The organism is Cohnella sp. AR92 (assembly GCF_003990975.1).
Classification (GTDB): Bacteria; Bacillota; Bacilli; order Paenibacillales; family Paenibacillaceae; genus Cohnella.
The window spans coordinates 1-115,343 of record NZ_RZJR01000010.1; the positions used below are offsets into that span (position 1 = coordinate 1).

108 protein-coding genes, 7 tRNA genes, 1 rRNA gene and 1 other RNA gene (1 of these 117 running past the window's edge) are annotated in these 115,343 nt (G+C 55.7%); 95 read left to right on the forward strand and 22 right to left on the reverse strand.

Annotated features, from left to right (window positions below):
• The 31 genes from ELR57_RS17220 to ELR57_RS17370 all read left to right on the forward strand — a co-directional run.
• Positions 1-258 (forward strand): 23S ribosomal RNA (locus tag ELR57_RS17220); the annotation flags it as partial.
• A gap of 114 nt (positions 259-372) precedes the next feature.
• Positions 373-449: transfer RNA gene (locus tag ELR57_RS17225), tRNA-Met, on the forward strand.
• An 18-nt stretch (positions 450-467) separates the two neighbouring features.
• Positions 468-543: transfer RNA gene (locus ELR57_RS17230), tRNA-Val, on the forward strand.
• Between the two features lie 24 nt (positions 544-567).
• Positions 568-644, forward strand: a tRNA-Asp gene (locus ELR57_RS17235).
• 20 nt (positions 645-664) lie between these two features.
• Positions 665-740: transfer RNA gene (locus tag ELR57_RS17240), tRNA-Phe, on the forward strand.
• 57 nt (positions 741-797) lie between these two features.
• Positions 798-881, forward strand: a tRNA-Tyr gene (locus ELR57_RS17245).
• Positions 882-954: 73 nt separating this feature from the next.
• Positions 955-1,030, forward strand: a tRNA-Lys gene (locus tag ELR57_RS17250).
• 109 nt (positions 1,031-1,139) lie between these two features.
• Entirely contained in the window at positions 1,140-2,087 is a 948-nt protein-coding gene (locus tag ELR57_RS17255) for an MraY family glycosyltransferase (protein WP_126960335.1), read from the forward strand.
• 90 nt (positions 2,088-2,177) lie between these two features.
• The gene (locus ELR57_RS17260; RefSeq protein ID WP_126960336.1) at positions 2,178-3,269 is read left to right on the forward strand and encodes a PucR family transcriptional regulator; all 1,092 of its coding nucleotides are present in this window, start codon (positions 2,178-2,180) and stop codon (positions 3,267-3,269) included.
• A gap of 91 nt (positions 3,270-3,360) precedes the next feature.
• Positions 3,361-4,485: an ABC transporter ATP-binding protein gene (locus tag ELR57_RS17265; RefSeq protein WP_126960337.1), complete on the forward strand. Its 1,125-nt coding sequence runs from the start codon at positions 3,361-3,363 to the stop codon at positions 4,483-4,485.
• 123 nt (positions 4,486-4,608) lie between these two features.
• The gene (gene hprK, locus ELR57_RS17270) at positions 4,609-5,541 is read left to right on the forward strand and encodes an HPr(Ser) kinase/phosphatase (RefSeq protein ID WP_126960338.1); all 933 of its coding nucleotides are present in this window, start codon (positions 4,609-4,611) and stop codon (positions 5,539-5,541) included.
• Between the two features lie 48 nt (positions 5,542-5,589).
• Positions 5,590-6,804: a prolipoprotein diacylglyceryl transferase gene (gene lgt / locus ELR57_RS17275; protein WP_126960339.1), complete on the forward strand. Its 1,215-nt coding sequence runs from the start codon at positions 5,590-5,592 to the stop codon at positions 6,802-6,804.
• Positions 6,805-6,836: 32 nt separating this feature from the next.
• Positions 6,837-7,490, forward strand: a complete 654-nt coding sequence (gene ppaX, locus ELR57_RS17280) for a pyrophosphatase PpaX (RefSeq protein WP_126960340.1) — start codon at positions 6,837-6,839, stop codon at positions 7,488-7,490.
• A 4-nt stretch (positions 7,491-7,494) separates the two neighbouring features.
• The gene (locus ELR57_RS17285; protein ID WP_126960341.1) at positions 7,495-8,022 is read left to right on the forward strand and encodes an acyltransferase; all 528 of its coding nucleotides are present in this window, start codon (positions 7,495-7,497) and stop codon (positions 8,020-8,022) included.
• A gap of 357 nt (positions 8,023-8,379) precedes the next feature.
• Positions 8,380-9,594 carry an ATP phosphoribosyltransferase regulatory subunit gene (locus ELR57_RS17290; RefSeq protein WP_126960342.1) on the forward strand — a complete coding sequence of 405 codons (1,215 nt, stop codon included), beginning with the start codon at positions 8,380-8,382 and terminating at the stop codon, positions 9,592-9,594.
• Positions 9,591-10,229 carry an ATP phosphoribosyltransferase gene (gene hisG, locus ELR57_RS17295; protein ID WP_126960343.1) on the forward strand — a complete coding sequence of 213 codons (639 nt, stop codon included), beginning with the start codon at positions 9,591-9,593 and terminating at the stop codon, positions 10,227-10,229. The genes ELR57_RS17290 and hisG overlap by 4 nt, the downstream gene beginning before the upstream one ends.
• Positions 10,230-10,268: 39 nt before the next feature.
• The gene (gene hisD / locus ELR57_RS17300; RefSeq protein WP_126960344.1) at positions 10,269-11,558 is read left to right on the forward strand and encodes a histidinol dehydrogenase; all 1,290 of its coding nucleotides are present in this window, start codon (positions 10,269-10,271) and stop codon (positions 11,556-11,558) included.
• Positions 11,555-12,157, forward strand: coding sequence for an imidazoleglycerol-phosphate dehydratase HisB (gene hisB / locus ELR57_RS17305; protein WP_126960345.1), 603 nt, complete (start codon positions 11,555-11,557; stop codon positions 12,155-12,157). Before hisD ends, hisB begins: the two co-directional genes overlap by 4 nt.
• Position 12,158: 1 nt before the next feature.
• A complete protein-coding gene (gene hisH, locus ELR57_RS17310; RefSeq protein ID WP_126960346.1) occupies positions 12,159-12,779 on the forward strand; it encodes an imidazole glycerol phosphate synthase subunit HisH in 621 nt (206 codons plus the stop codon).
• A gap of 18 nt (positions 12,780-12,797) precedes the next feature.
• Entirely contained in the window at positions 12,798-13,553 is a 756-nt protein-coding gene (gene hisA, locus ELR57_RS17315) for a phosphoribosylformimino-5-aminoimidazole carboxamide ribotide isomerase (RefSeq protein ID WP_126960347.1), read from the forward strand.
• Between the two features lie 15 nt (positions 13,554-13,568).
• A complete protein-coding gene (gene hisF, locus ELR57_RS17320) occupies positions 13,569-14,327 on the forward strand; it encodes an imidazole glycerol phosphate synthase subunit HisF (RefSeq protein ID WP_126960348.1) in 759 nt (252 codons plus the stop codon).
• Complete coding sequence (gene hisIE / locus ELR57_RS17325) at positions 14,324-14,983, forward strand: bifunctional phosphoribosyl-AMP cyclohydrolase/phosphoribosyl-ATP diphosphatase HisIE (RefSeq protein ID WP_126960349.1); 660 nt, start codon at positions 14,324-14,326, stop codon at positions 14,981-14,983. The genes hisF and hisIE overlap by 4 nt, the downstream gene beginning before the upstream one ends.
• Before the next feature lie 179 nt (positions 14,984-15,162).
• On the forward strand, positions 15,163-16,116 hold the full coding sequence (locus ELR57_RS17330) for a ribose-phosphate diphosphokinase (protein ID WP_126960350.1): 954 nt from the start codon (positions 15,163-15,165) through the stop codon (positions 16,114-16,116).
• Between the two features lie 228 nt (positions 16,117-16,344).
• A complete protein-coding gene (locus ELR57_RS17335) occupies positions 16,345-18,078 on the forward strand; it encodes a tetratricopeptide repeat protein (protein ID WP_126960351.1) in 1,734 nt (577 codons plus the stop codon).
• Positions 18,079-18,294: 216 nt separating this feature from the next.
• Positions 18,295-19,245: a thioredoxin-disulfide reductase gene (gene trxB, locus ELR57_RS17340; RefSeq protein WP_126960352.1), complete on the forward strand. Its 951-nt coding sequence runs from the start codon at positions 18,295-18,297 to the stop codon at positions 19,243-19,245.
• Between the two features lie 67 nt (positions 19,246-19,312).
• Complete coding sequence (locus ELR57_RS17345) at positions 19,313-20,263, forward strand: ROK family glucokinase (protein ID WP_126960353.1); 951 nt, start codon at positions 19,313-19,315, stop codon at positions 20,261-20,263.
• Between the two features lie 114 nt (positions 20,264-20,377).
• Positions 20,378-21,268 carry an RNase adapter RapZ gene (gene rapZ / locus ELR57_RS17350; RefSeq protein ID WP_126960354.1) on the forward strand — a complete coding sequence of 297 codons (891 nt, stop codon included), beginning with the start codon at positions 20,378-20,380 and terminating at the stop codon, positions 21,266-21,268.
• A gap of 9 nt (positions 21,269-21,277) precedes the next feature.
• Positions 21,278-22,273: a gluconeogenesis factor YvcK family protein gene (locus ELR57_RS17355; protein WP_126960355.1), complete on the forward strand. Its 996-nt coding sequence runs from the start codon at positions 21,278-21,280 to the stop codon at positions 22,271-22,273.
• Positions 22,274-22,279: 6 nt separating this feature from the next.
• Positions 22,280-23,215 carry a DNA-binding protein WhiA gene (gene whiA, locus ELR57_RS17360; protein ID WP_126960356.1) on the forward strand — a complete coding sequence of 312 codons (936 nt, stop codon included), beginning with the start codon at positions 22,280-22,282 and terminating at the stop codon, positions 23,213-23,215.
• An 83-nt stretch (positions 23,216-23,298) separates the two neighbouring features.
• Positions 23,299-23,568, forward strand: coding sequence for an HPr family phosphocarrier protein (locus ELR57_RS17365; RefSeq protein ID WP_126960357.1), 270 nt, complete (start codon positions 23,299-23,301; stop codon positions 23,566-23,568).
• 194 nt (positions 23,569-23,762) lie between these two features.
• On the forward strand, positions 23,763-24,515 hold the full coding sequence (locus ELR57_RS17370; RefSeq protein ID WP_126960358.1) for an SIMPL domain-containing protein: 753 nt from the start codon (positions 23,763-23,765) through the stop codon (positions 24,513-24,515).
• A 55-nt stretch (positions 24,516-24,570) separates the two neighbouring features.
• On the opposite strand, the gene ELR57_RS17375 is transcribed toward ELR57_RS17370, so the two are convergent.
• Complete coding sequence (locus tag ELR57_RS17375; RefSeq protein ID WP_126960359.1) at positions 24,571-25,824, reverse strand: MDR family MFS transporter; 1,254 nt, start codon at positions 25,822-25,824, stop codon at positions 24,571-24,573.
• 182 nt (positions 25,825-26,006) lie between these two features.
• Between ELR57_RS17375 and ELR57_RS17380 the strand changes: the two genes are divergently transcribed.
• The 5 genes from ELR57_RS17380 (at position 26,007) to ELR57_RS17400 (ending at position 33,154) form a co-directional block, all read left to right on the forward strand.
• Positions 26,007-27,605, forward strand: a complete 1,599-nt coding sequence (locus tag ELR57_RS17380; protein WP_126960360.1) for a helix-turn-helix domain-containing protein — start codon at positions 26,007-26,009, stop codon at positions 27,603-27,605.
• On the forward strand, positions 27,602-29,413 hold the full coding sequence (locus ELR57_RS17385; protein WP_126960361.1) for a sensor histidine kinase: 1,812 nt from the start codon (positions 27,602-27,604) through the stop codon (positions 29,411-29,413). The genes ELR57_RS17380 and ELR57_RS17385 overlap by 4 nt, the downstream gene beginning before the upstream one ends.
• A 220-nt stretch (positions 29,414-29,633) precedes the next feature.
• On the forward strand, positions 29,634-30,500 hold the full coding sequence (locus ELR57_RS17390; protein WP_126960577.1) for an ABC transporter permease: 867 nt from the start codon (positions 29,634-29,636) through the stop codon (positions 30,498-30,500).
• Between the two features lie 32 nt (positions 30,501-30,532).
• On the forward strand, positions 30,533-31,429 hold the full coding sequence (locus ELR57_RS17395; RefSeq protein WP_126960362.1) for a carbohydrate ABC transporter permease: 897 nt from the start codon (positions 30,533-30,535) through the stop codon (positions 31,427-31,429).
• A gap of 87 nt (positions 31,430-31,516) precedes the next feature.
• On the forward strand, positions 31,517-33,154 hold the full coding sequence (locus tag ELR57_RS17400) for a DUF3502 domain-containing protein (RefSeq protein WP_126960578.1): 1,638 nt from the start codon (positions 31,517-31,519) through the stop codon (positions 33,152-33,154).
• Positions 33,155-34,336: 1,182 nt separating this feature from the next.
• On the opposite strand, the gene sda is transcribed toward ELR57_RS17400, so the two are convergent.
• From sda to ELR57_RS17415, 3 genes are all read right to left on the reverse strand, one after another.
• Complete coding sequence (gene sda / locus ELR57_RS28335) at positions 34,337-34,609, reverse strand: sporulation histidine kinase inhibitor Sda (RefSeq protein ID WP_238162578.1); 273 nt, start codon at positions 34,607-34,609, stop codon at positions 34,337-34,339.
• Positions 34,610-34,809: 200 nt separating this feature from the next.
• Positions 34,810-35,391 carry an ATP-dependent Clp endopeptidase proteolytic subunit ClpP gene (clpP, locus tag ELR57_RS17410; protein ID WP_126960363.1) on the reverse strand — a complete coding sequence of 194 codons (582 nt, stop codon included), beginning with the start codon at positions 35,389-35,391 and terminating at the stop codon, positions 34,810-34,812.
• Positions 35,392-35,678: 287 nt separating this feature from the next.
• Positions 35,679-35,753: transfer RNA gene (locus ELR57_RS17415), tRNA-Arg, on the reverse strand.
• 230 nt (positions 35,754-35,983) lie between these two features.
• Here ELR57_RS17415 and ELR57_RS17420 point away from each other — a divergent pair.
• The 6 genes from ELR57_RS17420 to eno all read left to right on the forward strand — a co-directional run bounded on the left by ELR57_RS17420 (position 35,984) and on the right by eno (position 43,259).
• Positions 35,984-37,006, forward strand: coding sequence for a sugar-binding transcriptional regulator (locus ELR57_RS17420; RefSeq protein ID WP_126960364.1), 1,023 nt, complete (start codon positions 35,984-35,986; stop codon positions 37,004-37,006).
• 102 nt (positions 37,007-37,108) lie between these two features.
• Positions 37,109-38,116: a type I glyceraldehyde-3-phosphate dehydrogenase gene (gene gap, locus ELR57_RS17425; RefSeq protein WP_126960365.1), complete on the forward strand. Its 1,008-nt coding sequence runs from the start codon at positions 37,109-37,111 to the stop codon at positions 38,114-38,116.
• Positions 38,117-38,320: 204 nt separating this feature from the next.
• On the forward strand, positions 38,321-39,502 hold the full coding sequence (locus ELR57_RS17430; RefSeq protein WP_126960366.1) for a phosphoglycerate kinase: 1,182 nt from the start codon (positions 38,321-38,323) through the stop codon (positions 39,500-39,502).
• Between the two features lie 10 nt (positions 39,503-39,512).
• Positions 39,513-40,268 (forward strand): triose-phosphate isomerase, encoded by a 756-nt coding sequence (gene tpiA, locus ELR57_RS17435; protein WP_126960367.1) that lies wholly within the window; start codon positions 39,513-39,515, stop codon positions 40,266-40,268.
• A gap of 1 nt (position 40,269) precedes the next feature.
• Positions 40,270-41,808: a 2,3-bisphosphoglycerate-independent phosphoglycerate mutase gene (gene gpmI, locus ELR57_RS17440; protein ID WP_126960368.1), complete on the forward strand. Its 1,539-nt coding sequence runs from the start codon at positions 40,270-40,272 to the stop codon at positions 41,806-41,808.
• 158 nt (positions 41,809-41,966) lie between these two features.
• Positions 41,967-43,259 (forward strand): phosphopyruvate hydratase, encoded by a 1,293-nt coding sequence (eno, locus tag ELR57_RS17445; RefSeq protein WP_126960369.1) that lies wholly within the window; start codon positions 41,967-41,969, stop codon positions 43,257-43,259.
• A 71-nt stretch (positions 43,260-43,330) separates the two neighbouring features.
• Here eno and ELR57_RS17450 read toward each other — a convergent pair whose 3' ends face one another.
• Positions 43,331-43,813 carry a DinB family protein gene (locus ELR57_RS17450; RefSeq protein ID WP_126960370.1) on the reverse strand — a complete coding sequence of 161 codons (483 nt, stop codon included), beginning with the start codon at positions 43,811-43,813 and terminating at the stop codon, positions 43,331-43,333.
• 118 nt (positions 43,814-43,931) lie between these two features.
• Complete coding sequence (locus ELR57_RS17455; RefSeq protein ID WP_126960371.1) at positions 43,932-45,320, reverse strand: hypothetical protein; 1,389 nt, start codon at positions 45,318-45,320, stop codon at positions 43,932-43,934.
• 260 nt (positions 45,321-45,580) lie between these two features.
• On the opposite strand from ELR57_RS17455, the gene ELR57_RS17460 reads away from it, so the two are divergent.
• Complete coding sequence (locus ELR57_RS17460) at positions 45,581-46,339, forward strand: sugar phosphate isomerase/epimerase family protein (protein WP_126960372.1); 759 nt, start codon at positions 45,581-45,583, stop codon at positions 46,337-46,339.
• Between the two features lie 70 nt (positions 46,340-46,409).
• Here ELR57_RS17460 and ELR57_RS17465 read toward each other — a convergent pair whose 3' ends face one another.
• Complete coding sequence (locus ELR57_RS17465) at positions 46,410-47,609, reverse strand: MFS transporter (protein ID WP_126960373.1); 1,200 nt, start codon at positions 47,607-47,609, stop codon at positions 46,410-46,412.
• Positions 47,610-47,728: 119 nt separating this feature from the next.
• Between ELR57_RS17465 and ELR57_RS17470 the strand changes: the two genes are divergently transcribed.
• The 9 genes from ELR57_RS17470 (at position 47,729) to ELR57_RS17515 (ending at position 58,458) form a co-directional block, all read left to right on the forward strand.
• On the forward strand, positions 47,729-48,709 hold the full coding sequence (locus ELR57_RS17470; protein WP_126960374.1) for a helix-turn-helix transcriptional regulator: 981 nt from the start codon (positions 47,729-47,731) through the stop codon (positions 48,707-48,709).
• A 145-nt stretch (positions 48,710-48,854) separates the two neighbouring features.
• On the forward strand, positions 48,855-49,091 hold the full coding sequence (gene secG / locus ELR57_RS17475) for a preprotein translocase subunit SecG (RefSeq protein ID WP_126960375.1): 237 nt from the start codon (positions 48,855-48,857) through the stop codon (positions 49,089-49,091).
• Positions 49,092-49,263: 172 nt separating this feature from the next.
• Positions 49,264-52,407 (forward strand): ribonuclease R, encoded by a 3,144-nt coding sequence (gene rnr, locus ELR57_RS17480; protein ID WP_126960580.1) that lies wholly within the window; start codon positions 49,264-49,266, stop codon positions 52,405-52,407.
• A 148-nt stretch (positions 52,408-52,555) separates the two neighbouring features.
• Positions 52,556-53,491, forward strand: a complete 936-nt coding sequence (gene pyrB, locus ELR57_RS17485) for an aspartate carbamoyltransferase (protein WP_126960376.1) — start codon at positions 52,556-52,558, stop codon at positions 53,489-53,491.
• 230 nt (positions 53,492-53,721) lie between these two features.
• Positions 53,722-54,207, forward strand: coding sequence for an SsrA-binding protein SmpB (smpB, locus tag ELR57_RS17490; RefSeq protein ID WP_126960581.1), 486 nt, complete (start codon positions 53,722-53,724; stop codon positions 54,205-54,207).
• A 187-nt stretch (positions 54,208-54,394) separates the two neighbouring features.
• Positions 54,395-54,759, forward strand: a transfer-messenger RNA (tmRNA) gene (ssrA, locus tag ELR57_RS17495).
• A 417-nt stretch (positions 54,760-55,176) separates the two neighbouring features.
• On the forward strand, positions 55,177-56,295 hold the full coding sequence (locus tag ELR57_RS17500) for an acyltransferase family protein (RefSeq protein ID WP_126960377.1): 1,119 nt from the start codon (positions 55,177-55,179) through the stop codon (positions 56,293-56,295).
• Positions 56,296-56,623: 328 nt separating this feature from the next.
• Complete coding sequence (locus ELR57_RS17510) at positions 56,624-57,340, forward strand: VCBS repeat-containing protein (RefSeq protein WP_126960378.1); 717 nt, start codon at positions 56,624-56,626, stop codon at positions 57,338-57,340.
• A 257-nt stretch (positions 57,341-57,597) separates the two neighbouring features.
• Positions 57,598-58,458 carry an alpha/beta hydrolase family protein gene (locus ELR57_RS17515; RefSeq protein WP_126960379.1) on the forward strand — a complete coding sequence of 287 codons (861 nt, stop codon included), beginning with the start codon at positions 57,598-57,600 and terminating at the stop codon, positions 58,456-58,458.
• A gap of 141 nt (positions 58,459-58,599) precedes the next feature.
• On the opposite strand, the gene ELR57_RS17520 is transcribed toward ELR57_RS17515, so the two are convergent.
• The 3 genes from ELR57_RS17520 to ELR57_RS17530 all read right to left on the reverse strand — a co-directional run bounded on the left by ELR57_RS17520 (position 58,600) and on the right by ELR57_RS17530 (position 60,835).
• Positions 58,600-58,794, reverse strand: coding sequence for a YgaP family membrane protein (locus ELR57_RS17520; RefSeq protein ID WP_126960380.1), 195 nt, complete (start codon positions 58,792-58,794; stop codon positions 58,600-58,602).
• A 414-nt stretch (positions 58,795-59,208) separates the two neighbouring features.
• Positions 59,209-60,315 (reverse strand): DUF4179 domain-containing protein, encoded by a 1,107-nt coding sequence (locus tag ELR57_RS17525; RefSeq protein WP_126960381.1) that lies wholly within the window; start codon positions 60,313-60,315, stop codon positions 59,209-59,211.
• Positions 60,302-60,835, reverse strand: coding sequence for an RNA polymerase sigma factor (locus ELR57_RS17530; protein ID WP_126960382.1), 534 nt, complete (start codon positions 60,833-60,835; stop codon positions 60,302-60,304). The genes ELR57_RS17525 and ELR57_RS17530 overlap by 14 nt, the downstream gene beginning before the upstream one ends.
• A gap of 334 nt (positions 60,836-61,169) precedes the next feature.
• Here ELR57_RS17530 and ELR57_RS17535 point away from each other — a divergent pair, with 334 nt between their 5' ends.
• Both ELR57_RS17535 and ELR57_RS17540 read left to right on the forward strand, forming a co-directional pair.
• Positions 61,170-61,370 carry a cold-shock protein gene (locus tag ELR57_RS17535; RefSeq protein ID WP_126960383.1) on the forward strand — a complete coding sequence of 67 codons (201 nt, stop codon included), beginning with the start codon at positions 61,170-61,172 and terminating at the stop codon, positions 61,368-61,370.
• Positions 61,371-61,448: 78 nt separating this feature from the next.
• Positions 61,449-61,658 carry a cold-shock protein gene (locus ELR57_RS17540; protein ID WP_126960384.1) on the forward strand — a complete coding sequence of 70 codons (210 nt, stop codon included), beginning with the start codon at positions 61,449-61,451 and terminating at the stop codon, positions 61,656-61,658.
• Between the two features lie 108 nt (positions 61,659-61,766).
• On the opposite strand, the gene ELR57_RS17545 is transcribed toward ELR57_RS17540, so the two are convergent.
• The 3 genes from ELR57_RS17545 to ELR57_RS17555 form a co-directional block, all read right to left on the reverse strand.
• A complete protein-coding gene (locus ELR57_RS17545; protein ID WP_158630052.1) occupies positions 61,767-62,381 on the reverse strand; it encodes a DUF1796 family putative cysteine peptidase in 615 nt (204 codons plus the stop codon).
• 217 nt (positions 62,382-62,598) lie between these two features.
• Entirely contained in the window at positions 62,599-66,828 is a 4,230-nt protein-coding gene (locus ELR57_RS17550) for a S8 family serine peptidase (RefSeq protein ID WP_158630053.1), read from the reverse strand.
• Positions 66,829-66,847: 19 nt separating this feature from the next.
• A complete protein-coding gene (locus tag ELR57_RS17555) occupies positions 66,848-70,162 on the reverse strand; it encodes a S8 family serine peptidase (protein WP_126960387.1) in 3,315 nt (1,104 codons plus the stop codon).
• Between the two features lie 268 nt (positions 70,163-70,430).
• On the opposite strand from ELR57_RS17555, the gene ELR57_RS17560 reads away from it, so the two are divergent.
• On the forward strand, positions 70,431-71,303 hold the full coding sequence (locus tag ELR57_RS17560; RefSeq protein WP_126960388.1) for a LysR family transcriptional regulator: 873 nt from the start codon (positions 70,431-70,433) through the stop codon (positions 71,301-71,303).
• A gap of 151 nt (positions 71,304-71,454) precedes the next feature.
• Positions 71,455-72,114 (forward strand): type 1 glutamine amidotransferase domain-containing protein, encoded by a 660-nt coding sequence (locus tag ELR57_RS17565; protein WP_126960389.1) that lies wholly within the window; start codon positions 71,455-71,457, stop codon positions 72,112-72,114.
• A gap of 84 nt (positions 72,115-72,198) precedes the next feature.
• Here the strand turns inward: ELR57_RS17565 and ELR57_RS17570 are convergent, their stop codons facing one another.
• Both ELR57_RS17570 and ELR57_RS17575 read right to left on the reverse strand, forming a co-directional pair.
• A complete protein-coding gene (locus ELR57_RS17570; protein WP_126960390.1) occupies positions 72,199-72,588 on the reverse strand; it encodes a carboxymuconolactone decarboxylase family protein in 390 nt (129 codons plus the stop codon).
• A gap of 80 nt (positions 72,589-72,668) precedes the next feature.
• A complete protein-coding gene (locus tag ELR57_RS17575; protein WP_158630054.1) occupies positions 72,669-73,340 on the reverse strand; it encodes a Crp/Fnr family transcriptional regulator in 672 nt (223 codons plus the stop codon).
• Between the two features lie 246 nt (positions 73,341-73,586).
• Between ELR57_RS17575 and ELR57_RS17580 the strand changes: the two genes are divergently transcribed.
• Complete coding sequence (locus ELR57_RS17580) at positions 73,587-74,372, forward strand: sulfite exporter TauE/SafE family protein (protein ID WP_126960392.1); 786 nt, start codon at positions 73,587-73,589, stop codon at positions 74,370-74,372.
• Positions 74,373-74,584: 212 nt separating this feature from the next.
• The gene (locus ELR57_RS17585) at positions 74,585-74,812 is read left to right on the forward strand and encodes a sulfurtransferase TusA family protein (RefSeq protein ID WP_126960393.1); all 228 of its coding nucleotides are present in this window, start codon (positions 74,585-74,587) and stop codon (positions 74,810-74,812) included.
• 66 nt (positions 74,813-74,878) lie between these two features.
• On the opposite strand, the gene ELR57_RS17590 is transcribed toward ELR57_RS17585, so the two are convergent.
• Positions 74,879-75,736, reverse strand: coding sequence for a helix-turn-helix domain-containing protein (locus ELR57_RS17590; protein ID WP_126960394.1), 858 nt, complete (start codon positions 75,734-75,736; stop codon positions 74,879-74,881).
• A 130-nt stretch (positions 75,737-75,866) separates the two neighbouring features.
• Here ELR57_RS17590 and ELR57_RS17595 point away from each other — a divergent pair, with 130 nt between their 5' ends.
• The 4 genes from ELR57_RS17595 to ELR57_RS17610 are packed head-to-tail and all read left to right on the forward strand — an operon-like array spanning position 75,867 to position 79,154.
• Positions 75,867-76,706, forward strand: a complete 840-nt coding sequence (locus ELR57_RS17595; protein ID WP_126960395.1) for an amidohydrolase family protein — start codon at positions 75,867-75,869, stop codon at positions 76,704-76,706.
• 4 nt (positions 76,707-76,710) lie between these two features.
• Complete coding sequence (locus ELR57_RS17600; RefSeq protein ID WP_126960396.1) at positions 76,711-77,655, forward strand: aldo/keto reductase; 945 nt, start codon at positions 76,711-76,713, stop codon at positions 77,653-77,655.
• An 18-nt stretch (positions 77,656-77,673) separates the two neighbouring features.
• On the forward strand, positions 77,674-78,693 hold the full coding sequence (locus tag ELR57_RS17605; RefSeq protein ID WP_126960397.1) for a zinc-binding alcohol dehydrogenase family protein: 1,020 nt from the start codon (positions 77,674-77,676) through the stop codon (positions 78,691-78,693).
• A 29-nt stretch (positions 78,694-78,722) separates the two neighbouring features.
• Complete coding sequence (locus ELR57_RS17610; protein ID WP_126960398.1) at positions 78,723-79,154, forward strand: RbsD/FucU family protein; 432 nt, start codon at positions 78,723-78,725, stop codon at positions 79,152-79,154.
• 54 nt (positions 79,155-79,208) lie between these two features.
• Here ELR57_RS17610 and ELR57_RS17615 read toward each other — a convergent pair whose 3' ends face one another.
• The gene (locus ELR57_RS17615; protein ID WP_158630055.1) at positions 79,209-79,973 is read right to left on the reverse strand and encodes a response regulator transcription factor; all 765 of its coding nucleotides are present in this window, start codon (positions 79,971-79,973) and stop codon (positions 79,209-79,211) included.
• A 5-nt stretch (positions 79,974-79,978) separates the two neighbouring features.
• Complete coding sequence (locus ELR57_RS17620; protein ID WP_126960400.1) at positions 79,979-81,829, reverse strand: sensor histidine kinase; 1,851 nt, start codon at positions 81,827-81,829, stop codon at positions 79,979-79,981.
• 191 nt (positions 81,830-82,020) lie between these two features.
• On the opposite strand from ELR57_RS17620, the gene ELR57_RS17625 reads away from it, so the two are divergent.
• The 24 genes from ELR57_RS17625 (at position 82,021) to ELR57_RS17740 (ending at position 102,624) form a co-directional block, all read left to right on the forward strand.
• Positions 82,021-83,397 (forward strand): ABC transporter substrate-binding protein, encoded by a 1,377-nt coding sequence (locus ELR57_RS17625; protein ID WP_126960401.1) that lies wholly within the window; start codon positions 82,021-82,023, stop codon positions 83,395-83,397.
• Positions 83,398-83,493: 96 nt separating this feature from the next.
• Entirely contained in the window at positions 83,494-84,366 is an 873-nt protein-coding gene (locus ELR57_RS17630) for a carbohydrate ABC transporter permease (protein WP_238162579.1), read from the forward strand.
• Positions 84,363-85,187: a carbohydrate ABC transporter permease gene (locus ELR57_RS17635; protein WP_126960403.1), complete on the forward strand. Its 825-nt coding sequence runs from the start codon at positions 84,363-84,365 to the stop codon at positions 85,185-85,187. Before ELR57_RS17630 ends, ELR57_RS17635 begins: the two co-directional genes overlap by 4 nt.
• Positions 85,188-85,205: 18 nt before the next feature.
• Complete coding sequence (locus ELR57_RS17640; protein WP_126960404.1) at positions 85,206-87,623, forward strand: glycoside hydrolase family 31 protein; 2,418 nt, start codon at positions 85,206-85,208, stop codon at positions 87,621-87,623.
• 118 nt (positions 87,624-87,741) lie between these two features.
• The gene (locus tag ELR57_RS17645; protein WP_126960405.1) at positions 87,742-88,578 is read left to right on the forward strand and encodes an SDR family oxidoreductase; all 837 of its coding nucleotides are present in this window, start codon (positions 87,742-87,744) and stop codon (positions 88,576-88,578) included.
• A 55-nt stretch (positions 88,579-88,633) separates the two neighbouring features.
• Entirely contained in the window at positions 88,634-89,032 is a 399-nt protein-coding gene (locus ELR57_RS17650) for a MarR family winged helix-turn-helix transcriptional regulator (RefSeq protein ID WP_238162580.1), read from the forward strand.
• Between the two features lie 52 nt (positions 89,033-89,084).
• Positions 89,085-89,918 (forward strand): alpha/beta hydrolase, encoded by an 834-nt coding sequence (locus tag ELR57_RS17655; protein ID WP_126960407.1) that lies wholly within the window; start codon positions 89,085-89,087, stop codon positions 89,916-89,918.
• Between the two features lie 213 nt (positions 89,919-90,131).
• Entirely contained in the window at positions 90,132-90,446 is a 315-nt protein-coding gene (locus tag ELR57_RS17660; RefSeq protein WP_126960408.1) for a rhodanese-like domain-containing protein, read from the forward strand.
• Between the two features lie 49 nt (positions 90,447-90,495).
• Complete coding sequence (locus tag ELR57_RS17665; protein ID WP_126960409.1) at positions 90,496-91,182, forward strand: hypothetical protein; 687 nt, start codon at positions 90,496-90,498, stop codon at positions 91,180-91,182.
• Positions 91,183-91,902: a cytochrome c biogenesis CcdA family protein gene (locus tag ELR57_RS17670; RefSeq protein WP_126960410.1), complete on the forward strand. Its 720-nt coding sequence runs from the start codon at positions 91,183-91,185 to the stop codon at positions 91,900-91,902. It begins immediately after the preceding gene.
• Positions 91,903-91,922: 20 nt separating this feature from the next.
• A complete protein-coding gene (locus ELR57_RS17675; protein ID WP_126960411.1) occupies positions 91,923-92,477 on the forward strand; it encodes a redoxin domain-containing protein in 555 nt (184 codons plus the stop codon).
• Between the two features lie 171 nt (positions 92,478-92,648).
• On the forward strand, positions 92,649-92,963 hold the full coding sequence (locus ELR57_RS17680; RefSeq protein WP_126960412.1) for a rhodanese-like domain-containing protein: 315 nt from the start codon (positions 92,649-92,651) through the stop codon (positions 92,961-92,963).
• Between the two features lie 119 nt (positions 92,964-93,082).
• On the forward strand, positions 93,083-94,228 hold the full coding sequence (locus ELR57_RS17685; protein WP_126960413.1) for an MBL fold metallo-hydrolase: 1,146 nt from the start codon (positions 93,083-93,085) through the stop codon (positions 94,226-94,228).
• Positions 94,229-94,268: 40 nt separating this feature from the next.
• Complete coding sequence (locus tag ELR57_RS17690; protein WP_126960414.1) at positions 94,269-94,853, forward strand: sulfurtransferase TusA family protein; 585 nt, start codon at positions 94,269-94,271, stop codon at positions 94,851-94,853.
• A gap of 34 nt (positions 94,854-94,887) precedes the next feature.
• The gene (locus ELR57_RS17695) at positions 94,888-95,115 is read left to right on the forward strand and encodes a sulfurtransferase TusA family protein (RefSeq protein ID WP_126960415.1); all 228 of its coding nucleotides are present in this window, start codon (positions 94,888-94,890) and stop codon (positions 95,113-95,115) included.
• 25 nt (positions 95,116-95,140) lie between these two features.
• Entirely contained in the window at positions 95,141-95,620 is a 480-nt protein-coding gene (locus ELR57_RS17700; RefSeq protein WP_126960416.1) for a DsrE/DsrF/DrsH-like family protein, read from the forward strand.
• Positions 95,621-95,671: 51 nt separating this feature from the next.
• Complete coding sequence (locus ELR57_RS17705) at positions 95,672-95,938, forward strand: metal-sensitive transcriptional regulator (protein ID WP_126960417.1); 267 nt, start codon at positions 95,672-95,674, stop codon at positions 95,936-95,938.
• A gap of 96 nt (positions 95,939-96,034) precedes the next feature.
• Positions 96,035-96,427: a hypothetical protein gene (locus ELR57_RS17710; RefSeq protein ID WP_126960418.1), complete on the forward strand. Its 393-nt coding sequence runs from the start codon at positions 96,035-96,037 to the stop codon at positions 96,425-96,427.
• A 69-nt stretch (positions 96,428-96,496) separates the two neighbouring features.
• Positions 96,497-97,063, forward strand: a complete 567-nt coding sequence (locus ELR57_RS17715; RefSeq protein ID WP_126960419.1) for a hypothetical protein — start codon at positions 96,497-96,499, stop codon at positions 97,061-97,063.
• A gap of 79 nt (positions 97,064-97,142) precedes the next feature.
• On the forward strand, positions 97,143-97,406 hold the full coding sequence (locus tag ELR57_RS17720; RefSeq protein ID WP_126960420.1) for a hypothetical protein: 264 nt from the start codon (positions 97,143-97,145) through the stop codon (positions 97,404-97,406).
• Between the two features lie 228 nt (positions 97,407-97,634).
• Complete coding sequence (locus ELR57_RS17725; protein WP_126960421.1) at positions 97,635-99,560, forward strand: asparagine synthase-related protein; 1,926 nt, start codon at positions 97,635-97,637, stop codon at positions 99,558-99,560.
• 27 nt (positions 99,561-99,587) lie between these two features.
• The gene (locus tag ELR57_RS17730) at positions 99,588-99,731 is read left to right on the forward strand and encodes a paeninodin family lasso peptide (protein WP_126960422.1); all 144 of its coding nucleotides are present in this window, start codon (positions 99,588-99,590) and stop codon (positions 99,729-99,731) included.
• Positions 99,732-99,856: 125 nt separating this feature from the next.
• Complete coding sequence (locus tag ELR57_RS17735) at positions 99,857-100,795, forward strand: aldolase (protein ID WP_126960423.1); 939 nt, start codon at positions 99,857-99,859, stop codon at positions 100,793-100,795.
• 20 nt (positions 100,796-100,815) lie between these two features.
• Complete coding sequence (locus ELR57_RS17740; protein ID WP_126960582.1) at positions 100,816-102,624, forward strand: ABC transporter ATP-binding protein; 1,809 nt, start codon at positions 100,816-100,818, stop codon at positions 102,622-102,624.
• Between the two features lie 91 nt (positions 102,625-102,715).
• On the opposite strand, the gene ELR57_RS17745 is transcribed toward ELR57_RS17740, so the two are convergent.
• Positions 102,716-103,213 carry a shikimate kinase gene (locus tag ELR57_RS17745; protein WP_126960424.1) on the reverse strand — a complete coding sequence of 166 codons (498 nt, stop codon included), beginning with the start codon at positions 103,211-103,213 and terminating at the stop codon, positions 102,716-102,718.
• 204 nt (positions 103,214-103,417) lie between these two features.
• Between ELR57_RS17745 and ELR57_RS17750 the strand changes: the two genes are divergently transcribed.
• From ELR57_RS17750 to serC, 5 genes are all read left to right on the forward strand, one after another.
• On the forward strand, positions 103,418-104,104 hold the full coding sequence (locus tag ELR57_RS17750; protein WP_126960425.1) for a hypothetical protein: 687 nt from the start codon (positions 103,418-103,420) through the stop codon (positions 104,102-104,104).
• A 99-nt stretch (positions 104,105-104,203) separates the two neighbouring features.
• Positions 104,204-104,725 (forward strand): SRPBCC family protein, encoded by a 522-nt coding sequence (locus ELR57_RS17755; RefSeq protein WP_126960426.1) that lies wholly within the window; start codon positions 104,204-104,206, stop codon positions 104,723-104,725.
• Between the two features lie 27 nt (positions 104,726-104,752).
• Positions 104,753-105,397 (forward strand): ATP-dependent metallopeptidase FtsH/Yme1/Tma family protein, encoded by a 645-nt coding sequence (locus ELR57_RS28735; protein WP_238162581.1) that lies wholly within the window; start codon positions 104,753-104,755, stop codon positions 105,395-105,397.
• Positions 105,358-106,605 carry an ATP-dependent zinc metalloprotease FtsH gene (gene ftsH / locus ELR57_RS17760; protein ID WP_238162582.1) on the forward strand — a complete coding sequence of 416 codons (1,248 nt, stop codon included), beginning with the start codon at positions 105,358-105,360 and terminating at the stop codon, positions 106,603-106,605. Before ELR57_RS28735 ends, ftsH begins: the two co-directional genes overlap by 40 nt.
• 258 nt (positions 106,606-106,863) lie before the next feature.
• Positions 106,864-107,949 carry a 3-phosphoserine/phosphohydroxythreonine transaminase gene (gene serC, locus ELR57_RS17765; RefSeq protein WP_126960583.1) on the forward strand — a complete coding sequence of 362 codons (1,086 nt, stop codon included), beginning with the start codon at positions 106,864-106,866 and terminating at the stop codon, positions 107,947-107,949.
• 24 nt (positions 107,950-107,973) lie between these two features.
• On the opposite strand, the gene ELR57_RS17770 is transcribed toward serC, so the two are convergent.
• The 3 genes from ELR57_RS17770 to ELR57_RS17780 form a co-directional block, all read right to left on the reverse strand.
• Complete coding sequence (locus ELR57_RS17770) at positions 107,974-108,585, reverse strand: YitT family protein (RefSeq protein ID WP_126960427.1); 612 nt, start codon at positions 108,583-108,585, stop codon at positions 107,974-107,976.
• Between the two features lie 273 nt (positions 108,586-108,858).
• Complete coding sequence (locus ELR57_RS17775) at positions 108,859-109,500, reverse strand: DsbA family oxidoreductase (protein ID WP_126960428.1); 642 nt, start codon at positions 109,498-109,500, stop codon at positions 108,859-108,861.
• A 19-nt stretch (positions 109,501-109,519) separates the two neighbouring features.
• A complete protein-coding gene (locus tag ELR57_RS17780) occupies positions 109,520-110,347 on the reverse strand; it encodes an AraC family transcriptional regulator (RefSeq protein WP_126960584.1) in 828 nt (275 codons plus the stop codon).
• Between the two features lie 244 nt (positions 110,348-110,591).
• Here ELR57_RS17780 and ELR57_RS17785 point away from each other — a divergent pair, with 244 nt between their 5' ends.
• From ELR57_RS17785 to ELR57_RS17800, 4 genes are all read left to right on the forward strand, one after another.
• On the forward strand, positions 110,592-112,691 hold the full coding sequence (locus tag ELR57_RS17785) for an alpha-glucuronidase family glycosyl hydrolase (protein WP_126960585.1): 2,100 nt from the start codon (positions 110,592-110,594) through the stop codon (positions 112,689-112,691).
• 99 nt (positions 112,692-112,790) lie between these two features.
• Complete coding sequence (locus ELR57_RS17790; RefSeq protein ID WP_126960429.1) at positions 112,791-113,753, forward strand: ABC transporter permease; 963 nt, start codon at positions 112,791-112,793, stop codon at positions 113,751-113,753.
• Between the two features lie 15 nt (positions 113,754-113,768).
• Positions 113,769-114,641 (forward strand): carbohydrate ABC transporter permease, encoded by an 873-nt coding sequence (locus tag ELR57_RS17795; RefSeq protein ID WP_126960430.1) that lies wholly within the window; start codon positions 113,769-113,771, stop codon positions 114,639-114,641.
• A 101-nt stretch (positions 114,642-114,742) separates the two neighbouring features.
• A protein-coding gene (locus tag ELR57_RS17800) for an ABC transporter substrate-binding protein (protein WP_126960431.1) crosses the window boundary here: on the forward strand, positions 114,743-115,343 show its 5' end (the start). The gene runs 1,079 nt beyond the window's last position; the window shows 601 of its 1,680 coding nt (coding positions 1-601); its start codon is at positions 114,743-114,745; its stop codon lies off the right edge, out of view.

The window sequence follows — 115,343 nt, forward strand, 5'->3', positions numbered from 1 at the left end:
ATTTGAGAGGGGCTGTCCTTAGTACGAGAGGACCGGGATGGACGCACCGCTGGTGTACCAGTTGTTCCGCCAGGAGCATCGCTGGGTAGCCAAGTGCGGGAGGGATAAGCGCTGAAAGCATCTAAGCGCGAAGCCCGCCTCAAGATGAGATTTCCCAATTCGTAAGACCCCTTGGAGAACACGAGGTTGATAGGCTCGGGGTGTAAGCACAGCAATGTGTGTAGCTGACGAGTACTAATCGGTCGAGGGCTTATCCTAATAAGCCACACACAGGCAAGAAGATTCTAATGAACGCTAATTCGTTTCGTATCCGGTTATCAAGGCGCAAGGTCTTGATGTCCGTTCAAGTTTTCTTGGACAAGCAAGCATTATGGCGGCGTAGCTCAGCTGGCTAGAGCGTTCGGTTCATACCCGAAAGGTCGGGGGTTCGATCCCCTCCGCCGCTACCAATTCTTATCAAGTCCCATGGAGGCTTAGCTCAGCTGGGAGAGCATCTGCCTTACAAGCAGAGGGTCGGGGGTTCGATCCCCTCAGCCTCCACCATATAAGCAATTTTTCTCTCTTCGCGGAGCCGTGGTGTAGAGGCCTAACATGCCTGCCTGTCACGCAGGAGACCGCGGGTTCGAATCCCGTCGGCTCCGCCATTTCTCACAAATGAATATGAGGCTCGGTAGCTCAGTTGGTAGAGCAGAGGACTGAAAATCCTCGTGTCGGCGGTTCGATTCCGTCCCGAGCCACCATTGTAATTCTCCGGTATAAGCTGCTCTATAGCTGCACAACCTACCGGCGGGGCGCATGGAGGGTTAGCGAAGTGGCCAAACGCGGGAGACTGTAAATCTCTTCCTCACGGTTCGGTGGTTCGAATCCATCACCCTCCACCACTAACTCACCCCAAAAGTGAGCGAAAGCTTTGAAGTGAATTCCGATTACTTTTTCGGTGACACCCGTGCTTTCGAGCCATTAGCTCAGTTGGTAGAGCACCTGACTTTTAATCAGGGTGTCGAAGGTTCGAGTCCTTCATGGCTCACCAGTTTAACCATCAGCAGACGCGAAAGCGTCTGTTTTTTATTTTGCGCGCATGAGGCTTCCGTTGTCTGGAAAGGTTAACAGCAAAAAGGCTGTATCCAGGGGGCCGGATCATGATCTATATCTATACGTTAGGAAGCGCGTTTTTGCTTGTCTTTTTCCTGGTGCCGATCGTCCGTGAAGCGGCGCGACGTCTTGGCTTCGTGGATCGTCCGACGATGCGCAAAGTACATAAGATTCCGGTTCCTCTGAGCGGAGGGCTGGCCATCTATATCGGAGTTATCTCCATGGCATGGATATTCGTCGGCGACACCGCGATCGTAAGGGCGCTCACCTTGGGAGGCGGCCTGCTCGTTGCGATCGGCCTCGTGGACGACGGGTTTAAGGCCTACGGCAAGGAGTTCCCCGTCTGGCCCCGATTGATTGTGTACATTGGCGTCGCGATGCTGCCCGTTCCCTTCGGTATCGCCATTCATGGAATCTCCGCCCCTTCTCATTCCGCGATGCTGATCTTCTCCGACGGCTGGTCCATTTTCTTCACGGCTCTGTGGATTTTTTCCCTCATTAATATGATGAACTTTATCGACGGCGTGGACGGACTCGCCTCCGGAGTCTGCGTGATCTCTTCCTTTACCCTGTTCATCGCCTCCCTGCTGGGAAGTCAGGGCGTGATAGCGATTCTGGCGATCGCTCTAGCCGGCTCCTGCCTCGCTTTTCTAACCTACAACTTCCATCCGGCCAAAATATTCATGGGAGACGCGGGAGCTACCTTTCTCGGATATACGCTGGCGGTTCTCGCGATCGAAGGCACTTTGAAGGGAGCCACCTTCCTGTCCGTCTTGGTTCCGCTGCTCGCCTTGGGCGTTCCGATTCTGGATACGGTAATCGTGTTTACCAGAAGGCTCATCGAAGGCAAAGGCCTTCATCGGGCCGACAAGCTGCACACTCACCATACCTTGATGAGATGGGGACTTACTCAGGTTCAAACCGTATCCTTCCTGTACCTGATAGCGGCCGTTTTCTCCCTGATGTCGATAGTGATCCTGCTTATCTTAAGATAAAGCCGGGAGAGACCGGCGCGCGGGTTGCCCTTTAAGCCCATTAATTATGCTACAATGTGGGTATCGACTACGGACGAGGGGCATGCAGCGATGAACAAAACCAGATTGCAGCAGCTTCAACAGGTGGCGGGGACGGAAGTAGAGGTCGTCGTTCTCCAGGCGAAGGATTGGGAGCAAGCAGGAGGCAGCAAGCAGCCGGATGTCGGCGATAGCATTCAGAACGAGGGCAGCTTGATCGTCGTCAAGGTAGACGGAGAGGAACTGGAGGCTCTTAAGTTCTCGTCCGTCTTAACACCGCTGGAGGTCGAATTGTTCAAGTGGGTGCTGCAGCCTGCATCCTTGCGTGCGGCAGCGAATGGCTTCAACGATTCCGAACGAAGCGCGAGAAGGCTTGGCGAATGGATTGAACAGAGCATCGGAAGCGGAGACTTGAGGGCCGAGATCCCCGACCGATTCGAGCTTCGCAATCGGCTGTTCGACGGAATGATCCCGTTCCTGTTGATCAGCGAGCAGGCGGACGACCGGGAACCCTCCTATAGCGAGCTTGAGAAAGTATTCAAGTCCTTCATCTCGGAAGAGATCCTACTGCTTCCTATCCGCGAGAGGGAGTGGCTGGTGCTGGGGCCGGACCGTCTGCTGGCTGAGGTCGAATCCGCCGACGAGGAGATTCTCGAGATGGACGAGACGAAGGAAGCTCTATTCTCTTTGGCCACCGGGCTCCACCAGATGTTCACGGAGGAATGGGGAGGGGAATGCCACGTGGCGGTCGGCTTGCCGATCATTCCGACGGAGAGCCTCGTTCAGACGGTCGCTTCCTTGCGGGAGACGATCTATCTCGGGCGCAAGTTCCATGTCGGCATGCAGGTTCATCTTCCCTGGATGGTTCATCTGGAGCGGCTGCTCAACGGCATCCCGGAGGCAACCCGGATACGGTTCATGGAGGAGATGGTCGGTCGGCCGGACCTGTTCACCGAGCCGGAGACGATCTCGACGCTGGACGCGTTCTTCGCCATGGATTGCAATGTAAGCGAGACGGCGAAGCGCTTATTTATTCATCGGAATACGCTATTATACCGTCTGGATAAGCTCAAACAGGAGACAGGACTTGACGTTCGTTCCTTTAATGACGCGGTTCTTGTCCGAATCATGCTGCTATTGTACAAAGTTACGAAAAGGAAATGAATTTTTTGTACGCTTTGTGCATAGTCATTCGACACTGCTCTGGGTTAAGATAGCTATGTACCTTAAACGAGTAGTTAGGGGGAACTTATAAATGGCAGGCGTACGTTTAGAGCATGTTTATAAAAAATATCCAGGTTCCGACAAGGCTTCGGTAACTGACTTTAACCTCGACATTCAAGACAAAGAATTCCTCGTGCTGGTAGGCCCATCGGGTTGCGGCAAGTCCACAACGCTGCGTATGATCGCAGGTCTCGAAGAAATCTCCGAAGGCAAGCTGTATATCGGCGACCGCGTCGTAAACGACGTTGCTCCGAAGGACCGCGACATCGCGATGGTATTCCAATCCTACGCGCTGTACCCGCACATGAACGTATATCAGAACATGGCATTCGGTCTGAAGCTCCGCAAGTTCCGCAAGGACGAAATCGACCGTCGCGTTCGCGAAGCCGCTCGCACACTCGAAATCGAACACCTACTGGATCGCAAGCCTAAGGCTCTGTCCGGCGGTCAGCGCCAACGCGTTGCCCTGGGCCGCGCTATCGTCCGCGAACCTCAAGTGTTCCTGATGGACGAACCGCTCTCCAACTTGGACGCTAAGCTCCGTACTCAAATGCGCGCTAACATCTCCAAGCTGATGAAGCGTCTTGAGACGACTTGCATCTACGTAACGCATGACCAAACGGAAGCTATGACGATGGGCGACCGCATCGTCGTCATGAAGGACGGCTTCATTCAACAAGCCGCTACTCCTGAAGAGCTCTACAACCACCCGATCAACCTGTTCGTTGCCGGCTTCATCGGCGCTCCTGCGATGAACTTCATCGAAGGCCAACTGGTTGAAGAAGGCGGAAGCGTTCACTTCAAGGCTACCGGCGTGAATGTTGAAGTTCCGGAAGGCAAGGCGAAGGCGCTTCGCGCGAAGGGCTACATCGGCAAGGAAGTTATCGTAGGCATTCGTCCGGAAGACCTCCACGAAGAGCCAGTCTTCATCGAAGCTTCTCCGAAGTCCATCATCAACGCAAGCATCGAAGTGTCCGAGAACCTCGGTCACGAGATGTACCTGTACCTGAACGGTCTTGGCAAGGATAACGTTATCGCTCGTATCGACGGACGTTCCGGCTTCCAAGAAGGCCAGAACGTGAAGCTTGCGATCGACATGAACAAGATCCATGTCTTCGACAAGGAAACCGAGCTGAATATCCTCGAGAACAACTAATCCTGTTATCCCCAAGCGCTCGGCCAGACGGCCGGGCGCTTTTTTACTAACGGGGGCTTTTACATTGATTTCCGCCCTTTTTTTAGATACGATGAAAAGGACAAGTGGAAGGGAGACCGCGCGATGGCTAAGAAAGTTAAGGTATCCGAACTGGTACAACAGTTTCAGCTTGAAGTCGTTGCCGGGTCGGAAGGCCTGAGACGTACGATAAAGACGGACGACTTGAATCGTCCGGGTCTCGAGGTCGCCGGTTACTTCGAATATTATCCGGTAGACCGCATTCAGATATTGGGCAAGACGGAGCTGGCGTTCCTGGAGACGTTAACCTCCGAGGAACGGTCGGAGAGACTAAAGAAAGTGTGCACGGAAGACACGCCTTGCATTATCGTTACCCGCGGGTTGGCCGTTCCGGCCGAGTTGGCGGAAGTCGCGAACGAGAGCAAGTTCCCGATTCTGCGGAGCGGCCTTGCGACAACGATTCTTTTCAGCCGGATCACGAACTTCCTGGAGAAGAAGCTGGCCCCGACCGCGACGATTCACGGGGTTCTTGTCGACGTTTACGGCGTCGGGATGCTGATTACCGGGGGAAGCGGAATCGGCAAGAGCGAGACGGCGTTGGAGCTGGTCAAGCGCGGACACCGCCTCGTCGCGGACGATGCGGTCGAGATTCGCCAGACGGCGGACAACCTCCTGTACGGCAGCGCGCCTGAGCTCATCCAGCATCTGCTCGAGATTCGCGGCCTTGGCATCCTGAACGTGATGACCTTGTTCGGTGCCGGCGCCGTGCGGACGTCGAAGCAGATCAGCTTGGTCATCAAGCTGGAGAACTGGCAGCCGGAGAAGCAGTACGACCGGCTGGGATTGGACGAAGAGACGACGAAGCTGATCGAAGCCGAGGTGCCGCTCGTTACGGTGCCGGTAAGGCCGGGACGAAACCTTGCGGTTATTCTCGAGGTCGCGGCGATGAACTTCCGTCTGAAGAGAATGGGCTACAATGCGGCCCTTCAATTCACGAACAAGCTGACGGAAGCGATTGCGGACGAAGATTACGAATAACAGAACTTACTTCGGCATGCCGCCGAAAGATAAGGATGGAGGATACGGATGTTGCCGCTCAAATTAGACCCCATTGCCTTCTCGTTGGGATCGCTTGAAGTGCATTGGTACGGTATTATTCTAGGATCGGCCGCTTTGGTCGGGCTGCTTCTGGCGATATGGGAGGGCAAGCGCTTCGGGCTCTCTCCAGACTTCTTCCTGGATCTGATGCTTTACGGAGTTCCATCTGCCATTATCGCCGCGCGATTGTACTATGTTATTTTCACTTGGGATTACTACGGCCAGCATCCCGGAGAGATCATTCAGATCTGGAACGGGGGCATTGCCATCTATGGTGCCTTGATCGGCGCCTTGATCTGCGGTTATCTGTACTTCCGCTCCAAAGGCTATTCCTTCTGGCGGGTAGTCGACATCTGCGCCCCTTCCTTGCTGGCTGGACAGATGATCGGCCGCTGGGGCAACTTCGTCAACCAGGAAGCGTACGGTTCTCCCGTTGAAGAGTCGTTCCTTCGGGACACGCTTCACCTTCCGAACTTCATCGTGAATCAGATGAACGTGGAAGGAACCTTCCATCATCCTACGTTCCTATATGAATCGTTATGGAGCTTGCTCGGCATCATTGTCCTATTCGTGTTGCGCAGACAGAACTTCATGAGAGCCGGCGAGCTGTTCATGTCCTACTTCATCTGGTATTCGATCGGGCGCTTCTATATCGAAGCGATCCGCACGGACAGCCTGGCCTTCGCAGGTCCGAGCTGGCTGGCTTCCTTCCTGAAGGGGCTCTGGACGCCGATGGAATGGTTCGGCTTCGAACAAGGCTACCTGGATCCGCAATACGGGAATGTTCGCAGCTCCCAGCTGCTCGCTCTTCTTATTATCATCGGGTGTATCATCCTTATTATCGTACGCAGGAGAATGGGCTACGCCAAGGAGAGATACGTCGATCCGCTGACCAGCACGAAACAGCCTGCTGAGACGACGGCAACGGCAGGCGCAAGCGCTGCGGCCTCCGATTCCGCGGCACTGGCCGGCGTTACGGCTCCTGCGGCAACGGCGGACAAGCATCGGACTTCCGAGCACGAGCCGTCGAAGGCTTCCGGGGAGAAGAAAGACGCGGATTCCGGAGATGCCAAGTCCAACGGTTCTCCGACAGGAGAGAACGAATCCGGCGATACCGGTTCTAACGGGACCGATAGCGGAAGCTCCGATTCCGGCGCTGGGGATTCCGGAAGCGCGGGCTCCGACAGCTCTAGCAGCGATTAGGCAGGAATTACGGAAAAGAGGCTAAGCAACGAATGACAGCTAAGATTACAACGGTTCTATTTGACTTGGACGGCACGATCATCGACACGAACGAGCTGATTATCGAATCGTTCCTGCACGCGCTTAAGGGAATCGTTCCGGAAGGCTTCGGACGCGAGCACATCATTCCCAGCATGGGAATGCCGCTCGTGACGCAGCTTCAGCAGTTCTCGGGGCGAGAAGAAGTCGACGATCTGGCCCGTTCCTATCGCGAATACAATCTTCTTCGCCACGATGAGATGGTGACCTTGTTCCCCGGCGTGAAGGAGGTCATCCCTCGCCTTCATGCGGCGGGATTGAAGCTCGGGATCGTGACGACGAAGATGAAGCCTTCGACGGAGAGAGCCTTGAAGCTTCTGGGCATCTACGATTATATGGGAGCGATCGTGACGCTGGACGACGTCGAGCACGCGAAGCCTCATCCGCAGCCGGTGCAGATGGCAATCGAGGCGCTTGGCGCCCTTCCGAACGAGACGATCATGGTCGGAGACAGCGCCGTCGACATCGAGTCGGCGAGAAGAGCGGGAGCGATTCCCGTCGGGGTCGCCTGGTCGCTCAAGGGAGAAGGAATCCTGAAGGATGCGGGAGCCGCGCACATCATCCAGAACATGGAGCAGCTTCTGACGATTAGCGGATTGGAGCGATGAACGGTTGAGACGAGTCGAACGGTATCCGGTGGAGGGCCCGAATTCGCTATGGCAAGTTTATCGAACGGTTCCCCGCTGGAAGGCGGTTCGGAACTTCGCCTTCATCCAGCTGGCCCGTTACTGTCCGTCTCTTCCGGTCAAGAATTGGATCTACCGCCGCGTATTGGGGATGAAGGTCGGCGAGAAGACATCCTTTGCGCTCATGGTGATGGTCGATGTGTTCTTCCCCGAACGCATACAGGTCGGCAATAACAGCATCATCGGATACAATTCCACGCTGCTGACCCATGAGTACCTCATCGATGAATACCGGATCGGCCCGATCCTGATCGGCTCCAACGTGATGATCGGAGCGAACGTCACCATTCTTCCCGGAGTGACCATCGGCGACGGAGCCGTCGTTGCGGCAGGGGCCGTCGTTCACCGGGATGTGCCCGCTTATACCCGGGTCGGAGGCAATCCGCTTCGGGAGCTGGTTTCCCGCAGGGATGAGGATAACCTGTTCGAAGAACGGTCGACGAGGGTTCACTAAGTATCTGCCGAGAAGTAGGATCAGACCCATACGCGAAGAGCCGATACGAGCTCCTTGCGTGTGGGCTTTTTCGTTGGGGCAGGCAGCGTATTATCTACAGACGAAAAACCGGCTGGTTGTTGAATGGCTACTATGGCCACGATGGCTACGAGGGGCGTTCCGTTCTTGACGGAGAGGATCGCTCGTGATAAAGTACAAGAAGCCTTTATTTTGGCAGTATGGTAGAATGGTAGAACTTTAACGCGTTAAAGTATGGCGAGAGCCTACATATAGAAAACGTCATTCGAAGATGAGCTATTCAAAGAAGAGCAGTTCATTAGAAGCACAATACGAAGAAGCAGAGAAGAGGGAAAAGCGTTGTCTAAGCCAAAGGTGTTCGAGAAGCCGACGGGAGTGAAGGATTATCTGCCGAATGCGGTCGCGAAGCTTCGCCGCATCGAGCGGGACGTGCTGGAGTGCATGCGCCGCTGGGGGTACGAGCAGATCATGACGCCGACGATGGAATATTACGACACGGTCGGGGTCGCGAGCGCCACTTCGGATCAGAAGCTGTTCAAGCTGCTGAACCAGAAGGGGACGACGATCGTGCTGCGTCCGGAGATGACGTCTCCTATCGCGCGGGTCGTCTCTTCGCTGCTTAAGGAGGTTCCTTTCCCGCTGCGGCTTAGCTATCACTCGAACGTGTTCCGCGCCTTCGAGGAAGAAGCCGGACGGGACGCGGAGTTCTTCCAGACCGGCGTCGAGCTCGTCGGGGATTCTTCGTCTGAAGCGGATGCGGAGGTCATCGCGCTCGCCATTGCTTCGCTTAAGGCGGCCGGAGTTCCTTCGTTCAAGATCGCCGTCGGGCATGTCGGCTTCCTGAACGGGCTGTTCAAGGAAGCCCTTCCGGGGCGTCCGGAGGAGCAGGAGCTCCTGAAGACGCATCTGCTGCAGCGCGATCACGTCGGCTATCGCGATGCCTTGAAGAAGCTCACGCTCGAAGAGAGCGTTCGTTCCGAGTTGGAAGGAATCCTTCGCCTGCGCGGCGGCGTCGAGGTGTGCGACCAGGCGCTGCGCCTGAGCGGCAGCCCGGACGCCCAAGCGGCCATCCGCCAGCTGTGCGAGGTATGGGAAGTGCTCGTTGCGTATGGCGTGCAGGAGCATGTTCTGATCGACCTGACGATGATCGGCGACTTCTCTTACTACACGGGGATGACTTTCGAAGGGTATGCTTCTCATCTGGGCTTCCCGGTGTGCAGCGGAGGCCGTTACGACAACCTGCTGTCCCAATTCGGACGGCCTGCGGCGGCAACGGGCTTCGCGCTCAAGACGAACCGCATCCTGGAAGTCGTGGCGGATGACGAGGACGAAGAGACTCGCGTGCTGATCGTCTATGCGAAGGAATCGCGGCGGGAAGCGCTGCTCGAAGCGGAGAGGATTCGCGAAGAGGGCTTGGCCGCGGTGACGGAGAAAGCGGAAGCTCTCGCAGACGTGCTGCCAATGCTGCGCGCCGAAGCGAAGCATGGCGCTTTCGCCCATCTGGGGATGACCTTCGCCAGCTTGATCGTCTATGGGGAGGAGGAGCAAGAATGACCGACAACGGAGTCCTGAAGGTAGCGATGCCGAAGGGAAGAATCTATAAGCAAGCGAGCAAGCTGTTCCGGGAAGCGGGATTGACGATTCCCGAGGACTTCGACGATTCCCGCAAGCTGATCATTCCGGTTCCCGAAGCGAACATGGAGTTCATCATGGCGAAGCCGGTCGACGTGCCGACTTACGTGGAATACGGCGTGGCCGATATCGGCATCGTCGGCAAGGACGTGCTGATGGAAGAGAACAAGGACGTCTACGAGCTCCTCGATCTGGCTATCGCGAAGTGCCGCATGTCGGTGATCGGGCTTCCGGGCTGGAAGCCGGTCATGAATCCGCGGGTGGCGACGAAGTATCCGAATGTCGCTTCCCAGTACTTCCGCGAGCAAGGCCAACAGGTCGAGGTCATCAAGCTTAACGGCTCCATCGAGCTGGCTCCGCTCATCGGCCTGGCCGACCGGATCGTCGACATGGTGGAGACGGGACAGACGCTGAAGGAGAACGGGCTCGTGGAGATGGAGACGCTGTTCTCCGTGACGAGCCGTCTCATCGCGAACCGGGTAAGCTACCGATTGAAGAACAATGCCATTCAAGCCTTATGCGACCGCTTGAGCCAGAGGATCGCGATTCGCAGCTAAGGCTACGATACAGGATTGAGGAGAAGGAGGGTGTCGAAAATGTATATCGGATCCGCTGACGGCTTCCGTCTGGAACGCCAGACCGAATACGGAACGCCCGAGCAGAACGCCGCGGCGAAGGAGATCGTCGAGGCGGTGAAGCTCGAAGGAGACGCGGCTCTCCTGCGGTACACGGAGAAGCTGGATAAGGTGAAGCTTCGGCCGGAAGAGCTAAGAGTTACGCAAGAGGAGATAACGGCTGCCTACGACAAGGTCGAGCCGGAGTTCCTCGCCGCGCTGCGCCAGGCGGCGGCGAACATCACCGCCTTCCACGAGAAGCAGAAGCGCACGACCTGGATCGACGCGCAGCCGGATGGCACGCTGCTCGGGATGGTGCTGCGGCCGCTTCGCCGCGTCGGCCTGTACGTGCCCGGAGGCAAGGCGGCGTATCCGTCGTCGGTGCTGATGAACGTGCTTCCCGCCAAGGTAGCCGGCGTGCCGGAGATCGTCATGGTGACGCCGCCGGCGACCGGCGGGCGCGAAGGCATCGACCCGTACATCTTAGTGGCGGCCGCGGAAGCGGGCGTGACGGAGATGTACCGGATCGGAGGAGCGCAGGCGGTTGCCGCGCTCGCCTATGGGACGGCGAGCATTCCCGCCGTCGACAAGATCTGCGGGCCCGGCAACATCTACGTGGCGCTGGCGAAACGCGCCGTGTTCGGCGCGGTCGACATCGACAGCATCGCCGGGCCTAGCGAGATCGCGGTGCTGGCGGACGACACCGCCGACGCCGGATACATCGCCGCCGACATGCTGTCGCAGGCGGAGCATGACGAGATGGCGTCCGCGGTGCTCGTGACGCCGTCGGAGAAGCTCGCCGCTGCAGTTGCGGCAGAGCTCAAGCGCCAGGTGGCGACGCTGCCGCGGCGCGAGATCGCGGAGAAGTCGCTGGAGCAATACGGCGCCATCCTGACGGTGGCGACGATGGCTGAAGGCGTGCAGGTCATCAACAAGCTCGCTCCCGAGCATCTGGAAGTGATGACCGAGGATCCGCTGGAGCTTCTCGGAGGCATCGAGAACGCGGGCGCGATCTTCCTCGGCCCGTACAGCTCGGAGCCGGTCGGCGACTACTTCGCGGGACCGAACCACATTCTGCCGACGAACGGAACGGCGCGGTTCTCCTCGCCGCTGAACGTCGATCACTTCCTTAAGAAATCAAGCTTGATCCGATACAGCCGCCAAGCTCTCCTGAGAGACGCGGCAGGCATTGCGACGCTGGCCAGGCATGAAGGGCTCGAAGCCCATGCCCGCGCGGTCGAAATTCGATTAGAAGGTGGAGATTCTAAATGACGGTACCTGCTGGCACGCGCGCCGCCGAAGTGGCGCGCAAGACGAACGAGACCGATATCAAGCTGTCCCTTGGCGTGGACGGAACGGGCGCGGTTCAGCTCGAGACGGACGTTCCCTTCCTGAATCACATGCTGGACCTGTTCGCCAAGCACGGCCAATTCGACCTGAACGTTGAAGCGAAAGGCGACATCGACATCGACGATCACCATACGGTCGAAGACATCGGCATCTGCCTCGGTCTGGCGCTGCGCGAGGCGCTCGGGGATAAAACCGGCATCAAGCGCTACGCGAGCGTGTTCGTGCCGATGGACGAGGCGCTGGCTCAAGTTATCATCGACTTGAGCAATCGACCGCACTTCGAGTACCGCGCCGAATACCCGTCGACTCAAGTCGGCAGCTTCACGACGGAGCTCGTTGAAGAGTTCCTGTGGAAGTTCGCTCTCGAAGCCCGCGTCACGCTGCATGTCATCGTGCATTACGGCCGCAATACGCATCACATGATCGAGGCGGTGTTCAAGGCGCTCGGACGCGCGCTGGACGAAGCGACTACGATCGATCCTCGGGTGAAAGGCGTGCCTTCGACGAAGGGAGTGCTGTAAGTTGATCGCCATCATCGATTACGGCATGGGCAATCTGCACAGCGTCAGCAAGGCCATCGAGCGGCTTGGAGCCGAAGCCGTCGTCACCTCGAAGCCGGAGGAGATCCTGGCGGCGGACGGAGCGATTCTGCCCGGCGTCGGGGCGTTCGGAGACGCGATGAGCAATCTTCGCGAGACCGGCCTCGAGAGCGTCGTGAAGGAATATGCGGCCTCCGGCAAGCCGCTGCTCGGCATCTGCCTCGGCATGCAGCTTCTGTTCGACGAGAGCGAGGAGCACGGGACTCACGCCGGACTGGGCCTTCTTCCAGGCAAGGTCGTGCGCTTTCGGGGAGATTACAAGGTGCCGCACATGGGCTGGAACGAGCTGTCGTTCTCGCAAGCGAGCCCGCTCTTCAAGGGGCTCGCTCCAGGCCATGTCTACTTCGTGCATTCCTATCACGCGCTCCCCGAGCGCATAGAGGATCTCCTGGCGACGACCGACTACCACCAGGCGGTAACGGCGATCGTCGGCCGCGGGTCGGTATACGGCATGCAGTTCCATCCGGAGAAGAGCGGCGAGCTGGGCATGGCGCTGCTGAATAACTTCATCATGTTGACTTCTAACGGGACTAATAATTTATAAACCGAAGGATTGAGTGCTTTGCGCTTCAGGCCCTGTATCGATATCCACCAAGGCAAGGTCAAGCAGATCGTCGGCGAGACGCTGCAGGAAGACGCCGCGAAGGTCGTGGAGAACTTCGTGTCCGAGCGGGACTCCGCCTATTATGCCGCGATGTACAAGGAAGACGGGTTGGCCGGCGGCCACATCATCATGCTGGGCGGCGGGAACGAGGAGGCTGCTTCGAAGGCGCTTCGCGCCTACCCTCAAGGCCTGCAGATCGGCGGCGGCATCAACGCCGAGAACGCGGCGGGCTACCTGGAAGACGGGGCGTCGCACGTCATCGTGACCTCCTACGTCTTCCGGGACGGCCGGCTTCAGATGGACAATCTTCGCAAGATCGTCTCGGAGGTCGGCAGGGAGAAGCTCGTGCTGGACTTAAGCTGCAAGGAACGCGAAGGCCGGTGGTTCGTGGTGACGAACCAATGGACGAGGTTCAGCGACGTGGAGCTGAACGAAGCTTCGATCCGCGAGCTGGAGAGCTATTGCAGCGAATTTCTCGTGCATGCCGTGGATGTGGAAGGCAAGAGAGAAGGCGTTCAAGAGAAGCTGGCGAGGCAGCTGTCCGAGTGGGTCCGGATACCGACGACTTATGCCGGAGGAGCCCGTTCGCTTGCCGATCTCGAGCATTTCCGGTCGTTGACCGGCGGCAAGCTGGACATTACGATCGGCAGCGCGCTGGACATCTTCGGAGGATCGCTTCCCTATCGGGAAGTGGTGGACTATTGCCGGCGTTAAGAAGGAGGCCATAACATGCTAGCCAAGAGAATTATCCCTTGCCTCGACGTGAAGGACGGACGCGTCGTGAAGGGCGTTAACTTCGTCAATCTGAGGGACGCCGGCGATCCGGTGGAGCTCGCGGCGATCTACGACCGCGAAGGCGCCGACGAACTCGTGTTCCTGGATATCTCCGCCTCGGTCGAAGGCCGGGCGACGATGATCGAGGTCGTGCGTCGCACGGCGGGAGAGATCACGATCCCGTTCACGGTGGGCGGAGGCATCTCGTCGACGGACGACATGAAGCGGCTGCTTCGCGCGGGAGCCGATAAGATCGGCATCAACACGGCGGCGATTCGCCACCCGGATCTGATCAGCGAAGGCTCGAAGATCTTCGGAGCGCAATGCATCGTCGTCGCGATCGACGCGAAGTTCAACTCCGAATGGGGAGAATGGGAAGTGTTCACGCATGGCGGCCGCAACCCGACCGGCATCCGGGCGTTGGAATGGGCGAAGGAAGCGGAGCGCAGAGGAGCGGGAGAACTGCTGCTGACCAGCATGGACGCGGACGGAACGAAGGACGGCTTCGACCTGAAGCTCACTTCGGCGGTATCCGGCAGCGTAGGCATACCGGTCATCGCCTCCGGAGGGGCGGGCAATGCCGGACATTTCGTCGACGTCTTCGCGCAAGGGCAGGCGGATGCCGGGCTTGCCGCAAGCATTTTCCACTACAAGGAAGTAACCGTCCGGGAGGTCAAGGATACTCTTCGGGCACAAGGAGTGAATGTCAGATGACAACGAAGCTTATCGATGAGATCAAGTGGAGCGCGGAAGGGCTCGTTCCGGCTATCGTTCAGGACGCCGTAAGCAAGGAAGTCTTGATGCTGGCTTACATGAACCAGGAGTCGCTGAAGCTGTCCCTCGACAGCGGGGAGACCTGGTTCTGGAGCCGTTCTCGCAGCGAGCTGTGGCATAAGGGCGGAACCAGCGGCAACACGCAGAAGATCGTCTCCCTGCGCTACGATTGCGACGGAGACACGCTGCTCGTCCAAGTCGTTCCGAACGGTCCGGCCTGCCACACGGGAGCTTATACCTGCTTCTATCGCGACGCGAACGGGGAGCTTCCGGAGGAGAAGCTTCCAACTGCGGACCGTTTCGCGCCGCTCAGCGGGCTGGAAGAGACGATCGCGAAGCGGGAAGCCGAGCGTCCGGAAGGCTCCTACACGACATACCTGTTCGAGAAAGGCCTCGACAAGATCCTGAAGAAGATCGGGGAAGAGACGGCCGAGGTCATCATCGGCGGCAAGAACGAGGACAAGCAGGAGATCCGCAGCGAAGCGGCGGACCTGATCTTCCATCTGATGGTGCTTCTGCGCCAGCAGAGAATTCCGTTCGACGACGTGCTGGCGGAGCTCGAATTCCGTCACCGCAAGCCGACGAAGAAAAATTGAAGCATTCGAGTGAATTCGGCGCCGCTTGGCGTCGAATTTTCGCGTTTTTGCCAATAATTGACCAGCTTTCGGGCAAGATGCGCTTTTTAAGTTGCATGTCGACTGTTGTATAATATAATCTGATTGTGATAAATATCGCATTTATTTGTACTTAATTGATTGAACTTTTGGAGGGGCTCATGTACAGCAGCAGCAAGCTTCGTATTTTCTCGGGAAGTTCCAACCCGATTCTGGCGGAGAACATCGCGCATCAATTGGGTTTGCCGCTTGGGAAAATCAAGCTTTCCCGTTTCAAGAGCGGGGAAGTGTATGTTCACTACGAAGAGACGATCCGCAACTGCGACGTCTTCCTCGTACAATCCTTGTCTCATCCGATCAACGAATTTTTCGTGGAGCTGCTGGTCATGATCGATGCCGCCAAGCGGGCGTCGGCCAGAACGATCAACATCGTTCTGCCTTACTACGGCTACGCCAGGCAGGAACGCAAGGCCGCGCCGCGCGAGCCGATCTCGGCCAAGATGGTGGCGGACGTTCTGACGACGGTGGGCGCGAATCGGATCGTGACGATCGATCTGCATGCAGCCGCCATTCAAGGGTTCTTTAATATACCGGTGGACCACTTGACCGCGCTGGATCTTCTAAGCGATTACTTGAAGGCGAAGAATATCACCCATCCGGTTATCGTCTCGCCGGATGCCGGCCGCGCGTCTACCGCGGAGAAGCTGGCGAACCATCTGGATTCTCCGTTCGCCATTATGATCAAGAAGCGTCCGGCGCATAACGAGTCCGTCATCACCCACGTTATCGGGGATGTAGCGGGCCGTACGCCGATCATTATCGAAGACTTGATCGACACCGGCACGACGATCGTGAACGTAGTCGAAGGCTTGAAGGAGCGGGGAGCCGAGGACGTCTTCGTCTGCGCGACCCATCCCCTGTTCTCGGGCGACGCTATCAAGAAGCTGGATCACCCGAACATTCGGGAAGTCGTCGTGACGGATTCCATCGCGGTGCCATCCTCTTGCTCTTCCCGATTCAAGACGCTGTCCGTTGCGCCGATGCTGGCCGAAGCCATCCGCATCATCATGGAAGGCGGCTCCATCAGCACCCTTTTCAAGGACAACGGCGTTTAAGAAGCTCGAGACGGTTGCGGCGGCGACCCCGCCCTCGGGTCCTCTTCCCGAAGCGAAGAGGCACCGGGGGCTTTTTGCGTGCCGCCGCCGAGACGGGGCTGGGACGGATATGGGGATTTTGTTTTATGGATGGAGAACGCTGTGTTATAATCGGGTTGACGCATCCGGCGAAGCCGGAGCCTGAACAGATCGGATACCATTCACTACAACCGGGGAGGTGCCTTGCGGGTGAACCAACGTAAGCACGCGGTCAAGAATCGGCGCAAGAAAGTCATTCCCTTCTCTCTGGATGCCACGTTCTTCTTCGAACGGGCGGTTCAATCGCTGGATCGGTTTCATTACGACAAGGCACTGAAGTACTTCCGCCGCGCGGTCGAGTACGAGCCGAACAACCCCGTCAACCACTGCAACATGGCGGGCATTCTCTCGGAGATGGGGCGCTACGAGGAATCGAATGACGTTCTGAAGACCGTTCTCGAACGAGTCGATCCTTCGATGACCGAATGCTACTACTATCTCGCGAACAACTTCGCCAACATGGAGAAGTACGAGGATGCGGAGAAAGCCCTCGTTCACTACCTGGAGAAGGACGAAGAAGGCCAATTCCTCGACGAGGCCGACGAGCTTCTCGAGCTTTTTCGGTATGAGCTGCATCGGCCGACCAAGCTGACGACGATCAAGTCCAAAGAGAATATCTACGCTCACGATAAGGCTCGCGAGCTGCTCGAAGCGGGACACTTCGCGGAAGCGGTCCGCCTATTGGAAGAAATTATCGAGCGCCAGCCCGATTTTCTGGCCGCACGTAATAATCTGGGATTGGCATACTACTATATGGGGTTGTTCGACAAGTCGATCCATACGATCCGCGAGGTGCTGGAGGTCGAGCCGGGCAACCTGCACGCCTTGTGCAACCTGGCGATTTTCTATCAGCATTCGAACATGCAGGAGGAGCTTCGCTCGCTGCTGGGGCTTCTGCTCAAGACGGTTCCTTTCCATCCGGAGCACGTCTTCAAGCTGTCCACGACGCTCGGCATCGTTGGCGAACACGGGCATGCTTATCGGCACTTCCGCCGGCTTCTGCGCTCGGGAGAGCTGACCGGCGAGCCCAGCCTGCATCACTTCGCTGCCGTGGCCGCGGCGAACATCGGGCGGTTCGACGATGCGGAGCGGCACTGGCAGCAGGCGGAACGCCTGGATCGCGAATCGGAAGTGCCGGCCTTCTATCTGCAGAAGCTGCAGAAGATGAGAACCCTCGAAGAGTCGCCGCCAACGCATTACCACTATCATCTTCCCTTCGACGAGCAGTTCCGGAAGTGGGCGAACGCTCCGGAGCTGGTGCCTGGAGCGCTCAAGCAGGATCCGCTGATTCGTTCCTCTTTCTTCTGGGCGCTTCGTCATGGGGACAACCGGACGAAGGCTCAAGTCATCCAAGCGCTCGGTCTCGTGGCGGACCAAGAGGTCATCGAAGCGCTCAAGGCCTTCCTGATCGATCCGAAGGAGGAAGACGAGCTGAAGCGCGTCGCCGTTCTCGTTCTGAGGTCGATCGGCTTGAACGAGGCCCTCCACGTTCAGTTCGGCGGTCGCATGGTGACGCTGGAAGCGAAGCGCAAGGCTCCCAGGCTGCCCGTCTGGGACAGCACCTGGCAGGCGGTTCTGGAGAAAGCGATGGAGCAGATGGCGGGGCGTTACGACGTCGTCCAGCAGCACGACATGATGACGCTGTGGGTGGACTACCTCTCGCGGGTCTATCCGGACGTTCCGAAGCTGAACAAGTCGTCCGGCTGGGCGGCCGCGTTGGAATATTGGACGGCGAAGATGCATCGGCAGGCGATCACGTACACCGATCTGGTTGCCCGCTACGAAGCTTCGCAAGCGAGCATCAGCCGCTATGTGAATCGAATCGACGAGGCTTGCGGCATTCGGGAGAAGATGAAGCAGTCCCTGACGATTCCCCAGCTATAAGAAGCGGGATGGAACCTAGCTTGTCGATATTCGTATATACTGTTAGAATAATGATTACAGTTCAAGCGCCGTTGAGTTCGGCTCGACTGGCGTAATAGGCGTAATAGGCGTAATAGGCGGCATAGGCAAGAAGAAAGGCCATTCAAGAATCACGGCAACGCGAGATAAACGTCCAAAGCGGCGTTTAAGCGGCCTACCCAGAAGGAGAGAGACCCCATGTTCAAAAGCATTGTAATCGGAACGGGACCTGCCGGACTTACGGCAGCCATCTACTTGGCTCGAGCCAATCTGAATCCGCTCGTCATCGAAGGACCGGAACCGGGCGGCCAATTGACGACGACGACGGAAGTCGAGAATTTCCCGGGCTTCCCGGAAGGCATCATGGGTCCGGACCTGATGGCGAATATGCGCAAGCAAGCGGAACGATTCGGCGCCGAGTTCCGCACGGGCTGGATCAACTCGGTGGATCTGTCGAAGAGACCGTTCACCTTGGATCTGGAAGGCGGAGAGAAGCTGCAGGCGGAGACGCTTATCATCTCGACAGGCGCTTCGGCTAAATACCTTGGCATTCCCGGCGAGAAGGACAACGTGGGACGAGGCGTCAGCACCTGCGCGACCTGCGACGGCTTCTTCTTCCGCAACAAGAAGATCGTCGTCGTCGGCGGCGGCGATTCCGCGATGGAGGAAGCGAACTTCCTGACTCGCTTCGCCTCCGACCTGACTCTCGTTCATCGCCGCGACGAGCTTCGCGCGTCGAAGATCATGCAGGACCGCGTGAAGGAGAACCCGAAGGTAAGCTTGGGGCTCAATCGCACGCCGCTCGAAGTCGTCGCGAACGATCAAGGCGTTACCGGCCTCAAGGTGTTTAACAACGCAACCGGTCAAGAGGAAGTCATCGAAGCCCATGGCGTATTCGTCGCCATCGGCCATACGCCGAACACGAAGTTCCTGGGCGGCCAGGTCGAGACCGATGAGCATGGCTACATCGTCACGAAGCCGGGCTCTTCCGAGACGAGCATCGAAGGAGTATTCGCTTGCGGAGACGTGCAGGACACGAAGTACCGTCAGGCGATTACCGCTGCGGGCAGCGGCTGCATGGCGGCCCTCGATTGCGAGAGGTTCCTGGAGAGCTCTGCCGTTCACGACTGGAGCCAGACGCTCGGCTAAGCGCCGAAGCGAATGACGTTCGCAGCTGCTGTACCGATATCATTATCTATCCGAGGTGTCTACAATTATGTCTCAAGCTTTGTATGTTGGCGTCGATCTGGGCGGTACCGCCATCAAGATCGGTTTGTGCAATGCCGAAGGGGAGCTGCTTCGCACCTTCGAAGGTCCGACCCATGCGGACCAAGGAGCGGATGCCGTACTTAATAACATCGCGGCCTATGTGAAGGAGCTCGTTTCTCAGGGTTCCGACGAATGGGAAGCCATTCAGGGTGTCGGTATCGGCATTCCCGGCTTCTTGGACATCCCGAACGGGATCATCGACTTCTCCCCGAACCTTCCTTTCCGGAACGTGCCGGTCAAGATGATCATGGAGGAGAAGCTCGGCAAGCCGATCAAGATCAGCAACGACGCCAACGTGGCAGCGCTGGGAGAAGTATGGGGAGGAGCCGGCCGAGGCGTCGATCATTGCGTCTGCTACACGCTCGGAACGGGCGTCGGCGGCGGCATTATCGTGAACGGCCGACTGCTCGAGGGCTTCAGCGGCATGGCGGGCGAACTGGGCCACATGTCCGTCGTTCCCGATCTGGAAGCGATCCAGTGCGGCTGCGGCCGCATGGGATGCCTCGAGACCGTCTCTTCCGCTACGGGAATCATCCGGATGGCTAAGGATGCGGTAGAACGCGGCGATCGGACGTCGCTCTCGCTTGTCCCGGACATCGCGGCGAAGGAAGTATTCGACGCGGCGAAGGCAGGGGACGAGGCGGCGCAGCGCATCATCAGCCGCGCGGCCTTCTACCTCGGCAAGTCGATGGCGGCCGTCGCGGTCGTCACGAACCCGCAGCGCTTCATTATCGGAGGCGGAGTGAGCAAGGCCGGAGAGTACTTGTTCGAGCAGATCCGCGCCGTCTTCGTCAAGCTGGCGCCGGAATCGGCCTCGGCGGGCGTGGATATCGTCGCAGCGGAGCTTGGGAATAACGCCGGCATCGTAGGAGCGGCGGGATTGTTCCTTCGGGCATAATGGAGAGCGCCTGCTTCGTCGGCCTTCCGACGGACAGGCGCTTTTGACATGACGCAACCGAATGGATAAGGCTTAACATTATTTATCTCATTGCTTGTAATTGGAGGAGACAGAATGGACTCGATCGCATCCAAGCCGACGCTGGTCATCATCACGGGGATGTCCGGCGCAGGCAAGACCATAGCGGTGCAGAGCATGGAGGACCTGGGCTACTTCTGCGTCGACAATCTGCCCCCCGTTCTTATTCCTAAATTCGCCGAATTGATCGACCAGTCGCAGGGAAGGATCGGCAAGGTTGCTCTCGTGATCGACCTGCGCGGCCGGGAATTCTTCACCGCCTTGTCGGAGTCGCTTAATTATATTCGCGAGCACTTCACGATTCATAACGAGATTCTGTTCCTGGACGCGACCGACTCGGTGCTTGTTCAACGATATAAGGAGAGCAGGCGCCGCCATCCGCTGGCTCTGGAGGGCATGCCGCTGGAAGGGATCCAGAACGAGCGGAAGCTGCTTGAGGATCTGAAGGGATGGGCGACTCAGGTTATCGATACGAGCAACCTGAAGCCGGCGCAGCTGAAGGAGAGAATCGTCTCCCGGTTCTCCAACATGGATCGGAGCTCGATCTCGATCAACATCACTTCCTTCGGATTCAAGTACGGCATTCCGATCGATGCCGACCTGATCTTCGACGTGCGGTTCCTGCCGAATCCGCATTACGTGGAGACGCTGCGTCCGAAGACGGGGCAGAACGCGGAGGTTTACGATTATGTCATGAAGTGGCCGGAGACGCAGACGTTCCTCTCCAAGCTTCTCGACATGCTCCAATATCTCATTCCGCTGTACCACAAGGAAGGCAAAAGCCAGGTCGTCATCGGCATCGGCTGTACCGGAGGCAAGCATCGCTCGGTCGCCATCGCCGAGTATCTGGGAAGAATGCTGGGCTCCAGCGAGACGGAGAAGGTGCGCGTCAGCCACCGGGATTCCGACCGCGAACTTCATGGGTGAGGTGAGGCAATGACTCCGAAACCATCCGGGACTTCCCAGGCGGAGACGCCGCGCATTGTCGTCATCGGAGGAGGAACGGGGCTGTCGGTCATGCTCCGGGGCTTAAAGCAGAAGGCGCTGGACATCACAGCCGTCGTAACGGTGGCCGATGATGGCGGCAGCTCCGGCATTCTGAGAGAAGAGCTGCAGATGCCCCCTCCGGGAGATATTCGCAACGTGATCACGGCGCTGGCCGATGCGGAGCCGCTGCTGGCGGACATGTTGAGCTACCGGTTCAACAACGGCACGGGTCTGGCCGGCCATAGCCTGGGCAATCTGATTCTGGCCGCGATGACCGACATCTCCGGCGATTTCGTGACCGGGATTCGCGAGCTTAGCCGCGTTCTGGCCGTGCGAGGAAGGGTTCTTCCCGCGGCGAACCAGGCGATCTTGTTAAAAGCGGAGATGGCCGACGGCAGCATCGTAGTCGGAGAATCGTCCATTCCGAAGGCGGGGGTCGCCATTAAGCGGGTGTTCATCGAGCCCGAGCACGTCGAGCCTCTCCCGGAAGCGATCGAGGCCATCCAGCAGGCGGACGCCATTCTTATGGGGCCGGGTTCCCTTTATACAAGCATTATCCCGAACCTGCTCGTTCCCAAGCTTGCCGATGCGATCTTGAAGTCCAACGCGGTGAAAATATTCGTGTGCAACGTCATGACGCAGCCGGGAGAAACGGACAATTACTCGGTTACCGATCATGTCGACGCGGTTCATGCCCATATCGGCCATCAGTTGTTCGACTACGTGATCGTGAACGACGGCGAGATTCCGGCCCAGGTTCATCAGATGTATGCGGAGCAAGGCTCTACGGCGGTTCATCTGGATATGGACGAGGTCGCTCGCAGAAGCTATCAGGTAATCGCGGACAATCTGGTGCTGTTCCGAACCTACCTGCGCCACGACGCCGCGAAGCTAAGCAATCATATTTATCAATTGGTGGTCGATTGGAAGAAGAGAAAGGGGTGAGGGCGGATGTCCTTCGCAGCTCATACCAAGAAAGAGTTAACCATGATCGAGGCGGAGCCGTGCTGCGAGAAGGCAGAGCTATCCGCTCTCATCCGGATGAACGGCTCCGTGCAGTTGACGAATAAGCGGATCGTCCTGGACATCTCGACAGAGAACGCGGCGATCGCAAGGCGGATGTACACGCTTCTGAAGTGCCATTATCCCGTTCCTACCGAGCTTCTGGTGCGGAAGAAGATGCGTCTCAAGAAGAACAACGTCTACATCGTGCGGGTTCCCGTCGGCGTCGAGATGCTCCTTAAGGAATTGGCCATTACGAGCGAGGGCTTCCAGTTCCAATCGTCAATCGACAAGGAGCTGGTCCGCAAGCCGTGCTGCAAGCGGGCTTATCTGAGGGGAGCCTTCCTTGCCGGGGGTTCGGTCAACAATCCCGAGGGCTCGTCCTACCATCTGGAGATCGCTTCGATGTACGAGGAGCATTGCCAAGCGCTGGTGGAGCTGGCCAACAAGTTCAATTTGAACGCCCGATTCATCGAGCGGAAGAAGGGCTTTATCCTCTACATCAAGGAAGGCGAGAAGATCATCGAATTCCTCAGCATTATCGGAGCTCACCAGGCCTTGTTCAAGTTCGAGGACGTTCGAATCATGCGGGACATGCGCAACTCCGTGAACCGCATCGTCAACTGCGAGACCGCCAACCTGAACAAGACGATCGGAGCCGCCGTCCGGCAGATCGATAATATCAAGCTTCTGGAGAAGGAAGTCGGGCTGGAGAACCTTCCCGACAAGCTGCGGGAAGTCGCGGAGGTTCGCCTCAAGCATCCCGACCTGAATCTGAAGGAAGTCGGCGACATGCTCAAGGGGCAGGTCAGCAAGTCCGGGGTAAACCACCGTCTCCGCAAAATCGACGAATGGGCTGAAAAAATCCGGAACGGCGGAGCATAAGCGTATGGCGTTACACCATTTAACAATGTATAATAGACGATAGACCAAACACGTGATGAACAAAGATTGGGGGTATCCGTTCCATGACGAAACAGCCGGTGGTTGTTCGGCTTAAGACGGGGCTTCACGCCAGACCGGCGGCTTTATTCGTTCAAGAAGCCAATAAATTCTCCTCCGATGTCTTCGTGGAGAAGGACGACAAGAAGGTTAACGCCAAGAGCATCATGGGAATCATGAGCCTAGCGATCAGCTCGGGTACCGAGGTAAACATTAGCGCCGAAGGTTCGGATGCAGAGCAAGCTGTAACCGCTTTAGTCCAACTAGTCAGCAAAGAAGAGCTCGAGAACCAATAAAGCAGCCAACGGCTTAAAGCTCCCGGAAGGGGGCTTTTTGCATTTCTGCTTAAGCTTATGACTTACGAATAGGAGTAGGGAAAGTCCGTCCAGCCATCTTCTTGTGGAAGATTTTTGCTCCTCGCCCGAATAACTTGCAACTTTCCGGGAACCCTCTGCGTCGAGTAGACAAACAGGAGAAAGGTGTGTGGGCAATGGGCAAAAAGGGGTTGCAGGCAGCTGCCGTCGCGGTAGCGATTATGCTTGTCGGCTGGATCGGATTCGGAGGGCGCGGAGAGGTGAAGCCAGTGTCTGCAGAGACGACGTCGGTTCAGAACACGATTACGGTGGGAGCGGAAGGCTCGATCAAGGTAGAGCCGGATATCGCTTACGTGAACGTCGCGGTAGAGACGAGAGGGGCGGACGCGAAGACTGCCCAGCAAGCGAACGCGACGAAGTTCGCAGCGGTAGAGAAAGTGCTGTATACGACGTACGGACTGAGCAAGCAGGACGTACAGACGGTCAGCTTCGATGTGCAGCCGGAATACAACTATACGCAGAATGAAGGCCAGGTGCTTAAGGGTTATATCGCGAATCATTCCCTCAGAATCTCGTACCGCAAGCTGGCGGATATCGGCTCGCTGCTGGACGCTCTGACCGCAGCCGGTGCGAACCGCATGAACGGCGTTCAATTCGGGACGGAGAAGCAGGATCAATATGAGCTCGAAGCCCTGAAGAAGGCGATGGCGAACGCCGACGCGAAGGCGTCCGTCCTGGCGAGCTCCGCCAAGAAGCAGGTGGGCGAAGTACTGAACATCGTTCAAGGAAACGCCGCGCCGATTCCGGTTATCGAGACGAGCTTCGCGAACGCGAAGATGATGGCGAGCGACGCCGCGGCATCGACTTCGATCCAGAGCGGCCAGATCGAGGTCAACGCCAGCGTGACGGTCCAATATGCGATGAAATAAGCGAACAAACAAGAGGGGTACCGGATTCAATATCCGATACCCCTCTTGTTTGTGTTCAGAGGCTCTTCTCGTATTGTTCGAACATCCAGTAATAGATGGCGGCGGCGAATAGGGACAGCGCCGTCAGAATGCCGAACGTCCAGGGGTAGCCGATCGCCGCGCTAAGCGGGACGGACAGCGGAGCGATCGTCCTCCCGAGCGTAAACTTCAGGCTGGAGGCCGCGAAGTACTGGCCTCTCATGTCGTCCGGGGCAAGCCGGGCGACGAACGCCTGCTGAGGACCGGTAGCCATCAACTCGGCGAAGGTGAAGAGCGCCATGACGAGGACGAGGCCGACTACCGAGTTCACCTGGCCGAAGAGGAAGATGCTCGCGGCATAAACGATGGCGGTCCCCATGAAGACGTAACGGTCCTTGTACTTATCCATCCACTTCGTCACGAGCACGGTGAACAGCACCACGAGCAGGCCGTTCTCGGAGACGAGCACCCCGAACAGCTTCTCGCCGGTAAATGCTTCTTGCCAGCCGCCGATATGCATGCTGACGGTGTCGATGGTCTCGTTTAAGTATACCGGGAACAGCAGATCCAGCTGCATGAACGTCTGGGCGACCAACACCCCCGCGATGATGAAGAGCATGAAGACGCGGTCGGTAACGATGACGCGGTAGTCTTTGATCTGAGACTTGATCGCCTTCAGGACGGAATTGTCTTTGCGCTTCGTCTCTTGCTGTTCCGGAGAGAGAGTCTCCGTCAGCCGGATCGCCAGCACCGCCGATAAGGAGAAGCAGAGCAAGCTTGTCGTCAGCAGCACCGCAGACGGGTGCTCCATGAAGAGGATGGAGCCGATCAACGGGCCGACGACGACCGAGAAGTTCTGCACGGCGTAGAAGGTGGCGAACACCTGATTCTGATGCTTCTCTTCGACGACGTCCGCGACCATCGCTTGGCTGGCGGGCCAGTACATGGAACTGGATATGCTGGCGAAGGAGAAGCCGGCGAACCCCAGAAGCGGAAGGTCGATCCAAGGGGCGGCCGCCAAGGCGAACGCCCCGTATCCGATTCCTTGGCCGATCGCGGAAACGATCATCATTCTCTTGCGGCCAAAGCGATCGGCGCAATAGCCTCCGAGAAGATTGGCGAAGACGGAGATGATCTGGGAGCAGACGAGCAGCAGGCCGGCCGTTCCTTTGCCCAGGGCTTCGGAGAAATAAATGGTTAGATAAGGAAAGAAGATCCAGAAGCTTATATTCGTGGCGGATTCGCCGACAAGTCGAATTCTCAGGTTAAGATCCCAATCTCGTATTCTCATAGCTGTAATGTCTCCAGTGGGTAAATATCCATCCATCATAGCTTACGGGGAGGCGTTAACACAAGCTTGAAAATATGCGGGGCCATGAGATAATAGGACATACTCCCGAGATTGGAAATTCACGATGCTAGACTTGATTCGTTCGAATTGACTATTTGACTTGAGGTTCAAGGAGGCTTCCTATGAAGCTGCTAATCGTGGATGACGAAGTGAGAACGAGAGAGCTGCTATCCGGCTTCATTCCTTGGGAGGAGCTGGAGATTGACGAGGTGAAGACGGCCCGCAACGGCATCGCCGCATTGGAACTGGCGCGGGAATGGATCCCCGACGTCGTGCTCTGCGACGTCCGCATGCCGAAGATGAACGGGATCGAGTTCGCCACTCACTACCGGGAGCTGGCGCCAGCCAGCCAGATCATCTTCCTGAGCGGGTTCTCGGACAAAGAGTATCTAAAATCCGCGATAAATTTGAAGGCGCTTACATATATCGAAAAGCCGATCAATCTCGAAGAGGTTCGGGAAGCCGTCGCCAGCGCGGTAAAGCTCGTTCAGGAGGATCGGAAGAAGCGTGCCGAAGAGCAGCGTCTGCAGGCCGGCTTCGACAGCAGTCTTCCCTTCCTTCGGCAGGAGATGGTTCGCAAGCTCATCACCGTCCCGGACTCGCCGCATGTCCTTCCGGCCCTTCAGAGCCGGGAGACATTCCTGCTTCCGCAGGAGGGACCCTATACGACGCTATGCGCCGCGCTGTTTTGGAACGATTCGGAGCTCCCGGACGACCCGACATCCGTCCAAGAGCGGCTGCTGCTCCAGCTGAATGCCGACCCGCTCCTGCTGTCGCGGAAGGGACTGTGCGGCTTCGACTCGTTCAACTGGCTCGTGCTAATCGTTCCCGGCGCCTACGGCAGCAGCTATAGGGAAGGGCGGGAGGCGATCGATCAACTGATCGACCGGGTGCGCGAGCTGGCGGGAAGCAAGATCCAAATCCCGTTCGGCATCGGCGTCGCCGCCAAGAATCTGGAGGATCTTCCGCAAGCCTATAAATCGGCGTTCCAGGCCGGACAGATGCAGTATTACACGAACGGCCAAGTCCCGATCTTCGCCGAGACCCTCTCGCCGACGGCCGCCTTGGACATCGACTGGGAAGCGAACCGCCGGCTTCGCGAGCACCTGAAGCGAGGAGAGCTTCAAGAGGCTCGCTCCATTATTCAGAATTGGACCTTGCATGCTTACCGCCATCCGGATTCGGATCTCATGCGGCTCATCAATACGTACTTCCAATACCTTCTCACGATCATGGACGCGGCCGCGCAGGAGGGGATTACGGAGCAATCCGGAGATGCCGAGCGCCGCTATATCTGGCGGGAGATCCACCGCCGTCCCAACCTGAAGGCGCTGGAGGAGTACGTACTGTCCTTCCTGGAGCCCTTCTCCGATCTGCGGCAGGGCGGGGAGGAATCGACGGGCAAGCTTCGGGAGATCGTGCGCTACATTCATGCCCACTTCCCGGAGAAAGGCTTCACGATCCGGTCCATCGCCGACAACGTCGGGCTTAGCGAGACTTACCTGTGCTCGTACTTCAAGAAGCAACGGGGCACGACGATCAAGGAATACATCACGGAGGTCCGGCTGGAGCGGGCCAAGGAGCTGCTTCGCGAGAAGGAGCTGAAGCTGTTCGAGGTGGCGGTTCGATTGGGCTTCGCCGACGCGAATTACTTCACGACCTTCTTCAAGCGCGCGTCCGGCATGACTCCAACCGAGTACAGGGAGAAGATGGCCCGATGATCAAGAGATTCTTCCGACGGCTGGATAACCTCGGCATTCGCCATAAGCTGTTCGCTTCGTACCTTCTCGTCATCTGCATTCCTTTTCTGCTGCTGCTATTTATTCATATCAACCTGACGCAGAGAGAGAACAAGGATCAGATGCTCTACTCCTCTCACAAGATGCTGGACGAGACGAAGTCCTATCTGGAATTCAAAGCGCAGGCGATCATGGAAGTGGTCAACTTCATCGCGTTCAACGACCTGGTTCAAGCGAATGTCAGCGAGGACCCGCGGAAGTACGAGGACGTGAACCTCTGGGGTACCGACGCGAATTCTCTGGCGAAGCTGCTGAACCGGTACCGCAACAACGACGATATCGCCACGATCCAGCTGTACATGAAAGCCGGACTCGCCTCGGCGGCGGAGAATCCGGACTACCTGAACATGGGCAACGTCGAGGAGACGGATTGGTTCAAGAAGTTCGCGGCTTCCCATTCCGCATACGTCTGGATTCCTTCCTCATCTTTGGATAACGGGATTGCCTCCGAGAGCAGCCAGGTAAATATTCTTCGCAAGATACCGAACGCCCACAACATCCAGGAGTTCGACGGCATCGTCCGCGCCCAGGTGAAGCAGAGCGCCATGCAGTCCGTGCTGGATCATGCGATTCTTACGGTCAACGCGTCCGCCGTGCTCTTTAACGATCAAGGACAGATTCTGAGTCATTCGAGCGGCTTCCCCTATTCCAAGGAGGAGCTCTTCGACATGCTGAACCATCACCCGGCGACCTATGACGAGGATAACTACTGGAACGATAACTTAAGCCTCGGGGCGAAGCGCTTCTTGTTCGGCGTGCAGGCGATTCCCCATACCGACATGAAGGTCGCTCTCATCGTCCCCTATACCGACGTTCTGCATGCGACGGACAAAGCGCGCAACCGGCTCATCTCGATTTTCCTCATGGTCGTTCCGCTCGTATTCCCGGTATCCTATCTGGTCGCCGCGTCGGCAACCAAGCGTATTCGCAGGCTGATCGTACATGTCAGAAAGGTGAGAAAAGGCAACTTCAACCTGGAGCCGCTGCCCGCCAACGAGGATGAGATCGGGGAGCTGACGCACAGCATCAACGTGATGGTCAAGGATATCTCCGGCCTGATGGAGGAGACCTACACGCTCGGCCGCGAGGTCAAGAACAAGGAGCTGAAGGCGCTCCAGTCACAGATCAATCCGCATTTTCTATACAATACGCTGGATCTCATCAACATCATGGCGATCGAGAGCGGCGCGAAGGACATCTCCAAGGTGGTCGAGGAGCTTGCGATCTTCTACAAGCTCAGCCTGTCCAACGGCCGGGAGATCGTCCCGCTGGAGAACGAGCTGATGCATATTCAGGCTTATGTGCGAATCCAGAACATGAGGTTCGGCGGAGGGGTGCGGCTGGACGTCGAGGTGCCGAGCGAGCTTTACGACCTTGAGGTGCCCAAGATCATTCTGCAGCCGATCGTCGAGAATGCCATTCTGCATGGAATCATGGAGAAAGACGAGGAAGCGGGAACGATTCGCATCTCGGCGTTCTCCGATCATACCGGAACGTTCCTTGTCGTGGAGGACGACGGGGTCGGCATGAGCCCGGAACGAATGGATCGGATCTTGGCGGGAGGAAGCGACCATGCCTCGGGCGGCTACGGTCTTCGCAATATTCAGGAGCGGCTGCAGCTGGCGTACGGAATGCAGTACGGCGTCGGCTTCGAGAGCGAGCCGGGGGGAGGGACAAGCGTGCGCCTGCGGCTCCCGCCAACTGCTGCGCTGAAGAAAGCGGTACCATAAGAAAACGAAGAAGATCGTAACTTTTCCCCATATGTCGCTGAATCCGCTTTCTCTATGATGGAAATAGAGAGAGTTCAGATCGCTGGATAGCGGCATAAGGAAGGTGAGAAGGTTGCAAACGAACACGGAAGCAACGGCTGCGGCAACGGCGGCGAATATCGGGAGAAAGAAGCGGAACGGCTTCTTAAGAGACCTCGCTACGAACAAGGTTCTCTATCTCATGTTCGCGCCGATTGCCATCTATTATATTTTCTTCTCGTACATCCCGATGGCGGGCATCGTCATGGCCTTCAAGGAATTCAACTATCGCGAAGGCATCTTCGGAAGCCCCTGGAACGGCTTTGACAACTTCGATTATTTCTTCTCGTCGGGCAAAGCCTGGCTCGTTACCCGCAACACCATCATCTACAACGTTATTTTCCTGGGGTGCTACACGTTCTTCTCCATCGTCGCGGCGGTCTTCATCTCGGAGATTACGAAGAAGTGGTTCAAGAAGATGTCGCAGACGCTCATGTTCCTCCCTTACTTCATCTCCTGGGTCACCGTTTCGGCCTTCGTCTACAACTTCCTCAATTACGAGTACGGAATCGTCAATCGGATTCTGGACAGCATCGGCATCGCGGCGCTCGATATTTATTCGACGACGAGCTACTGGTACTTCCTCCTTCCTTTCCTGTATGTGTGGAAATGGGTCGGCTACGGCAGCGTGCTCTACCTGGCCGCTATCGTCGGGATCGATCAAGAGATTTACGAAGCCGCTACCATCGACGGGGCTTCTCGTTTCCAGAGGATTACCCGCATAACGCTGCCGCTCCTCAAGCCGACCATGGTTATCTTGATTCTGCTGGGCTTAGGCCGAATCATGCGCGGGGAATTCGATATGTTCTACCAGCTCATCGGCAACAACGGCCTCCTGATGGACGCGACGGACATCATCGATACGCTGGCGTTCCGCTCCCTGATGGGTTCCGCCGACTTCGGAATGTCTTCGTCCGTGGGGGTCTACCAATCGGTGCTCACTCTCGTGATCATTCTGACGGCGAACTGGCTGGTGCGCAGATACGACAAGGAACAGGCGCTGTTCTAATTCCCCAATCTTGAGAAAAAGCAGGTGAGCCCATGAGCGACATCGCGGTAAAAAGCAAATTGAAGTCTTCTCCGGCCTTCACGGCGGTCTCCTATACGATCGTCTCGATTATTGCCTTCGTCTGTCTGCTGCCTTTTATCGTCCTGTTGGCCGGCTCCTTCTCCTCCGAAGGCTCCGTCCTGAAGGAAGGCTTCTGGTTCTGGCCCAAGGAATTCTCGGTGGAGGCGTACCGGTACATCTTCCGTTACCCGGACGATGTGCTGAACGGCTACAAGGTCTCCATCCTGATCACGGTCATCGGGACGGTCATCTCCTTGTTCGTCTCGACGATGGCCGCTTACGTGATCGGACGCAAGGAGCTCAAGTACCGCAACGTGCTGTCCTTCTTCCTGTTCTTCACGACGCTCTTCAGCGGAGGACTCGCTCCTTACTACATCTGGCTCAGTCGCAATCTTCACCTGTCCAACACGTATTACGTGCTGATCCTGGTGCCGATGTTTAACGTCATGTATATTCTCATTCTTCGCAGCTTCATCAAGGGGGCCGTGCCGGAGCCGCTCATCGAATCCGCCAAGATCGACGGCGCGGGGGACATGAGGATTTTCCTCCAGATGATCCTGCCCTTGTCGAAGCCGGCGCTCGCATCCATCGGGTTGTTCACGGCGCTCGCTTACTGGAACGATTGGTGGACGGCGATGATGTTCACGAATAAAGACTACCTCATTCCGCTGCAGTACCTCTTGTACAAGATGCTGTCGTCCATCAACCTCTCCTCGCAGATGTCTCAGTACGTCACGAACCTGGATGCGCCGAAGGAGACGTTCAAGCTGGCGATGACGGTTATCGCGACCGGGCCGATGGTGCTGATCTTCCCGTTCGTCCAGAAGTACTTCGTCAGCGGCATTACGATAGGGGCCGTCAAGGGCTGATATGGATTCCGGCCCGTCCGGAATTTATATAGAAGTTTGCAATCATTAAGCTATTAAACAAATAGGGAGGTTAAGCAATTGAAAGCCATGAGAAAAAGCATGCTTTCCGTATTCGCTCTCGTTCTGTTGTTCGCGATGGTCCTGACCGCTTGCGGCAACAACGACAACAGCAGCTCCAGCCCGTCCGCCAGCAGCGCGGCCCCTTCCGAGAAGGCGTCGGAGTCTGCCTCGGCATCGCCGTCGGCATCGGCATCGGCTTCGGAAGCATCCAAGATCGACAACTCCAAGGAAGTTAAGCTCGTCATGTACCTGCTCGGCGAAGCTCCTAAGGGAATGCCGGAAGTTCTGACCAAGCTGAACGAGAAGCTGAAGAAGGACATCAACGCCACGATCGAGCTGAACTACATCGGCTGGGGCGACGTCGCTTCCAAGTATCCGCTGGTGCTCGCATCGGGCGAAGACGTCGACATCGTCTATGCGGCAGACTGGAACTACTACGTCTCCGAAGCGACGAAGGGCGCGTTCTATCCGATCACGGAAGACCTCTTGAAGACTTACATGCCGAAATACTTCGAGAAGCAGGACCCCGCCGCATATGAAGCGGCCAAGGTAAACGGCCAGCAATACATGCTGCCGACGGTTACGCCGGACCGCAAGGTCAACGTTGCCGTGCTGCGCAAGGACATCATGGATAAGGCCGGAATCACGAGCATCTCCAAGTTCTCCGACATCGAGCCGTACCTGGCGGAGATCAAGAAGGATTACAAGGACATGATCCCGCTGAACCTGGATTCCCAATACGACCTGCCGACTCCGTTCGACAACCTGGTCAACGAGAAGTTCTCCTACAAGGCGGCTCCGCTGGATTCGGGCGACCCGCTCTCCGTCGGCGTATTCACCGATTGGGAAGACCCTTCGGGCAAGACGTTCAACGTCTGGGATGAGCCGGCTCAAAGCGCATTCAAGTATGCCGCAGGCATCATGAAGAAGTGGTATGACGCCGGTTACGTCAACAAGAACCCGTACTCCAACAAGGTCCGCTCCAAGGACAACTTCTGCGAAGGCAAGTCCGGCGTGGCGTTCGGCAACTCGAACGACATCCAAGCGACGCTCGCAGCATGTAAGGAGAAGGGCATCGATACGTACATCTTCGCGGAGAACGGACCGCAAGGTCACTCGCCTGCGAACGGCTGGCTGAACAACGGCCTTGCGATCGCCGCCAACTCCAAGAATCCGGAGCGCGCTCTGCAAGCGATCGACCTGATCATGAGAGACGAATCCTACGTCAACCTCGTTTACTACGGAATCGAAGGCAAGAACTACGTCTTCACCGCGGACGGCAAGCTGTCGCTGCCGGAAGGAGTCACGTCGGATTCCAACACGTATCCTCCGGATGCAGCCGGCTTCTGGTTCGTCGACAAGGACTACTTCAAGCCGAACGCTGCGTGGACGGATAACTACGTCGATCTGTACAACAACATGAAGAGCTTCCTGGCTCCGGACACCTATGTCGCCTTCTCGTTCAACTCCGAGAAGGTCCGGTCCGAAGTCGCCAACCTGAAGAACGTGGCTTCGCAATACTTCCTGCCGCTGACGATCGGAGCCGTGAAGGACGTCGATAAGTCGTTCGACACCCTGGTCTCCAAGATGAAGGCTGCAGGCGTAGAGAAAGTGAAGACGGAAGTGGATGCGCAAGCTTCCGCATACTTGGCATCGAGGAAGTAAAAAGGGGAGCGCCCCCGTTGGCTGAAGAGCCGGCGGGGGCGCTTGTTGTATAAGAGTAGGCTGATCTGCCCGACCGACGCCCCCCCAGTTCGATTGGGGACTGGGGGGCAGACGGGAAAGCGGAGCTTATCGCTCGTTATGATGCTTTCGTTACATTGGAGGCGGTTTTCTAGGCGAAATCTGTCTTTCTAGTCGTGCTTGAATGCCAGGAGAGCCTGTCTTCTAGGCGGCAGTCGTGCTAGCTGTGTATTTTAGCCGTGCATGAATTCTATCGAGACCTGTTTTCTTGGCGAAATCTCTTCTTCAAGTCGAAACCTGTCTTCAACCGTGCTAACTGATCTTTCTAGCCGGACTTAACATGTTTAAACCGAGTTCTAACGGAAATATGAGACCCTTAAAGGCGTAGATTGAGTGCTTTTGGATTTTAACGGAAATATCGGACCCTTATATGATCAATAACCCTCTAATCGAGGCTGAAATACAAGCTAAGCGTCGCTAATATCCGTAAGAATTTAAAACCGCTCATTTCGGGTGGCTAAGGGGCTGAAATTTCCGTTAGACGTAAGCAGCAAACGGCGGAATAGCGTTGCTGCAAGCCGCAAACAGTATGTCATAGGCCGAATACAGGATAGGCGAGACGTAAGCGCTAAGTGGAAGCCGTAAATGCACGCCGCAAACCGTATGCCGCATGCCGGTACGGAATAGGCGAGTAACTGTCGATGTGTCGCATGCAGCGAGTAACGGGTGAGTCGATACGTTCGGGCCAGTTTAAAAGCCCTTCAAAGCCCTTCAGAGCCGGCCTGTGACAACGTGTCATTGGCGAATGTTCAGCGAGCTTCAAAGTGACGTTCAATGCGCTTAGAGGCGCTTGCCTGTCACATACCCTCCATATAGGGCTAATGTAAACCGGCATCTAAGGCGGTTGTTATAACTGTTGCATATGGCTAGTTCGGCGAATGCGAGAAAGAGTAACTAAGCAACTAAGCAACTAAGCAACTGAGTAACTGAGCAACCGACCCCGGACCGAATCTATCGGGTTACAGATCAACAGGCGTTAATCGATTGCGGTCTAATCCCATCACGCGCCCAAAAAAATAATAAGGTGAAGCAGGATCACCTGCTTCACCGAAATTGAACGAGCCTTGCCAGCCCGCGAGTATATATATTGTCGGTACTGCTTGATTATGCCTTCAGCCGGTGCTCCAGTTGGCGCATCTCGATGGCATCTTCCAGAAGCTCGATGAATTCGTGCGACAGGTTCATTCTCTTCGCTTCCCGGTAAACTTCCAGCAGATGCTCGTCCTTAAGCGGGCGAAGCAGCGATGCTTTATCGCTCAGCTGCCTAGCGGCAACCATCTCGGGATATTCGGTTTCGGAAGCTTGCTTGGGTGCGTAAGCAGGTTGCAGTGTCTTGTTGCTAGATACCAAGCGGATCGTTTGGGATGGACGACTCATTGGGGGTTCCCCCTTCGCGGTATTTCTAGACCACAGCTAGATATGGTTGTTTATGGTACTTTCTATTTTCTAGTGTACCATGGGTCATCCAATTCGAAGAGGGGGGATTCAAAGTTTTGAATTTGTGTTGACAAGAATCGAATGATGTGATAAAAGCTCCTCTTCCGACTCTTGCTGTCGGAGGAGGAGCTTTGCGTTGGTTACAGCTTTTCGATGACTTTATCCACGAGTCCGTACTCGCGAGCGACTTCCGCTTCCATGAAGTTGTCGCGGTCGGTATCCTTCTCGATCTTCTCCAGCGGCTGCCCGGTGCGCTCGGACAGAATCCGGTTCAGCTTGTCGCGCATCTTCAGGATGCGGCGGGCGCGAATCTCGATATCGCTCGCTTGTCCTTCCGCGCCGCCGAGCGGCTGATGGATCATGACTTCGCTGTTCGGGAGCGCGTAACGCTTGCCCTTGGCTCCTGCCGCGAGCAGGAAGGCTCCCATGGAAGCCGCCATGCCCACGCAGATCGTGGAGACGTCCGGCTTGATGAATTGCATGGTATCGTAGATGGCCATCCCGGCCGTGATGGAGCCGCCGGGCGAGTTGATGTAGAGGCTGATATCCTTCTCCGGATCGTCAGCGGCCAAGAATAGCATCTGGGCGATGATGGAGTTGGCGACGACATCGTTGACCCCGGTCCCGAGGAAAATGATTCGATCCTTGAGAAGACGGGAATAAATGTCGTAGGCGCGTTCTCCGCGGTTACTCTGTTCAATGACCATTGGGACAAAGCTCATGCGTCAATCCCTCCTTGAATAATGAAGCAGTTGGTTATGGTTTCTCCATTCTAATCCATCCCCAAACAAAAGTCAAAGAAAGTCAAACTGTAGGCGGCAAAACGAATTCCCTTCTATAGAAGGGGTAGAGGGAGAAGGAGGAGAGGGGAGAACGGGCAACGGGGGAAAAGGGGCAGCCAAGAGTGGACGGGCGTTCGGCGCGCGGAGAAGCTAGGTAGGGGAATAGCCGATGAAGGCAACAAAAAAAGCAGCCGCGAATACGGCTGCTTTGGCTGTCGATAGTTGAATGGCGCGCCCGCAGGGAATCGAACCCCGATCTCAGGCTCCGGAGGCCTGCGTCATATCCTTTGGACCACGGGCGCATAGTGAAGAATGAAGGAGACAGCAAAAGTTATTATAGTGGATAGAAGCGAAAGATGCAAGGGAAATCTGGGCTTAAGAATCGGCGATAATTTGAAAACTCTATTGCGTGAATGCGTAAGTTCCATTAAAATAATGGTGTGGGACTTAATTGGATGTGGTGGGACATATTACGTCCAGACCTACGGCCCGCAGTTTGCCGATCGGATCGGCAATAGGGGGAAGCTAGTCGATGAGCAAGATCCTGCAAGTACAGAAGAAGCTTGTCCCTGACGTGCTCCAAGTCATGAAGAAGAGATACGATATCCTTCACCGGATTCTGATCTCGGGCACGATGGGGCGCCGCACGCTTGCCGCGAATCTCGATCTTACCGAGCGAACGCTGCGAGCCGAGCTGGATCTGCTTCGGGAACAAGGCCTGCTGGAAGCGGGAACGGCCGGCATGACGCTCAGCGAAGCCGGCAAGCATCTGCTCGAAGAGATGGAGCCCCTCGTCAAAGAGCTGTTCGGTCTCTCGGAGCTTGAAGAAGCGGTTCGCGCGAAGTTCGGCTTGCGCAAGGTCGTCGTCGTTGCAGGAGACTCGGACGTCTCGGACGAGGTGAAGAGGGAGATCGGAAGAATCGGAGGGCGGGTTCTCAGCCAGTCGCTCACGCCGGGCGACATCGTCGCCGTCATGGGCGGGACGACCATGGCCCGCATGGCCGCGCATTTCAAAGTATCCTCTCCGCTCCAGGACAATTGGTTCGTGCCGGCAAGAGGCGGACTTGGGGAGAGCGTGGATTACCAAGCCAACACGATCGCCGCCGAGCTGGCCAAGAAGACGGGAACTCGCTCCCGGATGCTTCACGTGCCGGATCACCTCAGCGAGGAAGCGTACCAGACCATCATGATGGAACCGAACGTGAGGGAAGTCGTGGATATGATCCGCCGGGCGCAGATCGTCGTTCACGGCATCGGGGACGCTTCCGCGATGGCAAGAAGACGGAAGCTGGATGAGCAAACGATCGAAGCGCTGCTGCAGGACGGGGCTCTGGCCGAAGCTTTCGGCTACTACTTCAATCGCGAAGGCAAGGTCATGCATCGCATGACGAATGCCGGACTGCACCTCGAGGACATCGAAGCCGCAAGAACGGTCATCGGGCTCGCCGGCGGCCGAAGCAAGGGAAGCGCCATTGCCGCGGTATTGAAGTTCGGACACGACGATATTCTCGTGACGGACGAGGCGGCGGCCGAGGAAGCTCTAAAGCACGTCTGACGGGAGCGTCAAGAAAAGAAGGAACTTACGCAGTGATCTCGGCGCATTACCGCGCCTGATATAGATCAAAATAAAACAAAGATTTCCAAGGAGGAACCATTCATGAGTGTTAAAATCGGTATCAACGGCTTTGGTCGTATCGGACGTAACGTATTCCGCGCTTCCTTGAACAACCCGAATGTAGAAGTAGTTGCTATCAACGACCTGACGGACGTAAGCACGCTTGCTCATTTGCTTAAATATGACACTACTCATGGCCGCCTGAAGGCAACCGTAGAAGTTGGCGAAGGCGCGCTTATCGTAAACGGCAAGACGATCAAGGTATTCGCTGAGCGCGATCCGGGCAACCTGCCTTGGGCTTCCGTAGGCGCTGAGATCGTCGTTGAATCCACGGGTATCTTCACGGCTAAGGAGAAGGCTGAACTTCACCTGAAGGGCGGCGCTAAGAAGGTTATCATCTCCGCTCCGGCTACGAACGAAGACATCACGATCGTTCTGGGCGTTAACGAAGACAAGTACGACGCTGCTTCCCACACGATCATCTCCAACGCTTCTTGCACGACGAACTGCCTCGCGCCGTTCACGAAGGTTCTTAACGACCAATTCGGCATCGTCAAGGGCATGATGACGACGATCCACTCTTACACGAACGACCAACAAGTTCTCGACCTTCCGCACAAGGATCTGCGTCGCGCTCGCGCCGCTGCTGAGAACATCATTCCTTCCTCCACGGGCGCAGCGAAGGCTATCGGCCTCGTTCTGCCTGAGCTGAAGGGCAAGCTGAACGGCATGTCGTTCCGCGTACCTACGAAGAACGTATCCGTAACTGACCTCGTTGCTGAACTGAAGGTCAACGTAACGGTTGAAGAAGTTAACGCTGCTCTGAAGGCTGCAGCTGAAGGTCCTCTGAAGGGCATTCTGAACTACTCCGACGAGCCGCTCGTATCGAGCGACTACAACACGGATCCTGCTTCCTCCACGATCGACGCTCTGTCGACGATGGTTGTTGAAGGCAACATGGTTAAGGTTGTCTCCTGGTACGACAACGAGTGGGGCTACTCCAACCGCGTCGTAGACCTGGCTGCGTACGTCGCAAGCAAGGGCCTGTAAGACTCGCTTCAACCCTATCTATAACCAATAACGCTTAAAGAGGAGACGAACGTTCTCCTCTTTAACGCCGTTTATAAGTTGTTCAGAATACGCTACTTACGCCTTTGTCCCTTTCTGAATAACCGAGGCAAAGCTTCTCCGGCGCCATCTTGACGCCGTTGGCGTTTTTGCTTGAGATACGAACTTATAGGAGGAGAGCTTACCATGAACAAGAAGAGCATTCGCGATATCGACGTAAAAGGCAAGAAAGTGTTCGTCCGCGTAGACTTCAACGTCCCTCTCGAGAACGGCGCGATCACCGACGACACGCGCATCCGCGAGACCCTGCCGACGATCAAATTCCTTATCGAGAAGGGTGCCAAGATCATTCTGGCGAGCCACTTGGGCCGTCCGAACGGCCAATTCGTCGAAGAGCTGCGCCTGACTCCGGCTGCCGCTCGCCTGTCCGAGCTGCTCGGCAAGCCGGTAGCCAAGGCTGACGAAGCCATCGGAGCTGCGGTTGAAGCTAAGGTAGCCGCTCTGAACGAAGGCGACGTCCTGTTGCTCGAGAACGTTCGCTTCTACGCGGGCGAAGAGAAGAACGATCCTGAACTGGCGAAGGCTTTCGCCGCTCTGGCCGACATCTTCGTCAACGACGCTTTCGGCGCCGCTCACCGTGCTCACGCTTCGACCGAAGGCATCGCGCACTTCCTGCCTGCCGTATCCGGCCTCCTCATGGAGAAGGAGCTCGACGTTCTTGGCAAGGCTCTGAACAATCCGGAGCGTCCGTTCACCGCTATCGTGGGCGGCTCCAAGGTAAAGGACAAGATCGACGTCATCAACAAGATGATCGAGATCGCCGACAACATCCTGATCGGCGGCGGCCTGTCCTACACGTTCCTCAAGGCTCAAGGCAATGAGATCGGCTTGTCGCTGTGCGACAATTCCAAGCTGGACCTGACCCTCGAATTCATCGAGAAGGCGAAGAAGCTCGGCAAGAAACTCTATCTGCCGGTCGATATCGTTGTATCGGAAGACTTCAAAGCGGCCGTTAACGCCGAAATCGTCGCAGTCGACGGAATTCCTTCCAACAAGGAAGGCGTCGATATCGGACCGAAGACCCGCGAGATCTACGCGGAAGTTATCAAGAACTCCAATCTTATCGTTTGGAACGGACCGATGGGCGTATTCGAAGTCGACGACTTCGCGAACGGCACTCGCGCGGTAGCGCAAGCTTGCGCAGAGACAGCCGGCTACACCGTCATCGGCGGCGGCGACTCCGCGGCGGCCGTCGAGAAGTTCAACCTGGCAGACAAGATGGACCATATCTCTACAGGCGGCGGCGCTTCCCTGGAATTCATGGAAGGCAAGGCTCTTCCAGGCGTCGTTGCACTGAACGATAAGTGAGGTTGAACCCATGAGCAGAACACCGATTATTGCAGGCAACTGGAAGATGTTCAAGACCGTTCCGGAAGCTGTCGCATTCGTGGCTGACGTGAAGGGCAAGGCGGAAGTAGCGGGCGTCGAGAGCGTCATCTGCGCTCCGTACATCGCCCTTCCGGCTCTCGTCTCCGCGGTGAAGGGCACGTCGATCAAGATCGGCGCGCAGAACCTTCACTTCGAAGACAACGGCGCGTTCACCGGCGAGATCAGCGGCGTCATGTTGAAGGATCTCGGCGTGGACTACGTCATCATCGGCCACTCCGAGCGCCGCCAATACTTTGGCGAGACGGATGAGACCGTCAACAAGAAGATGCATGCGGCGTTCAAGCACGGCATCACTCCGATCCTGTGCGTCGGCGAGAAGCTCGAAGAGCGCGAAGCCGGCAAGACGGACGAAGTGAACCGCGTTCAGACGGAAGCGGCTCTGGCCGGCCTGACGGCTGAGCAAGTCGCCGAGACCGTTATCGCTTACGAGCCGATCTGGGCGATCGGCACCGGCAAGTCTTCGACGGCCACGGACGCGAACGAAGCGATCGCTTATATCCGCAGCGTCGTCAGCGGATTGTACGGCGCGGAAGTCGCAGCGAAGGTACGCATTCAATACGGCGGCAGCGTGAAGCCGAACAACGTCGCGGAATACATGGGCCAATCGGATATCGACGGAGCTCTCGTAGGCGGCGCTAGTCTGGAGCCTGCTTCTTACATCGCGCTGGTCGAGGGGGCGAAGTAACATGGCTGCACCGAAACCGGTAGCCCTTATTATTCTCGACGGCTTCGGCCTTCGCGAAGAGACTCACGGCAACGCCGTCGCTCAAGCGAAGAAGCCGGTGTTCGATCGCCTGTGGGCGACTTATCCACACACGCAGCTTACGGCGCAAGGCGAAGCGGTCGGCCTTCCGGAAGGCCAGATGGGCAACTCCGAGGTCGGACACCTGAACATCGGTGCCGGACGCGTTGTCTATCAAGACCTGACTCGCATTACGAAGTCGATCCGCGAGGGAGATTTCTTCGAGAACACGACGCTGCTCGGCGCGGTTCGCCATGCCAAGGAGAACGGCAAGAAGCTTCACCTCTACGGTCTGCTCTCCGATGGCGGCGTGCACAGCCACATCGCGCATCTGTTTGCTCTTCTTGAGCTTGCGAAGAAGGAGTCCCTCTCCGAGGTGTACATTCACGCGTTCCTGGACGGACGCGACGTCGCTCCGGACAGCGCGGTAGGCTATCTGACGCAACTCCAAGACAAGATCAAGGAGATCGGCGTCGGCCGGATCGCGACCGTTCAAGGCCGCTACTATGCCATGGACCGCGATAAGCGCTGGGAGCGCACGGAGAAATCCTATCGCGCGATGGTTTACGGCGATGGACCGACGTATACGGATCCGATCCTTGCAGTGAAGGAATCGTACGAGAAGTCGGTCATGGACGAGTTCGTTATGCCGACGGTCATCGTCGGAGAAGACGGCAAGCCGGTCGGACTGGTGGAATCGGAAGACGCCGTCGTCTTCTTCAACTTCCGTCCGGACCGTGCGATCCAGCTGTCGAACGTCTTCACGAACGAGGACTTCCGCGGCTTCGATCGCGGCGACAAGTTCCCGAAGAAGCTGTACTTCGTCTGCCTGACGCTGTTCGCGGAATCGGTCGGAGGCTTCGTCGCTTACAAGCCGAAGGAGCTCGACAACACCTATGGCGAGGTTCTCGTGCAACACGGCAAGACGCAGCTCCGCATCGCGGAGACGGAGAAGTACCCGCACGTGACCTTCTTCTTCAGCGGCGGCCGCGATGTTCAGCTTCCGGGCGAGACTCGCGTACTTATCAATTCGCCTAAGGTCGCTACCTATGACCTGCAGCCGGAGATGAGCGCCTATGAAGTGGCGGCGGCTGCGGTGAAGGAGATCGAATCCGACAAACATGACGCGATCGTCCTGAACTTCGCGAACCCGGACATGGTCGGCCACTCCGGCATGCTGGAGCCGACGATCAAGGCGGTCGAAGCGACTGACGAATGCCTTGGCAAAGTCGTTGACGCGATTCTCGCGAAGGGCGGCGTGGCCGTCATCATCGCGGACCACGGCAACGCCGACATGGTCATCGACGACCAAGGCCGTCCGTTCACGGCGCACACGACGAACCCGGTTCCGTTCATCGTAACGAAGCCTGGCGTCGAGCTGCATAACGACGGCGCACTGGCCGACGTTGCCCCTACGCTGCTGAAGCTCTTGGAGCTGCCGCAGCCGAAGGAAATGACCGGCAAGTCCATGATCAAGAATTAATCAAGCCATCGCAAGGCAACGCTCGAGCTGAATTCCGCGGCGCCGCTGCAGAGGCGCCGCCGGGCAGAGCGGAAGACGGGGGAGCCCGCAGTTGCGAAGCTGCCCTCAGATGTCGATAATAGAGATGGTAAAATATAAGACGAGGAGTGTTTTCCTAAATGACGATCATTGCAGACGTATATGCTCGCGAAGTCTTGGACTCCCGCGGCAATCCTACTGTTGAAGTAGAAGTTACTCTCGAATCCGGCGGCTTCGGCAGCGCCATCGTACCATCCGGCGCCTCCACCGGCGCTTACGAAGCCGTTGAGCTTCGCGACGGCGACAAGAACCGCTACCTGGGCAAGGGCGTCGAGAAGGCAGTCGAGAACGTAAACTCCCTTATCGCTCCCGAGATCATCGGCCTCGACGCGCTGGACCAAGTCGCGATCGACCGCAAGATGATCGAGCTGGACGGCACGCCGAACAAGGCGAAGCTGGGCGCTAACGCGATCCTCGCCGTATCCATCGCGGTAGCTCGCGCAGCTGCCGACGCGCTGCAAATCCCGCTGTCCGTATACCTGGGCGGCTTCAACGCGAAGACCCTGCCGGTTCCGATGATGAACATCGTGAACGGCGGCGCTCATGCCGACAACAACGTTGACGTGCAAGAGTTCATGGTTCTGCCGGTTGGCGCTCCTTCCTTCAAGGAAGCACTCCGCACTGGCGCCGAGATCTTCCACTCCCTGAAGTCCGTTCTGAAGGCCAAGGGCCTGAACACGGCCGTAGGCGACGAAGGCGGCTTCGCTCCGAACTTCGGTTCCAACGAAGAAGCTCTCTCCACGATCATCGAAGCTATCGAGAAAGCCGGCTACAAGCCGGGCGTCGACGTCTTCCTGGGCATGGACGTTGCTTCCACCGAGTTCTTCAAGGACGGCAAGTATCACCTCGAAGGCGAAGGCAAGTCCTTCACGTCCGCCGAGTTCGTTGACCTGCTCGCCAGCTGGGTAGATAAGTACCCGCTGATCACGATCGAAGACGGCTGCTCCGAAGACGACTGGGAAGGTTGGAAGCTGCTGACCGAGAAGCTGGGCAGCAAGATCCAACTCGTCGGCGACGATCTGTTCGTAACGAACACCGAGCGTCTGTCCCAAGGCATCGAGAAGGGCATCGGCAACTCGATCCTCGTTAAGGTTAACCAAATCGGTTCCCTGACCGAGACGTTCGACGCTATCGAGATGGCTAAGCGCGCCGGCTACACGGCGGTTATCTCCCACCGTTCCGGCGAATCCGAAGACAGCACGATCGCGGACATCGCGGTTGCGACGAACGCCGGCCAGATCAAGACGGGCGCTCCTTCCCGTACGGACCGCGTTGCGAAGTACAACCAGCTTCTTCGCCTCGAAGACCGTCTGGGCAATTCCGCTATCTACGCTGGCAAGTCCGCGTTCTACAACCTGCGCGACTTCAAGTAAGATACAGCGAAACGACATAATCCCCAAGCTCGCCGTAAGGCGGGTCTTGGGGATTTCTGCTGTTTACGGGATCAGAGGTTGGGCGAGATCAATCCTTTGCGGATGAGGTTGGCGGAGACGGGAGCTCTGCCCAGCTCGCGCGCCCAGACGGACAACTGGCCGATATGATGAATCTCGTGCGCAATGACGTGGCGAACGATCTCTCCCCAGGCATGCGCTTCGATGGTGCCGTCCTGCCGCTCAGTGTAAACAGGACGCGTCTCCATGGAGTCGTTCCAGGCATCCACGAATTCCGCGACCTCCTCGTGGAACTTGGCGTCCAGCTCCCGAACCTTTTCCAATGTCGAAAAGTTCTCGAAGGGCTCCTCGAAGTCCGGTTTGCCGTTCATCACCCGAATCCAGCTCCACTCGACGTCGACGATATGGAAGAGCGTCTTCAGGATGCTTCCAACGCCGCCTGTCCGCTCCTTAGTCAATTCCTCGTGAGTAAGCTCTTCGCACCACTGATACCACTGCTCTCTGACGACCCAGTTATAACGGAAAAAGGTAAGCATAAGGAAACCTCCTCGACGAATGCGAATGCATGTGCCAATTGTACCCTATAATAGAAAACCCGGACAGGCCATGATCGGGCGCCGTCCGGGTTGATTGCAGTTCCATATGACGTTCCGATTAGAGAGACTCCCCGTTCAAATACCGGTAGAACGGAGCGTCTACCCAGAAATCATAGTGCTCCACCGTGACGGACGGATCGATCGACTTGAAGCCGTCGATCACCGCTTGGGACTGTTCCTTCAGAGAGAAGGACTGCGCATAGTAGCGGCCGAGTTGGATCTTGTTGTTGCTGATCACTTGATATTCGGGAAGAGCGGTCAACGAGTAATACAGCGGCTGCCACCAGGAGCCGTAGATCAGGCCGGACGGATTCTCTTGATTCTTCTTGGCATAGGAGAGAATGATGTCATTGAAGCGCTGCTTATCGGCTGCGCTATCGAATTCGAAGGCGATGTCGTACTCCTTCGCGTATTCGATGTAGTTGCCGTTCGCGATCTGGCGAACCTCGTACAGGTCGGATTGGCCCGGATCGCCCCACTCCTTCAGGTAGACGAAGGCGGATGTCTTGGGCTCAAGCTGCACCTTGGCGTCGATGCCCTCGCTGTTCAGCAGGCCGATAAGCTGCACGGCATGCGTCAGATCGGAGTGGCCGTAGACAAGGGACAGGGAATCCACGAAGTTGGCTTCATAAGCGGAGTCTTTGAGGTTGTAGCCGGTCACCAGGTTGTTCTCCAGCGCGGTATCGACGATCTTCTGCAGCTCTTCGGACCGAATGATAACGGAGGATCGGAAGGCGTCCGTCAGCTTCAGATAGATATCCGCGTCGCTAGCGTAGCCGATATAGTGCTTAAACTCGCCCTTGAAGCTAAGAACCTTGCCGATCAGGGTGGAGACCAGGCTGGAAGTCGCGCGCGCGTTCGGCTGAAGGTCGGAATAGTAAGCGGCAGGAAGCAGCTGGGTGTCGACGGCAGCCGCCAGCTCTTGCTTCGCCTGAAGGCTTAGAGAGCCTGCCTTTACGGGGAGCTTGCCAAGGGATTTAGCCGCTTTGGTCTCCGGGTAGGAATAAGCCAATTCCTTCAGATCGGCCGCCTTGAGAGCGATCTGCACGGCATTGACGGCGCTGAGCGGCTGGAGCGCGTTCACCGTGTCCGAGGTTAGTACGCCATGCTGATAGAGCGCTTTGGCCGCGCTATAGTAGGGACTCGTCGAAGCCAGATCGGCGAAGGCGACCGGCTCCTCCGAAGGCGCCAGGCCGAGCGCCTTGACGAGGGCGTTCAGGAATTCCCCCTTGGTGACGGAGGCGGAGAGCGTAATTCCGAATTTGTCCTGGAGGAAAATCGAATATTCCGCCGAGGAGACCGAGCTGTCTCCGGCCTTGCCGGAAGAGAACGAGGAATGGCCGCCCGCTTGCGCGGCGGAAGCGTAGCTTGGGACGACGAGGGCGGCGGATAACGCGGCAATTAGCAGAAGCTTTCTTGCGGCTGGGGCTTGCATGGCGAATCTCATCGTAAAACCTCCTATGTAATTAAATCTTACCGGATTAGTAGGAATATAGTAGCACCGGATTTCCGGCTCTGTCAACGAACTTTTCAGGCTAGAGGGCTCGCCAAATGCCATAAGAACACAGCACAATCCGCTATCTCCGGATGACAGCGGTTTCGTTATAATGAAGTCAGTTGAAACGGCATGTACGGCGGACCCTTAGGACGGTTGCCGAATGGTTCGGACGGCTGCATGCCCTAACCAGAACAAGGCGGTGCTTACCCATGGCAAAACCTCAATTCGGCATTCAAATGTATTCGGTACGCGACCTGTGCCAGCAGGATTACCTCGGAACGATTCGCAAGATCGCGGACATCGGCTACAAGAACGTTGAGCTTGCAGGCTATTACGGCGTATCGGCGAAGGAACTGAAGGCGGCGCTGGCGGATGCCGGACTCACGGCGAATTCGGCTCACATCGGCTTGAACTACAACGAATCGATCTCCGAGCAAGTAAAGCGCCAGCTCGAGTACGCTCAAGAGCTTGGCCTGAAGCGCTATATCGTTCCGTTCTACCCGCTGCAGGAAGAGACGACGGAGGACGGCTTGGCCAAGATGGCGTCGATCCTGACGGAAGCGGCGGAGATCGTGACGGCCGGCGGGCTCGAGTTCGGCTATCACAACCATGCGTTCGAATTCGCGAAGATCGGCGGCGTCGCGGCTATCGACCTGCTCTTCGAGCGCCTGTCTCCGGAGCTTGTCTTCGCCGAGTTCGACCTGGGCTGGGTGAAGGTCGGCGGCGAGGATCCGGCAGCTTACCTGCGCAAGTACGAAGGAAGAGTTCCGGTCGTGCACGCGAAGGACTTCAAGGCAGACGGTACCGACACCGAGATCGGCCGCGGCACGGTAGATTGGGATTCCGCGCTGCAAGCCGCGGAAGAGACGGGCGTCGAATACGTCATTATCGAGCAGGAGCATTACGACGTCGGCTCGCTCGAGAGCGCGAAGCTGAACTATGCTTGGTTCAAGGAACGCGGCTGGTAAGCCATATTAGCGGAAAAGAGAGCAGTCCTAAATCGGCGAACGGCCGATGAAGGGACTGCTCTTCTTTGCATTAGGAGGAAGTTGGGCTTTGCGCGGAAGAGAGCATGGGCTCGCGGACGAAGAGTCTGCCGGAGAGGAACGTCGCCAGCGAAGCGGCCAAGCAGACGGCGGCGAAGATTCCGATCGCCGAATAGCCGCCGAGATGGACGAACATCAGGCCGGCCAGCCAGGCGCCGAGCGTGTTCGCGCCGTTCATGGTCGCGTTCGCGAGGCTGGAGATCGTGCCGCGAAGCGAGGCGTTCAGCGAGGTGAGCGCCCCCATGACGAGCGGGAACACGATGCCCAGCAGCATGAAGATCGCGAAGTAGACGGCCGTTGCGGCGGAGACGACGGTCAGGCGGGGAAGCAGGGCGTACAAGGCGATGGCGCCGGTCATGGCGACAGCGACCGCTACTCCGGAGCCGAGCTTCCGGGCGGCGAGGCTGCTTAGCGTGCTTCCGAGGAGGCTGCCGAGGCCGAGGAAGATCATCGCCGTGCCGATCCGGCCGACCGAGAGGCCGAAGGAATCGGCCAGCCACTTGCCGGAGAAGGCGAAGGCGGCTCCGCTTCCGAGATGAAGCAGCAGATAAGCGGAGAAGCCTGCCCTTGCTCTTCCGCTGCGAGCGAGCGGAACATAGCGGCGCAGGATAGAGCCGACGCTCGCAGTCGATTCGGCGGAGGCGGGCATGCTCGGCAAGGCGAAGAAGGCGAAGACGGCCAGCAGCAGAGAGGCGCACCCGATCGTCCAGAACGGCACGGACCAGCCGCCGGAAGCGAGCCAGCTGCCGATCGGGACGCCGAACGCCTGGGAGGCGGCTAGGCCCGAGAAGGCGAGGCCCATCGTTCTCGCGATCCGCTGCGGCGGCATGACGGAAGGGATGGAAGCCCACACCTGCGGCGCGGTGAACGCCGCGCTGACGCCGGCAAGCAGCCGGAACAGGCACATCGTCCAGAAGCCGTTCGCGAAGCCGCACAAGAAAGTGCAGATCGAGAACGCGGTTAGTCCGCACAAGAGAACGATCCGGCGGTTCCAGCCGTCCGACAAGGGACCGGCGATCAGCGCGAAGAGTGCCGATCCGAGCGCGTAGGCGCTCAGCATCCAGCCCGCCGACTCGGTCGAGACGCCGAATTCGGCCTGCAGGGTCGGCAGCAGCGGAGAGACAAGGAAGGTGTCCGTTCCGATCATGAACATGATCAGGAAGAACAGCGCGGGGAATTTGAATGCGTTCATCATAACCACTCCTAAGGGTATCGTTGCGTTGCGAACCCATCGTAACGCATAATGGTGACAGATTCCGTCAACGATTAACCGGAGACTTACCGTTATGAATATTAAAGGAGGAACTCGGGATGCCGAAGTCCAAGCGGCTGATGGAGCTGATGATGACGGTCAATCGCAAGCGGCGCTTCAAGGTACAGGAGCTGGCCGACGAGTTCGGCGTCTCGAAGCGCACGATCCTTCGGGATCTCCAGGAGCTGAGCGAGCTGGGCGTGCCTCTCTATTCCGAGCCGGGGCCCCACGGCGGCTATCAAGTCGTAAGGGAGAGGGTGCTGCCTCCGATCGCGTTCACCGAAGGGGAGGCGGTGTCGATCTTCTTCGCGGTGGACGCCCTGCGTCACTATGTCTCCTTGCCCTTCGAGAGCGAGTCCGCATCTGCGCTGAGCAAGTTCTATCTTCATATGCCGGGCGACGTCCGGGACCGGATCGACGCCATGAAGAACCGCGTGGACATCGTGACCCCGAGGAGGAAGCGCGAAGCTCCTTATCTGGCCGCGCTGCTGGACGCCGCGATCCAGGGCCGGGTGCTGCGCATCGATTACGAATCCCGGGGAGAGAACAAGGAGGACGCTTCTTCCCGTCTTATTCAGCCGATCGGGATTTACGCGAACAACGGCTTGTGGTACTGCCCCGCCTATTGTTTTCTTCGGGAAGGCGTGAGGGTCTTCCGCTGCGACCGGATCCGAAGCGCGGAGCTTGACGAGTACGGACAGCCGCGTAAGGATCTGGAGGGCAGGCACCTTGGCAATCGCAAGGAATACGAACCGGGTTTCCCGATAAGTCGTGAGAACGGCACGGGGAGCCTGCGGCTCAGGGTAAGGCTGACTCGGGAAGGGGTTCGCCGATGCGAGTTGGAGCCTTGGCTGACGGACTGCTTGAGCCTGCTCCCGGACGGAGAAGGGACGTTGGAAGGCCTCATCCCTGCGGATGACCTTCCGTTCTATGCCCGGTTCTTCTCCGGATTAGGCCGGGAGGCGCAGGCGGAAGAGCCGGCGGAGCTGCTCGAAGAGATTCGCAAGGAGCTGAAGCGGGTACTCGAACAGTATGCCTAAACTTCCCGGATGGGTTTTTTGGCCGAGCAGGTTGTCACGATATCATGCATATGGTATTATGAAAATACTGTTTTTTGTGATAATCTTCGACTACTCATATCCGAACTCGCTTCGGTCGCTGTCTTATCTTTAGGAGGTGGATGCATTGGAAATTGCTCTGAAGATCGTTCTGGTTATCTTCGCGATCGGGCTGATCGGTGTCGTCTTGCTGCAACGCGGGAAGAGCGCAGGTCTGTCGGGCGCCATCTCCGGCGGCGCTGAGCATTTGTTCGGCAAGACGAAGGCTCGCGGGATGGATTTGCTCCTGCAGCGCGCGACGGTTGTTCTGGCTGTTGGCTTCTTCGTACTGTCGCTGCTCGTAGCCTACTTCGTTTCAAAATAATTCCATCATGACCAACCGAAAGCGGGAAGCAGGAGCTTCCCGCTTTTTTTGCGTAGGAAGAGCCTGCGGGTAATGTTGAGAGATTTTCCAGGCAGTGGCAGGGTCGGCTCATCCGGTTGCCAAGCGGGGAAAGCGTATATACTAGTAGCAGGATGAGGTGATGCGGGTGCCATTGTGTACGGAGCAAGAGCTGCTGGACTTCATGCGCGAGAACGCGTATAAGCCGATGACGTACCAAGAGCTCGAGAAGTACTTCGGCATCAGCGATGCCGCGGAATTCAAAGAATTCCTGCGGATGCTGGCCGAGCTGGAACAAGACGGGAAAATCATGAGAACCCGGACGGAGCGCTACGGCGTTCCCGAGAGAATGAACCTTCTGCGCGGCAGGCTGCAAGCCCATGCCAAAGGATTTGCTTTCCTTATACCGGAAGATACCGACCATCCGGACTTGTACATTCATGCGAACGATCTGAAGGGCGCCATGAACGGCGATATCGTGCTCGGCCGAGTCACGTCCAAGAGCGACGGCGGCAACCGGCTGGAGGGCGAGATCGTCCGAATCGTCAAGCGCGCCGTGACCCAGGTAGTCGGCGTGTTCGAGAACCACGACAGCTACGGCTTCGTCGTTCCCGACGACAAGCGGATCAACAAGGATATCTTTATCCGCCCCGAGAGCTTCCTGGGCGCGGTAACCGGACAGAAGGTCGTCGCGAACATCATCGTCTATCCGGAAGGCCGTTCGGCCGCCGAAGGCGAGGTCGTCGAGATTCTCGGGCACAAGGATGACCCGGGGGTCGATATCCTGAGCATCATCCGCAAGCACGGCTTGCCGGAAGCATTCCCGGACGAGGTCATGAAGGAAGCCGAAGCGGCTCCGGACTCCATTACCGAGGAAGAGATCCTCTCGCAAGGCCGCCGCGACTTGCGCGGCCGCACGATCGTGACGATCGACGGCGAGGATGCCAAGGATCTAGACGACGCGGTCAACGTGGAGCGGCTGGAGAACGGCAATTACTTGCTGGGCGTCCATATCGCCGACGTCGGCTACTACGTGCGCGAGAAGTCCAAACTGGACGAAGAGGCGTACAACCGCGGAACGAGCGTCTATCTGGTCGACCGCGTCATTCCGATGCTGCCGCACCGGCTGTCCAACGGGATCTGCTCGCTGAACCCGAAGGTGGATCGCCTGACTCTGTCCTGCGACATGGAGTTCGAGCCGGGCACGATGCGGGTCGTCCGCCACGACATCTATACGAGCGTGATTCGCACCGTGGAGCGCATGACGTATACGAACGTGCGCAAGATTCTAGTGGCTCAGGACCCCGAGCTGATGGAGAGGTATGCTTCTCTCGTCGATACGTTCAAGACAATGGAGGAGCTCGCGATGGCTCTGCGCCGCAGGCGCATGAGACGCGGGGCGATCGACTTCGACTTCCAGGAGTCGAAGGTCATCGTGGATGCCGAAGGCAAACCGGTCGATATTATCAAAAGAGAGCGGTCGATCGCGGAGCAGATCATCGAGGAATTCATGCTGGCGGCCAACGAGACGGTGGCGGAGCATTTCCATTGGCTCAAAGTGCCGTTCTTGTACCGGATCCACGAGGAACCGAGCAGCGACAAGCTGATGACCTTCATGCAGTTTGCGGCTAACTTCGGCTATGCGGTGAAGGGCAAAGGCAACTCGGTTCATCCGCAGGCGCTTCAGACCTTGCTTGAAGAGATCAAGGGCAAGAAGGAAGAGACCGTGCTCAGCACGATGATGCTGCGGTCGATGAAGCAGGCGAAATACGACGCCCAGAGCCTAGGCCACTTCGGGCTGGCTGCGGAGTTCTATTCGCACTTCACGTCGCCGATTCGCCGGTATCCCGATCTGGTCATCCACCGGATCATCCGCGAGGTCATCGAGAACGGCGGCGCTCTTCCGGAAGCGAGAATGGAAGCGCTCGGCGTCCGCATGCCGGACATCGCGCAGCAGTCCTCCGAGCGGGAACGGCTGGCCGTGGACGCCGAGCGCGACACGGAGAAGCTGAAGAAGGCCGAATTCATGCTGGATAAGATCGGCGAGGAATTCGACGGCATCATCAGCGGCGTCACCAGCTTCGGCATGTTCGTCGAGCTGGACAACACGGTGGAAGGATTGATCCGGCTTAGCGATATGTCGGACGACTATTACCACTTCCATGAGCTGCATATGGCGCTCATCGGAGAACGGACGAGCAAGGTGTACCGGATCGGCGACGAGGTTCGCATCCGGGTCGGCCGCGTGAACATGGCCGAGCATTCGATCGACTTCGAGCTGGTGGATATGCATCCGCGCAGCTCGGGCAGAGTGAACTTTATCGATGCGAGAGGAGCATCCTCCGGCTTCGGGCGCGGCAAGCGCAAGAAGGGCGCGAGGGGCGGAGATCTCGCTGCTTCGTTCGGCGGCCGCGGTGGCCGAGAGGATCGGAACGATCGGAATGGACGAGGCGGAAACAGAAAGAATAGCGGTCGCGGTGACGGTCGTCGTGGGGGAAGAGGAATGGACAACGGACAAGTCTTGGGCAGTGAAGTAGTGGAAGAACGCGGCGGAGCGCCTAGCGCCGCCGGGGAGACGCGCGTAGGCGGGCGCAGCCGCAAGCGCAAGAAGGGCGGCCGGGGCGAAGCCGGCCGCAAGGAAGGCGGCAACCCGAGCGAAGCGGGGGTTGCCATCGGCATTGCCGCGCCGGACGCAGCGAAGCGCGGCGCGGCAGCGGGCGCCGGCGAGCCGAAGGCTGCCGGCGGAGGCGAAGGCCGCCGCAAGGATGGCGGCGGCAAGAAGCGCGGCCGCGACTCCAGAGGCGGCGGGCGGTTTGACCGCGCGGCGATGGAGAAGCCGGTATTCAGCGGCGGCGAGATCATCGGCGAGGGCCGCCTGAAGCCGATCAAGGCGACGCTGGCCCGCGAAGGCGGCCCGGTCGTCAACAAGGATTCGGCGGATTACCTTCCGCCGGCCGCCCCGCGCGGCAAGAAGGTGACCCTGGACATGTGGGGTCTGCCGGTCAGCGCGAATCGTCGCCGCTTTGACGACGGCGAGTTCGGCGGACGCCGCGGCGGCGCCGGTTCCTCCGGCAACGGCAGGCGCAGAGGCGGCGAAGGAAGCCCGCAAGCCGGAGCTCCGGAAGCAGCCGCAGAGGGCGCAAAGCCACGCAAGCCGAAGAGAAAGAAAAAGCCCGCTGCCCCATCGCCGGTAGAAGCGGCAACGGCAGCTCCGGCGTCTTCGGAGACGGCAAGCGCGAAGAAGCCTAAGCGCAGGAAGAAGAAACCGGCTCAACCGCAACAGGAAACGCCACAGTGACATTAGAAGGGGTCGTTCGATCAATCGGACGGCTCTTTTTTTACCCCGGATTCCCTGTCGTCTCGGGCACGAATACGATTTACTTTTGAAGGCGTATCCGATAGGATATATCTTGGTGTGTCAAGGTTACGGAAGAGGGGGAAGGCAAGTGAAGTCGAATCTGTATCACGTTCTGGGAGCCAAGCAATTCAGCCGTACGGAGCTGGACGAGCTGTTCGAGGCATCCAAGGGAATGGAAGAGGTCGTTCGGACGGGCGGCAATCGCAGCCACCAAGGCAGCATCATGACGACGTTGTTCTTCGAGGCGAGCACGCGGACGCGTCTGAGCTTCGAAGCGGCGATGAACCGCCTGGGAGGCAGCGTCATCGGGACGGAGAACGCGGCTCAATTCTCGTCGGCGATCAAAGGCGAGACGCTGGAGGATACGATTCGCATCATCAGCGGCTACAGCGACGTCATCGTCATGCGCCATACCGAGATCGGAGCGGCGAAGCGGGCGGCGGCCGTAGCGGACGTGCCGGTCCTCAACGCGGGCGACGGAGCGGGAGAGCACCCGACTCAAGCCTTGCTGGACGCGTACACGATCCAGAAGGAGATCGGTCAGCTCGACGGTGTGCGAATCGCGATGGTCGGAGATCTGGCCTATGGACGTACGGTGCACTCGCTCAGCTACATTCTGGCGAACTACAAGGACGTCATGATCCACTACATCTCCCCCGAGAATGTACGGATTCCGAACTACGTCAAGCGTTACATGGACGAGAAGGGCATCCGCTACGAGGAGACGGGCGACCTGAACGAGGTGGCGGGCTCCATCGACGTGCTGTATCAAACCCGCATCCAGAAGGAACGCTTCCCGTCTCTGGAGGAGTACGAGAAGGCTTCCGGCCACTTCATCGTCGACGAAGAGCTGATGTCGCTCATGCGCAAAGACTCCATCGTGCTTCACCCGCTGCCTCGCGCCGGCGAGATTACGGACGCGGTCGACAGCGACCCTCGCGCCGCCTACTTCCGCCAAGCCCGGAACGGCCTCTATATTCGGATGGCCCTGGTGGACAAGGCTCTTAGCGGAATTAATCGTTAATCGGGCAAATGGCAAGGGGCGCTAACGACTTCGATTTTTACGAGGTGATGCGCCTCCTCCTAGCCCTTACTTTTATGCTCGCATGATTCGGATGACATTGTGCTCTTTTTTCCAATAGGCCTCTTCTCCCGTTCGCTCAGGTTGGCCGTCCGGCCCCCTGTTGTTTCGGGAGAGTCCAGCGTGATATAATGAGAGACCGATGACTGCGATAGAAGGAGATGAAGCTAGGAATGGGCAAGAAGGACAGCACCTTCGACAAGCCGCTCGCGCAGAACAAGAAGGCCTCCCACGACTACTTTATCGAGGATACCTTCGAGGCGGGCATGGTGCTTACCGGTACCGAGATCAAGTCGCTGCGCAACGGTCGAGCCAACATGGGCGACGCTTTCGCGACGATTCGGAACGGCGAGATTTTCCTCCACAATATGCATATCAGTCCCTTCGAGCAGGGCAACCGCCACAACCCGACGGACCCGACTCGCGCTCGGAAGCTGCTCATGCATAAGGTGCAGATCAATAAGCTGTACGGCCTGTCCCGACAGGAAGGCTACACGATCGTTCCGCTTAAGGTTTACACGCGCAACGGTTACGCCAAGTGCCTGATCGGCCTCGGCCGAGGCAAGAAGAACTACGATAAGCGCGACGTGGCGGCCAAGAAGGACGCCCAACGCGAGATCCAGCGGGCTCTTAAGGAGAAGCAGAAGGTCAGCTATTAACGGCTTGGCCGGATGCGTGGCAGGGCAAGCAAGGATCGCCAATGTTGGCATCAAGACGTACGGGCTATTCGGCTTCGGACGTGTTATAATAAATAAGCATTCATGCAAGAACATCGCCGATAGCTGAAGAGCTTCGGTGACTAATCCAGTCTCATCCGCCTAAGACGCGGGTGGCGACCTTCTATTCGGGGCCGTTTATGGATTCGACGGGGATAGTTCGAGCATGGGTAGCGGGTAGTAGGGCTGCGTCTGCTTCATCAACGCGGAAAGCCAATTAACTGGCAACCAAAAACAACAACTCGCTTTCGCAGCTTAATAACCTGTGACGCGGCTTCTACCTTCCATCGCCCATGTGGCGGGATAGGGGCTCAACTTTAGTGGGATACGCTGTCTAGTCTCCGCCTGGGGCTAGCTGAAGAAGATAATCAGGCTGACCCAACGCAGAGCCGGTTACGGGGCGCTGCTCGGGTGACATCAAAACTGTGACTACACCCGTAGAAGCCTGTGTGGCGTTGTCTTCGGACAGGGGTTCAACTCCCCTCGGCTCCACCAACATCGAAACCATCCGCATGAGGATGGTTTTTTTGCGTGGAGATGAGAGTTGGGAGTTGCCCCGAATCCGGAGGAGGACAGGGGGACAACCGCGCGCAGGGAGCGAAATGATGGGGCCCCCACAAAGTAATCGGAATAAGCTTAGAAGGTTAGCTTCACTTTGTGGGGTGTAGCAACGAGCACGGCATCTGATTCTACCTCTGCGCTCTGCTTCGTCGAATGGGCATCGTCAGCAAACTTAATCGGGAATCATATACCCCCTCGGCTCCACCATGTAAATCCACTACCGCATGAGGTAATGGATTTTTGCTTTTTTTCATTTATAGCTAGAACCTTATGAAAGCTTTTTCAATTTAGTATAACTAAGAGAGATTTTATATGGTATGATATGTAAAAATATAAAGGGGATTACATAAATTGAATCGCCGTCTATTTTTTCTAGATAACATACGAACGTTCCTAACCATATTGCTCATAATATTCCATACGGCTATTACTTACGGAGCGTCTGGGTCTTGGTACCTTGATGACGTAGATAAAAGTGAAATCAATGCGACTATTGTTCTGTTAACGATCTTTACTGGAGTATGCCAATCTTTTTTTATGGGACTCTTTTTCTTTATTTCTTCGTATTTCTTCTCGCCATCGTATGAGAAAAAAGGAGCTTTCCGGTTTCTTAGGGGGCGTCTTGTACGTCTAGGGATTCCTCTGCTCATTTATTATTTTGTGATAGGCCCAATGACGGTATGGTTTGCAAAATTTCGAGATCAACAGACATTGGTTCAGTTTTATAAGGATAACGTTTGGAGTTTTCGTTGGACGTTTTTTGGTCCTACTTGGTTTTTGGAAGCCTCTATCTACTTCACCTTGCTTTATATTCTGTTTCGACTCCTTTCAAAAGATAGGCTTCCGAAGAAATCGATTGTATTTCCCAACGGTAAGACGTTGGTTGTCGTGGCGATTGCTCTTGGATTAATTGCCTTTGCAGTACGTCTGGTTTATCTAACGGGCACGGGGCCTTTGGAATTGCAGTTGGGTTACTTTCCATCCTATATCTTGCTATTCATTGCAGGCATCATCGCACAAAGACAAGGATGGTTAGAACAAATTCCGGGGAAATTACAACGGATATGGCAATGGGTCGCGATGATTGGCGTGGTTCCCGTTCTGCCACTCGGACTTATCTTAACCGGGGCATTAGATGGAGACGTTCATTTTGGCGGCGGGTTTAACAGTCAAGCATTGTTCTATGCAATGTGGGAACCATTCATCTGTTTAGGAATAATTATTTCCCTGCTTACTTATTTCCAAAGGAGATTCAATACGAGGAATGTATTCTCAAAATGGTTATCTGATAATGCTTATACGGTCTATTTGATTCATCCACCGGTTGTTGTCGGATGGACTATCGCTTTTCATGGAGTCGGCTTGCCGGCGATCGTGAAATGGGTTATCGTCTCGGCTCTTTCTGTCGCCGTTTGTTTTATTGTCGCCAGTGCCATTCGAATGCTGCCCTACGCCAAACGGGTGCTTTAATAGGTGTGAACGAAAAACATACTCCGGCGAATTGTGGTTAGCGGTGATCGAAGGGGAGTCCATGAAAATGTGGTGAAGCAGCTCAAGCGTACTCCTTCCTTCTGTCCAAGGCCGCCAGGATGCGCTGGATTCAGGCAGTCTTTAAGGATTTGATCTCCCGCAATTCGACTCCACGATAAGAACTCTGACCGAGTGAGGTTGGAGTTTTTTGTTGTCGGCCTTGTTTGAGTTCATACCTTCATCATTGCCAATGCATAAGATGGTATAGAGGCTAATGCGGAGAGGAGGATTCATTATGGTTCGTGCACATAATGGAGGAAGTTGCTACATGATCAGAAACGACACTGCCGTATTGGATGCGAAGCGGGGGGATGTAAACGGGGATGGAACGCCAGATCAAGTTTATTTGACAGGCAGTCCTACTGTGGGCAGCGCTTTTGTCCAGAATATACAACTGACCGTCGTTGACGGTCGCAGCGGTGCAAAATATACTAGCCAACTGAAGGACAATGCAGGTTATAACGCTCGCCTCTTCTTAGGTGATTTTACAGGAGACCGCGTGGACGATATCTTGATAAGTATCGATTCCGGCGGCAGTGGCGGCTTTACCTACAATTACATTTATTCCTTTCTACAGAATGTGTTTCACGAGCTCTATAACAATGAGTGGTTCTACGAAGCATACAGTGACGCCTCTGTTATCTATGAGGACAACTACAAAGTTCGAATTGTAAATCGTTCCTTGCATAAACAATACCTTTTGGACATCAGCACGCGCGACCCCTCTTATTTGTCTGAATTGTATGATTCGAACGGTAAGTTGAGAAAACCAGTTGAAGGCAGCGTGCTGGGCGTAAGCGGAGCTTATCCGATCGACCTGCAAGGGGATAGAGTATACGAAATATGGCCCCTCCAACGTGTGATCGGTTTGTATAACGCGGATACGTTGGCGTATTTGCAAACCCCGTTAAGCTGGAGTTCAAACACTTCTAGATTTATCCCTATGTTTCAGTGGGCTTCCGTTATCGGTAATGATACAAATTGAAAAACAGGATATATTCGAATAGGAATTCAAGGGCCGGTATTCGGGGAGTGGTTCGGCTCCGCCAACATGAAACCCGATCGCATGAGGTCGGGTTTTTTGCTATTCTTTGCATTGTTCTATTATTGCATGCGAATGATTGGCAAACTATGGTATGTTATAACTACCTTAACTACCCTATTGAAATGGCTGCGATGGATCGGTGTCCTCGGTGGACTCTTATGGATTCTGTTAATGGTCAAAAGGAGTGCATGTGATTGATGAACTCAATCGGAAAAGTAAACGCAGTGACGGAGCTTGATCCGCCGATTATGAATCCTGATTTTCCGCCCATGCTCCATCTTCTTCAAATCCCGTCAGGCGACAGCCAGCTTGTTGGAAGAATGTATTCGCCTCAAGGGAGCGGATCGCATCCATTAGTCATCCTGCTGCACGGCTTTCCAGGTTCTCAATTCAATCACGACATGGCAGCCTATCTTCAGGAGCTGGGGTATCATGCATTAGTATTTCATTACAGGGGAGCTTGGGGCAGCACGGGCGAGTTCTCGATCGTTCATGCCTTGGAGGATGTAAGAACGGTTCTTGCTTATTTACGCCAAACGGATATCATTGAAAAATATCATATCGATACTGGCCGCATTGCGCTTGTTGGTCATAGCTTTGGAGGCTTCCTCGGATTGATGACCGCAGCGAACGATCCGTCAATCGCGGCTTGCGCTTCGATCTCCGGCGCGAATTATGGAGCCATCGGCACAAAGCTGAGCGATCCTGGGATGATCAACCGGTATGAAGAGGCGTACGAATATGCTGCCCGTTTTCTTACTGGTTACACGAGTCAGAAATTGGCAAGCGAAGTGCTGGAGCACTTCGAGCAGTGGAATCTCGCCGATTGCGCTCCCAAGCTTGCGGCCTGTCCGGTATTGCTGATCGGAGCCGGTCAAGATGCCGTTCTCCCAGCCGCCGAACACCATGTGCCCCTTGTCCAAGCTTTCGAGCAACTGGACCGCGCCGAATTCCGACATCTTTTATTCGAAGAAGCCGGCCATGGGTATGAAGGCAAACGCAAATCGCTTTGTCATGCTATTGGTGAATGGCTGGCACAGGTGATTGAAACGGAATGAGAAACAATAATGGATGCAAGCGGATCCATCCTAATCGGTAACGATTACAAACGAGCCAGCCTCCTTTTTACAGGAAGCTGGCTCTTCTTTGCCTAGCGCTAATATCGGTACTTCTGCCGTTGCCAAGAGTAGCTTGAATAATCAACTGGGGATTCTGCATGTATTGCGGCCTAATAATTTGTTAATTCCGCATCTTTGAGTCAATCCCGTTAGCAGAAACGGAATAGCAACTAAACCTAACCATTTCCAATGCCCGGGGAGAACAAAGAATAAAACGAGAAGAGCGATTCCAAGGACAATACGAATGGCTCGATCTGCTCCGCCTACATTTTTCATTTACAAATCCTCCTCTCTATTTGATTCGGCAGGATGATCTTATCAAGAGCTAAGAAGTTAAACCGTAACAAGATCACATAACCGTAAAATAAGCAAATTTATGATGTGTCTTGACTTTGTGAAGGCCAAATGGAAGGTGAATAGGGCTTTTGGAGGGCAAATAACAAAGAAGGAGCCCAGGTACTGGACCTGGGCTCCTTCTCTTGTAATCTCTAACATTTATCAAGGCGTTATAAGGGTAATAGGTTCGGATATACCCTCATTCGCGCCGCCGGTAACCGTTAGCCGGAACTGATGGTGTGTGAAAATGTGGGGAGAGAAGGGGGTTAATCATGACTAGTTCCAATAGCATGAATCCTGCAAAGTATTTAAATAAGTCGGACTGCGAAGAATAGATTCGCAGTCCGTTATCCTTTATCCGTTGGCGGAAGGCAGCTCGATCTTCGTTTCCAGTCCTTTTAAGTATTGATCGTCCTCGATATCCTCTGCAAAGTCGTCTTTAATGACGAAGGGCTTCACAATGAAGTACTTGCTCGTTCCCGGTTGGGAAGCGTAGCGGCGGTCGAAAATAAGACGGTTCCCTTCAATAACGCCATCCCCGTTCAGGGCAGTCAGGCGACGTCCTTGATCGTCATAAACGGCAACCCCGATCTTGATCAAGCGCCGCTCTTCTTTGCTTGTCAACGTCGTCGCATCTGCCAGGGCGATGGAAGTCGTCAGGCGTGTCGTAATCGGCGTTACCCAAACGTCGGAGACAGAGAAGGTAAGGTCGCCGCTAGTCGTGACGGTATTCGGACTTAGTTCGGCCGTTTTATCGGTTGTTTTCTTAAACGGGATGTCCACGGCAAACTCATGGTCAATCCCGTCGAGAGCGATGGTAACCGTGGAATCGAAGGAATCGGACGCAGCGCTCGGATCGACGATTGCTTCAAAGACAAGCGTATTCGGATGGCCTTCGCCGGCACTTCCGTAGTAGATCCCGCCGTTCTGCTGCTTGCCGTCTACCGTGAAAGTCATACTCGAAACGGCCTGACTCAGTCTGATCTTCTTTTTCCCATTGTTGTAGGTTCCGTTATCCAGGTTGGGTGCCGTCACATTCAGCAGAAAAGCAGCTCTTTGACCGTCATAAAGGGTTTCGGTCACTTCAAGATTTACGTCTTCATAAGAAACGGTATGATTAACGGTTGAAGTAAGACCAAGTTCACCGGCTAAACGAAGTCCCATGTCGCCTTGGATCGAGCTGAAGATACTGCCGATAACCGGGATACTCTTCAGCGAACTCGCCATGGCCGGAGATACGAAAGCGGAAGTGAACAGCCCGGCCGCCAGGATGCCAGCCGCTGATGTCGTTAAGGCCAGCCGGCGAGACCGTGAAGATTTCCTTCTGGTGGTACGCTGGACCTGGGCCTGCTGGGACAGGAACGCATAGGTTTCGTCCAGGCGTGTCCGGACGAGGGGGGACATCTCCGAATTGCTGCTATCTATCTTTTTAAATTCCTTCGCAATGTTAAATGCTTCCATAGTTCATCTTCCCTTCATGCCTATTGGGTAAAGATCTTTGTAGAGCGTCGCGCGCTCGGGAAAGACGCATCTTCACGGCGCTTTCCGAAATATCCAGGATCCGGGCCACCTGGCGAAGCGGAAGGTCTTCAAAATAATGAAGGATAACCGCGAGGCGCTGCGGTTCATCCAGCCGATCTACGGCCTCTCTCAGATCAACCTTCTCGTAATCGCCGGAGTAGGAGGACACCGGCGGAACCTCCGCATAGGCGATCGAACCGGAGTGCTGCGCGATAAGGTTCCGGCATTCGTTGATCAGAATCCGGAATATCCAGGTTTTGAAGTACTTTGGTTCCCGTAAAGCAGAGACGGCTTTATAAGCCTTGAGAATGGTTTCCTGCAGGGCATCCGCCACGTCCTCGTCTTTGGACAAGAGGGATTTGGCCATAAAATGCAGGGAGTTCTCTAGTTGCCTGATTAAAGTAATAAATGCCTCGGAATCGCCTGCCGTAGCTTTTGCTGCAAGTTTCGTGAACTCCACTTGGCGCTCTCCTTTCTGTGTTTATTGTCTTTATACTAGTTAGACAGCGCGAGCCGACAAATGGTCACTAAGCCTAAAGAGATCTTGCTAATTAATTCATTCATACGCCTATGCTTGCTTCAGCGGATGAACTCCGTGCTTCATGTAAAAAATAGGCACCCATTCCCCTCGATATTAAAGACGAGATGTGTTATAATCAATCTCAGAGAATGCATGACCTAATTCACATAGCGTAGAGGGTTATTCTTGAAGGACAATAACCTTGTACGATGTGTGAATTTTATTTTTAAGTAAATAAGATGCTCATGTTAATACTGAGAAGGTGGTAATCCTAATGGAATCGGGAACAGTCAAGTGGTTTAACGCAGAGAAGGGCTTCGGCTTTATCGAAGTGGAAGGCGGCAACGATGTATTCGTTCACTTCAGCGCGATCGTCGGCGACGGCTACAAGTCTCTGGATGAAGGCCAACGCGTAGAATTCAATATCGTTCAAGGCAACCGCGGACCGCAAGCCGAGAACGTCGTCAAAGTTTAAGATCAAATCGCCCCAGGCATATCGTTTGGGGCGTTTGTAACTCTTTACATCCATTCCAAACCTGAAAGAGGGATGTACATGCATTATTCCAAGAAAAGACAGCTTGAGGAAGTACCGCAAGAGTTGACCCCCGTCTGGCTGTGTCCGACCGAGAACTGCAAAGGATGGATGCGGGAGAACTTCACGTTCTCAAGCACGCCGACATGCCCCCAATGCCAGGCCAAGATGGTTAAAGGCGAGAAAATGCTGGCGGCTGTCCCCAATACGAGTCCGATTCATACCAAATAGAGAATAGGCGAAGCTCGGATCCACTATGTAAATCCACTACCGCATGAGGTAGTGGATTTTTGCTTTCCTCGATGTTGGTTTGCGTTCAAACCCCGAAAGCCGCCGCCCTTAACCCCCGGCGACCGAGAATCCGTGCATGATCTCCCACCATGCTTGATCGTAGCCGCGCCAGTCATGTCCTGTCGGAATCGATATCGAAGCGATCCCCGGAAAGCCCCAGTCCTCGTGCCGGATCCGGTATTCGTCCTTGAAGTTGACGACGAGCAGCCGGAAGCCGCGGGGAGCGATCAAGGACAGCGCCCTTTGCAGCTGAAGCGATTGCGACTCGGAAGCCTCGGTCCGGACGAAGCAGAGCGGTCCGCCTGCACCGGCGGAGAGGACGGCTTGCGCTCGACGGCGCAGCTTGCTTGCGACTTCGGGGTATGCGACAGTCCAAGGCTGGAACGCCGGGAAGTCGTGATACGATTCGAGGTTGTAGCCGGTATCCCGGATAACGTGGTTCGTCTGGTCGATGCCGACCACCTGCAGCCGATTCACATTCAGCAAGCCGTCGAACCGATTGCTTACAAGGCGGGAGATATCGGAGGCATTGCGGGAGATGAACCAGTCCAACGGACCGGCGAAACGCCTGAGGCCAAGCCTGCGGAGCTGATGGGCGGTCTGACAGGTGGCACCCAAGCTGACGAATGCCTTATAGGCGCCCGCACAGTCGTACCAGCGCATTCGCACCCTCCTAGTGGGCCGCCGGTGTGGCGGCGCTAATGTGGTATCAGTATATCGGTGCCCAGGTAGGTGCGACACGGATAACAGCCCGTGGGTTGAAAGGGAGGGATAGGGGCTCCATTGCACCAAAACCATCCTCGAGAGGATGGTTTTGGTGTGGAGATAAGAATGGGGAGTTGATCCGAATCCGGAAAGGCTTGTTCGATATTCAAAGCAATCAGTTTATAAGTTTTGCAGCTATAAGCAATTGGTACAACACCTTGGCGGCTGTCTCGCGCGTCGTCGCCTCGGCAGGGCGGAACGCGTAGGAGCCATTGGTTGCGACTCCATTCATCAGACCGGCATCGGTGACCGCTTGGATGTCGTCTACCGCATAAGCGCCGAATGTCACCGCATCTTCGAAGTTGATGCCGCTGCTAGCCTTGGATTTCACATCAAGCAATTGTAGCGCGCGATTCAGCATGACGGCCAATTCTTGGCGGCTGATCTCCGCATTCGGCTTAAAGCTTCCGTCGAAGCCCGTTACCAAGCCGGCCTCATACGCGGCGGCAACGTCGTCGGCGAACCAATCCTTCTCGCCCACGTCCTTGAACGGAGCCGATTTGTCCGACGATGGCAGACCGAGCGCTCTAGATAGCATCGATGCGAATTGGGCTCGAGTGACGTTGCTCTTCGGAGCGAACGTGCCTGCGGTTGTGCCGTTCATAATGAATTTGTCGGCGAGCTTCTGGATATCGTTCTTCGCCCATGAAGCTCCGATATCGGTGAACGCAATGTCGCGCTCGGCAACCGCATATGTCGAGAAGCCAGGTCGCGTGATGATCACGATTGTCCCGCCGTTCTTGCTTGCCGTGAAGGTTGCAGGCGCCGGATGGACGGTGCCGTGTTCCTCATACAAAGCGCCGGCTGTCGTTACGTCGACGGCTCCATCGATCAGGAAGGAGCGGGTCACCGTTTCGCTTGCGGAGAGCGGAACCGGCGTCTCCTGGTTGTCCTTCACGATGTTCGCTTCGAAGGCGACCGGCGTGCCGATTACCTTGGCGTCCGGATAAGAGGCTTCGAAGAGCTTGGTGCTGCCTCCGTCTTCCTTCACGCGAATGACAAGGCCTGCCCCCTCCGAAACGCTGCTTAGCGCGGAGAGCGGGAGAGCGACGGAAGCGCCGTTCCAGGAGAACACGACCGAGCTTCCCGCAGGCGCGGCTTTCAAGCTTTGCACTTGCGAAGCCGTGAATTTAAGCTCAGCCTCATGGGATTCCGCGGAGGATACGCCGACGATGATTGCGCTTGGTCCCTTCGCGCCTTCGAGCGCTTTGCCCAGGTCGGCGTCGTCAACGGTAGCCGTCAAGACTCCTCCGGAATTGCTTGTCTTGGCGTCTAGCGAAGTCGGCGTCTGGGATGCCTTGACCACCGATGCCGTCACGGCTGTACTGGTCTCGCTTGGCGCCGGGGCTGTAGTAGGCGGAGCTTCAGAACCTCCCGTATCACCGTGCTTCGGCGGGGTTTCCGGCTCCTCGACGTTGTCTACATTGATCGTTATGTTGGTGAAATGAACATCCAAAGGATGCCCGAAGACAACCAACTCTGTAGCGGCTGACAACGTATATTGCCCATCAGGCAGCATCGGAAGCTCAAAGACGCCGGAAATGCCGTCTTTCTGTGCTCCTCCCAGGTAACTTCCATCGAAGTCCTCAATGACATATTCGCCTTTCGGAATGGCTTGTTCCTCGCCGTCCTTACTGCTTTGAACATTCGCAAGCAGCCCATAATAGGTTCCGTTGTTGTCGAGAACGCCGAGCTGCATGATATTAAACAACCCGCCGTTATATTTCAAGGTGATATCGATCGGCGCATCCGACTTAACGATCCGATTGGAGACGCTAATCTCGCTGAATGGATTCTCGTTCTCGATCGCTTGCTTCCCGATATTAAACACGAATGGCATGTGCAGAGTAGGAACGCCTGGGCTTTCCAGGACGATGTCGCCTGCGTAAACCCCTTGCTTGGCGTCTGGATCTGCTTTGACGGTCAAACCGAAGCCGCGAGTTCTATTGGCAGCGACGGAGACCTTACCGCCTGAATCGAGACCGGTGAGCTCGACGGAGACGCCGTCCCAATCCGGAGTCGTGGTGAGACCGGGCGTATTGGTATACTCATCATGCAGTTCCACCTTAGCTGTGTACGTCACCGCTTGACCGGCTACGCTTTTCAGTTGAAGCGGATTCGTTGCCGTGTCCTTGACGGCTGGATCGATGATTCCGAAGGCGACGCTGCTAGCTTCGCTCGGAAGAGTGATTTTGTTCATTTTTTTATCATAAATAGTAATTTCGTCAAGCGACTTTAATAGAGCGGGAGTGTGAAGGGCATTCACAATATTTGCGCGTCCCGCCCCTTGAGAGTAAGCGTCGTACAGAACGCCTTCTTCGTCCGACAACGGATCGGACGTATTCGCCAAAGCTGCCCGAACGTCCGACGTCGTCCAGTTCGGGTATTTCTCCTTCAGCAGTAAGCTTAGGCCGGCGATATGCGGCGTAGCCATACTTGTTCCGCTATAACGTTCGTAAGCGTCGTCGTAATCGGCATCCGGATTTGTTTTTCCGTAAGCGGGAACGGTCGACTCGATGCGATGCCCAGGTGCAACGACGTCCGGCTTGATCCCGAATCTGCCGTCGTTGTTCGGTCCCCGTGAGCTGAACGACGTAATCGTATCGCCAGGAAGCGTGTAACTCGTAAAGGGCTTGTTGAAGGTCAGGGTTACCGGTTCGTCAGGGTGCTCCATCATGGATCGAGCCAAAGCTCGGCCTTCCGCGCCCTTCATGTCGAAGGTGGGAATGAAGTCGCTAGACTCGCCCTGGAAGCCCATGTACCCGATAAAGCTGTCTCTTCCCGGAATGGATTCCGACAGATCGATCAGCTTGTATGGGTCTGTTTCTAGATATTTATCAGAATAACTTGTCCCGTTGAAAATGATGACCGCCTTGGCGCCATGTTTTTTAGCGTACTCAATTTTATCGCTGAACGTTATCATAGAGGCGCTATGCGTTCTCGAGACCAGGACGATTTTGCCTGCAACGTCTTTATCTTCATAGCGTTCGTCATTGCCCAGTCCGAGATAGACGACTTCCAACGGATCTGTTCCGAGAAGCTGGGCGAAGTCTGTTTGGCCAGGTTCCCATGCCATCGCACGAAGCGAGTAGCTTTGGTTCGGCGTGGAGCTTGCGGCAACCGTCTCATAAGTATCGATCTTGCTGGTTGCTGCGCCAACCGTGATGCCGAGCTCTGCCGTCGACGGGGCTCCAAGGGAATAATAGTAGGGGGCGTCCTGGCCGGAGTTGCCCGCCGCGAGAACCGGGATGACGCCGGCTAGCGCCGCATTGTTGATAGCGATCGCCTCCGCGGAGTTGGTGTCCTTCGTCCCGTCGTCGCCTAGCGATAGGTTGATTACGTCCATGCCGTCTTTAACGGCGTGCTCGATGCCGTCAACGATCATGGCAGAGCTGCCGGTGCCGAGTAGACCGCCTAATACTTTATAAACGTATAAGTCCGATTCGTACGCGATGCCTTTCTGCAGATGGACTCCATCTTCATTTGCGGCGCGTCCGGCGATCGTGCCGGATACGTGTGTGCCATGTTGAGTGCCTGGGGCTACGCCCGGTATTAGGATATCTTCATAAGGATCGTCATCGCCGTAATAGGAGTCGTATCCGCCTTTATACGCTCCTGCCAGATCGGGGTGCAAATAATCGATACCCGTATCAATAACGCCGACCTTCAGTCCTTTGCCGGTATAGCCTTCCGCCCAAGCCTCGTCGACACCCAGTTGATGCAACGGAACCATGTCGATCCGGGGATCTTCCTCCGCCACATCGGATTGTTCCTCCGGCTGAGCCGTGTAGGTCAAGTTCGGGAAAATCGCCTTGACGCCAGGGAGCTTCGCCAGATCGGAGATGCGATTGCCCGTTAACGTGACGGCCATTCCGTTCAGCACTTGGTTGAAGCGTAAGCCTACGTCCAGCGACAATCCGCTGCTCTTAGCGTTCTTCAGGAATGCGGCTTGCTCGGTCTGAACGGCTGCAGTAGTTGCTTCGGCAGCCAACGCGGTATAACCCTTGCTCGCGGCGTAGATGCCGACGGCAGCGGGCTGTCCGCTCAATTGGACGATGACGCTGACAGGCTTGGAGGAGGACATGTCGATGTCCGGAGAAATATAGACGTCTGACGAACTCGCGGGAGGCTGTGTTGGTTGGGATAAGCTGCTCTTCCATTCGTCGTAGAACTCTTCAAACAGATTTATTTCCGGCTTCGCCGAGGCATCCGCCGCGGGAATGGTGTCATTCAGCGAAGCGCTGGCCGCCGCGGGAATGGCAGATTGGAGAAGGCCGGTCGCCAAGAGGGTCGAGGCGACGATGGCGGATGACATCTTGTGGAATCGTTTATTCGTTCTCTTCAAGTCTAGTTCCCTCATTTCCTTATTCGATGTGGAACGCGTCGATCGAGATGGCCGTGCTGGTAGAGTCGACGTTCTTCTTGCCGCTGTTCACGATGCGGATGGTGTGCGTCCCTTCGGATAGCAATTCCGATTCGAAGCTGACGGTTTGATACTGCCTGGTTGGCGAATACAAATCTACCGAATCTACTAACTTTCCGTCGATATAGATATCCGCGATGCCGCGATTGACGCCGCGAGGCGCGTAGAGACGAACCTTCTTTCCGACGAATGTCAGCTCACAGTAGCTGTCTTTCGCAATGGATGTTGTGGCGGATTGACCTAAATATAAAGAACTGAAGTTCGTTAACCACGCGCCGTCGTAGAGTACCTTGTAGAAGTCGGAATCTTGAACGAGATGCTTGACGACGAACGCGTCGACGTTGACGAATGCGGAAGTCTTCGTCCGATCTTTCGGGTCGGTATTGCCCGTCCACTCGATCTTGATCGTATGCTTCCTGTTGCCGAGGACTTTCTTGAAGAGTGTCTGCTGTTTCAACTCGGTTGCGCTATACAAGGATACGGAGGTGACGAAGTCGCCGTCGATATAGACGTTGGCAATCCCTTGTTCCGCATTCTTAGTCCCGATCCATTCAATGTAGTTGTCATCAAGGGTGAATTCGACCGTACCCGGACCGTCGAGACGCTTCAAGTGACCGCCGGACAGATCCGAGTCATCTATGGATTTCCAATCCCCAGTGAAATAAACTGCGTTCGAATCCTCTTCATAGGTGCCAAGAGGATTGCCGTCCTGTAGACCCAGGGTGAAGTTGCCCGATCCCCCGAATGCATAGACGTTAAGATAATAGGTGCCAGCCTCTGTAACCAAATAAGAAAGCTGTTCGGTAGACGTGTTTTTCGTTTCGGAAGAAGCGACAATACCGGTTTTGCCTCCGATGGTAGTGGCAGTAGGATCGTAGAGATACAGATCGAAGTCTGTTCCCTCATCGCCGGTCAACTTTGCCTTAATGGTCTCGCCTGCATGTAGATCAATCGCATAGACGCGGTCTGGATCGGTTGTTTCGTCCAGGTAATCGCTCACTTCTAAGTCCTGGAGCGGAGTGCCTGGGATATCTTTGTCAGACAGTGCACGATAAGCATCAACCATGCTGCCGGACATGTTCATATTTACTAAGGAACTGATTTTCTTCCCGCTATTCATTAAACGTTGAATAACCATTTTCGGATCGTACTTCGGATTCTGACCGAGTATCAAAGCTGCAACTCCGGCAGCGTGCGCGGTTGCTTCAGATGAAGGGGCGAAGATTAGATCGTAGTCCGGATTATCAAGGAGCAGATTGGTTTGAGCGTAAGAATCTATGGCAGCGATAACTTCGCCATCATAGATCTCCGGCATTGGGATTTCTTGGCCGGCATAGATGGTACCGTCCACGCCTAGCAACATATTATTGTTGAACCCTGTTGCTCCGAGTCCTGTATGCAGATATTCTAGATGAAGCATGTCCGTGACGAAAGAGGACTTTTCGTTCCCGGATAGCGCCTCCTTCCCTGATAGGAGAAGTCTGCCGCCGGCATTCATGTAATCCGTTAAGCTCGCTTTGTCGGACTCGCTCAGTACCGGAACAACGTTGCTGCCACCACCAATGGCGTTGCCGGTGAACCATACCACAATATCGTATTGCTCCATGGTCTCAAGAGATGGACCGCTCTCACCCTTCGGGACAGTAACGACCTGGAAGGTTCCTTGCTGTTCATCATCGGGAATCCAATTCGCATCTAAATCATAACCGGCAGACAGAAGTAAACCCTGGTACAGTCCCTTAAAATCTATCTCTGACGGATCAGTCGCGTTTAATGAATTGTCGTCCTGAACAAGCAAAATGGATGGGTTGTCGATGCCTTCGGCTAAGTAATCGAGTGCCGCTTTGGCGGAATCGGTTTGGTAAGATGAATTAAACCATTCATAGCCCAACCCGTTAAAAATCGCCTTGTACGTGCCGGTATCGATCTGCGCGGCGAATGCAAAGTTGTCCGAAGGCGTGGTAGATAACACCTCAGCAGCAGGCGCAGCGATATCAACGCTATTTTTGCCGAAGGCACTATAGAGTGCGCCATCTCGAATCGTACCCATGACCGTCAGCAGATTGGGAAGGTCGTAAGATGCCGGATACATGGGGGTTTGATCCCGGTTCTCTATCATATCACCGCTGGGCGCGACGAATAGCATATTGGAATCTTTAAGAAGGTCATAGATCAGTTCGCTCGGTTCCCAAGAAGCAAAATCCAGGACAGCGATGTCGGCGCCCATCTGCTCGGCGTAAGCAATACCGCTGGCGATTTGGGCGAAGGAACCTCCCCTATACGTATAAGAAAACGTTTTGATCGGTAATATTTTCGCATTCGGGGCGATCCCGGCGATCCCGATAGAGTTGTTAATAGAGGCGGCTATAATGCCCGTCATCGCTGTTCCTTGATAGGGCAGGTCGTTATTGTCGTTAGTGTTGTTATCATCATTGAAGAAGTCCCATCCGTGGACGTCGTCGACAAATCCGTTACCGTCGTCATCGATGCCGTTGTCCGCGATTTCCTTGGGATTCGTCCAGATGTTATCCGCCAGATCGGGATGATTAATATCCACGCCGTCGCTGATTACCGCGACAACAACTTCCTTGCTATTATCTTTCATAACCGACCAGGCTTCTGGCGCGTCGATGTCGACATTCGCTACACTAGGAAAATCCCCTGTATTGTCGAGCGTGTTCTGCAGCCCCCACTGTTGTGGGAACAAAGGATCGTTCGGGAAGGAATCCTCCGAATCTGAAGGAACAGATTCGGCCTCGCTACTGGATGTCTCAAGCCCCTGCGAGACGGGGGGCGTCAGGTTCGATGTGAGGACCTGATTGTTCGGCTCCGCGAACACAACGCTTGGATCGGACGCCAGCTTCGAGAGAATGGCGTCGATATCTGCGCCTTCGGGCAGCTTCAAGAGCTCGGTGCCGGTTCCCGGCAGCGGTTGTGCCGACTCCAAACCGTAAGTCTTGGCGAGCGAAACCGAGTTCGCTCCATTTTTGATTTTCACGATGATGCTGTCGGCTTTGGGCGTCGTGCGGTCGCTATTAGGGAGCGCGATGGGTTCCGAGGCAAGTCCTTCCGGGACTTCGATGATCGGCTCTGCCGTATTTCTATCGTCCGTCCACAACGTCTTCCGGAGTTTCTCGGAAGATGGGGCTCCCTGTGCATGGGCTAGCGCTTGGAAGTTCGGGACGATGGCGCCGGAAACCAAAATAAATGAAGACAACAGTGTAATGAACAGCTTGCTTTTCGAGTGATTCTTCAAGTTAGCTTCTCCTCCTACCTCGAATATATATAACTTCTATAATAGAAAATTACTAATATAGACATGGTAGGTAAATGTATGAAGACGGTGTCTAATCTTCGGAACCCTGCAGTATCGTACGCTTCAAAAGGTGAAAAGCGACGTACAAGAAGTCGCCGCGGTGGCTGCCTTCTCGGAGGAATCCGCAGCTTCGGTCGAAGAGGTTCTGGCAAGCTCATCGGGTATGGTATGATAGCAAAAGAAGGCATAACCCAAAGGAGCACAGGACGTGGCGGACTTTGAATGGTACAGAAGCTTTATCCATATTTACAAGAATCATTCCGTTTCCGAGGCTGCCAGGATCCGGAGCATGACGCAACCGGCCATGAGTCAACACTTGGCTGCGCTGGAAGCGGAGGTCGGAGGAGCTTTGTTTAACCGAACTTCAAGAAAAATGGTGCCAACGGAACGAGGCAAACAATTATATTCGCAGTTGGCTCCCCTGGTGGAGGCGCTAGAGGAGGCTACATTGGGCTTCAAGTTCGCTTCCGTACCTGCGCTTTCTGTTATCAGGATCGGATCCGCACATGAATTTTACAGCGAGCATATCCTTCCTAAGCTTCGACAATTCAATACCGGCTCCATTACCCGGTTCGGGACAGCCGAATCTTTGTTGGAGGTGCTGAAGGAAGATCAATTGGATCTGGTCGTTACTTCGAAAAAGCTACCAATTCAGGGAGTCGAATATGCGAAATTGATGGAAGAGCAATTTGTCATTGTTGCTCCCCGTTCTTATGAAGTCCCTCCAATGGAGAATTTAAAACGGAAGGAGCAGTGGCTTACCTCGCAAAGATGGATCAGTTACGGGCTGGAATTGCCGATGATCAGAAGAATATGGCGGGAGCACTTCAAACAACGGCCGCTCATTCAACCGGCTCATGTCATTCCGAATTTGCATATGATGCATAGGGCCATTACGAATGGCGAGGGCATAGGCGTCCTTCCTACATACATTCTAGATAAATCTGCGCAAACGGATCAAACAAAGGTTCTCTTCGAAGAATTAAAGGTAAGCAATGAGTTGTTTTTCGCTTATAAATCAAAGCACAACCACCTGAATCAATTGAGAGAGATCATGAGTATCATTCAAGAGCGGGAATAGGATCATCCGTCGAGAACGGTTGATCTTATTTTTTTGTGCAAACTCATAAATATATTTATTGGTTAGTTATTATTTTATAATTTGTTTTATATATAAATTGATCGTAGAATGAGGCTATCGAAATCGAAACGAATAATGGGAGGCGTATGAAATGGCAAAGAAAGTATTGATCGTGATCACAAGTCATTCGGAGATAAAGGAAGGCAAGCCAACGGGCGTTTGGTTGTCGGAATTCGCCGAGTCCTATGATGGATTCCTCAAACAAGGGTATGATATCACGGTGGCAAGCCCGCAAGGCGGAAAAGCTCCGGTCGATCCGAGCAGTATTGGGGCCGACACGTCGGAGGAAATTATTAAGGCTGAGCAATATTTGGAGAATACCGTAAGTCTGAAAGACATTTCGAGCGACGATTTCGATGCCATTTTCTTGCCTGGCGGTCACGGAGCCATGTACGATCTTCCGCATAATGAAGAGCTTCAGACGCTGCTGCGCGAGTTTTATGAAGGAAATAAGCTGGTTGCCGCCGTCTGCCACGGACCGGCCGCGCTGGTTGGCGCTACCTTATCGAATGGGCTTCCGCTCGTTGCCGGCAAAAGAGTCAATGCCTTTACGGACAGAGAAGAAGCAGAGACGACATTGGCTCCGGTCCTGCCGTTTCTGCTGGAAAGCCGGCTTCGCGAGTTAGGCGCTATTTTTGTGGCGGCCCCGAATTGGTCTTCGCATCACGAAGTAGACGGCAATCTCGTTACAGGCCAGAATCCTCAGTCCACGCTGGCCGTAACGCAAGCAGTCATCGAAATACTGGGTTGAGTAATGAAAAAAATCCACAACCTCGCGAGGTTGTGGATTTTTTCTTATGTTTATTAGCAGCCCCATTCCTGACAAATCGCCTTCCTAACAAAAACACTCCGGACCGCCGGACGCCCGCGTTTCTTCCGTCTTTTCCCTCCCATTTCCTTCTTCCTCATCGAAAGAATGCAGGAAGTGGGTGGCATGGCTCAATATCGCTCCTGCGCGGGTAGAGGTTGCGACCAGAACGGCTTCGAAGGCTTCTTCGCGAGTTCCGCCAAGCTTCTTGAGCTTCTGAGCATGGACGTCGATGCAATAAGGGCAGCCGGTCACGTGGGCGACGGCCAAGGCGATCAATTCCTTGGTCTTCAAGGGAAGGGCGTTCAGATCATGGTAGATCTCGTTCTCGAAAGCCAGGAACGTCTTGGAAGCTTGCGGAGCGAGTCGGATCAACTCGGGCAATCTGTCCAGATTAGAGCTGTCATAGTAGTTCATAAGGATTCGCCTCCTCGATAATCGGGATTACTCGAATCCATCATAGCGGGAATCCGCCATAGCTCTCCGTGACAAAGTCACTATCCATCGGAATTCAACGTCTCCAGCAAGAGACTTCGATCCAAGATCTGCAGGCGGCCCCTTCGGGAGAGAAGAATCTTCTTCTGGACGAAGTCCTTTAAGCAGCGGCTGACGACCTCCCGGGCCGTTCCCAATTCGATTGCTAATTGCTCGTGGGTTATCTTGAGTACGGCCTCGTTCTCGTCGGATTGTCTGATCAGATAATCCGCGATTCGATAGGGAATAGGTTGAAACGCCACATTCTCCAGCAGGTTCGTTACGGAGGTTATCCGTTGGGTGATCTGCTTGAAGATGTATGGTTTCAGGAGCGGGTTCGTATCCATCCATCTCTTGAACAGCGGGATAGGAAGAAGGAGGATTTCGGTCTCCATCTCGATGGAAGCCGAAGCTTCATAGGGGGTCTCCCCTAAGATGCTCGCCATCATGAGGGCGCAGCATTGTCCCTTCTGCACGCGGTAAAGCGTTATTTCTTTGCCTTGCTTGCCGATTTTATGGATGCGTACGGATCCGCTTAGAACGAACATGGCATGCCGAAGCAGATGGCCCTCCCGTATGGAGTGGGGGGTACTCGGGGTCACGGTCACGATCTCGATTAGCGGCAGATCCATTTCGTTAACGGGAGAGAAGAACGGAAAGCTAGAGTCGATTCGCTGGATATCGGACGGTAACATTGCATAGCCTCCAAGCCAAGCCTTTTTTACTCCTTTCTCTCTCGGGAGTTCGTTTTCCTGCATTCTGCAATAAACGAAGGCCATGCCGACGAAGGCTTTGGGGAAAACGAGGGTTGACAGGATCGCCGCGAGTCTTTATGATACCCATAGGGGTATACGTTATGTTTTCGGGAGGAGGTCACATACGACAGCTTTCCTTATGGCTTTGACGAGTATTCAACAACCTTAGAATAGGAGAGTGGCAACATGGATTGGAATCTAGGATGGCTGCTAACGCTGTTCGCCATCGGCTTCATCGGTTCGTTTATCTCCGGAATGGTCGGCATCGGGGGTTCGATCATCAAGTATCCCATGCTTCTGTATATTCCTCCCGCGCTGGGATTCGCGGCCTTCACCGCGCAGGAAGTGTCGGCGGTCAGCGCCGTTCAGGTGTTCTTCGCGACCATTGCGGGCGCCTTCGCTTATCGCAAGAGCGGCTTGATCAACAAGCAGCTCGTCATCTACATGGGAATTCCGATCGTCCTAGGCAGCTTTATCGGGGGATACGGCTCCAAGTTCTTGCCGGACTCTGTTATTAATGTGACCTATGCGGTATTGGCGCTCGTAGCGGCCATTATGATGTTCCTTCCGAAGAAAGGTTCGGACGGCGGCGATTATTCGAAGCTGACGTTCAACAAGGGAATCGCAACGGGTTCGGCAGCGGTCGTCGGCATTCTGTCGGGCATCGTCGGCGCTGCGGGAGCTTTCATTACCGTCCCGATCATGCTAGTCGTCCTTAAGATCCCGACCCGGGTCGCGATTGCTTCGTCTCTTGTCATTACGTTTATCTCGTCGATCGGTTCGAGCGTCGGCAAGGTCATGGGCGGCCACATGCTGCTTGTTCCTTCCATTATTATGGTTATTGCAAGCATTATCGCTTCTCCGATCGGCGCCAAGATCGGACAGAAAATGAAGGTGAAAGTGCTTCAGTACGTGTTGGCCTTGCTTATCGCGGCCACTGTCGTTAAGATCTGGCTGGATATTCTGTTGTAAACCGTCCACGGAGCATGCGGTTATTTTTTTGCCCGCACCAATACCCTATAGGGTATAATATCCATCGATAAGGGAAGAATCTCGAATGGTCGCAACGCACGGCCCGACGACCGTTCAACGATTGACACTTGCTATTCTGGACAAAAAGCCGCTATTCATTCTCGACGTTCGCAACATAAAATCAATCCCATTTTTCCAAGGAGGAACCAACGATGCAGAAGGATTTGACTGTCGATACCAAAGGACTGGCTTGCCCCATGCCGATCGTGAAGGCGAAGAAGGCTCTGGACGGCTTGCAATCCGGACAAGTGATGGAGGTTCTGTCGACGGACAAGGGCTCGGTGAACGACTTCCAAGCCTGGGTAAAGCAGACGAACCACGAATTGATCAAGCATGAAGAAGAACAAGGCGTCTACAAGTTCTACGTTCGTAAATCCTAATTCAGAGGGCAAAAAAGCCATACCGATAAAACATGGACGATCATCGGATCGTCCATGTTTTTTATCCTATTTCATTTGCTTGCGATAAGCGTAAGGCGTCGTTCCCGTCAGCTTCCGGAAAATCTGATAGAAGTGCCTCATGCCCTGAAATCCGCAGGCCTGCGCGATCGTCTCGACCGTATCGTCCGTGGAGAGCAGCAGCTCCTTGACGAGGATGAGCCGCTTCGCATTGACGTAGTCCGTCACGTTCATTCCCGTGTGCTGTTTGAACACGCGTGAGAAGTGCGCCGCGCTCACGCAGGCATCGTCCGATAGCTTGCTGAGTCCGCCGCATCCGACCGGATCCAGGTGGATATCGCGCAAGGCCTTCCGGATCCACGGGGGACCGAAGGCGGAGGGCTCCGAGGGCGCCTGGGAGGAAGGATGTCGGCTGACTTCCAGCAGCAGGTTCTGCAAGTACAGCCGAAGCGCATGGCGATACCCCGGCGTTCTCGATCTCCATTCGTCCGACATCGAGCGGAGAATGCCTTCGATTTTCGGCCGTTTCGATGGGGATAGCGCGAGTCTGTATTGCTTGCTTCCGCGCGCGGCCTCGAAGCTTAGCAAGGGCTCATAATCATCCCCGAGCGATTCAGGCTGCAGAAGCGAGGGAGCGAAGAACAAGGCCGTGGAGACGATCGGATCGGCGTCGGACGGAAACGAGCGGTGGACGGTGTTGCCCGGAATGAGGAATAAATCTCCGGGCTCTTTGTCGTACAAGGCGTGATCGATAAAGATCATGCCTTTGCCCTCATGGACGTACACGAGTTCATAGAGATCGTGAAGATGGTCGGGCAGCTCGTTCTCCGTATAACGGACACCCTTGTAGACAATCTCGAAGGGAAAAATCGGATCGAGAACGAACGGTTTGCGGATCGGTTCCATGCGGATGGCCTCCAATAAGGAGAGTATGCTTTATTAATATCAAATTCGGATATAAAATTGCAATCCCTAGCCATTCCATTTTCCGATTTTACGGGTTAAATTAGGATCAATAGAGAGGAGAGTGCTTCGAATGCGAATCGATTCCCATCAACACTATTGGACAATGTCCCGTTCCGATTACGGATGGATTACGCCTGAACTGCCCGTCTTGTATCGGGATTACTTGCCTGAGGATCTGGAAGCTCACTTGAAGCGTCACGACATGGACGGAACGATCGTCGTTCAGGCAGCCCCCACGGTCGAGGAGACGGAGTATTTATTCGCGTTGGCCGACCGATACGATTCCATTCTCGGCGTGGTCGGTTGGCTGGAATTATCCGACCCCTCCCACCGGGAGCACTTCGAGCGATACCGCAAGCATCCGAAATTCGTCGGGGTTCGCATCATGATCCAAGATATGCCCGACGCGAACCGCGTTCTGGAGCCGGAATACGTGGAAGCGCTTCGGGAATACGCAGCCATGGACATCCCTATCGATTTTCTTGTCAAGTCGAGTCAATTGGATACGCTTAACGCGCTGCTCGACGCCGTTCCGGGCGTCCGGGGCGTCATCGATCACATCGGCAAGCCGCGTATCGCGGAGCAGATTATCGAACCGTGGTCGTCCCAGATCCAACGGGCGGCGAGGCATCCGAATATCTATTGCAAGCTCTCCGGCTTGGTGACGGAAGCGGATCACGAAGCTTGGGAACCGGAGCATTTCCAAGCGTACGTGGAGCACGTCGTCGGCCTATTCGGGGAGGACAGGGTGATGTTCGGCACGGATTGGCCCGTTTGTTTGCAGGCAGCCAGCTACGACGAAGTGGTAGACGTACTGGAAGCGTCGATCCCGGCCGCTTGGGGAGAGAAGGAACGGGCGAAGCTGTACGGGGATAACGCGAAGACATTCTACAAGCTGAGGACGGAGTGAGATCATGAAGTATCGCCTTCTTGGCAGAACGGGATTAGAGGTATCGGCTCTCAGTTTCGGAGCGTCTTCGCTGGGCTCCGTGTTCCGGCAGACGGACGACGGGGAAGCCGTCCGCACCGTTCACTCCGCGCTCGACGCGGGGATCAACTATATCGACGTCTCGCCTTATTACGGCGCGACCAAAGCCGAGACCGTATTGGGCAAGGCTATCGCCCAGACGTCTCGGGACCGCTTCTGCTTGTCCACCAAAGCAGGGCGCTATGGCGTGGATACGTTCGACTTCTCCGCGGCGAGAATCGAATCGAGCCTGGAGGAGAGCCTTCGCAGGCTGAACACGGACTACGTCGATATTCTGTTCCTGCACGACATCGAATTCGTCGATCCGCGGATCATTCTGGAGGAAGCGATTCCCGCGCTGAACCGGCTGAAGGAGCAAGGGAAAATCCGCTTCACCGGCATCTGCGGATTGCCGCTCGCGCTGTTCGAGCAGGTGCTCCCTCAAACGGAAGTCGACGCCATTATCTCCTATTGCCATTATTCTCTGAACGACACGACCTTACTGGGATTGCTTCCGCTGCTGGAACGGAACGGAACCGGCCTCGTCAACGCTTCGCCGATCTCGATGGGACTGCTGAGCACGCGAGGAACGCCCGATTGGCATCTGGCCAGCCCGGAGCTCAAAGAAACTTGCCTTCGGGCCGCGCGGCTGGCGGAAGCGAGAGGGGCGGACATCGCCAAGCTGGCCATCCAGTTCTCGACGAGCCATGATCGCATTCCTACGACGCTAGTGAGCACGGCGAATCCGGACAACATCGTTCGTAACGCGCGCTGGGTCGACGAGCCGATGGACGAGGAGCTGCTGAACGACATTCTGGAAGTGCTGGAGCCCGTTCAAGGCCGCACATGGGTTAGCGGGCTGCCGCGATACAACGAAAATATACTTGTCTAAGAGAAGAGAGGCATGAGGATGAGAGGAATCGTATGCGAGGATGTCGGAGTGTTCGGAATGACGTCGGAGCTGCCCGAGCCCGAGCTTAAGGAAGGGCATGCGATCGTCGCGATTAAGCGAATCGGCATCTGCGGAACCGATTATCATGCGTTCAAGGGCAATCAGCCTTTTTTCCAATATCCGCGTATTCTCGGCCATGAGCTATCAGGGGTCATCGAACGAATCGGAGACAACCAAGCAGGTCTCGCGCAGGGTGACCTCGTGTCGGTCATCCCGTACCTGCATTGCGGTCAATGCATCGCTTGCCGTAACGGCAAGACCAATTGCTGCACCGATATGAAGGTGCTAGGGGTACACAGTGACGGCGGCATGCGGGAGCGGGTCTCCGTTCCGATCGCGCATCTGCTGAAGGCGAACGGCCTGACGCTCGACGAGGCGGCGATCGTCGAACCGCTTGCCATCGGCGCGCATGCCGTGAGACGGGCGAACGTATCCGCGGGCGACAATGTGCTCGTCGTCGGCTCGGGTCCGATCGGACTCGGGGTCATGGCGTTCGCTAAGCTTGCGGGCGCTCGAGTGATCGCCATGGATATCAACGACGAGAGACTCGAGTTCTGCCGCTCCTGGGCCAAGGTCGAACAGACGATCAACGCGCTGAACGCGGATGCGAAGAGGAGTCTGTCCGACATGACGGACGGAGAATTCCCGGTCGTCGTGTTCGACGCGACGGGCAACGCGGCGTCCATGACCCAATCGTTTGAATTGGCAGCCCACGGCGGGAAGCTTGTGTTCGTAGGTCTCGTGAAGGGAGACATCGCGTTCTCCGATCCCGAATTCCATAAGCGCGAGCTGACGCTCATGGGCAGCCGGAACGCGACGGTCGCCGACTTCCAACACGTGATGGAAGCGTTGGAGCAACGTACTTTCGATATCAACCGTTTTATTACGCACCGTTCTTCGTTCGAAGAGATGATCGATTCCTTCGACGAGTGGCTCAAACCGGAGTCTAAGGTGATAAAGGCGATCGTGGAAGTCTAAATCAGGTTGATAAAGGAGAGAAGAGAGCCATGCTGAAGGGCATTCCTCGTATTATATCCCCTGAATTATTAAAGACGTTAATGGAGATGGGCCACAGCGACGAGATCGTCCTGGCGGACGCGAACTTCCCGGCCGCCAGCCATGCGCAGCGGCTCGTGCGCAGCGACGGCCATGGCATTCCGGAGCTTCTGGAAGCAATATTGGGGCTGTTCCCGCTCGATGCGTACGTGGATAAGCCGATCTCTCTCATGCAGGTCGTGCCGGGAGATCAAGTGGAGACGCCGATCTGGGGAACGTACGAGGCGATCGTGCGGCGGCAGACCGAGTTGGAAGCGCCATTCGAAGAAGTGGAACGCTTCGCGTTCTACGAGCGCGCGAAGCAAGCGTACGCGATCGTGGCAACCGGCGAGCAAGCTCTTTATGCTAACGTCATTCTGAAGAAGGGCGTCATCGGCGACTGACGATAAAAATCCGGCTCTCCTCCGCATGTCGGGGAGGGACCGGATTTTTATCGTTCAGGCTTGCTTGAACCGGCTTCTATAATCCGTCGGGGTCATGCCGGTGAATTGTTTGAAGATCCGGCTGAAGTAATAGGGATCGGGGTATCCGACGACCTCTCCGATCTCCTTCACGGAGAGCTCCTTCGGCAGCGACAACAGGTGCTTCGCTTCGTTCATCCGAAGGGACATGATGTACCTGGAAGGCGATTCGCCGGCGTATTTAAGGAAGATCTTGCTTAGATGCGGCGCGTTGACGTTATACTGCCTCGCGATATCTTCGAGGCTTAGCTCCCGGGCGTAGTTCGTCTTAATGAACTCGGCCACCGACTTGACGATCTCCTCTGCGGTATACTGCCGATTCGATAGCGGAATGGGGGACTTGATGGCGGATCTCTCCCCCGATATTCGAATTTTGAGCCGCGAGAGCAGGTCATCGAGGTCCTGTTTCTTAACCGGCTTAAGAAGATAGTCGAGGACGTTCATCTTGAGCGCTTGCTGGGCATAATCGAATTCGCTGTATCCGCTGATGATGACCTTTTTAACCGCCGGGTAATCCCGTTCGACGGCTTTGATTAAGCCGATGCCGTCCAGAACGGGCATATGAATATCCGTTATGATGACGTCGGGAACTTGCACGTCGTTCACGAATCGGAGCGCGCTCTCCCCGTCGCCGGCGGCGAAGACAACCTGGAAGAAGGGGTCCGTCCTCTCTATCTGATGAACTAGCGTCCTTAATAGCAATGGCTCGTCTTCGGCGACAAGGACAGAGATCGGATTCATCTTCATCAACCCCAATCGTTAGAAAGTAACGGGCCCCCGATGACGACGATGGCGCCGCGTTCCGGCAAGTTGCGGATCTCGAACAGCATCTCGCTGCCGTAGTGCAACTTGAGCCGAATGAACACATTCAGAAGGCCCATTCCGTGCAGTCGAAGCGCGGGGAGCGCTCCGTTCCTCTCGATGTCGTCCACTTGCGAGTAGAAGCGGGTTATTTCTTGTTCTTCGAAGCCCGGGCCGTTATCCTTTACTTCGATGGTCCACCGGTTGCCTTCCATCGTTCCGCGAACGGAGATCTCCCACGGCGGACATGTTTTCGTGCCGTACTTTAACGCATTCTCGACCAGCGGTTGAATCATGATCTTCGGAATCCGGACGTTCTCGATCGAGTCGGGTAGGTCCATCCGGCAAGAGAGCATGTCCCCGTAACGCAGCTTCATGCAAGTGAGATACATGTCGGTATAGTTGAGTTCCGTCTGGATATCGACCAGCGCGGTTTCGTCGGCGGCGATGTACCGCATCATGTCGGATAAATTGTCGCACATGACAATGATCTGCTCATACATCTTCTCGTAGGCCATCGCGCTAATGGTTGCCAGCGAGTTGTATAGAAAATGAGGATTCATCTGCGATTGGAGCGCGGTCATCTTAGCCTGCAGTTCTTGCGTCCTAGCTAGCAGCAGCTGGTCGAAAGAGTCCTTTAGCCGGGCGTTCATCTTGACGAACGAAGCGTTAAGCCGGTCCCATTCGTTAAGACCGCTATTGAGCTCCGCAGCGGGTCCGGTCACGAGAGATTCAAGGCTCATCGATTTGACCGTTTTGTTCAGCTTGCTAAGCGGGCTCATGATTTTCTTGGATGCGAAATACGACAAGACGATCAGAAAGGCAAGAATAAAGAGCGTGACAAGAATCGCCAGGCGGGTAAAATGGTTGAGCGGGGCCAGCAGCGTCTTGTTGGAGATCATGACGGCGATGTTCCAGTCCGTTAGATCGGAATGCTTGAGCGTAAGGAGCACCTTGTCCTTGGTCTCGGGATCTTCGATATACGTGCGTTGATCGTACGGGAAATCGCCGGGCGAGCCACTGCGGATACGATCGACAATCTGACGGTCCTGTTCGGTGAATTTGTAGGGATAGATGATCTCGCCCGCATTGGAATAGATAATGACCTGTTCGAGCGAAGGGTTATTCTTGGCCAATTGATTAAACCCGCTGAACACTTTGTTGTAGCTCTGCTTAACCTCGACGATCCCCGTCGGCGTGTTGAATTTATCCGTGAAGTAGCGGAAAAGCGACAACGAGACGTTATTCGTCGGATTCGAGAATTCGCTTCCCGATTGCGTAAGAGACAATACTTTTTTCCTTTTATTCTTCATGACGGCATCGTACCAAGGCTGGCCGACGACGTTGATTTCCTTCTGGCTATTGTCGAAGCCGACGCCGATCGAAGTACCGGAGAAGAGGTGCAAGTATACCTGCTGCACCGGGTAGGAAGGACCGACCAAGGCAACCAAGATATCGTACAAGTCCGTATTCGGCTTCTTGATTCCGGTTACATTCTGTTCCGTCGAGGCTTCCGGCGGTTCTTCGGGGGCGGGTGCCTCGTATTCCGAGATGCGATCCGAGATCAAGTTGGAGTACAGGATGCTGACGGACACGGAGTCGAGCTTCTGCACCTCCAAATCCAATTGCGTCTGCAGCGAAGCGGACAGCTCGGAGATGGAGTTGAAGGCCTTTGTCTTGAGCAGGCTGGACGTCCACGAGTAGAACAGCACGAACAGGACCGTGATGCCGATGATAATAATCGATGAATAAGTGAGGAACAGAATCGAGCGAATGGAACGAGGTTTCCGTATCAAAGAATGGCTCACCCGATCTCCGATTGGTTAATGGTTTCTCAATTGTGCAACTCGCGCGAAGAAGTTGTCAACTCGGAAAAAAAGTACAACGAAACGCACAAACATCTGCATGGAGACGATGATAGCGCTTTACTATAATGAAGCTGAAACGATCTGAATGCGTTTTCAAAGACGTTAAGGGGGAGCTAGCAATGAAGAAAGCAGCGAGTTTGTTACTAACGGTTGGTCTGGCCGGAAGTTTGCTCAGCGGATGCGGGAACTCCAATGGGAATAACGAAGCATCGCCGCAGAACACGAGCAAGGCTTCGGAGTCGAACGGACCAAGCGCGAGCGCTTCCGAAAGTTCCGCACCTCAGAAGAAGAACGTTACCTTGTCTTATCTGGCGAGCCAAGACTGGATCAAAGATCCGGAGATGAAGCTGGCCGAGCAGTTCGAGGAAAAAACGGGCATCCATATCGATTATCAAATCGTGCCTTCCGATCAGTACCTCAACGTACTAAAGGCGAAACTCGCCGCGGGCGAGGCGCCTGACATCTTCGGGGGCCAGAGCGGCAAGTTCGATCTGGGACCGCTGTACGATGTCGAGAACAATGCGGTAGACCTGTCGAATGAAGAATGGGTCAAACGCGAGGATCCTCTATTCGTCGAGCAGGCGACTTGGAAATCCAAAGTGTATGCGCTTACGATCTGGGATCCGAGCTATAGCTGGATCGTGGTCTACAACAAGAAGATTTTCCAGAACCTCGGTCTTAGCGTCCCGAAGAGTTATGACGAATTCCTTAAAGCTTGCGAAGCGATCAAGGGCTCCGGCGTTACGCCGATCTACGAGCCGATCTCCGATGGCTGGCACCACGTTCTTTGGTTCCCTGAGCTAGGCGTCAGATACGAGGAGCAGGATCCCGGACTTGCCGATAAGCTGATTAACAATAAACAATCATTCGCCGATTCGGCGGTGCTCGAGCAATCGCTCAACCAATTCAACGAGCTGGTGCAGAAGGGCTACTTCGGCAGCAACGCGCTGTCCAATACGTACGCGGATACGGAGAAGAACATGGCCAGCGGCAAATACGCCATGACGGTGTATAATATCGGCCTGCCGTCTCAGATCGAGAAAGCCGTGTCGGGAAGCAGCGCGGCGGATTACGGATTCTTCCCGATTCCGCTCAACGACAACCAAGACCTGAACGTCAATCCGGCGGCGCCAAGCAAGTTTATCTCGAGCACTTCCAAGCATATCGAAGAAGCGAAGCAATACTTCGAGTTCCTGACGGAGAAGAATAACCTTCAATTCTTCCTCGATAACGAGCCGAAGTTCACCGCGTTGAACTTCGGCGAGATTCCGGGGAAATACAACGACGAACAGAAAGCATTCTTCGACACGTACGGGAAGAAGACGGGAACCGTCTATCAGACGGCAATCAACTACGTAAATCCGCAATGGATGGACATCGGCAAAGACATGGTCGCCATGATCAGCAAGCAAATAACGGCCAAGGACGTCCTCAAGAATATCGACAAGAGACGCGCGCAGCAAGCCAAGACCGCGGAAGATCCGAATTGGAAGTAATTCGATAAGCATCGCGACGGACGGGGCCCGAACGGATTGTTCATTAGTTTCGGGCCTTGTCTCGTCGAACGCCAGAACAAGAACGGGGAATGAATCATGACTAGGCGAATGTATCCTTTTTATTTTATCGTCGTCGCTTTGGGCCTCTATGTCGTATTCGCAGTCGTTCCCAGTCTTATGGGGTTGTACCTGTCCTTAACTGATTGGAATAGCTTCTCCAAAGCCGTTCACTTCATCGGATTCGACAACTTTAGAACGATCTTCTCTTCCGAGGAGAATTACTTGCACGGCATTAAGAATACGGTCGTCTTCACGGTCGCAACCATTGTTCTGAAGACGGCCATCGGGCTGCTGCTGGCGGTCCTTGTGAATAAAGGAATCCGATTCAGAAGCTTCCACCGCGTCATCATCTTCATGCCTTCGATCGTACCGATGCTCGTCGTCGGAATCATTTTCAAATCGATCTTCAATCCGGAGTATGGATTGATTAACGAGGCGCTAAGAGCGATCGGACTGGATCAATGGACTCAGCATTGGCTTACCGACATTCAGTGGGCATTCAAATCGATCATCGCAGTCGACGTCTGGAAAGGCGCAGGCTACATCATGGTCATCTTGCTTGCGGGTCTGCAGGCGATCTCCCATTCTTATTACGAAGCAGCCGATATTGACGGGGCGGGCGCTTGGATGAAGTTCAAGGCGATCACCTTGCCGTTGCTAATGCCGGCATTGACCGTTACGACGGTGCTCAACCTTCTATACGGCTTAAAGATCTTCGATACGGTGTACGTCCTCACGAACGGAGGGCCGGGTTATGCCACGGAAGTTGTCTATACGCAGGTGTTCAGTCAGTTTTCTCTTGGAAGCTACGGTGTAGGAACGGCCTTGATTACCGTCCTGTTTATCATCATGGCGGCTCTAGGTTACTTCGCGGTTAAGCTTATGTCCAGAGAGGAACAGAACGGATGAGCCCTAACAAACGAATGAAAGCTGTCCTATCGAATATCGTGATTTGGATGATCAGCCTGCTCGCCGTCATCCCGATCTTATTAATAGTCGTTAACGCGGTCAAATCAGGGTCGGAAGCGACCTCCATGTCGTTCAAGCTTCCGCATTCCTTCGAATTCGGCAATTTCTCCACCGTCATCGAGAAAGGGAAGCTCGGCCAATCCTTCCTGAACAGCTTGGTGTATTCCGGCATTGCGTCGGGTCTGTGCATTCTGTTCTCCGCCATGGCGGCCTACGTCCTGTCGCGAAACAAGTCGCGCCTCAATCGCTTCCTGTACCTGTTCCTTATTCTAGGCATCGCGCTGCCGATCAACTACTTCACGCTGATCGATGTCATGAAGTGGTCGCAGCTGATCAATACGCGCGCGGGCATCATCGTCTTGTACATGGTCACGCAAATTCCGTTCAGCGTGTTTATCCTGTACGGGTTCATCGGAGGCGTGCCGAAGGAGCTCGACGAGGCGGGGGTTATCGATGGCTGCGGTCCGAAGCGATTGTTCTTCTCCATCATCTTCCCCATGCTGCAGCCCGCGGCGGTGACGGTATTCATTCTCTCCTTCCTTAATACGTGGAACGAGTTTTTGCTGCCGCTCTATTATTTGAACAGCGCGGACAAGTGGCCGATGACCCTTGCCGTCTATAATTTCTTCGGCCAGTTCCAGCAATCGTGGAATTTGGTCAGCGCGGACATTATTCTGACGATCTTGCCCGTTATTATCATCTACTTGCTCGGCCAGCGATTCATTATCGCGGGCATGACCAGCGGATCCGTAAAAGGGTAACGCGGAGAGAGGGATACGATGCCAATCATTCAGCATAGCGCGGCGCCCGAAGGCCTTGTTCTGGAGACGTCGGATGGGAAAATGAGCTTGACTCCCTATTCGGACGCGATCGTGCGCATTCGGTATACGAGAGAGCCGGAGTTTAGCCAACAAGAAAGCTTTATGATCGTACAGGGGCTGCAAGCCCCCGCCTCCTACGAGGTTGATGAAACGGCCGATATCCTGGTTTTCCGCACGGCTAAGATCGAAGTGCGGATCGATAAGCGCACGTGCGCGTTCGCTTATTACGATTCGGACGGCCGGTTGTTGACCAGAGAGCCTTCCCGCGGCGGGAAGACGCTCGTGCCGGTCGACGTCTCCGTGTCGGTGTTCGACGAGACCGCCCAGATCGAAACGGGGCAAGGCGCGGACGGTCTGCGGGTAAGGGCGGATCATATCCGGAAGGAAGTCGACCGCCAAGCCTACAAGACGAAGCTCGAGTTCGAGTGGGCCGAAGGAGAGGCGCTGTACGGCCTCGGATCCCACGAGGAGGGCATGTTCAACCTGCGAGGGCAGCACCAATATCTCTATCAGCAGAACATGAAGGCGGTCGTTCCCGTCCTTGTATCGACGCGGGGATACGGCGTCCTGATCGACAGTTATTCGTACATGTCGTTCCATGACGATGCTTTCGGGTCTTACCTGTCGACGGACGTGGACGACGAGTTGGATTACTATATCCTCTACGGTCCCGAGCTGGACGACATCGTCGGAGGCATCCGGAGCCTGACGGGCAAGGCGCCGATGCTGCCTAGATGGGCCTACGGCTACGTGCAATCCAAGGAACGGTATGCATCGCAAGAGGAATTGGTCGAGACCGTCCGCGAATACCGCGAGCGAGATCTGCCTCTCGATTGCATCGTGTTGGATTGGAAGTCCTGGACGGGCGAGCTGTGGGGACAGAAGACGCTTGACCCGGAGCGGTTCCCGAATCCGGGGCGGATGATGAACGAGCTGCATGGCATGGATGCTCGTCTCATGGTGTCCATCTGGCCGATCATGAATCCGGACAGCGACAATCACAGGGAGATGGCGGAGCAAGGCGGACTGCTCGGCAATCGGGCTACCTATGACGCCTTCTCGGACAGCGCGAGAAATCTTTATTGGAAGCAAGCGTACGACGGCTTGTTCTCCCATGGCGTCGACGCTTGGTGGTGCGATTGCACGGAGCCGTTCGAAGCGGATTGGCAAGGAGCGGTTAAGCCCGATCCGGAAGAGCGGATGCGCATCAATACTGAAGAAGCGAAGCGTTACCTGGATCCCGAGTTCATCAACGCGTATTCGCTCCTTCATTCCCGCGGCATCTACGAGGGGCAGCGCCAAGCGACGGATAGCAAGCGGGTCGTGAATCTGACCCGTTCGGCCTACGCGGGGCAGCATCGGTACGGCACGATCACTTGGTCGGGCGACATCTCCGCGAACTGGGAGACGATGCGCAAGCAAATCCCCGACGGCCTGAATTTCTGCGCGACGGGTTCTCCTTATTGGACGTTGGACATCGGCGGTTTCTTCGTTCAGAATAAGCCGGATCTATGGTTCTGGAGCGGGGATTACGATGACGGCGTGCAGGACCTGGGATATCGGGAGCTGTACACCAGATGGTTCCAATACGGCGCTTTCCTGCCTATGTTCCGCTCGCACGGAACGGATACGCCGCGCGAGATATGGCGCTTCGGCGAGCCGGGCGAGCCGTTCTACGAGACGCTGTCGACCTTCCTGCGCCTGAGATACAAGCTTCTGCCGTACATCTATTCTCTTGCCGCGCGCGTTTATTCGGACGATTACACGCTGATGCGGGCTCTGCCGTTCGACTTCCGCCGCGATCCGAACGTGTACGACATTCGGGATCAGTACATGTTCGGTCCGGCCTTCCTCGTGAACCCGGTTACCGAGCCGATGTATTACGAAGCCGAATCCAAGCCGATCGTCGGCTCCAAGAAATCCCGGAGCGTCTACCTGCCGCAAGGCTCGTCCTGGCACGATCTCTGGAACGGCGACGTATTCGAGGGAGGGCAAACGATCGAAGCCGACGCTCCATTGGAGCGGATACCGGTCTACGTCCGTTCGGGCTCGATCGTCCCGATGGCCGAGCAGCTTCAATTCGCGGGCGATCGCACAGACGATACTCTGTACGTTCGGATCTATGCGGGACAGGATGGTTCCTTCGACTATTATGAGGACGAGGGCGACGGCTATCGCTACGAGCAAGGAAGCTATGCCGTCATGCGAATGCGTTGGGACGATCGGAGCCGGACGTTCGCCGTAGATCGCAGAGAGGGGGAGTATCCGGGGATGAACAAGCAGCGGGATCTGACCGTCGTGCTGATGGAGCCTCGGAAGAATCCTCAGGAGAGAAGCTTCCGATACACGGGAGAACCCGTCGAGATTTCGTTCTGAAGCGTCAAGCAGCTGTATCAGAGAATCCCTCTGCGACAGCTGCTTTTTTTGATACTTACGATTGTTCGAGAGGTATTGTATTGTTAAGTATATTAATGGAAATCGGGAGGGCTGGAAGATGACGGGGAAGATAGGCCTGGTTACAGGGGCTAATTCAGGGATCGGATTCGCGACTGCCGAAGGGTTGGCTAAGCAAGGGGCGCGAGTCGTTATGGTAAGCAGGGACGCCGAGCGCGGGGAGGAAGCCCGACGGCAGCTTGTTCGGCGTACAGGCAATGCGAATATCGATCTCCTTGTCGCCGATTTGTCGTCGCAACAAGAGATTAGACGCCTAGCCCGGCAATTCGAAGAGCGGTACGATAAACTGGATGTGCTGGTCAACAATGCCGGGGGCGTGTTCGCCAAGAAGGAAATGAGCGCAGACGGCTATGAGATGACGTTCGCCGTCAATTACCTGGCCCCCTTCCTGCTGACGCACCTCCTGCTCGATCGTTTGAAAGCGTCCGGCGCCGGCCGAATCGTGAACGTGGCTTCCATCATGCAAGCCAAGCGCTTCCAGCCGGATGAATCGGCGCAGCCCCGGCGATATTCAAGCATGACGGCCTATAAAGAAGCGAAAGTAGCCGTTCTGATGATGACTTATACCCTTGCCGAACGGCTGGCGGGAAGCGGGATTACCGTCAATGCGCTTCATCCTGGAGTCATCTACACGCCTCAATCCGCAAGGATGGCTCCGGCTTTCGCAAGACCGCTAATGAAGCTGTTCATGAGTACGCCCGAACAGGGGGCTCGCATGTCCCTATACATGGCGTCTTCGCCGGATATGAATTCGGTAAGCGGGAAATTTTATGCGAAAGGACAAGCCCGGCGTACGGTTCCGGTGTCCTACGACTCCAAGCTCCAGGAGGAATTGTATAACAAGAGCATTCGGTGGGCGGGATTAACTTTAAATTGACAATGGTTTGATATCAAACCATAATGGGGTTATGGAAACCAGAGATGCCATTTCGTTGATTTCTAAGATTAGAGAGAAAGTGAACCGGTTTATCGCGTCGGAGATGGAGAACCATGGAGTGAGCGGAATCGGCACTTCGCATGGCGATATTTTCTATGCGCTTTTTAAGACTCCCCGACTCACGATGGCGGACATCGCCAGAAGGATCAATAAGGACAAGTCCACCGTCACGGCACTCGTCGACAAGCTGGTCCGGCTCGGCTACGTAACGAAGGAAAGAGATCGAGAGGATTCGAGGATTGTCTATGCGGCTTTAACCCCTAAGGGAGCCGGTCTGCAGCCGATCTTCGAGTCCATATCCAAAGACATGTTGGACGTGTTTTATTTAAATGTCACGGAGAAAGAAAAACAGGATTTGCTTAACGTCCTTAAAAAGATTTACGGCAACTTCTAGTTTTTTTTGCTCAAATAGTTTGACATCAAACTAAATAGGAGGGGTCATGATCATGAGGGACTTTGTTAGAGAATTGCCGGATCACAGGGAGTCGTATGTCGGAGAGAACGATTTGTTTCTGGAGATCTTCGAGGGGGAGGAGCTTTCGAAGGGAGCTGGACGAAGACCTCCTTTGCTCTTTGTACACGGGGCGTACACGGGAAGCTGGATGTGGAGCAAATACATTCCCCATTTTGTGAACGAGGGGTGGAATTGCTATGTCATGAACTTGAGAAGCCATTACCGAAGCAGGCAGCTGGATATGACGAGAATAACGTTCGAGGATTATCTGGAGGACATCAAGGAAGTCATTGCGGAGGCGGTCGCGGAATGCGATGCCCCGCCGATTCTTGTCGGATTCAGCATGGGCGGGATTCTAAGCGAGAAGCTGGCGGAGACCGCGGAGGTTGCCGGGCTGGTGCTGATCGACTCGGTCATCAGCCGAGAGGTATTCGAAGCGGTACCCTACAAGGAGCTTGGAGGGGCAATCCGGGATATCGTCGTGCCGGCCCCGACCCGGGAGGAGCTCTCCAGCATCGATGAGACGGAAGAAGACATTGCTTTTCAGAGAAAGTACCTGGCGATGGAATCGTCCCATGCATTCAATGCGTTTATCTTTACGCCCGAATCGAAGGGAATATCGATCGACAGCCGTTCCATTTCTTGTCCGAGTCTGGTTATCAAGTCGGTTAACGACGAGGATGAAGATCGCCGGGGGAGGGTGACCGCCGAGCATCTCCGAGCCGAATACAAAGGGCTGTGGAACACCACTCACACCGGCGTGCTCATCGGGCAGAGGTATAGGGAAGCCGTGGATACCATCCTAGAATGGTTAATAAGATTCTGAGTAACGGGATTAGAAGGATCTCTATCTCTATCTCTATCCAAGCCAGCCCAATACGGCTGGCTTTCGGCATCTCGGCTAAGGGGACAGAATTAGGGAGTTGCACTTATACCCTATGGGGTATATAATCAATGGCAGCAAGTTCTTTTTTTATGATCAAAAATATACCTAGTGGGGTATTGGGATCAACATTCGAAAAAGCGAGGAGAGAACGACATGGCAGGTCAATTCACCAAATCGATCACATCGGAAGAAGTCGTTGCAAGGCTTGAGCAAGGGAAACCATTGTCTATCATTGACGTTCGGGAGCCGGATGAGTGGAACTCGGGACACATACCAGGCGCCAAGCACCTCCCGCTTGGCCAGATCAGCGCCCGCCATTCGGAGCTCGATCCGAAGCGGGAGACGATCGTGGTATGCCGCAGCGGCAACCGCAGCGGGCTTGCTTGCGAGCTTCTGGAAGCCATGGGTTACGACGTCGTCAATCTAACCGGAGGCATGCTGGGATGGAAAGGACGTCTCGAGTTCTGACCGCCGGCCGGCAGGAGTATCTCGGGAAGGAGCCGAAAGGAGCCGATCCATGTACACGCAGCAAGTGGGTTCATTCGTGTTGAACTTGGAGATTGCGGTTTATTTGATAGCAGGCTTGGCCGGCGTACTTGGGATACGCCTCCGCATGAGGCGGCATCCGGAGAAAGCCAGAATGTCGGCATATGCAGGGAATGCCGTGCTGTTATGGCTGCTCGTATGGAAAGGAAGCCTGCTTCTGTTCCACCCTGTCGACGTGATCTCCAATCCTTGGTCCCTGGTTTATTTCAGCGGAGGGGCCAATGGGATATGGCTTGCGACAGTGGTATCCGCAAGCTATTTGATTTACCGGTCCATGAAGACAGAGTTTGACGTTAAAGCTGCCGGTTCCTTGCTAACCGTTATGATTCTCGGCTGGACGGCAATTTATTATTCGGCTCAGGCAATCCTGCTTGACGATTCCGTCGTGCGGCATTCACTGATGGCCATCGGAGCGGCGGCATTGTACATGGTCATGGCAATCGGAAGTCCGGCCGACGGCCAATTAAGCACGGTTTGGCTCTGGTTAGGACTCGGCAAGGCCGCGCTTGCCTTCATGGAGCCGGACCGAGAGCCGCTGATTCTTGAATTCAGCGCCGAGCAATTGGCGTGGCTTCTATTCGCCGGAGCGATGCTCGTCGTGGTCACCCGTTCGGAGCGAGGGAAAAGATTCCGCGAACGGGCTGGAGGGAAGGCCTAAATGGAACAGATTACGATCATTGCCGCCTTTGCGGCCGGCCTATTGTCCTTCTTGTCGCCTTGCGTGTTCCCGCTCGTTCCGGTTTATGTGACCCATCTGACGGAATCCGCGATCCGGGACAACCGCGTCGTCGTGGAACGCAAGCTTCTGTTCCGGCGCTCGGTCAGCTTCATCCTTGGATTCAGCGCCGTGTTTGTCCTCATGGGGACGTCGGCTAGTTTCCTCGGTCAGCTATGGGCCGAGCAGCGCACATGGATCGAGAGAATAAGCGGGTTCCTGATTGTCGCATTCGGCTTGCAGATGGCGGGCCTGCTGAACATCCCCATGCCGTCATTCCTTCTTAACCGCTCGCGAGTCAGCGGCGTAAAGGGCGGAGGCCGGCTGCGTTCTTTTCTAATCGGAGTGGCTTTCGGAACGGGCTGGACCCCATGCGTAGGATTTGCCCTGTCGGGCATTCTGCTGTTGGCCAGCGCGACGGATACGATGTGGAACGGGATCTTTCTGCTTGCGGTTTACTCGCTGGGAATGGGGGCGCCGTTCCTGATTCTCTCCATGGTGATGACAAGAACGCTTGGCTTCTTGCGTCGCCTTAATCGTCTCCTGCCGGTATTGTCCGTTGCGAATGGAGTTCTCTTTATCGCGATGGGGACTTTGCTGTTCTCCGGCCAATTCCAGCGAATCAGCGCTTGGCTTGCCGGGCTGGCGGTATGGATCCGTTAAGGAGAGGAGGAGTGGAACAGATGAAGAAAACTTCGATAGGCGTCCTTGTCTTGTTTGCGCTGCTCGCTTACGGGATTTATCAGAGCCGTTTGGATGACGATCCTTCAGACCGCGTGGAGACAGCCCGACAGGCGGAGTCCGGTATTCGGAAAGGCCAGCTTGCTCCGGACTTTCAACTGAGCGATCGGGCGGGGAATCCCGTTCGGCTGTCGGATTTCCGCGGAAGAACGGTCTTCGTGAACTTCTGGGCGACTTGGTGTCCTCCCTGCAAAGCGGAGATGCCCCATATGCAACGAGTCTATGAAGAATATAAAGAGCAGGATGTCGTTATTCTATCCGTCAATCTGACGACAACGGAGAAAAAAGCCGCAGCCGTCGATCATTTTGTGTCCGAGTACGGGCTGACGTTCCCCGTCGTGCTCGATGCAGACGGGACCGTGAAGCAGCTATACCAGGTGACCGCCTACCCGACAACCTATGTGCTGGATAAGCAGGGCATCATCCGCAACAAATTCACCGGCGCGATCAATGATGAGACGATGAAGCAAGTCATACGCAATATGGATTCGTTTTGAACGAATCGATCTCAACTTTCTATAAATTAGCACTTGCAAAGATACCCCATGGGGTATATGATGGATTCAAGCCGATCGACGCCAATGACATTTGGTTCGGTCGCAAAGTTACCCGTAGGGGTATGTAAAATGAAACACAAGAAAATAACCATATAGCGAGGAGAGTATCGAATGGCTGGAAAGTTCTCTAAATCCATTACAACAGATGAAGTTGCTGCACAGATGAAGCAAGGCAAGAAACTGAATATCGTGGACGTTCGCGAGCAGGACGAGTGGAACTCCGGCCATATTGCCGGGGCCAAGCATATACCGCTCGGCATGATCAGCCACCGGCATAAGGAGCTCGATCCGAAGCAAGAAACCATTGTCGTATGCAGAAGCGGGAACCGCAGCGGGCTGGCATGCGAGCTGCTGGAATCCATGGGCTACAATGTCGTCAATATGACGGGCGGCATGATGAGCTGGACAGACACCGTTGAATATTAAGGAATTTGCAACCCCGATTGCAACTGACATTCCATTCTAAAAAACTTGCCTGAAATGGCAAAAAAATTTTACCCATCCCTATACCCGTTAGGGTATAATAACGAAGGAGCGTATTCAAAATGACAACTAACGCATACAACCCGATGACCGCCAAAGAAGTGACTCGCTTCATTCTGGACAAGAAACCGTTATTCATTCTTGACGTTCGCAACGAGACCGATTATGCGGATTGGCGCATCGAAGGCGAGACCGTCCAGTCCATCAACATTCCTTACTTCGATCTGCTCGAAGGCGTGGAAGCAGCGATCGAACGCATGCCGGCCGAAGGCCAAGTGCTTGTCGTTTGCGCCAAAGAAGGCTCGTCCAAATTCGTTGCCGAGCAGCTCGCGGAGACGGGCCGCACCGATGTGTTCTACCTCGAAGGCGGCATGAAGGCATGGAGCGAATACCTGGAGCCGGTGAAGGTTGCCGATCTGCAAGGCGGCGGCGAGCTGTATCAATTCGTTCGAATCGGCAAGGGCTGCCTGTCGTACATGGTGCTGTCCGACGGCGAAGCGGCTACGATCGACACCCTGCGCATAACGGACGTGTTCGAGCAATTCGCGGCGGAGAAGAAGGCGGAGATCAAGCACACGATCGACACGCACTTGCATGCGGACCATATCTCCGGCGGACGCCAATTGGCGGAGAAGGTCGGCGCGACTTACTGGCTGCCTCCGAAGGATGCGGGCGAAGTGACATTCGAATACGCGGCGCTTAACGACGCGAATGAAATTACGGTCGGCGGCACGAAGATCAAAATCCAGGCGCTTTACTCCCCGGGTCATACGATCGGCAGCACGTCCTTCATCGTCGACGATCGTTACCTGCTGTCCGGCGATATTCTGTTTGTCGAGTCCATCGGACGTCCCGACCTCGCAGGCCTTGCGGAAGACTGGGTCGGCGATCTGCGCAACACGCTCTACAGCCGCTATAAAGAGCTGTCGGAGGAACTTATCGTGCTCCCGGCGCACTTCGGCAAGATAACGGAGCTCGGCGAAGGCGGCAAAGTATCCGCTCGCCTAGGCGATTTGTTCGCTCACAATCCGGGTCTCAACATTCATGACGAGGATGAATTCCGTCGCACGGTTACGGAGAACTTGCCGCAGCATCCGAATTCTTACCAACAAATCCGCCAGACGAACATGGGCAAGATCGCTCCTACGGCTGACGAGCAGCGCGAGATGGAGATCGGACCGAACCGCTGCGCGGTCCATGACAAGTAAGAGATATCCCCTATAAACCTTCAGGAGGACGATAATCAACATGTCTAACCAATCGCAAATTCAAGTGGATCTGACGCTCGATTGCAAAGGGCTTGCGTGCCCGATGCCGATCGTGAAGACGAAGAAAGCCATCGAGACGGTTCAATCCGGACAGGTAGTAGAAGTGCAGGCGACGGATAAAGGTTCGCTTGCCGACATGCAGGGCTGGGCGAGAACGACGGGCCATCAATACTTGGGCACGATCGAAGAGAACGGCGTCCTTAAACACTTCATCCGCAAATCGAGTTCGGACGAAGCCAAGCCGGAAGTGAAATTCTCCGTCACGATGACGACGGAAGAGCTGCAGGCGAAGCTTGACGGCGGCGAGGCGATCGTCGTGCTGGATGTACGCGAGCCTGCGGAGTATGCCTTCCAGCATGTGAAGGGGGCCGTCTCCATTCCGTTCGGCGAGTTGGAGAGCCGTGCCGGCGAATTGAGTAGCGACGCTTCGATCGCCGTCATCTGCCGCACGGGAACCCGCAGCGATCTTGCCTGCCAGCTGCTGCAAGAGAAGGGCTTCGCGAATGTCGCGAACGTTCTGCCCGGGATGACCGGCTGGAATGGACCGACGTCGAAATTAATCTAATTACAGAACGATATATCCAAGGAGGATAACAAAAATGGAAAAACATCTGGTTGTCGATACGAAGGGCCTCGCATGCCCAATGCCGATTGTCAAAGCAAAGAAGGCGCTGGACGGCCTGCAATCCGGTCAAGTGATGGAAGTGCTCTCCACCGATAAAGGCTCGGTCAACGACTTCCAAGCATGGGTGAAGCAGACGAACCATGAGCTCGTTAAGCACGAAGAAGAGCAAGGCGTCTACAAATTCTACGTTCGTAAATCCTAATCGATAAGGGGGAACCTGTTTACCGATGGAACAAAAGAAAAAGACGACAATCGTGCTTTTCAGCGGCGACTACGATAAAGCGATGGCGGCATTCATTATAGCCAACGGCGCGGCGGCTTATGATCACGAGGTTACGATTTTCTCGACCTTCTGGGGACTTAATACGTTCCGCAAAGAGCAGGCCGTTTCAACTAATAAAGGGCTGCTGGAGAAAATGTTCGGGTGGATGATGCCGCGCGGCGCGAACAAGCTGGGTCTATCCCGCATGCAGATGCTGGGCATGGGGCCGAAGATGATCAAGCACGTCATCAAGAAGCACAATGCGCTGACGCTTCCGCAACTGATGGAGCTGTCGCAGGAGATGGGCGTTAAGCTGGTAGCGTGCACGATGACGATGGATTTGCTAGGCCTTCAGAAGGAAGAGCTGATCGACGGCATGGAGCTAGGCGGCGTGGCTGCTTACCTCGGCGACGCAGCCGAAGGCAACGTGAACTTGTTTATCTAATCATAACGGATGCCCGTCATCCAACCAGTCTTCGGAAAGGATGGGGAAGAGATGGATTATCATTACTCGGATGAGATCAAAGCGCGCCTGAGAAGGATCGAAGGGCAAGTCCGCGGCGTACTCCGGCTCATGGAGGAAGGCAAACCGTGCAAGGATGTCGTCAGTCAACTATCGGCTGTCCGCAACGCTTCCGATAAAGCGATCGCTCAGATCGTCGCCGAGAATCTTCAGCAATGCATCCTGGAAGAGCAGACGACTGGCGAGGATACGGGCAAGCTTGTCAAGCAGGCGGTAGAGCTTCTGGTGAAGAGCCGATAATCGGCGCAAGCAGTAGACGAGCGGCAAGAAACCAAGAAACCGGCTATGGGATAGCCGGTTTCTTGGTGTTAGCAAAGAAAGACACCCACGAAACAATTGCCAAAATATAATGAGAAAGCGGATACGCCGAAGTCTTTCAAACCGGGAATATTCGTTGACTTCTCCAAGATCGACGATGAATCCATCCCGGATGAAGTGATCAAGAAATTAAAAGACAACCTAGAAGCTCTCCTAGACAAGAACGTAGAGGAGTTCAAAGCCGGTCTCCTTGAAGGGCATGATACAGAGGGGAATATGGGCTATATCTTAGACGAGAATCAATACCGATTTACGGACATTGCCGAAGCTAAATACTTTCCTGACAACAACAGCATCATGATCTCATTATCCGTTCAAAGGTTAAGAGAAGGGCAAGTAGATGACGGAAGCATAACGTATTACTTCAATCTGGACAAAGCAGGAGAATGGAAAATCGTGTTGATTGACTGACGGGTCCAAGCAAACTCCTGCGCACCCGCATAGGGTAGAGGAACATTCCTCTGCCTATGGGGTGCTTAAATGGCTAAACGAGCCGCTCAGCAGCGAATACCTACCGCGACCATTCTGCAAAGCGTGGCTAAGGCCATGCTGCCTTTCTATAACGAAATCGCCCGCAACGGGACTTATGCCGCCAGTTGGTCCAAGGCGGTCATCGACGCCGACCTGGACCGGATGCAGAAGCTGCTGCGGCAAGTCTCTCCTTCGATTGGCGATTCTCTCGGCTCGAACGCGATCGGCTATTTTATCTCGTTCTCGTTCGCCGATCCGGACGTCTCCTATACGAATGGAACGACGATCCCTCCGGGGAGCGTGCAGTTCTTCTTCGAGACGCGCGTGCACCGCGCCATCGCAAGAAGCGTATTGCCGTTCTACCGTAAGATCGCGACGTCCCGAGCTTTCGCTCTGGCATTGGCCAAGGCGATTCGCCAGAGAGAGGTGTTATCCGTTAGACGGCTGACTCGATCCCTCGTTCGAACGGCGGCATTAAGGTCGGTGACGATCGAAGACTCCGGGATCGCCTTGTCTTTCAAGCATTCCTTCAGCAGGTACTCTTACCGCAATCTTCTTCTTCTCGAGGGCGAATAATGCTTTTCTAGTAAACGGAATGGCCGTATACCTTCTCTATTACCCGGTAATAATGATAGTAATAGAAGGAGGGAGAGGCATGATTACGAGGCCGTTCAACGTATTGCTCACGTTCAAGACGGGCAAGCAGAGAGTCGTGACGATCGTCGATTGCGACGGGTTCGTCGAGCTGCAGAACCGATGCTACAAGGGGAATTTTCTTCTTTATCCAGCGCTGGGCTTCTCGTTCAAGGTGTCGGAGATCGCGACGATGGAACCCACCTCGGAGATGACGGAGGACCTGCAGGGCCAGCTTGAACTGTATGATTGGCTTGAGACGGGCGAGACGAACGATAGCCATTAATCTTAATTTGTTGGATCAATAAACAAAGTAAAACGGCGGCTTTGGGCGTACTTTTCCCTTAGTGACGCCGTTTTTCCGCATCCAATTTTCCCTATGGAATTCCTCCGTTTATACCCCTTCCTGCTAGTCTCGTATACTCCTCTCGTGGCATTTGAATTTTCGCCCAGTCTGCTATAATTGTCCCCAAAAGCAGGTGGATCCCCGGATCCGCCGCAGGATTGGAGAACTATGACGGCAATAGCTGGAATCGTTGCGGATAACGAACCCGTCTCTAGCGAGGCGGCGGAGAAGATGATGGAGGCGCTCGGCAGATACCCTTCCGATCAGGTGCGAACCTGGCACAACGGGTCTGTGTTCCTGGGCTGCCACGCGCAATGGTTCACGCCCGAGTCGGTGCAGGACCGGCAGCCGTGCGGCAATCGTCGGCACGGGGCGGTGATTACGGCTGACGCGATCATCGACAATCGGGAGGAGCTGTTTAACCGGCTTCGGATCGAGCATGCCCTTCGGAAGCGGATGACGGACAGCGAATTGATTCTAGAGTCTTACCTCCAATGGGGAGAGGAGGCTCCGAAGTCTATCATCGGAGACTTCGCCTTCGTCCTATGGGACGGTCGGAGACGCCGATTGTTCGGCGCTCGCGATCTGGCGGGGAGCCGGACGCTGTATTATGCTCATCGTCCGGGGCGGTTCGCTTTCTGCACGGTGATGAATCCGCTGTTCGCCGTGCCCGGCGTCCGTCGGGAACGGAACGAAGCTTGGCTGGCCGAGTTTCTCGCGATCCCGATCGTCCTGGACACGATCGACGTTCGCTCCACGGTGTACCGCGATATCGAACAGCTTCCCCCGGCTCATTCCTTTGTCTACGAGAACGGCCGTCTAAAGATCGACCGCTACGGAACGCTGGCGGCCGATGTGCCGAAGTTGAAGCTGAAGTCGAACGGCGACTATGAAGAGGCTTTCCGCGAGGTGTTCCGGGAAGCCGTGACGTCGAAGCTCCGAACCCACCGGAAAGTCGGCGCAAGCCTAAGCGGAGGGCTGGATTCGGGGGCCGTCGTCAGCTTCGCGGCGGGGCCGCTGCGAAGGGAAGGCAAGACGCTGCACACGTACAGCTTCGTTCCCCGTCCGGACTTTGCGGATTGGACCCCGAACGGGATGACGGCGGACGAGAGGCCTTATATCCAGTCGGTCGTTGACCATGTGGGTCATCTAACCCACGCCAACATGGACTTCCCGGATCGGAACCCGTACGAAGAGATCGACGATCTGCTCGAATGGATGGAGACCCCCTACAAATTTTTTGAAAATTCGTACTGGTTCAAAGGAATCCTCGAACAAGCGGGCAAGCACGATGTCGGCATCCTGTTGAACGGCGGAAACGGCAACTACAGCATCTCGTGGGGACCGGCCCTGGATTACTACGCCCGGCTCCTGCGCAGGCTGCGCTGGGTACGCCTTCATCGCGAGCTGCGACAATACGGAAGACGGATGCGGCTCGGAAGATCGATCCTGCTTCCGCACATTGCCAAGCTTGCTTTCCCGTTCCGCTCATCCCAGCCGATGCCGAACGACATTCCCCTGCTGATCCATCCGGAGCTGGCGGAACGCACCGGCGTCTTCGAAAGGCTGAAGGGCCATGATGTCGGGCTAAGCGACCTCCGGATGGACGACTTCGACGCGAGAACGGATCAGTTCGACAACCTGTCGATCCTGAACCATCAGGGGACGTCATCGACGAAGCTGTCGCTGCGGTACGCCGTTCGCGAGAGGGACCCGACCGTGGATCCGAGAGTCGTTCGCTTCTGCTTATCCGTGCCGGTCGAGCAGTACGTTCAGAACGGCATGGATCGCGCTCTCGTGCGGAGGGCGACCGAGCATTATCTGCCCGATAAGATCCGGCTCAACCAACGCGTTCGGGGCGTGCAGGGGGCAGATTGGATCCATCGGGTGATCCCGTTATGGGGCAGGATCGCGGAGGAACTGGACAGGCTGTGCCGCGATCCCCAAGCCGGGCACTATCTGAACGTGAAGCAGATTCGCGCTTCTATGGCGGCTATCGGGGACCTGCCGCGGCCGGAGCAGGCCTATGACCGGCATGCGAGACTGCTCATGCAGAGCCTGATCGCGTATCGCTTTATCCGGCAAGGCTCCTGAAGCACCGACCGAAAGGAGGTGAGACAGATGAAGAAAGAGTGGAACCAACCGACTCTCGAAGTTCTGGACGTCAGCCAGACGTTCGGCGGCCCGCACGGCTTGTTCCCGGACCGCAACGGCAAAGGCGGGAACAACGGCCATCCTCATGCTCCGCTTCCTCAAGAATCCTAAGAGGTGAACGAATGGCCATATCGGAGGGTCCTCCTGCCTGCATGGGATAGGATAGGGCCCTTCTTTTGTCGGAAAACAGCTCCCGCGTGCCGGGACTTTACATACAGGCAGGAGAGGTGAGGTAGATGACAGCAGCGGCGGCGCCCGTTCGATACACCGCATTCGGCTTGCGGATAAGAAGCGAATATCCTCTGCCCGAGCTGTTGCGGACCACGGAACAGGAAGGCGAACCCGATGTCGAGATCGCGATTGGAGACTTGTCCGGGGCTTGGAACCGATACGGGGGGCCGGACGATTATTATGCTTACCCGGACGATGAATTCTTGTTCCGCGTCCCCGAAGTTGCCATCTTCGGAGTTCGCGGCGGCAAGCATATAACCGTGTCTCCGTTCGCCGAAGCGGAGGAGAAGAGCATTCGCCTCTATCTGCTGGGGACGTGCATGGGCTCCATTCTGATGCAGCGCGGGACGCTGCCCCTTCACGGAAGCGCGGTGGAGATCAACGGACGGGCCTACGCGTTCGTCGGAGAATCGGGGGCGGGGAAGTCCACGCTGGCTCGGGCCTTCTTGAGCCGCGGCTATCGGCTTCTGAGCGACGACGTCATCGCGGTATCGCAAAGCGCGAATGGAGGCTTCCCCATCGTCATGCCCGCCTACCCTCAGCAGAAGCTGTGGCGGGAGAGCATGGACCGGCTTGGCGTGGAGCCCCGCGGCTCCCGTCATTTGTACGAATCCAAGTATGCCGTCCCCGTCGCGTCCGGCTTCGCCGCGGAAGCCCTGCCCTTAGACGGGATCTTCGAGCTCGGCAAGACGGAGGGGAGAGAGGCGGAGCTCTCGCCCTATCGGGGGCTCGAACGGCTGGCGATTCTTCGGCTGCATACGTACCGTCCTTTTCTGATCCCGCGTCTAACCGGAGAACAGTGGCATCTGTCGGCTATTGCCGGGCTCTCGAGTCAGGTCGATCTGTATCGCATGCGAAGGCCTTCGGCCGGATTCTCCGCGTACGAGCTGGCGGAACGAGTCTTGGAGACGGTTCTTGAAGGAGAGAAGGTCATGCGCGGATGAGAAGCGTCGAGAAGCTGGGAATCGGGCCTGTGCTTGTCTACCTGAAGCAGCTTCACGTCTTTGCGGGGCGAAGGTTGTATTTGAATCTGATAGGAACCATGGTCGTCAGCATGCTCGAAGGGATCGGAATTTTCCTTCTGGCTCCCATGCTGAGCCTGATCGGGCTGATGGATTCGTCCGCGGGCGGCATTCCTTTGCTCTCCGCCATCGCAGAACCGCTTCGGAAGCTGCCTTCCGACGGTCAGCTGCCTGCCGTGCTTGCCGTTTTCCTTGTTCTTGTATTGGGCCAAGGGCTGCTGCAGCGGCAGCTGACCGTCCGGAATTCCGAATTGGAGCAAGGCTTTATCCGGCAGCTCCGGATGAACATCTATAAGGGACTGTTGCAGTCGAACTGGTCGTTCTACTTGCGGCATCGCAAGTCTGATTTTATCCATCATGCGACTTCCGAGCTGCCCCGGGTGAGCTTCGGCGTGTTCATGTTCCTGCAGCTATTGACCAATATCCTGTTCACGCTGATCCAGATCGGCTTCGCGCTATGGCTGTCGGTCCCGCTCACGTTGGCGGTGCTGTTGTGCGGGGCTGCTCTTGTCGTCTTCTCCCGTTCCAAGGTGAGCCGATCGAGAGCGATCGGACAAGAGACGACCGAGCTGATGCAGCTCTACTTGGCCGGGATGACCGATCACTTGGGCGGCATCAAGGATATCAAGAGCAACCGGATGGAGAAGCCTCATCTGGCCTGGTTCCAAGCTCTGTGCGGCCGGCTGGAGAGCAATATCGTTCAGTTCACGCGGTTGCAGTCGGCCTCCCGATTCCATTACAAAGCGGCCTCGAGCCTCCTCATCGCGGGCTTCGCTTATTTCGCCTTCGCGGTTGTCCAAGTCCAGGCGGAGACTCTCTTGTTCATCGTTCTTATTTTCTCGCGCTTGTGGCCGAAGTTCTCGGCGCTGCAGTCCAATCTGGAGCAGCTCGCCCAGACGCTTCCCGCTTTCCGGAACCTTGGGGAGATGCAGCGGGAGGTCGAGGCTTCCCGGGAACCGGAGCTGCCCGAGCCGGGGCACCCGGATGCCGGGCGCTCCGTCACACAAGGCTTCGAGCTGCGGGACGTCTTCTTCCGGTATGACCTCGAGCAGTCCAGCTATGCTCTTCAAGCGGTCAATCTGCGCATTCCGGCCAATCGGATGACGGCCATCGTCGGGCGATCGGGCGCGGGGAAGAGCACCTTGATCGATATGCTGATCGGGCTCATCCAGCCGGAGCGAGGGCAGGTGCTCGTCGACGGCAAGCCTCTGGAAGCGAGCGATTCGTATGAGCTGAGGCGGGCCGTGAGCTACGTCTCGCAGGATCCGTTCCTGTTCCATGAGAGCGTGAGGTACAATCTATCCATTGCCGCGCCGGACGCGAGCGAAGACAAGATCTGGGAGGCGCTGCGTTTCGCCGCGGCGGATACGTTCGTCAAGAAGCTTCCGCAGGGGCTCGACACGATGCTGGGAGACCGGGGGGTTCGTCTATCCGGAGGGGAGAGGCAACGGATCGTGCTGGCGAGAGCGATCCTGCGCCGGCCCTCCATTCTTATTCTGGACGAAGCGACCAGCGCGCTGGACAGCGAGCACGAAGCCAGCATCCAGCAAGCGCTGGAACGGCTGAAGGGGAGCATGACCCTTATCGTGATCGCCCATCGTCTGTCGACGATTCGGGGAGCGGATCAGGTCGTCGTGCTGGACGACGGAACCATCGTGCAGCGAGGGGGCTATACGGAGCTTGCCGACGACCGGAACGGCTTGTTCGGCAAGCTGCTGGCCTATCAGGCAGGAGCTAGAAAATCGAAGTAACGGAAGCCCCTAAAAGGGCACCGCATCGACAGTCAAGTGCCCCTATTCTCATGAACAGGGGCACTTCTAGCTTTACGTTGCATTTTTGATGTTACCGATCCTTCGCTTGCCACTGCTCCAACGTCTCCAGGATGCGATCGGCGACCTGTTCCGGGTTCAACTCATCCGTTAGCACCGCAGCATGGTTGATCGAGTACGTGCTCTTCCGGAGATTGAACAGCTCTTCGACCTCTTCCAGGGACTTGCTCTGCAGGAGCGGCCGATTCTCCATAAGAAGATGGTACCGGTTCTTCCACAGCTCCCAGGAGATGTCGAGGAAGAACACGTTGGAGGTAGCCAAGCAAGCCTCGCGAATCTCCTCCTGCATGAACGCGCCTCCGCCAAGGGAGACGATCTTCTTGCTCGTGTTCACGCATAAACCGGTGATGAAGTCCCTTTCCATCTCCCGGAATTTCGCTTCTCCGAATTGGCTGAAAATCTCGCGAACGGGCATCCGGTAACGTTCTTCGATAGCCTGATCGGCGTCCACGAAGTCGCGGTTCAGCTTCTTCGCCAGCTCCAGGCCGACGGTCGTTTTGCCGACTCCCATGAAGCCCGTCAGAACGATGTTTCTCTCAAGAATGGGGACTGGCCTGTTTCGATCGATGGCGAATCACTCTCTTCCGATTATTATCCCAATTATAAGGCGAATCGGAGGAGGCTTCAATTGGACATCCCGCTCTTCCGTTCAGGGTAATCCTTAATATGGTAGAATATTAATATTCTAACAAAGTGTTGATAGGAGGAGCATTCGATGAGCAAAAGGCTGCTGGGCGGTTTCCTGGTTATCCTATTGGCGTTATCCGTAACCTCTTCGGTGTCTGCGGATTCGCAGAAGTACAAGAATCTGCCGGTTCGGGATTTAGTGTGGAATGATCAGACGGCGAAGGCGACGGACGTGCCGGTCGTGGTGATGGATGGGCGCACGATGATTCCGGCTTACCTGTTCAAGCAATTCGGATATTCTCTCTCGTCAGTAGGCGATAAGGTTATCGTGAAGAATACCCAGAATGAGCGTTATATCCGCTCGGCAGGAATTGCCCATTCGTTCGAGAGCTTCCTGTGGGAAGCCCAGAATTACGAGGAGCAGCTTTCGGACGCCGTATTGGAACGGGCAGCGAACGAGGAGATTCCGGAAGAGACCGTCAGCCGTCTTCAGGATCAGTTAAAGGCGCTGCAGCAGAGTTATCAGCTTCAAGCTCAGAACCTCAGCCAAACCCCGGCGAAGTTCGAGGATTACTTCGAAGCCGGCAGATGGGCCGAAGGGATGATGACGGCCTATCGCGAGATGACCGAAGCTGGGGCAGAGTTCCTGAAGGAGGGGACGCCGGAATCGCTAAAGACCTACCGATCCAAGAAACAGAAAGCGCTGAAGGAACTGCAGGGCGCACAGCTAGCGGTCACGAAATTGTTCAATCGAAGCATGACGAAGATCCAGTGACGTTTCCCATGACGCCATCTTTTCTTTTCCCTCACCATAACCCGACTCCCTGATTAAACTGCATTACATCCAGTAGAGCGGGCGCGATGGAGGGATTCGATGAGGGCTGCATATGATTACAGCTTCGAGACGAATTGGGAGTTCGAGGCCGATATTCGGCAGGTGTGGAGTTATATTGGCGGCGTCGAATACGGCGCATGGTGGCCGGGGGTTCGCACGGAGCTGGTCCACAAGAGCCCGTCGCCGTTCGGCATCGGCAACAAGTACAAGTTCGATATCCGCACGAAGCTGCCCTACACGCTGACCTTCGTGGCGGAAGTCGCCGCGAGAAGGGTTCCGGAGTCCTTGGCGATTCGCGCGACCGGCGATCTGGAGGGCAGAGGCGCTTGGACCTTGGAGCAGGCCGGAGACGTCGCGCAGGTCCGGTACGTGTGGCAAGTGAACGTAACCAAGCCATGGATGAGAATGCTGGGACCCGCGCTGCGCCCTCTTTTCATATGGAATCACGATCAAGTCATGCGCGAGGGCGCCAAGGGACTGGCGAACGCCCTGGGGACCAAACTCAGGAAGAGCGATAAACTCCGTATGCAACCGCCCCGGTTAGATCAAACTACACGTTAAGAAAAACTTGGGAGACGGGGCGAAGACGTGAAGTCACAAGGGAACTCCAAGAAGCCGCTTATCTATTATCTGATCGCTGTCGCCGTCGTGGTGCTGCTGCTCAACCTGTTCCTGTTCCCGTCGATCCTGAAGCAGCAGGTGACGCAGGTCGATTACGGAACCTTCCTGTCCATGGTCGATTCCGGCAGGGCGCGGAGCGTCGAGATCGAGAATTCGAACATCTTGTTCACCGCGGTCGATGAGAAGGGCAACGAGAAGCTGTACTCCACCGGGCGAATGGACGACTATGTACTGGTGCAACGGTTGTACGAGGCGAAGGTGGAGTTTAAACGGGTCGTTCCGCGAGAGAATTCGCCGATCGTGAATTTCCTGCTGACCTGGGTGCTGCCGCTTCTTATCTTCATCGCGATCGGGCAATTCCTCATGCGGACGCTGTCCAAGAAGATGGGCGGCGGACCGGGCGCAATGAAGTTCGGCAAGAGCAACGCCAAGATCTACGTGGAAGCGCAGACCGGCAAGTCGTTCGAGGATGTCGCCGGCCAGGAAGAAGCGAAGGAAGCGCTCGAGGAGATCGTCGATTTTCTCGAAACCCCCAGAAGTATCGGGAGATCGGCGCGAAGATTCCGAAGGGCGTGCTGCTCGTCGGGCCTCCGGGAACCGGCAAGACGCTGATCGCCAAGGCCGTCGCCGGGGAGTCCAAGGTTCCGTTCTTCTCGATCTCGGGATCCGAATTCGTCGAGATGTTCGTCGGCATGGGCGCGGCCCGGGTCCGGGACCTGTTCAAGCAAGCGCAGGAGAAGGCTCCGTGTATCGTGTTTATCGACGAGATCGACACTATCGGCAAAAGCCGCAACTCGGGCGGAGGCGGGATGGGAAGCAACGACGAGAGGGAGCAGACGCTCAATCAGCTGTTGACGGAGATGGACGGATTCGCCGCCGACAAGGGAGTCGTCATTCTGGCGGCGACCAACCGGCCGGAGACGCTGGACAAGGCGCTGCTCCGGCCGGGGAGGTTCGACCGCCGGGTTCCGGTCGAGCTGCCCGACCTGCGCGGGCGCGAAGCGATTCTTCGCGTCCACTCCAAGAACGTCAAGATGGGCGACGACATCGACTTCAACGCGATCGCCCGGGCGACGCCGGGGGCGTCGGGAGCGGATCTGGCCAACATTATCAACGAAGCGGCGCTCCGCGCGGTCCGGGAGGGACGGAAGGTCGTCCTGCAGAGCGACCTGGAGGAATCGGTCGAAGTCGTCATCGCCGGCTACCAACGCAAGAACGCGGTGCTCTCGATGAAGGACAAGCTTACCGTTTCTTATCATGAGATCGGACATGCCCTGGTGGCCGCGAAGCAGAGCCACTCGGCGCCGGTCCACAAGATCACGATCATCCCGCGCACCTCGGGAGCGCTCGGCTATACGATGCAGATCGAAGAGGGCGAGCAGGTGCTGATGTCCAAGGAGCAGGGAATCGATAAGATCGCGGTGTTCATGGGAGGACGCGCCGCGGAGGAGATTATCTTCGGCTCCATCACCTCCGGCGCTTCGAACGATATCGAACAGGCGACGAAGCTGGCCCGGGCGATGGTAACGCGGTACGGGATGAGCGAAGAGTTCGACATGATGGGCTTGGAGACGGTCAACAACCCTTATCTGGGCGGCGATACCTCGCTTACGGTATCTGCCGTTACCGCCGCGAAGATCGACGAGGTCGTTCTGGGCATCATCAAGTCGACCCACAAGAGGGCCCTTGAGATCTTGGAAGAGAACAAGGCGAAGCTCCACGAGCTCGCGAAGTTCTTGCTGGAGAAGGAAACGATCACCGGCGAAGAGTTTATGTCCATCCTGGAGAAGCCTCTTGACACTCCCGTTGACGAAGCATAGAATAATCAACAATTAAACATTCCGGATCATGCCGATGAAGAGATTCCAACTCGGAGGCGTTCTCGTCAAGAGCAGCCCGTCAAGGGCCGGCTCCTAAGCTTACCGGCCCCGCCCGTTACCGCGGAACCAAGAGGATCGGATCGCGCCGAGCGCGATCCGATCAAGTTGGGTGGCACCGCGAGCAGACGCTCCTCGTCCCAATTAGGGACGAGGAGCGTCTTTTTGTTACCCAACAAACGGGAGAGAGGGCGAGGAACGATGAATCGGGCGTACAATTTTAATCCGGGACCGGCGGCGCTGCCGCTGGAAGTGCTGGAGCAGGCGCGGGACACTTTCGTCGAGTACGGAGAGCAAGGCATGTCGTTGATGGAGATGTCGCATCGCAGCAAGCCGGTGGAACGGATGGTCGAGGAGACGGAGAAGCTCCTGCTGGAGCTGATCGGGATTCCTTCCGGTTATCGGGTTCTGTTCATGGGGGGAGGCGCGAGCGCGCAGTTCGCCTTGCTGCCGCTTAATTACCTGACGGAGGGCAAAGTCGGGCGTTACGTGCTGTCGGGGAACTTCTCGGAGAAGGCCTATCAGGAAGCCCAAACGATCGGGGCTGCGGAGATCGTCGCCAGCGGCAAGGCGGACCGCTGGGGGCGGCTCCCGGACCTGTCGAAGCTCGCCTTCGGCGACGATACGGCTTATGTTCACTTGACGACGAACAATACGATCGAAGGCTCGCAGTGGCAGGAGTTCCCCGATACGGGAGCGATTCCGCTCATCGGAGATATGACCAGCGATATCCTGAGCCGGAGCATCGACTGGACGAGGTTCGCGATGTTCTATGCGGGGGCGCAGAAGAACCTGGGACCGGCGGGCGTGACGGCCGTCGTGATCCGGGATGATCTGCTGGAGCGGGGCAACGGGAAGATCCCGACGATTTTCCAATATGCCGCCTTCGCGAAGAACAATTCGCTCTACAACACGCCTCCGGTCCATTCCATCTACATGATGAAGCTAATGCTGGAATGGGCGGTGAGCCAAGGCGGCGTCGCCGAGCTGGAGAAGCGGAACAGGCAGAAGGCGGGGATTCTCTACGAGGCGATCGACGCCAGCGGCGGTTTCTATCAAGGGATCGTGGAGAAGCCATACCGTTCCATCATGAACGCTACGTGGAGAATGAAGGATGAAGCGCTGGAGAAGCAGTTCGCGAAGGAAGCTGACGAAGCCGGACTGGTCGGCCTCGCCGGCCACCGCAGCGTCGGAGGCTTGCGCGCTTCCATCTACAACGCGGTGCCGACGGAGGCTTGCGAGGCTCTTGCCGGATTCATGGGCGATTTCGCGAGAAGGCACGGATAAGAGGTATTTTCACGGAGAAGAGATTTAAGCCTCCCGAGGATGGAGAGGGGCTTGAATCTCTTTTTCCTGTGTTAGGCGCTTGGCGATCTTGTTCTTGTACAGGTTCACGACGAAGGAGATGATCGCGACGGAGACGGCGGAGTAGATCATGCCCTCCCAACCGATCGTATACCAACTGCTCAGAACCACGAGGACATCCAGGGAGAACATTGCGATACCGGGATTCCAGCCATAGGTTTTCTGCAGAAGCAGGACCAGAATCGTCGTGCCCCCGAGGGAAGACTTGCACATGAACAGCAGAGACATGCCTATTCCGCACAGGACGCTGCCGAACACGGTACCGAACCAGACGGGGGTGTCGAGCGCTGGGATCGTTCCGGTGACCGAGGAGATTGCGCTGAGCAAGAGAATGGCAGCAAGAGAGGACAGCGTGAACGACCTTCCCATCGCGAAGAACGAGAGGAGGAAGAACGGAACGTTGATCAGGATGTAGGTCAGGTAGAAGGGGAAGTCCAGCCAGTAGGATGTGCTAAGGGCCAATCCGATCGTTCCTCCCGTACCGACGTGGGATTGATGAAGCACTAGGATCCCGAAGCCCATGACGAGGCAACTGGCGAATAGTTTGATTGCGTTCATACGATAACCCTCCGGAATCCAACGCTCATCGGTGTTGGAAGATATCGGATTGATTATAGAAGGGAAGAATGGGGCTCGCAAGAACGCGAGTTGACGCTTCTACGTGCATTCGCTTTGCCTGAGCAAAGCGGGAAAAGCCTGTCGCATCAAGGCCTCGGCCGAGATCATTCGTTTGTCCGGGTGCTCCCGGGGGAACATCTACAGCCACGAAACAAGAAAGCGCCGAGAGCTTGAACGCTCCCGGCGCTTCCGTTTTGTTCGGTTCGAATGACCTTACGCCTTGCTCTCGGAATAAGCCTTCTCCAGAGCTTGCAGGAATACCTCGGTCGGCTGCGCGCCGGACACCGCGTACTTGCGGTCCAGCACGAAGAACGGTACGCCGCGGACGCCGAATTGCGCGGCCAGCTGCTCGTCCTCGCGAACCTCCGACGAGAACTCGTCGTTCTTCAGCGCGGCCAGGGCGCCTTCGCGGTCAAGACCGATCTCGACGGCTAGGCCGGCGAGTGTCTCGTGGTCGCCGATGTGCAGCCCGTCGGTGAAGTAAGCCTTGAACAGCCTCTCCGCCATCTCTTCGCGCTTGCCGAATTGAGCCGCGTAGTGCGTCAGGCGGTGAGCGTCGAACGAGTTGGTGAGAATGGACTTGTCCATGTGGTAGTCCAAGCCGATCGCCTTCGCTTGTTCGGTTAAGCTGCGGTTATTCGCCGCCGCTTGCTCAACGGTCATGCCGTACTTCTTGGCAAGCATCTCGTTGACGTTGTAATCCACGTCGCGCTTCGCGTTCGGATCGAGCTCGAAGCTGCGGAATTGCACTTCTATATCGCCGCCGTGGCCGAACTGCTCCAGCGCGCCTTCCAATCTGCGCTTGCCGATGTAGCAGAACGGGCAGGCAAAGTCGGACCATACTTCGATTTTCATCGAACTTCCTCCTAATCACCTATGTTTCATTATTAAATGTAACATACTTCGTTTTTGAAAGGAATAACCATTCGTTTCTTCGCGCGGACGGCGGATAACCCTTGATGGCCTTGAAGACGTTGCTGAAATACGAGATGTCGTGGAACCCGCAGCGGTCGGCGATCTGCGTCACGGAGAATCCGCCGGTCGACAGCAGCATCTCGGCGTGATTGATGCGGATCAGGTTGACGTACTCTTTGAACGAATAACCGGTGTTCTTCTTAAACAGTTTGCCCAAATAGACGGGGTGCAGGTTCACGAGTTTGGCCATGTCGGACAAGTGCAGCTCCTCCGGGTAGTGCTCGCTCACGTATTCCAGAATCCTATTGATCCTCTGATCCGATTGATGGGAGTTCTGAAGATAAGAGTTGACGAGTAGGCGATGGAGAATGAGCATGAACAGGGCTCTGGATTGCAGGATATATCCCGGCTGCTTGCCCATCCACACCTGCGTGAATTGCTTGATGTAACCGTAGATCTCGTTCGTGATGACGTTCTTGGTTACGGTCTGGAGCGGGAGCGGGGTAGGGCTTCCCGGTTCCCAGTTGAAGTTGAAGGCATAAGAGTGCATCGGGTTCTCCTTGTCCGTATAAGCCTCGCGAACGTTGCCCAGCGGAATGTAGATCACGTCTCCGGCCTCGACATCGTATTGGACGTCGTTGACGTAATAGGTCGACTTGCCTTCGACGACGAACGTTAGATCATGGAACTGGATCTTCTGTTTGATAATCTCCCAATCGGGGAAGCACCGCCTATCGACAAAATAATTGATCCACGGCACATAATTCTGCAATTGTTCGAGCTCCAGTTCGATCACCTGCTCCCGAAAAAGATGTTTAATAATTACAAGTTTTAGTCTAGTTTCCCCATAGCAAAATGTAAACGCTTAATTCTATAATGTTCACATAAGAACCATTAAAGAGCAAATATATACATGATTTTCCGAACTGTTTGCATGGGCATGGAGAACTACGTTCGCTCGAGATTGGTTTAATTGTTGCAAGCTCCTTGGAGGTTACAGAGTGGCAGAGAACAAGACGATGGACATGGGAATGAGCCGCCAGAATGGGGAGCCGATTAGCGATGCCTACCAAGCTTGGCTGCGATACGTCCGGCTGAAGCCGGAACTCGCGAAAGAATATTCCTCTTGGTGCGGCGCGGCGATCGTCGTCGCTTCCGAAGGGGCTCCACTACTGGCGACGGCGCGGAAAGAACTCGCTGCCGGTATCGAATCCATGCTTGGCTTCGCTCCTCAAGAGAGCGAACAGAGTCAAGGGAACGAGAATTCAGGTCAAGAAGGCTTCCTGCTCATTGGAACATTAGGCGAGAAAGAGCTTCAAAACGTAGCAAGCGAGAGCGAAAGGTCAGCGCTGGGCAGCGAGGGTTATCTCCTTCGAACCGTCGAAGAACCGGGGCGTCGCTTCATCGCCATCGCAGGCAATACGGATCGAGGGGCTCTGTATGGAGCGTTCCACTTCCTGCGTCTGATGCAGACCGGACAGCCGATTCGCGGCTTGAACGTCGTCGAACGGCCGGCCGGCAGCCTAAGGATGATCAACCATTGGGACAACATGGACGGAAGCGTGGAACGCGGGTATGCGGGCCGATCGATCTTCTATCTCGACGGGGTTTTCCGGGAGGATTGGGGACGGATCCGGGATTATGCCCGGCTGATGGCGGCCATTGGGCTGAACGCGGTCTCGATCAACAACGTGAACGTCCACGAGACGGAGACGAGGCTGATCGCTCCCGAGCTTCTTCCGACCGTGGCGAAGGCGGCCGGCGTGTTCCGTGAATACGGAGTCCGGCTGTACCTCAGCATCAACTTCGCGAGCCCGATGGAGCTGGGAGAGCTTGGGACGGCCGATCCGCTCGACCCGCAGGTTCGGCGGTGGTGGGCGGAACGGGCAGCCGACGTGTACCGGCACATTCCGGATTTCGGCGGCTTCGTGGTGAAGGCCGACTCGGAATTCCGGCCGGGGCCGTTCACCTACGGACGGGACCACGCGGACGGAGCGAATATGCTCGCCGATGCGCTCCGGCCTCACGGGGGCATCGTGGTCTGGCGCTGCTTCGTGTACGACTGCCTGCAGGATTGGCGGGACCGAACCATCGACCGGGCCCGGGCGGCTTACGACCACTTCCGTCCGCTAGATGGGAAGTTCGCCGACAACGTGGTGCTGCAGATCAAGAACGGACCGGTCGATTTCCAGGTTCGTGAGCCCGCGTCCCCGTTGTTCGGCGGAATGCAGGCGACCAATCAGCTGTTGGAGCTGCAGATTACGCAGGAGTACACCGGGCAGCAGAAGCACTTGTGCTATCTGGTTCCCCAGTGGAAGGAAGTCATCGACTTCGACACCTGCGCCATCGGCGAAGGCTCGACGGTCGCGAAGGCGGCGACCGGAGAACTGTTCGGCCGCCCGGTCGGGGGATTCGCCGGCGTCGCCAACATCGGCGACGAGAGCAATTGGACCGGAAATCCGCTGGCCCAAGCGAACTATTATGGATACGGCCGGCTGGCTTGGCGGCCGGAGCTGACGGCGGAGCAGATCACGGACGAATGGGTGAAGCTGACGTTCGGGGACGATCCCGGGGTCGTCGAGACGATCAGCCGCATGCTGCTGGAATCCTGGAGCATCTACGAGAACTACACGTCTCCGCTCGGCATCGGATGGATGGTCAATCCGGGCCACCATTACGGGCCTAACGTCGACGGCTACGAATATTCCCTGTGGGGCACGTACCACTATGCGGACAGCCGGGGACTTGGCGTCGACCGCACCGTCCGCACGGGAACGGGCTACGCCGGACAATACCATGGGGCTCCCGCCGCAATCTACGAATCCGTCGAGAGCTGTCCGGACGAGCTGCTGCTCTTTTTCCACCATCTCCCTTACTCGCATGTGCTGAAGTCCGGCAAGACGATCATCCAGCACATCTACGACTCGCACTTCGAAGGGGTGGAACAGGCGGAAGGGCTGATCGTATCGTGGCGAGGACTCGAAGGGAAGATCGATGGCGAGCGTTACGAGAGCGTGCTCAGCCGGCTGAAGCTGCAAGCGAAGCACGCGGCGGAGTGGCGGGATGTCATCAACACGTACTTTTATCGCAAGTCCGGCGTTCCGGATGCGCATAATCGGACGATCTATTAAGCGGATTAAGCGGATGCCGAATTCGGGATTCGCTTTCTATCCAAGAAAAATGTAAGCGATTACCGAAGCGGCGAATTTCAAGATGGAAGCGGTGATGTCATGTTAGCCGAAGAGAAGGTTGCTCGAACGATTCCCCGGACTCCTCAAACCTCTCTTTTAAGACACGTAAGAAAAGAGTGGAAGCTGTACTCGTTTCTCGTTATTCCCGTCCTCTACTTTCTGATCTTTAAATACGCTCCGATGATAGGGAACATTATCGCCTTCCGGAAATATAGAGGCGGTCCCAATATTTTTGGAACCGAATGGGTAGGTCTGCATTACTTCAAGATGTTCTGGAAGGACTCTGCTTTCTGGAGAGCTTTCTATAACACGATTTTCCTGAGCATCTCCTATTTGATCGTCCGTTTTCCGCTTACGTTAATCTTCGCTTTGTTGCTGAACGAGCTTCGCAGCATTAAAGTGAAGAAATTTGTTCAGACCGTTTCTTATCTGCCGCACTTTATCTCCATGGTAATCGTGGTAGGGATGATCAAGGAGATGGTCTCCTTGACTGGCCCCATCAACACGCTGCTCGGTCATCTGGGGATAGAGAAAATATCGTTCATCCAACAGCCGGGTTGGTTCCCGTCGCTCTACATCACGTCCGGCATCTGGCAGGGGCTTGGCTGGGGCACGATCCTGTACCTGGCTGCGATGACCGGCATCAACACCGAACTGTACGAGGCGGCTAAGGTCGACGGGGCGAGCCGGTTCCGAAGGGCATGGCACGTTACCATTCCAGGAATCCTGCCTACCATCATGGTCCTTCTCATTCTCGATATCGGCGGCATCATGGGATCGAACTTCGAGAAAGTGTTGCTGCTTTACAATCCGCTTACTTACGAGACCGGGGATGTCCTCTCCACTTACGTGTATCGGATGGGGATCGGCGGCAAAGAAGGCATCGGCGGCAACTTCAGTTACGCGACCGCTGTCGGTTTGTTCGAGGGTGTCGTCGGTTTGATTCTGGTGACCATGGCGAACTTCGTCTCCAAGAAGACGACGAAGACGAGCTTGTGGTAGAAAGGAGCAAGACGCATGAAAGAATCATCCTCCTATCGTGGATTTCTAATCTTCAACACGCTCGTCATGACGGTTGTCGTCCTCTTTACCTTGTACCCGTTCGTCTATCTGTTAGCGCAGTCCTTCAGTTCGGAGAGCGCTATCTATGCGGGGAAGGTCTTCCTGTTCCCGGTAGAGTTCACAACGACATCGTATGATCTTCTTCTGAAAAAGCCGGAGTTTTACCGCTATTACGGAAACACAATTCTGTATTCGGTACTAGGAACGTTCATCTCGGTATCCGCAACGGCGATCCTGGCTTATCCATTGTCGAAGGAAAAGCTTCGCTTGAACAAGTTTTTTATCCCGTTCGTGCTTTTCACGATGTACTTCAACGGCGGCCTGATTCCGAACTACATCCTCGTCGCCCAGAAGCTGCAGATGCGGGATACGATTTGGGCAATCGTGATTCCCGGCGCCATCAGCGCCTTCAATGTCATATTAGTGAAAACCTTCTTCGCAGGTTTGCCTAATGAAGTAGAAGAAGCGGCAAAGGTAGATGGATTGGGAGTTTACGGAATTTTCACGAGGATCGTCTTGCCTCTCTCGAAGCCCATTCTGGCCACGATGTTCCTGTTCGCCATGGTCGCTTACTGGAACGATTGGTTTACCGCTTCTTTGTACTTGAACACGAAGGAATCATGGCCTGTATCCTTGTACTTGCGGCAGATCGTTGACAACTTAGTCAGCACGCAAGAATTCAGTTCGTCCGACGCGGCATCCGTCCAGATTGCGGCGACGATTAAATCCACCGCGATGATCTTGACCGCTCTGCCGATTATCTGCATCTACCCGTTCATTCAGAAGTATTTCGTACAGGGGATGCTGATCGGTTCCGTAAAAGGGTAACGAACGGTTTCACAGAAGGGCTGCACCGCTGACACTGTCTATCCATCTATGTCCTGCAGCATTTCTACCATTATAAAAAATCGAGAATAGGGAGGCGCAATATGAAGACGGTTAAAAAGACAACAGGAGTTTTGCTAGCGGCATCATTGGCAGTCGGACTTGCAGCATGCAGCAATAACGACAACGAGGCATCCAACTCGGCACCGAAGAGCTCGGCGCCAGCCAGCTCCGCAGCTTCCAACGATGCATCAAAGTTGGGTTATACCTTCGGCGAAGGCGTAACGTTCCATTCCGACAAGCCTGTAACTTACTCCATGATGTACAGCGATCACGAGGCGTATCCCTACCAGAAGGAATGGAGACTCTGGAGCGCAATCCAGGAGAAGACCAACGTATCTTTCGACCTGACTATCGCGGCTAGAACCGAATACGAGAATCAGAAGGCGCTGCTCATAAACAGCGGTGACGCTCCTTACATCATTCCCAAAACGTACGACGAGTCGCCATTTGTTGACGGGGGCCAAATCGTCGCGATCAGCGATTATGTGCAATACATGCCTAACTACCTCAAGGCCGTCAAAGACTGGGGTTTGGAGAAAGATCTGAAATCCAAACTTAAGGCTGATGGCAAATACTACGTGCTTCCGGGCTTGTGGGAGAATGCGGCCGGCGGTTATTCCTACGTCATTCGGAAAGATATCT

Coding starts and splice junctions, on each gene's coding strand:
- ELR57_RS17255 (WP_126960335.1), top strand. CDS start 1,140: ATGATCTATATCTATACGTTAGGAAGCGCGTTTTTGCTTGTCTTTTTC.
- ELR57_RS17260 (WP_126960336.1), top strand. CDS start 2,178: ATGAACAAAACCAGATTGCAGCAGCTTCAACAGGTGGCGGGGACGGAA.
- ELR57_RS17265 (WP_126960337.1), top strand. CDS start 3,361: ATGGCAGGCGTACGTTTAGAGCATGTTTATAAAAAATATCCAGGTTCC.
- hprK (WP_126960338.1), top strand. CDS start 4,609: ATGGCTAAGAAAGTTAAGGTATCCGAACTGGTACAACAGTTTCAGCTT.
- lgt (WP_126960339.1), top strand. CDS start 5,590: ATGTTGCCGCTCAAATTAGACCCCATTGCCTTCTCGTTGGGATCGCTT.
- ppaX (WP_126960340.1), top strand. CDS start 6,837: ATGACAGCTAAGATTACAACGGTTCTATTTGACTTGGACGGCACGATC.
- hisG (WP_126960343.1), top strand. CDS start 9,591: ATGACCGACAACGGAGTCCTGAAGGTAGCGATGCCGAAGGGAAGAATC.
- hisD (WP_126960344.1), top strand. CDS start 10,269: ATGTATATCGGATCCGCTGACGGCTTCCGTCTGGAACGCCAGACCGAA.
- hisB (WP_126960345.1), top strand. CDS start 11,555: ATGACGGTACCTGCTGGCACGCGCGCCGCCGAAGTGGCGCGCAAGACG.
- hisF (WP_126960348.1), top strand. CDS start 13,569: ATGCTAGCCAAGAGAATTATCCCTTGCCTCGACGTGAAGGACGGACGC.
- hisIE (WP_126960349.1), top strand. CDS start 14,324: ATGACAACGAAGCTTATCGATGAGATCAAGTGGAGCGCGGAAGGGCTC.
- ELR57_RS17330 (WP_126960350.1), top strand. CDS start 15,163: ATGTACAGCAGCAGCAAGCTTCGTATTTTCTCGGGAAGTTCCAACCCG.
- trxB (WP_126960352.1), top strand. CDS start 18,295: ATGTTCAAAAGCATTGTAATCGGAACGGGACCTGCCGGACTTACGGCA.
- ELR57_RS17345 (WP_126960353.1), top strand. CDS start 19,313: ATGTCTCAAGCTTTGTATGTTGGCGTCGATCTGGGCGGTACCGCCATC.
- rapZ (WP_126960354.1), top strand. CDS start 20,378: ATGGACTCGATCGCATCCAAGCCGACGCTGGTCATCATCACGGGGATG.
- ELR57_RS17355 (WP_126960355.1), top strand. CDS start 21,278: ATGACTCCGAAACCATCCGGGACTTCCCAGGCGGAGACGCCGCGCATT.
- whiA (WP_126960356.1), top strand. CDS start 22,280: ATGTCCTTCGCAGCTCATACCAAGAAAGAGTTAACCATGATCGAGGCG.
- ELR57_RS17365 (WP_126960357.1), top strand. CDS start 23,299: ATGACGAAACAGCCGGTGGTTGTTCGGCTTAAGACGGGGCTTCACGCC.
- ELR57_RS17370 (WP_126960358.1), top strand. CDS start 23,763: ATGGGCAAAAAGGGGTTGCAGGCAGCTGCCGTCGCGGTAGCGATTATG.
- ELR57_RS17375 (WP_126960359.1), bottom strand. CDS start 25,824: ATGAGAATACGAGATTGGGATCTTAACCTGAGAATTCGACTTGTCGGC.
- ELR57_RS17380 (WP_126960360.1), top strand. CDS start 26,007: ATGAAGCTGCTAATCGTGGATGACGAAGTGAGAACGAGAGAGCTGCTA.
- ELR57_RS17385 (WP_126960361.1), top strand. CDS start 27,602: ATGATCAAGAGATTCTTCCGACGGCTGGATAACCTCGGCATTCGCCAT.
- ELR57_RS17390 (WP_126960577.1), top strand. CDS start 29,634: ATGTTCGCGCCGATTGCCATCTATTATATTTTCTTCTCGTACATCCCG.
- ELR57_RS17395 (WP_126960362.1), top strand. CDS start 30,533: ATGAGCGACATCGCGGTAAAAAGCAAATTGAAGTCTTCTCCGGCCTTC.
- ELR57_RS17400 (WP_126960578.1), top strand. CDS start 31,517: ATGAGAAAAAGCATGCTTTCCGTATTCGCTCTCGTTCTGTTGTTCGCG.
- sda (WP_238162578.1), bottom strand. CDS start 34,609: ATGAGTCGTCCATCCCAAACGATCCGCTTGGTATCTAGCAACAAGACA.
- clpP (WP_126960363.1), bottom strand. CDS start 35,391: ATGAGCTTTGTCCCAATGGTCATTGAACAGAGTAACCGCGGAGAACGC.
- ELR57_RS17420 (WP_126960364.1), top strand. CDS start 35,984: ATGAGCAAGATCCTGCAAGTACAGAAGAAGCTTGTCCCTGACGTGCTC.
- gap (WP_126960365.1), top strand. CDS start 37,109: ATGAGTGTTAAAATCGGTATCAACGGCTTTGGTCGTATCGGACGTAAC.
- ELR57_RS17430 (WP_126960366.1), top strand. CDS start 38,321: ATGAACAAGAAGAGCATTCGCGATATCGACGTAAAAGGCAAGAAAGTG.
- tpiA (WP_126960367.1), top strand. CDS start 39,513: ATGAGCAGAACACCGATTATTGCAGGCAACTGGAAGATGTTCAAGACC.
- gpmI (WP_126960368.1), top strand. CDS start 40,270: ATGGCTGCACCGAAACCGGTAGCCCTTATTATTCTCGACGGCTTCGGC.
- eno (WP_126960369.1), top strand. CDS start 41,967: ATGACGATCATTGCAGACGTATATGCTCGCGAAGTCTTGGACTCCCGC.
- ELR57_RS17450 (WP_126960370.1), bottom strand. CDS start 43,813: ATGCTTACCTTTTTCCGTTATAACTGGGTCGTCAGAGAGCAGTGGTAT.
- ELR57_RS17455 (WP_126960371.1), bottom strand. CDS start 45,320: ATGAGATTCGCCATGCAAGCCCCAGCCGCAAGAAAGCTTCTGCTAATT.
- ELR57_RS17460 (WP_126960372.1), top strand. CDS start 45,581: ATGGCAAAACCTCAATTCGGCATTCAAATGTATTCGGTACGCGACCTG.
- ELR57_RS17465 (WP_126960373.1), bottom strand. CDS start 47,609: ATGAACGCATTCAAATTCCCCGCGCTGTTCTTCCTGATCATGTTCATG.
- ELR57_RS17470 (WP_126960374.1), top strand. CDS start 47,729: ATGCCGAAGTCCAAGCGGCTGATGGAGCTGATGATGACGGTCAATCGC.
- smpB (WP_126960581.1), top strand. CDS start 53,722: ATGGGCAAGAAGGACAGCACCTTCGACAAGCCGCTCGCGCAGAACAAG.
- ELR57_RS17510 (WP_126960378.1), top strand. CDS start 56,624: ATGATCAGAAACGACACTGCCGTATTGGATGCGAAGCGGGGGGATGTA.
- ELR57_RS17515 (WP_126960379.1), top strand. CDS start 57,598: ATGAACTCAATCGGAAAAGTAAACGCAGTGACGGAGCTTGATCCGCCG.
- ELR57_RS17520 (WP_126960380.1), bottom strand. CDS start 58,794: ATGAAAAATGTAGGCGGAGCAGATCGAGCCATTCGTATTGTCCTTGGA.
- ELR57_RS17525 (WP_126960381.1), bottom strand. CDS start 60,315: ATGGAAGCATTTAACATTGCGAAGGAATTTAAAAAGATAGATAGCAGC.
- ELR57_RS17535 (WP_126960383.1), top strand. CDS start 61,170: ATGGAATCGGGAACAGTCAAGTGGTTTAACGCAGAGAAGGGCTTCGGC.
- ELR57_RS17540 (WP_126960384.1), top strand. CDS start 61,449: ATGCATTATTCCAAGAAAAGACAGCTTGAGGAAGTACCGCAAGAGTTG.
- ELR57_RS17545 (WP_158630052.1), bottom strand. CDS start 62,381: ATGCGCTGGTACGACTGTGCGGGCGCCTATAAGGCATTCGTCAGCTTG.
- ELR57_RS17565 (WP_126960389.1), top strand. CDS start 71,455: ATGGCAAAGAAAGTATTGATCGTGATCACAAGTCATTCGGAGATAAAG.
- ELR57_RS17570 (WP_126960390.1), bottom strand. CDS start 72,588: ATGAACTACTATGACAGCTCTAATCTGGACAGATTGCCCGAGTTGATC.
- ELR57_RS17575 (WP_158630054.1), bottom strand. CDS start 73,340: ATGTTACCGTCCGATATCCAGCGAATCGACTCTAGCTTTCCGTTCTTC.
- ELR57_RS17580 (WP_126960392.1), top strand. CDS start 73,587: ATGGATTGGAATCTAGGATGGCTGCTAACGCTGTTCGCCATCGGCTTC.
- ELR57_RS17585 (WP_126960393.1), top strand. CDS start 74,585: ATGCAGAAGGATTTGACTGTCGATACCAAAGGACTGGCTTGCCCCATG.
- ELR57_RS17590 (WP_126960394.1), bottom strand. CDS start 75,736: ATGGAACCGATCCGCAAACCGTTCGTTCTCGATCCGATTTTTCCCTTC.
- ELR57_RS17595 (WP_126960395.1), top strand. CDS start 75,867: ATGCGAATCGATTCCCATCAACACTATTGGACAATGTCCCGTTCCGAT.
- ELR57_RS17600 (WP_126960396.1), top strand. CDS start 76,711: ATGAAGTATCGCCTTCTTGGCAGAACGGGATTAGAGGTATCGGCTCTC.
- ELR57_RS17605 (WP_126960397.1), top strand. CDS start 77,674: ATGAGAGGAATCGTATGCGAGGATGTCGGAGTGTTCGGAATGACGTCG.
- ELR57_RS17610 (WP_126960398.1), top strand. CDS start 78,723: ATGCTGAAGGGCATTCCTCGTATTATATCCCCTGAATTATTAAAGACG.
- ELR57_RS17615 (WP_158630055.1), bottom strand. CDS start 79,973: ATGAATCCGATCTCTGTCCTTGTCGCCGAAGACGAGCCATTGCTATTA.
- ELR57_RS17625 (WP_126960401.1), top strand. CDS start 82,021: ATGAAGAAAGCAGCGAGTTTGTTACTAACGGTTGGTCTGGCCGGAAGT.
- ELR57_RS17630 (WP_238162579.1), top strand. CDS start 83,494: ATGACTAGGCGAATGTATCCTTTTTATTTTATCGTCGTCGCTTTGGGC.
- ELR57_RS17635 (WP_126960403.1), top strand. CDS start 84,363: ATGAGCCCTAACAAACGAATGAAAGCTGTCCTATCGAATATCGTGATT.
- ELR57_RS17640 (WP_126960404.1), top strand. CDS start 85,206: ATGCCAATCATTCAGCATAGCGCGGCGCCCGAAGGCCTTGTTCTGGAG.
- ELR57_RS17645 (WP_126960405.1), top strand. CDS start 87,742: ATGACGGGGAAGATAGGCCTGGTTACAGGGGCTAATTCAGGGATCGGA.
- ELR57_RS17655 (WP_126960407.1), top strand. CDS start 89,085: ATGAGGGACTTTGTTAGAGAATTGCCGGATCACAGGGAGTCGTATGTC.
- ELR57_RS17660 (WP_126960408.1), top strand. CDS start 90,132: ATGGCAGGTCAATTCACCAAATCGATCACATCGGAAGAAGTCGTTGCA.
- ELR57_RS17665 (WP_126960409.1), top strand. CDS start 90,496: ATGTACACGCAGCAAGTGGGTTCATTCGTGTTGAACTTGGAGATTGCG.
- ELR57_RS17670 (WP_126960410.1), top strand. CDS start 91,183: ATGGAACAGATTACGATCATTGCCGCCTTTGCGGCCGGCCTATTGTCC.
- ELR57_RS17675 (WP_126960411.1), top strand. CDS start 91,923: ATGAAGAAAACTTCGATAGGCGTCCTTGTCTTGTTTGCGCTGCTCGCT.
- ELR57_RS17680 (WP_126960412.1), top strand. CDS start 92,649: ATGGCTGGAAAGTTCTCTAAATCCATTACAACAGATGAAGTTGCTGCA.
- ELR57_RS17685 (WP_126960413.1), top strand. CDS start 93,083: ATGACAACTAACGCATACAACCCGATGACCGCCAAAGAAGTGACTCGC.
- ELR57_RS17690 (WP_126960414.1), top strand. CDS start 94,269: ATGTCTAACCAATCGCAAATTCAAGTGGATCTGACGCTCGATTGCAAA.
- ELR57_RS17695 (WP_126960415.1), top strand. CDS start 94,888: ATGGAAAAACATCTGGTTGTCGATACGAAGGGCCTCGCATGCCCAATG.
- ELR57_RS17700 (WP_126960416.1), top strand. CDS start 95,141: ATGGAACAAAAGAAAAAGACGACAATCGTGCTTTTCAGCGGCGACTAC.
- ELR57_RS17705 (WP_126960417.1), top strand. CDS start 95,672: ATGGATTATCATTACTCGGATGAGATCAAAGCGCGCCTGAGAAGGATC.
- ELR57_RS17715 (WP_126960419.1), top strand. CDS start 96,497: ATGGCTAAACGAGCCGCTCAGCAGCGAATACCTACCGCGACCATTCTG.
- ELR57_RS17720 (WP_126960420.1), top strand. CDS start 97,143: ATGATTACGAGGCCGTTCAACGTATTGCTCACGTTCAAGACGGGCAAG.
- ELR57_RS17725 (WP_126960421.1), top strand. CDS start 97,635: ATGACGGCAATAGCTGGAATCGTTGCGGATAACGAACCCGTCTCTAGC.
- ELR57_RS17730 (WP_126960422.1), top strand. CDS start 99,588: ATGAAGAAAGAGTGGAACCAACCGACTCTCGAAGTTCTGGACGTCAGC.
- ELR57_RS17735 (WP_126960423.1), top strand. CDS start 99,857: ATGACAGCAGCGGCGGCGCCCGTTCGATACACCGCATTCGGCTTGCGG.
- ELR57_RS17745 (WP_126960424.1), bottom strand. CDS start 103,213: ATGGGAGTCGGCAAAACGACCGTCGGCCTGGAGCTGGCGAAGAAGCTG.
- ELR57_RS17750 (WP_126960425.1), top strand. CDS start 103,418: ATGAGCAAAAGGCTGCTGGGCGGTTTCCTGGTTATCCTATTGGCGTTA.
- ELR57_RS17755 (WP_126960426.1), top strand. CDS start 104,204: ATGAGGGCTGCATATGATTACAGCTTCGAGACGAATTGGGAGTTCGAG.
- serC (WP_126960583.1), top strand. CDS start 106,864: ATGAATCGGGCGTACAATTTTAATCCGGGACCGGCGGCGCTGCCGCTG.
- ELR57_RS17770 (WP_126960427.1), bottom strand. CDS start 108,585: ATGAACGCAATCAAACTATTCGCCAGTTGCCTCGTCATGGGCTTCGGG.
- ELR57_RS17775 (WP_126960428.1), bottom strand. CDS start 109,500: ATGAAAATCGAAGTATGGTCCGACTTTGCCTGCCCGTTCTGCTACATC.
- ELR57_RS17785 (WP_126960585.1), top strand. CDS start 110,592: ATGAGCCGCCAGAATGGGGAGCCGATTAGCGATGCCTACCAAGCTTGG.
- ELR57_RS17790 (WP_126960429.1), top strand. CDS start 112,791: ATGTTAGCCGAAGAGAAGGTTGCTCGAACGATTCCCCGGACTCCTCAA.
- ELR57_RS17795 (WP_126960430.1), top strand. CDS start 113,769: ATGAAAGAATCATCCTCCTATCGTGGATTTCTAATCTTCAACACGCTC.